This window comes from Actinomycetospora corticicola, assembly GCF_013409505.1.
Classification (GTDB): domain Bacteria; phylum Actinomycetota; class Actinomycetes; order Mycobacteriales; family Pseudonocardiaceae; genus Actinomycetospora; species Actinomycetospora corticicola.
The window spans coordinates 1,533,379-1,648,721 of the sequence record NZ_JACCBN010000001.1; the positions used below are offsets into that span (position 1 = coordinate 1,533,379).

A 115,343-nucleotide genomic window follows, 5' to 3' on the forward strand; every position below is an offset into this window, starting at 1 on the left:
GGGGTCGACGTCGGCGCGGTGCGCGTCGGCGTCGCCCTCTCCGATCCCGCCGGAGTGCTCGCCACGCCGCTCGTTACGCTCGATCGGGACGAGACGACGTGGTCCGACCTGGACCAGCTCGTGGATCTCGTCGTCGAGCACGAGGTGGTGGAGGTGGTCGTGGGCCTGCCGCGCACCCTGGCCGGGCGTGAGGGCCCGGCCGCCGAGGCCGCCCTCGGGTACGCCGACGACCTCCGCGAGGTGTTCGACGAGCGCGGGGTGTCGGGGGTGCCGGTGACGATGGCCGACGAGCGGCTCTCCACCGTGACGGCGGGGCGCATGCTCTCCGATCGCGGGGTCAAGGGGCGTGCGCAGCGCCGGGTGATCGACCAGGCGGCCGCGGTGGCGATCCTGCAGACCTGGCTGGACGCCCGCCGCGGGACGGCCACGTGACCCGGGAGGCCGGACGGCCTCGCCTGGTCCCGATGTCCACGTCCACCCGCTCCGACCGGCAGGACGACACCGGGTCGGAGGTGCGGATCCCGCGTCGCGAGCGCGGCCTGCGGCGCCCGGGCGGGCCGTCCGCCGAGGGCCACCCCACCCGTCGTCGGGAATGGGAGCCGCCCACCACCGCCCTCGCCGCCCGCGAGTCGGAGCAGGCCTCCGACGGGGCGGACGCGGTCACCGACACGATGCGGCGCGGGCACGTGCCCGAGGTCCCCTCGCGCGTCGCGCTGCCGCACCCGCCCGAGCCGGTGCGGCCCCGCGGCGGTCCCGCGGAGCACCGCACCCAGCCCGTGGCCGCGGCCGCCCGCGCGTCCTGGGCCCCGACCGGCCCGACGCCCTCCGGCGGCGCGCGCCGCTCCGGCGCAGACCCGGCGTCGCGAGGTCCCGGGGGCTCCGGGGACGACCTGGACGTGCTCGGCGGGCTGGGCGAGCTCGGTCGATCCACGTCGACGCCGTCGTCGGGCGACCCGGCGGACGGGCAGCCGGCCCGGCGTCGGCTGGTCTGGCCGATCGTCGCCGCGGTGCTCGTCCTCGCCCTCGCCGGCGGGGCGTTCTTCGCCCGCGACCTCTGGGGTGTGGTGTTCCCCCCGGACTTCGACGGCCCCGGTTCCGGGCACGTCGTCGTGCAGGTGGCCGACGGCGACTCGACCCGCGACATCGGGGAGTCCCTGGTGACGGCGGGGGTGGTGGCCTCGGCCCGCGGCTTCGGGCAGGCCGCCGAGGACGACCCCCGCGGCCGCGGCATCCAGCCCGGCTACTACGACATGGCCCGGCAGATGACGGCCGCCGAGGCGGTCGGACGGATGCTCGACCCTGCCTCGCGGCTCGGCCGTCTCGAGGTCCGCGGGGGGATCCAGCTCGACGACACGGCGGGAGTCGGTTCCGCCCGGGTGCCCGGTGTGCTGTCCCTGATCGCCCAGGCGACGTGCGTGGTCGAGGACTCGGGGCAGCGGCGGTGCGTGTCGGTGGACGACCTGCGGCGCGCGATGGTCGGGACCGACCCCGCCCAGCTCGGCGTGCCCGACTGGGCCCTCGACGGCTTGCGGAAGGCTCCGCCCGAGCGGCGGCTCGAGGGCCTGGTCGCGCCCGGCACCTACGACGTGCGGCCCGGCTCCGACGCCGTCTCCGCGCTCACCACGGTGGTGCGCACCTCCGCCGAGACGCTGGAGTCGGCGGGACTCGTGACGAAGGCCGCGGCCAACGACGTCACGCCCTACCAGGCGCTGATCATCGGCTCGATCGCCGAGCGGGAGGGCATCGAGTCCGACTTCCGGCGGGTCGCGCGGGTGATCTACAACCGGCTCCCGATCCCCATGCGGCTGCAGATGGACTCGACGATCAACTACCCGCTCGACCGGCAGACCCTGCTGACCACGCCGGTCGACCGGGACACCCCGGGGCCGTACAACACCTACCTCAACTTCGGGCTGCCGCCGACGCCCATCGGCGCGGTGTCCACGCCCGCGCTCACGGCGGCGCTGAACCCCGAGGTCGGGGCGTGGGTGTACTTCGTGAAGTGCGAGAAGGACGGCGCCTCCTGCTTCGCGGTGACGCCCGAGGAGCACGACGCGAACCGACGGCTCGCCCAGGACCGCGGCGTCTACTGATGGGCATCGCCTGATGGGTGCGCCCCGGCGCGCCGCGGTCCTCGGCTCGCCGGTGGCCCACTCCCTGTCCCCGGTGCTGCACGGCGCCGCGTACGCGGCCCTCGGCCTGTCCGGGTGGACCTACGAGCGGCGCGAGTGCACGGCCGAGGAGCTGCCGGGCCTGGTGGACGGCCTGGACGGGGCCTGGGTCGGGCTGTCGGTGACGATGCCGGGCAAGAAGGCGGCGCTGGCGTACGCGATGACGGCGTCGACCCGGGCGCACCGGCTCGGAGTGGCCAACACCCTGGTGCGCACCGACGCGGGCTGGGCGGCGGACTGCACGGACGTCGACGGGATCGCCGGTGCCCTGCGGGCGGCCGGGATCGTGGAGCCGGCGCCACTCGCCGCCGGCCTGCACGACGTGGTGGTCCTCGGCGCGGGCGCGACGGCGTCCGCGGCCGTGGGCGCCCTGGACGAGATCGGCAACGAGGACGTCCAGCTCGTCGTGCGGGACCCGGCACGGGCGGCGGAGACCGCGGTCGTCGTCGAGGCGTACGGCATGCGCGGCCTGGTGCGGACGTTCGACCGGCTCGACGAGGTCGACCTGTCCCGCGCTCGGGCCGTCGTCAACACCACGCCCGCCGGGGCGGTCGACGACGCGCTCGCCGACCGTCTGGTCGCCGGGGTGCCGGACCACGCCGTCGTCCTCGACGCCGTCTACCACCCGTGGCCCACGCCGCTCGCCGCGGCGGCCGCCCGGCGGGGGCTGGCCGTCGCCACCGGGCTGGACATGCTGCTGCACCAGGCGTTCGGGCAGGTCGAGCAGTTCACCGGGCGCAGCGCGCCCCGCCGGGAGATGCACCGGGCGCTGGTCCGCGCGACCGGCTTCGACGTCCGTCCGCCGTAGCGCTCCGTCCCCACCGGCCTCGACGACCGCACCTGTCCCCAGAGCACTGCTCTGCACATGACGTCCGGGGTGGCCGCGGCCCACGCTCGGTCCGTGGCGATGTGGGTGGACGTGGTCCTCGGGGTGCTGGTGCCCCTCGGGACGGGCGCGCTGGTCGGGGCCGCGGTGCGCCGCGGGCTGGCGGGTGTCCGCCGCGGGGTGCCGGTCGGCCCCGGGTGGTGCGAGGCGGGCGTGGCGGTGGCCTGGGCGACGGTCCTGACGGCGGCGGTGGTCGGCCTGGTGGCCGCGGCGTGGGTGCCCGCGCTGCTGCTGGTGTCGGTGGTGGCCGTCGCGGGGACCGCGACGGACCTGACGTCCGGCCGGCTGCCGGACGTCGTGACCCTGCCCGCGATCCCGGCGGGGTGGGCCGCGCTGGTGCCGCTCGGCGGCGGCGCCGTGCTCGCCGGGATCGGCGGGACGCTGCTGCTCGGGGGGCTGCACCTCGCGGTGGCGCTGCTCGCACCCGGGTCGACCGGCGGCGGGGACGTGAAGCTCGCGGCTGCGCTCGGTGCGCCCCTCGCCGCGGTCGGCTGGTGGGCCCTCGGGGTGGTGCCGGTGGCCGCCGCCGCGGTGCTCGCGGTGACCGCGCTGCTCCGCCGCCGCCGCGCCCTGCCGCTCGGGCCGCCGCTGCTCGGGGTGAGCTGGATCGTCCTTCTGGCCGCGGGCTGAGGGGAGGCGGACCGGACATGGAACGATGGCGGACGTGTTGCGCTGGTTGACGGCAGGTGAGTCGCACGGTCCGGCCCTGATGGCGGTGCTCGAGGGCATGGTCGCGGGGGTGTCGGTGTCGTCGAAGGAGATCTCGGCCGAGCTGGCCCGCCGTCGCCTCGGCTACGGGCGGGGGGCCCGGATGAGCTTCGAGGCCGACGAGCTCGAGATCCTCGGCGGGGTGCGGCACGGGCTGACCCAGGGCGGCCCGGTGGCGCTGCGCATCGGCAACACCGAGTGGCCCAAGTGGGAGACCGTGATGGCGGCCGACCCGGTGGACCCGGCGTTGCTGGAGGGGCGGGCCCGCAACGCGGCGCTGACCCGGCCGCGCCCGGGGCACGCCGACCTGGCCGGGATGACGAAGTACGGCTTCGAGGAGTCCCGCCCGGTCCTCGAGCGCGCGTCGGCGCGGGAGACCGCGGCGAAGGTGGCCCTCGGCGCGGTGGCCAAGGCGTTCCTGGCGCAGGCGCTCGGGGTGGAGGTGCTCTCGCACGTGATCTCCCTGGGCACCGCCGACGCCACGCCCGACCTCATCCCGGCCCCCGGGGACGGGGAGCGCATCGACGCCTCGCCCACCCGCGCGGTCGACGAGGCCTCCACCGCGCGGATGGTCGCCGAGGTCGACGCCGCCAAGGAGGAGGGCGACACCCTGGGCGGGGTCGTCGAGGTCGTGGCGCACGGGCTGCCGGTCGGCCTCGGGTCCTACGTGCAGGCCGACCGTCGCCTCGACGCGCGCCTCGCCGCGGCCCTCATGGGCATCCAGGCGATGAAGGGCGTCGAGATCGGGGACGGGTTCACCACCGCGCGGCGTCGCGGGTCGGCCGCCCACGACGAGATCGACGCCGCCGGCGAGGGCGGGATCGACCGCGCCTCCAACCGTGCGGGCGGCATCGAGGGCGGCATGACCAACGGCGAGCCGCTGCGCGCCCGCGTCGCGATGAAGCCGATCTCCACCGTCCCGCGCGCGCTGCGCACCGTGGACCTCGCCACGGGGGAGGCCGCGACCGCGCACCACCAGCGCTCGGACGTCTGTGCCGTGCCGGCCGCCGGTGTGGTCGCCGAGGCCCTGGTCGCCCTCGTGCTCGCCGACGCCGCCCTGGAGAAGTTCGGCGGGGACTCGCTGGCCGAGACCGCCCGCAATGCGGCGGCCTACCGCGCGGGGATCGATCCGTTGCGGGTCGTGGACCGATGAGCCCGGTGGTGGTGCTGGTCGGGCCGCCGGGCGCGGGGAAGTCGACGGTCGGGCGGCTGCTCGCCGCGCGGTGGGGCGTGCCGTTCGCCGACACCGACGCCCTGGTCGAGCAGAAGGCCGGCCGGGAGATCGCCGACATCTTCACCACCGACGGCGAGCCCGCGTTCCGCGCCCTGGAGCGCGAGGCCGTCGCCGAGGCGCTGGAGGGCCACGACGGGGTCCTGGCCCTCGGCGGGGGAGCGGTGCTGGCCGAGGCCACCCGGCAGGTCCTCGTGGGACACCCCGTGGTGCTGCTGTCGGTCGGGCTCGCCGCCGGCGTGCGGCGCACCGGACTCTCCACCGCGCGCCCGCTGCTGGCCGGGGTCAACCCGCGGGCCACGTTCGCGGCGCTGCTCAGCGAACGGCTGCCGGTCTACCGGGCGGTCGCCGCCCACGAGGTCGCCACGGACTCCCTGGATGCCGAGGCGGTCGCCGAGGCCGTCCACGGTCTGGTCGGGACGGAGGTCGCCTCCCGTGGCTGAGCCGGTCGAGACCGTGCGGGTCGCCTCCGGCAGCCCCTACGACGTGACCATCGGGCGCGGCGTGACCGGGACGGTGGCGGCCGCCGTGGCCGACGGCGGCCCGCTCGCCGGGGCCGCCCGGATCGCGGTGCTGCACCAACCGGCGGTGACCTCGATCGCCGACGACGTGGCCGACGGGCTCTCGGCCGCGGGGGTCGACGTGCACCACGTCGAGCTCCCCGACTCCGAGGACGGCAAGGACCTCACGACGGCGGGCTCCTGCTGGGAGGCCCTCGGGCGCATGGGGCTCACCCGCTCCGACGCCGTCGTGGCCGTGGGCGGCGGCGCGGCCACCGACCTCGCCGGGTTCGTGGCGGCCGGGTGGATGCGCGGGGTACGGGTCGTCCACGTCCCCACCACGCTGCTCGCCATGGTCGACGCCGCGGTCGGCGGCAAGACCGGCATCAACACCGCCGCCGGGAAGAACCTCGTCGGTGCCTTCCACGAACCGGCGGCCGTGGTCGCCGACCTCGACAGCCTGCGCACCGTGGGCGCCGAGGAGATCGCGGCCGGGATGGCCGAGGTGATCAAGACCGGGTTCATCGCCGACCCCCGCATCCTCGAGCTGGTCGAGGCCGACCCGAAGGCGGCCGTCGACCCGGACGGCGACGTGATCGCCGAGCTCGTCACGCGCTCGGTACGGGTCAAGGCCGAGGTGGTCGCCGCCGACCTGCGCGAGTCCCACCTGCGGGAGATCCTCAACTACGGGCACACCCTCGGGCACGCCGTGGAGCGGCGCGAGCGGTACCGCTGGCGCCACGGCGAGGCGGTGAGCGTGGGGCTGGTGTTCGTCGCCGAGCTCGCCCGCCGGGCCGGCCGTCTCGACGACGCCACGGCCGCCCGGCACCGGGACGTGCTCGCCTCGGTCGGCCTCCCCACGCGCTACGACCCCGACGCGCTGCCCGACCTCGTCGAGGCCATGAAGGTCGACAAGAAGAGCCGCGGGGCGATGCTGCGGTTCGTCGTCCTCGACGGCCTCGCGCGGCCGGGCCGGCTCGAGGGGCCGACGCCCGACGAGCTGGCGGCCGCCTACGGGGCGCTGGCGGACTGAGCCGGTCGAGCGAGGATGCGGCCCCGGGCCGACGTCGGAGGAGCGTTCGCCCGCACCGACCCCGGCCGCTACCAGCGCGCGGCGGACGGCTCGCCCTACCCCGCGAGCACCCGACCCGACGTCGTGCTCACCATGCTGCGCCTGCTCGACCTGGCCCAGGGCGGCACGGTCCTGGAGATCGGCACCGGCTCGGGCTTCGCCACCGCGGTGCTCTCCCGCGCCGTCGGTGACGGCGGGGCCGTGCACTCCGTCGACGTGGATCCCGGCGTGGTGGCCAGGGCGCAGGAGCTGCTCGCGGCCGACGGCCGGACCAACGTGCACCTGACGGCGGGCGACGCGCTCCGCGCCTTCCCTCCAGTCGGCCCGGTCGACCGGCTCGTGGCGTTCCTCTCGGTCGCCGCGGAGGTCCCGCCGCTCTGGGTCGCGGCGGTGCGTCCCGGTGGGCTCCTGGTGGTGCCGCGGCGCGCGGACGGCCGGGTCGTCCGGCACCGGCTCGGACCCACCGACGGTGTGCTGCGGGCCGAACGGGCCGTCGAGGCCGTCTTCGCCGAGCACAGGTCGGGGCGTGCGCCCGGAACGTGACCGGGTACGTGGGTCCATGCGACATCAGGAGTTCCTCGACGGGGTGGCCACCCGCGCCGGCCTCGATCGCACCGATGACGCCCGCCGGGGCAGCACCGCGGCCCTGGGCGCCCTCGGCGCCGTCCTGCCCGCCGACGACCGCGCCGCCCTCGCCGCCGCGCTGCCCGCCCTGCTCGTGCGCGAGGCGGGCCTCGACACGGACACGTCGCCCGGGGCCGCCGACTCGCTGGTGGAGGACGTCGCGCGGCGGACCGGGTGGACCCCGGAGCGGGCCCGCTACACCGTCGTCGCGGTGGTCGGCTCCGGCGGCTAGCGGCTCCGGCGGGCGGCGGGCAGGGGCCCGGCCGGGTCAGCCCACCGCCGGGGACGCCTCGCGGGCGACCCGCGGCCCGTCGTCGGGACGTCGGTCCCCGGTGCGGGCCGCCCCGACGCCCGCCGTCACCACGAGCACGATCCCCGCGACCGCGAGCACGGACGGCACCTGGCCGAGCACCACGGCGCCCACCAGCAGGGCGATCGCGGGCTCGAGCGCCATGAGCGTGCCGAAGGCCCCGGCGGCGAGCCGGCGCAGGGCGAGCAGCTCGAGGACGAACGGGACGACCGGCAGCAGGAGCGCGAGGCCGAGGCCGACGAGCAGCACGGGCCAGGTCAGCGCGCCGCCGAGGTCGGGCACGAGGGCCGAGGCCGCGACCGCGCTCACGAGGCCCGCGACCGGCATCGAGACCGCCAGCCCCTGCAGCCCCGTCACCTCGTCGCCGACCCGCTGGGTGAGCAGGATGTAGCCCGCCCAGCAACATGCGGCGGCCAGGGCGAAGCCGACCCCGAGGAGGTCCGTGCCGCCCTGCCACGGCTCGGTCAGCAGGAGCACCCCGCCCGCGGCGAGCACCGGCCACAGCAACGCCCGGCCCCGACCCCGCAGGACGGCGACCCCGAGCGGCCCGAGGAACTCGATCGCGCTGGCCGTCCCGAGCGGGATCCGGGCCACCGCGGCCATGAACAGCATCGTCAGCCCCGCCGTCACCACCCCGAGCAGCACCGCCGCGCCGAACGAGGACCGGGTGAACGACGAGGGCCGGGGCCGTGCGATCACGAGGAGCAGCAGCCCCGCCCAGCCCAGTCGCAGCGCGGCGACGCCCTCGGGCGGCACGACGGCGAACAGGCCGACGGACGCGGCGAGGCCGAGCTGGACGCAGGACATGGAGCCGAGGGCGAGCAGGGCACCCGAGCGGGCGCGGGGGGTCGTCACGGGCGACGAGTCAACGCCGCGCGACCGTCCGCGTCCACGTGAGGATCACGGACGGAACGTCCGTAGGATCAGGACGGTGGACACCCGCCGCCTGCCCCACCTGGTCGAGCTCGACCGCCTCGGCTCGATGCGCGCCGTCGCGGACGCGCTCGGCACGTCGACCTCCGTGGTGTCGCAGCAGATCGCGGCGCTCGCCCGCGAGGTCGGGGCCACGCTGGTCGAGCCCGACGGCCGCCGGGTCCGCCTCACGCCCGCCGGTCGCCGCCTCGCCGAGCACGGCCGCCGCATCGTCGCCGCCGTCGACGCCGCCCGCGACGACCTCGACCCCGCGGCCGAGCCCTCCGGCACCGTCCGCGTCGCCGGGTTCGCCAGCGCGATCCGCCGCTCCCTGATCCCGATCGTCGCCGACCTCGCCGTCCGGCACCCGGGCCTGCGGCTCACCTTCCACGAGCAGCAGCCCGCCGAGTCCCTCGCCCTCCTCGAGGCCGACGCCGCCGACCTCGCGCTCGTCTACGACTACGACCTCGCCCCGGCCGCCCCCATGCCGCCCTCCGTCCGGGCCGGCCGGCGGCTCTGGGAGGTCCGCTGGGGCCTCGGTGTTCCCGACGACGGGGCGGTGCCGGTCGGGGCGGCGACCTCGGCCGAGGTGCTCGCCGCCTACGCCGACCGCGCCTTCATCGGGGACTCCCGCAACGACGCCGACGAACGGGTGCTGCGGCTCCTCGGGGCGGCGGCCGGGTTCGACCTGCACGTCACGCACGAGGCCGACAGCCTGGACCTGGTGGACGACCTCGTCCTCGCCGGTCTCGGGGTGGGGCTGCTGCCCACGAACCGGCCCACGCGCGACGGGATCCGGGTGTTGGACCTGCCCGACCCGCCGGTGCGGTTGCGGTGCCGCCCGGTGGTGCGCCGCGGCCGGGAGACGTGGCCCCCGCTCGCCGCGGTGCTCGGCGCGCTGCGGTAGGTCCTCAGGCCTCGTCGTCGGACGGACGGCGAAGTCCGAACCGGCGGCGGGACGGCCGCTCCGGCGCCTCGTCGGGCTCGTCGGCGGCGGCGGGCCGGACCGTGTCGGGCAGCGGCGTGACCGGCGGCAGCACGGCGACGACGGGGGAGTGGGCGCCCGGACGCTCCGCGAAGGGCCCGGTGCCGAACGGCAGCCGCGTCGGCTCGTCGTCCGGGACACGCTGGGGACGGCGGGTACCCGTCGGTGCGGCCGCCGGCTGCCGCGTGCGGCCCCCGGCCCGCCGAGCGGCGACCTTCTCGGTGGTCGAGGCCGGCAGCACGGGCGGCTCGTCGGAGGTGCCGGCCACCGTCGAGGGGGCGTCCGGGGCGTCCCCGGCGGGGAGGTCGACGTCGGCGCCCGGGTCGTCGTCGGCGCGGGGGTCGTCCGCGCGGCGCAGCGAGAGCCAGCCGAAGCGGGCGCCGAGCGAGACCGAGGCGAGGATCAGCAGGATCGTGAACGACGCGCGTCCCACCAACGCGGCCCCGAGGTCCTCGACCCCGGTCGCGTCGACGAAGGACGCGAGTAGGATCCACGTGAGCAGCCCGGCGGCCGGGCCGGCGGCGAGCGACGCCTTGAGCCAGGTCCACTCCGGCGGCATGCGGTCGGCGATCACCTCCGCGCCGCCCCAGACCAGACCGACGAGCAGCAGCACGCCGAGCAGGAGCAGGGTCCACAGCAGCGAGAGCGACACGAACCGCGACGAGAGCGCCACGAACGTCGTCTGCCCCGCGCCGTAGAGCACGGTCATGACCAGAGCCCGCAGCAGCCAGGGACGCACGGGCCTCACCGTACGGTGCGGCAGGTCACGGCCCCGCACTACCCTCGCGCGGGTGACCGCCCCCCGTGCCGTGACCCGGCCCCGACCGCATCCTGCGGGCACCCGCCGTCGGGAAGCCCTGCGGGAGCTGCTGCGCGCGGCGGCCGTGGACGCGCTGCTGGTCACCGACCTCGTGAACGTCCGCTACCTGACCGGTTTCACCGGCTCGAACGCCGCGCTGGTGGTCCACGCCGGGGACTCCGCCGACGCCGAGGACCGCACGGTGCTCGCCACCGACGGCCGCTACACCACGCAGGCCGCGGCGGAGAGCCCCGACCTGCGGCTGCTGGTCGAGCGGCAGTGCGCGCCGGAACTGCTCACGCTCACGACGGCGGGTCGGGTCGGCTTCGACAGCGCGCAGGTCACCGTCGACGCCCACGACGTGCTCGCCGCCGCCGCCCGTGGCGAGCTCGTCCGCGCGCCCGGCCTCGTCGAACGGCTCCGTGCGGTGAAGGACGCCGCCGAGATCGACGCGCTGCGCCTCGCGTGCGCCGCGGCGGACGCCGCCCTCGCGGGCGCGATCGCCGACGGCGTGCTCGCCGCCGGACGCACCGAACGGGAGGTCGCGCACGAGCTGGAGGAACGGATGGTCGCGGCCGGGGCCACCGGGCCGAGCTTCGACACCATCGTCGCGGCCGGCGCCAACTCGGCCATCCCGCACCACCACCCCTCGGACGCCCCCCTCGCCCCGGGCGACCTCGTGACGATGGACTTCGGCGCGCTGGTGGACGGCTACCACTCCGACATGACGCGCACCGTGCTGCTCGGCCCGGCGCAGGACTGGCAGCGGGAGATCTACGCGCTGGTCGACGCGGCCGCCGCGGCCGGGCGGGCCGCCCTGCGTCCCGGCGTCCCGACGAGCGCGATCGACGCCGCGGCCCGGGACGTCGTGGTCGAGGCGGGCTACGGCGAACAGTTCGTCCACCCGGTCGGGCACGGGGTCGGACTGGTCATCCACGAGGCTCCGGCGATGTCCGCGAGTGCGACCGCTACCCTGGAGGCGGGCATGACGGTCACCGTCGAGCCGGGCGTGTACCTCCCCGGTCGCGGCGGTGTGCGGATCGAGGACCTCCTGGTGGTCACCGATTCCGGCGCCGAACCGCTGACCGCGTCGACGCGGGATCTGGTGGTCCTGGGCTGACGGGTGCCCGGCGAGCAACCACACGATCACGAGCGCAGGAGACGACGCGGCAGTGGCGACGACGAACGACCTGAAGAACGGCCTGGTCCTGCGGATCGACGGCAACCTCTGGTCCGTGACCGAGTTCCAGCACGTCAAGCCGGGCAAGGGCGGCGCCTTCGTCCGCACGACCCTGAAGAACGTGCTGACCGGCAAGGTGGTCGACAAGACCTTCAACGCGGGCACCAAGGTGGAGACCGCGAACGTCGACCGGCGCGACATGACCTTCCTGTACCGCGACGGCGACGACTTCGTGTTCATGGACGCGAGCGACTACGAGCAGATTCCGGTCCCGGCCGGCACCGTGGGCGACAACGCGCGCTTCCTGCTGGAGAACCAGGAGGTGCAGGTCTCCTTCAACGACGGCGCGCCGCTGTTCATCGAGCTGCCGTCCTCGGTGGAGCTCGAGATCACGCACACCGACCCGGGCCTGCAGGGCGACCGCTCCACCGGCGGCACCAAGCCCGCCACCGTCTCCACCGGCGCGGAGATCCAGGTGCCGCTGTTCCTGGAGACCGGCACCGTCGTCAAGGTCGACACCCGCGACGGTCGGTACCTCGGCCGCGTGTCGAGCTAGTGCCTGGGGAGACGCAGCGCAGCGGAGCTCGGGGCGCACCGCACGCGACACGTCGGGGATCCCGCTCGAAGGCCCGGAAACGGGCCCTGGACATCCTCTTCGAGTCCGAGGCCCGCGCGGAGGACCCGCTCGAGGTGCTCCGCCGTCGGATCGCGACCGCCGACGCCCCGCCGGTGTCGGACTTCGCGGCCACCCTCGTCGAGGGGGTCACCGAGCACCGCGACCACATCGACACCGCGCTCGGTGAGCTCGCCCGCGGCTGGTCGGTGGAGCGGATGGCCGCCGTCGACCGCGCGATCCTGCGGATCGGGGCGTTCGAGATCCTCTTCACCGCCGACGTCGACGACGCGGTGGCGATCGACGAGGCGATCGGCCTCGCCCGGGAGCTGTCGACCGACGACTCGCCGCGCTTCGTCAACGGCGTCCTCGCCGCCCTGGCGTCGGGGGAGCGGGTGCCCGTGACGGCCCCGGCCCGCGAGCGGATCGAGCTGCCGCCGGACGCCGAGCCGGCCGGGGAGACGACGCCCTCCGACCCGGCCCCGGAATGAGCGAAGGGCCCCGCCGGTCGAGGAGATCGACCGACGGGGCCCTTCGTTCGTCACGGCGTGGGTCGGGCGCGCTAGTCCTCGCGGGCCAGCCGCGCCTCGGGGGGCAGCACGCCCCACTCGACGAGCTGGTCGGACAGGTCGCCCGGGGTCATGTCGTAGATGATCGCGAGCGAGCGGAGGTCCTCGTTGCGGATCGAGAGGACCTTGCCGTTGTAGTCGCCGCGCTGGCTCTGGATCGCCGCGGCGTAGCGGGCGAGCGGCCCGGCCTTGTCCGCGGGCAACTGCTGGAGCCGCTCCAGGTTGATCACGATCTTCGCCGCCGGCTCGGACCCCGACGGGATCCGGCCCTCGGGCAGCAGTTCGGCCACCGGCACGCCGTAGAAGTCCGCCAGCTCGGCGAGCTTCTGCACGGTCACCGCCCGGTCGCCGCGCTCGTAGGATCCGACGACGACCGCCTTCCAGCGACCGCCCGACTTCTGCTCGACGCCGTGCAACGAGAGACCCTGCTGCTGCCGGATCCCCCGAAGCTTGGCGCCCAGCGCCTTCGCGTAGTCGCCCATGTGGCGGCACCCCGTTCCCCGCGCGCCGAGCTGTGGGTGCTCCGACGCAGCCATGCTGAAGTCGATACGGAGAGTGATGATGCGCCCTCGGCGATCACGAGGTCAAGCCGGGGTGCTCCCAGGGTTCCTCCGGTGTGTCGCGCGGCACGCCGGTCCGGTCGGGTGGATTCGCTTGCCCGCCACTGAACGCCCCCCGTGATCGTGTGGCCGCGCTGCGCCCGCACGGAGGCGTCGAGCGTGGCGGAACCGACGCGATCGGTCGCAGAACGTGGCTGATAGTGTCGGTCACGACCCATCAGACGTCCTTTAAGAGCCGTCCCGCGAGGCGGAGAAGGAGGTCCCCGAGTGCCCACGCGGCGCCGGGGCGGTCCCGTACCGAACGGTGCGTCGAACGCCGAGGGTGAGCGCGAGCTCCTCTCCTCGGCCGACCTCGCCCGGACGGTGGCACGGATCGCCCACGAGATCCTCGAGAAGACCGCGGAGTCCGGAGCACCCGTCGTGCTCCTCGGGCTGCCCACCCGCGGCATCCACCTGGCCCGTCGCCTGGCCGAGCGCATCACCGCGATCGACGCGGACACGACCGTCGGGGTCGGCACCCTCGACCCGACGCTCTACCGCGACGACCTCCGGCGCCAGCCGACCCGGCCGCTCGCCGAGACCGACATCCCCGCCGGCGGCATCGACGACGTGATCGTCGTGCTGGTCGACGACGTGCTGATGTCCGGTCGCACCGTGCGGGCCGCCCTCGACGCGTTGCGCGACCACGGCCGCCCGCGCGCCGTGCAGCTCGCCGTGCTCGTCGATCGCGGGCACCGGGAGCTGCCGATCCGCGCGGACTACGTCGGCAAGAACGTGCCCACCAACCGCGCCGAGGACGTGGCGGTCTCGCTGCTCGAGTCCGACGGCGCGGACGGCGTGGCGATCCGATGAGCGCGCCGGACGACCACATCGGGCTGCGCCACCTGCTCTCCACCGAGGGACTGCGCCGCGAGCAGGCCGAGGCGCTGCTCGACACCGCGGCGAGCATGGAGCAGGCCCTCACCGGTCGGGCCGTGCGCAAGCTGCCGACGCTGCGCGGGCGCACCGTGGTGACGCTGTTCTACGAGAACTCCACCCGCACCCGGGTCTCCTTCGAGGTCGCGGGCAAGTGGATGAGCGCCGACACCATCAACGTGTCCGCGAGCGGCTCCAGCGTGGGCAAGGGGGAGTCGCTGCGCGACACCGCGTCCACGCTCGCGGCCGCCGGAGCGGACGCGATCGTCGTCCGGCACCCGGCGTCGGGGGCCCCGCACCGCATCGCGGGCTGGCTCGACCGGGTCGGGCACTCGCACACCGACGGCCACGTCGCCGTGGTCAACGCCGGTGACGGCACGCACGAGCACCCCACCCAGGCGCTGCTCGACGCCGCCACCCTGCGCAAGCGGCTCGGCACCGACCTCACGGGACGGCGGGTCGCGGTCGTCGGCGACGTGCTGCACAGCCGGGTGGCGCGCTCCAACGCCCACCTGCTGGCGACGCTCGGCGCCGAGGTCACGCTCGTGGCCCCGCCGACCCTGCTGCCCGCGGGCGTCGACGCGTGGCCGGTCACGGTGACCCACGACCTCGACGCGCACCTCGCCACCGGCCCGGACGCCGTGATGATGCTGCGCGTGCAGGCCGAGCGGATGCACGGCGGCTTCTTCCCGAGCGCGCGGGAGTACGCCGTGCGCTTCGGGCTCAACCAGCGGCGCGCCGACACGCTGCCCGACCACGCCGTGGTCCTGCACCCCGGCCCGGCCGTCCGCGGCATGGAGATCGCCAGCTCCGTGGCCGACTCCGACCGGGCCGCCATCGGCGAGCAGGTCACCGCCGGGGTCCACGTGCGGATGGCCGTGCTCTACCACCTGCTGGCCGGAGAGGACGTCGCATGAGCACCACGAGGATCGCGAACGCCCGCCCCTACGGCGAGGACCCGACCGACCTGTACGTCTCGGGCGGCGTCCTCGTCGACGCGGTGGACGACCCCGACGAGACCGTCGACGCCGAGGGCCTGATCGCCCTCCCGGGCCTGGTGGACCTGCACACCCACCTGCGCGAGCCGGGCGGCGAGGAGGCCGAGACCATCGCCACCGGGTCGGCCGCGGCGGCGCTCGGGGGCTACACCGCGGTGTTCGCGATGCCGAACACCGATCCCGTGCAGGACTCGCCGGTCGTCGTCGAGCACGTCTGGCGACGCGGACGCGAGGTCGGGCTGGTCGACGTCCACCCGGTCGGCGCGGTCACCGTCTCACTCGGCGGGGAGCGCCTCGCCGAGATGGGGATGATGGCCGCCTCCGCGGCCGGCGTCCGGATGTTCTCCGACGACGGCCGCTGCGTGAACGACCCGCTGATCATGCGGCGCGCCCTCGAGTACGCGCGCTCGCTCGACGTCGTGGTGGCCCAGCACGCCGAGGACCACCGGCTCACCGTCGGCGCCCAGGCCCACGAGGGGCCGGTCGCGGCGCGGCTCGGTCTCACCGGGTGGCCCGCCACCGCCGAGGAGTCGATCGTCGCCCGCGACGCGATGCTCGCGGCGGCCGCCGGGGCCCGGCTGCACGTCTGCCACCTCTCGACGGCGGGCTCGGTCGAGGTCCTGCGCTGGGCGCGGGACACGCTGCTGCCGGGGACCGGGGCACGGGTCAGCGCCGAGGTCACCCCGCACCACCTGCTGCTCACCGACACCGCGGCCGAGGACTACGACCCGGTGCACAAGGTCAACCCGCCGCTGCGCCCGGAGGCCGACACCCTCGCGCTGCGCCGGGCGCTGGCCGACGGGCTGATCGACTGCGTCGCCACCGACCACGCACCGCACGCGGTGGAGGCGAAGGACTGCGAGTGGTCGCAGGCCCGACCCGGCATGCTGGGACTGCAGACCGCGCTCCCGGTCGTCGCCGCCACCATGGTGACGACGGGTCTGCTCGACTGGCGCGGCGTGGCGCGGGTCACGAGCGAGGTCCCGGCCGCGATCGCCGGGCTGTCCGACCAGGGCCGCCCGCTCGTGGTCGGCGAACCCGCGAACCTCGTGCTGGTCGACCCCGACGCCCGCTGGACGGTGCGCGGGGCGGACCTCGCGAGCATTGCCGACAACACCCCCTACGAGGGGATGGAGCTCCCCGTCGGCGTGGTGCACACCATGCTGCGGGGACGATGGACCGTGCAGGACGGAAAGGTCATCACTCATGAGGTCTGAGGCGTTGCTGGTGCTGGAGGACGGCACCGTCCATCGCGGCGAGTCCTTCGGGGCGACCGGCCGCACCCTCGGCGAGGCCGTCTTCACCACCGGCATGACCGGCTACCAGGAGACGCTCACCGACCCGAGCTACCACCGCCAGATCGTCGTGGCGACCGCGCCGCACATCGGCAACACCGGGTGGAACGACGAGGACGACGAGTCCACGCGCATCCACGTCGCCGGCTACGTGGTGCGCGACCCGGCGCGGACGCCCTCGAACTGGCGCTCCCGGCGAACCCTCGACGACGAGCTCGAGCGGCAGGGGGTCGTCGGTCTCGCCGGCGTCGACACCCGCGCGGTGACCCGACGGCTGCGCGAGCACGGCTCGATGCGCGCCGGGGTCTTCTCCGGCGACGGGCTCGCGACCGAGCGCGAGATGCTCGGGGCCGTCCGCGACAGCCCCGAGATGGCGGGCGCCGACCTCGCGGGCGCGGTGACCACCGCCGAGCCCTACGTCGTCGCCGCCGAGGGCACCCGGCGCTTCTCCGTCGCCGCCCTCGACCTCGGCATCAAGGCCAACACCCCCCGCATGCTCGCGCAGCGCGGGATCGAGACCCGGGTGCTGCCGAGCACCACGACCCTCGACGAGCTGCTCGACGGGTCCCCCGACGGGGTGTTCCTCTCCAACGGCCCGGGCGACCCGGCCACCGCCGACCACGCCGTCGAGCTCACCCGCGGCGTCCTGGAGCGCGGCGTCCCGCTGTTCGGCATCTGCTTCGGCAACCAGATCCTCGGGCGCGCCCTGGGGATGGGGACGTTCAAGCTGCGCTACGGCCACCGCGGGATCAACGTGCCGGTGTACGACCACACCACGGGGACCGTCGCCATCACGAGCCAGAACCACGGGTTCGCGCTCACGGGCACGCCCGGTGAGCACGTGGACTCCCCGTTCGGCCGGGTGCACCTCTCGCACGGCTGTCCGAATGACGACGTCGTCGAGGGCGTGACCTGCACGTCGGTCCCCGCGTTCTCCGTGCAGTACCACCCGGAAGCGGCCGCGGGCCCGCACGACGCCGCCGACCTCTTCGACCGATTCGCAGCCCTGATGGGAGGGCGCTGACACTCATGCCGCGCCGCGAGGACATCCACCACGTCCTGGTCATCGGGTCCGGCCCGATCGTGATCGGGCAGGCCGCCGAGTTCGACTACTCGGGGACGCAGGCCTGCCGGGTCCTGCGCGAGGAGGGCCTGCGCGTCTCGCTGGTCAACTCGAACCCGGCGACGATCATGACCGACCCCGAGATCGCCGACGCCACCTACGTCGAACCGATCGACGTCGCCCACATCACCCAGGTCATCGAGGCCGAGCGACCCGACGCCCTGCTCGCGACGCTGGGCGGGCAGACCGCCCTGAACGCCGCGATCGCCCTGCACGACGCCGGGGTGCTCGAGCGCTACGGCGTCGAGCTGATCGGCGCCGACGTCGACGCGATCCAGCGGGGCGAGGACCGGCTGAAGTTCAAGGACATCGTCCGCTCCGTCGGCGGCGACGTCCCGCGCTCCGAGGTCTGCCACTCCATGGCGGAGGTCCGGGCGACGGTCGCCGAGGTCGGGCTGCCCGTGGTCATCCGGCCGAGCTTCACGATGGGCGGGCTCGGCTCGGGCCTGGCCTACACCGACGAGGAGCTCGAGCGCCTCGCGGGCACCGGCCTCGCCGCCAGCCCGGTGCACGAGGTCCTCATCGAGGAGTCGGTGCTCGGCTGGAAGGAGTACGAGCTCGAGCTCATGCGCGACCACCGCGACAACGTGGTGGTCATCTGCTCGATCGAGAACGTCGACCCGATGGGCGTGCACACCGGCGACTCGGTGACCGTCGCGCCCGCGATGACGCTCACCGACCGCGAGTACCAGCTCATGCGCGACATGGGCATCAAGGTGCTCCGCGAGGTCGGCGTCGAGACCGGCGGCTGCAACATCCAGTTCGCGGTGCAGCCCGACACCGGCCGCCTCGTCGTCATCGAGATGAACCCGCGCGTCTCCCGCTCGAGTGCGCTGGCCTCGAAGGCCACCGGCTTCCCGATCGCGAAGATCGCCGCGCGCCTCGCCGTCGGCTACAGCCTCGACGAGATCACCAACGACATCACCGGCGAGACGCCGGCGAGCTTCGAGCCGACGCTCGACTACGTCGTGGTCAAGGTGCCGCGGTTCGCCTTCGAGAAGTTCCCCGGCGCGGACCCCACCCTCACCACGACGATGAAGTCGGTCGGCGAGGGCATGGCGCTCGGCCGCAGTTTCCCCGAGGCGCTCAACAAGGCGCTGCGTTCCGCCGAGACCAAGGACGCGGGCTTCGGCACGCGACCGGACCCGGAGGGCCTGTCCGCCGCCGACGCGGTGAAGCAGGCCGCGCTGCCCCGCGACGGCCGGCTCTACGCCGTCGAGCGGGCGCTGCGGCTCGGCGCGTCCGTCGCCGAGGTCAGCGAGGCCTCCGGCATCGACCCGTGGTTCGTCGAGCAGATCGAGGGCATCGTCGCGCTGCGTCGCGAGATCGCCGAGGCCCCCGTGCTCGACGCCGGACTACTGCGCCGCGGCAAGCGCGCCGGGCTCTCCGACCTCCAGATCGCCACCGTCCGCCCCGAGCTCGCGGGGGAGGCCGGGGTGCGCGCCCTGCGCCACCGGCTCGGGGTGCGCCCGGTCTACAAGACCGTCGACACCTGCGCCGCCGAGTTCGAGGCCCGCACGCCGTACCACTACTCGGCCTACGAGTCCGACCCCGCGGCCGAGTCCGAGGTCGCCCCGCAGACCGAGCGGCCGAAGGTCATCATCCTCGGCTCCGGGCCGAACCGGATCGGCCAGGGCATCGAGTTCGACTACTCGTGCGTGCACGCCGCGACGTCCCTGCGCGCGGCGGGCTTCGAGACGGTGATGCTCAACTGCAACCCCGAGACCGTCTCCACCGACTACGACACCGCCGACCGCCTCTACTTCGAGCCCCTCACCGAGGAGGACGTGCTCGAGGTGGTCCACTCGGAGCGGACGTCCGGCGGAGGGGACGCCACCCGGCTGCCCGGCGGCGGGTACTCCGCCGGTCTGGCCGGCGTGGTCGTCCAGCTCGGCGGGCAGACCCCGCTGAAGCTCGCCGCTGCGCTCGAGGCCGCGGGCGTGCCGATCGTGGGCACCCCGCCCGCCGCCATCGATCTCGCCGAGGAGCGCGGCGCCTTCGGCCACGTCCTCCACGACGCCGGGCTGCCCGCGCCGCCCTACGGCACCGCCACCAGCTTCGACGGCGCCCGCGAGATCGCGGCGACGATCGGCTACCCGGTGCTGGTCCGCCCCTCCTACGTCCTGGGCGGGCGCGGGATGGAGATCGTCTACGACGACGAGACGCTGGCCGACTACATCGCCCGCGCCACCGAGGTCACCCCCGACCACCCGGTGCTGGTCGACCGCTTCCTCGACGACGCCATCGAGATCGACGTCGACGCGCTCTGCGACGCCACCGGCGAGGTCTATCTCGGCGGCGTCATGGAGCACATCGAGGAGGCCGGGGTGCACTCCGGCGACTCCTCGTGCACCCTGCCGCCGATCACCCTCGGGCTCTCCGACCTCGAGGTCGTGCGGGCCTCGACGGTGGCCCTGGCCCGGCGCCTCGGGGTGCTCGGCCTGATGAACGTGCAGTACGCGCTCAAGGACGAGACGCTCTACGTCCTCGAGGCCAACCCGCGCGCGAGCCGCACGGTGCCCTTCGTCTCGAAGGCCACCGGGGTCCCGCTGGCGAGCGCCGCGGCCCGCGTGATGCTCGGCGCCACGATCGCCGACCTGCGCCACGAGGGGGTCCTGCCCGCCTCCGGGGACGGCGGGCACCTGCCCGCCCAGCACCCGGTGGCGGTCAAGGAGGCCGTGCTGCCCTTCCACCGCTTCCGCCGGCCCGACGGCCGCGGGGTGGACTCGCTGCTCGGCCCGGAGATGAAGTCGACTGGCGAGGTCATGGGCATCGACGTCGCCTTCTCGACGGCGTTCGCGAAGGCGCAGGCGGCGGCCGCCGGACCCCTCCCGACGTCGGGAAGGATCTTCGTCTCGGTGGCGAACCGCGACAAGCGGGCGCTGATCTTCCCGGTGAAGCGCCTGGCCGACCTCGGCTTCGAGATCCTCGCGACGGCGGGCACGGCGAGCGTCCTCGAGCGCAACGGCATCCCGTGCCAGGTGGTGCGCAAGCACTTCGAGGGGCCCGACAGCATCGTCGACACGATCCTCGCCGGCGAGGTCGGCATGATCATCAACACGCCGGTCGGCCACACCGGGCCGCGCATCGACGGCTACGAGATCCGGGCCGCGGCGCTCAACGTCGGGGTCCCGTGCATCACCACGGTGCAGGGGGCGGCGGCGGCCGTGCAGGGCATCGAGTCGGTCATCCGCGGGGAGATCACGGTCACCCCGCTGCAGGTGCTGCACGAGCGGCTGGCGAAAGCCCGGGCGACGGAGGTCGTGTGACGGCGGGGGCGAGCGCGGCGACGGGGAGGAACGCGGCGCGGGCCGCCTTCACCGACCGGCTCACCGCGGCCGTCGGCGCGCACGGCCCGCTGTGCGTGGGCATCGACCCGCACCCGGGTCTGCTCGCGCGGTGGGGTCACGAGGACGACGCGGCGGGCGTGGAGCGCTTCGGGCGCGACGCGGTCGCGGCCCTCGCCGGGCACGTCGCCGTGGTCAAGCCCCAGGTCGCGCTGTTCGAGGTGCACGGGAGCGGGGGAGTGCGGGCGCTCGAGCGCGTCCTCGCCGACGCGCGCGACGCCGGGCTCCTGACGATCGCCGACGCCAAGCGGGGTGACATCGGCTCGACCATGACCGCCTACGCGCGGGCCTGGCTGGCCGACACCTCCCCGCTGGCGGCGGACGCGGTGACGCTGTCGCCCTACCTCGGGGTCGGCTCGCTCACCCCGGCGCTGGACCTCGCCGCCGAGACCGGGCGGGGCGTGTTCGTCCTGGCCCGGACGTCGAACGCGGAGGCGGCGGCGGTGCAGTCGGCGCAGTCGTGGACGGCGCTGTCCGACCCGTCGAGTCCCGGCATGCGGGAGGTCGCGCAGGGCGTGGTGGACGCGTGTGCGGCCGCCAACGCGGCGCGGGTCCGGGCGGGGGGCAGCGGGCCGGCCGGGGTCGTCGTGGGCGCCACGGGCGGCACCACGGGCCGTGCGCACGGTCTGGACCTCACCCGCCTGCACGGGCCGGTGCTGGTGCCGGGCCTCGGGGCCCAGGGGGCGACCCCGGACGACCTCGCGCGCACGTTCGCCGACGGCACGGGACCCGTCGTCCCGTCGAGCTCGCGCGAGATCCTGTCCGCGGGCCCCGACCCGGAGGCGCTGCGCGACGCGTGTCTCGCGTTGAACGGCGCCCTGCGCGCCCTGGCCCTGCCCGCCGGGCCGATCGGCGCGTGACACGCGCCGACCGGCCCGTCCGGCGGGCGGGGAGCCCGGTCGGCGGGCCCGGCGGGGCCCGCGACACCGTTCACACCCCGGACACCCGAGCACTGTGGACTCGCACGCCAGACGGTACGTTCGCTGGCGACGAGGGGACCCGCCGTCGGCGGGAGCCCGGAGACCATCACAGCACTGATATCGGAGGAGACCGTGGCACTTCCCGAGCTGACCGAGGAGCAGCGGGCGGCCGCGCTGGAGAAGGCCGCCGCTGCCCGCCGCGCCCGGGCCGAGCTCAAGGAGCGGCTCAAGCGTGGCGGCACCACCCTCGGTGACGTGCTCGAGCAGTCCGACTCCGACGAGGTGCTCGGCAAGATGAAGGTCTCGGCGCTGCTCGAGGCCCTGCCCGGCGTCGGCAAGGTCCGCGCCCAGCAGATCATGGAGCGGCTGGAGATCGCCCCCAGCCGCCGCCTGCGCGGCCTCGGCGAGCGCCAGCGCAAGGCGCTGCTCGCGGAGTTCGACGGGGAGTGACGCACGACGGTGGAGCGACGGGCGGGCGGGGACGTCTGCTCGTCCTCGCCGGCCCGTCCGGCGTCGGCAAGAGCACCGTCGTGGCGGAGCTGCGCCGGATGGCCGCGCCGCTGTGGTTCAGCGTCTCGGCCACCACCCGGGCGGCCCGCCCGGGGGAGCAGGACGGCCGCGAGTACCACTTCGTCTCCGAGTCCGACTTCGACCGCATGGTCGACGAGGGCGAGATGCTGGAGTGGGCCTCGATCCACCGTGGTCTGCACCGCTCGGGCACGCCGGCCGCCCCGGTCGAGGCGCACCTCGCCGCGGGCGAGCCGGTCCTGCTCGAGCTGGACCTCGCCGGGGCCCGCGCGGTCCGGCAGCGTCGGCCGGACGCCCTGCTGGTCTTCCTCGAACCGCCCTCGTGGGAGGTCCTGGTGGACCGGCTGACCGGCCGGGGCACCGAGCCGCAGGACGTGATCGACCGGCGCCTGGCCACCGCCCGCATCGAACTCGACGCCCGTCGGGAGTTCGACGTGGGCCTGGTGAACCACGACGTCCGGGAGACCGCACGGCGGTTGGTAGACTTGGCACACCCCTCCGACGCCGCTGCCTGCACGGACACCCGCGCGGGCGCCATCGGACCCCGATCCGCAGGAGCCAGTGAATGAGCATCACCACCAGTCGCGTCACCGGTGGCTTCCACGACGTGCCCGAGGGCATCACCAACCCGCCGATCGACGAGCTGCTGGAGACCGTCAGCTCGAAGTACGCACTGGTGATCTACGCCGCCAAGCGGGCCCGTCAGATCAACGACTACTACGCGCAGCTCGGCGAGGGCCTGCTCGAGTACGTCGGCCCGCTCGTGGAGCCGGGCCCGCGCGAGAAGCCGCTGTCGATCGCGATGCGCGAGATCCACTCGCACCTGCTCGAGCACACCGAGGGCGAGTAACCACCCCCACGGAACGGGCATCGGGCCGCCATGGCTGAGATCGTCCTCGGCGTCGCGGGCGGCATCGCCGCCTACAAGGCGTGCGAGTTGCTCCGCCGGCTGCGTGAGGCCGGGAACCAGGTCCAGGTGGTGGCCACCCCGAACGCCCTGCGCTTCGTCGGGGCGGCCACCTTCGAGGCCCTCTCCGGGCGCGAGGTACTCACCGAGGTCTTCGAGCACGTCCCGGACGTCACCCACGTCGCGCTGGGCCGCCGCGCCGACCTCGTGGTCTGCGCCCCCGCCACCGCCGATCTGCTCGCGCGGATGGCGGTGGGCCGCGCCGACGACCTGCTGACCTCAACGTTGCTCACGGCGCGGTGCCCCGTGCTCGCCGCCCCTGCGATGCACACCGAGATGTGGGACCACCCCGCGACGGTGGACAACGTCGCCACGCTCCGCCGGCGCGGCACCATCGTCCTCGAGCCCGCCTCCGGCCGGCTCACCGGCGCCGACTCCGGGCCGGGCCGTCTGCCCGAGCCCGTGGAGATCGCGGAGTTCGCGCGGCTCCTGCTCGAGGCACCCGGCGCACTGCCCCGGGATCTGGAGGGCCGTCGGGTCGTCGTGTCCGCGGGGGGTACCGCGGAGCCGCTCGACCCGGTGCGCACCCTCGGGAACCGCTCCTCCGGTCGCCAGGGCTACGCGCTAGCCCGGGTCGCCGCCCAGCGCGGCGCCGACGTCACCCTCGTCGCGGGCACCACCGCCGACCTCGACCCGCCCGCCGCGGTCGACGTCGTGCGGGTGCGCACCACCGAGGAGATGCGCACGGCCGTGCTCGACGCCGGGAAGGGCGCCGAGGTGGTCGTCATGGCGGCCGCGGTGGCCGACTTCCGACCCGCGGACGTCGCCGGATTCAAGATCAAGAAGGGCCCGGGGGAACCGGAAGCGATCCCTCTCACACGGAACCCCGACATCCTCGCCGAGCTCGTGGCCGAGCAGGTCCCCGGTCGGCTCGTCCTCGGGTTCGCCGCGGAGACCGGTGACGCCGACCACGACGTCCTCTCCTTCGGCCGCGCGAAGCTCGAGCGCAAGGGTTGCGACTACCTCGTCGTGAACGCCGTCGGGGGTCCCACCGGGCACAACGCCTTCGAGGGCGCCGACAACGAGGGATGGCTGCTGGGCGCCGACGGGTCCTCCGTCGCGCTCCCGATGGGCTCGAAGGCGGCGCTCGCCGCGCGCGTCTGGGACACGGTGGCCGACCGCCTGGCGTGACCATCTGACCACGGAGCGTGTCGGAAATCGCTCCCTGGTGCCATTCCCACACTCGGTCACGCTGCACAACCGCGTTGTGACCGGCTGCGCAGAAGGCCCGGTCAGAGGCCTGCCAGTTCGGCCGGATGCCGTTACTGTTGCTCCCGTCCCACTGTCGAGGCAGGGAGAAATTGTGCCCGCTAGGCGTTTGTTCACTTCCGAGTCCGTCACCGAGGGCCACCCGGACAAGATCTGTGACGCCATCTCCGACGGGATTCTGGACGCCTTGCTGGCGCAGGACCCGAAGAGTCGTGTGGCCGTCGAGTCGATGGTGACCACGGGCCAGGTCCACGTGGCCGGCGAGGTCACCACCAACGCGCACGTCAACTACGTCGACATCGTCCGCAAGACGATCCTCGACATCGGCTACGACTCGTCGGCCAAGGGCTTCGACGGCGAGACCTGTGGCGTCTCGATCTCGATCGGCGCGCAGTCCGCCGACATCGCCCAGGGCGTCGACGAGGGCTACGAGTCCCGCGTCGAGGGCTCCGAGGACGCCATCGCCAAGCAGGGCGCCGGCGACCAGGGCCTCATGTTCGGCTACGCCGACGCCGACACCCCCGAGCTCATGCCGCTGCCGATCGGGCTCGCCCACCGGCTCGCGCGCAAGCTGACCGCGGTCCGCCGCGAGGGCGTCCTGCCCTACCTGCGTCCCGACGGCAAGACCCAGGTCACCATCGCCTACGACGGCGACAAGCCGGTCGGCGTCGAGACCGTCGTGCTCTCCACGCAGCACGCCGCCGACATCGACCTCGACGAGATGCTCGCGCCCGACATCCGCGCGAAGGTCATCCAGCCCGTGCTCGAGGGCATCGACCTCGACTCGTCGAACACCCGCATCCTGGTCAACCCGACCGGTCGCTTCGTCGTCGGTGGCCCCATGGGTGACGCCGGCCTGACCGGCCGCAAGATCATCGTCGACACCTACGGCGGCTACGCCCGCCACGGTGGCGGCGCCTTCTCCGGCAAGGACCCGTCGAAGGTCGACCGCTCCGCCGCCTACGCGGGCCGCTGGGTGGCGAAGAACGTCGTCGCCGCCGGTCTCGCCAAGCGCGCCGAGGTCCAGCTCGCCTACGCCATCGGCAAGGCCGAGCCCGTCGGCGTCTTCCTCGAGACGTTCGGCACCGCCAACGTCGACCCGGCCAAGATCGAGAAGGCCATGGCCGAGGTGTTCGACCTGCGCCCCGGCGCGATCGTGCGCGACCTCGAGCTGCTGCGCCCGATCTACCAGCCGACCGCCGCGTACGGCCACTTCGGCCGTGACGACCTCGACCTGCCCTGGGAGCGCACCGACCGCGCCGACCAGCTCAAGTCGATCGCCGGCTGACCTCGCTGCACCACGCCACGGCCCGGCCGCCCCGCGAGGGGTGGTCGGGCCGTCGTCGTGCCCGCCCCTTCGCGGCAGTGCAGCGTCGTTGCTCGCGTCCAGGGGCAGGAAATCCCCGTCGTCGCCCGGAGGGTCGGGGCGCTCTGGTAGACCGGCGCCCGTGAGCGGATCACCGGGCGACGAGGCGCTGCCCGGCATGCCGTCGCCGCCCCCGCCCCCGCCACCCGTCGTGGCGAGGACGCCGAAGCACAACGAGCGGCTGCCCGCGGAGCGGAACCCGGTCGCGTCGGTGGCGGTGGACGTCTCCCTGCCGCACCTCGATCGGCCGTTCGACTACCGCGTCCCCGTCCAGCTCGACGAGGCGGCCGTCGTCGGCGCACGGGTCCGCGTGCGGTTCGCCGGGCGGATGGTCGACGGCTACGTGCTGGACCGCACGGACACCACCGAGCACGAGGGCCGGCTCCAGTGGCTGGACAAGGTGGTCTCCTCCGAGCCGGTCCTGTCGCCCGAGCTCGCCACGCTGTGCCGCACGGTCGCCGACCGCTACGCCGGCACGCTCGCCGACGTCCTGCGCCTCGCCCTCCCGCCGCGGCACGCGCGGGTGGAGAAGGAGCCTCTTCCTGACGCCGGGCCGGGGCCGGTCGCCGTGCCCGGTCCCGACGCCGGGTCGGGCTGGGCCGCCTACCCCCGCGGTCCGGCGTTCCTCGAGGCGCTGGCCGGGCACCGACCGGCCCACGCGGTCTGGCAGGCGCTGCCCGGGGAGGACTGGGCCCGGCGGCTCGCGGAGGCCGCCCGCGCCACGCTCGCAGCGGACCGGGGTGCGGTGATCGTCGTGCCGGACCGGCGCGACCTGGACCGGCTCCACGCGGCGTGCGTCGAGGTGGTGGGGGACGAGCACGTCGCCGCGCTCGCCGCCGACCTGGGGCCCGCCGAGCGGTACCGCCGCTGGCTGGCCGTCTCGCGTGGGCGCAAGCGGCTGGCCATCGGCACCCGGGCGGCCGCCTTCGCCCCGGTGCGCGACCCGGGGCTGCTCGTCGTGTGGGACGACGGGGACGACTCGCACACCGAGCCGCGCGCGCCCTACCCGCACGCCCGCGACGTCCTGATCGCCCGCGCCCACACCAGCGGCGCGGCCCTGCTGGTCGCGGGCATCACCCGCACCGCCGAGGCCGAGGTGCTGGTGCGCTCCGGGTGGGCGCACCCGGTGGTCGCCGAGCGCGCCACCGTCCGCGAGCACGCCCCGCGCGTCACCGCCATCGGCGAGGACGACCGCCAACTGCTGCGCGACCCGACCGCCCGGGCCGCCCGGGTCCCCTCGGTGGCGTTCGAGGCGGCGCGCGCCGCCCTCGCCGCCGCCCGGCCGGTGCTGGTCCAGGTGCCGCGCCGCGGGTACCTCCCGGCGATCGCGTGCGCGCAGTGCCGGGAGCCGGCCCGGTGCCGGCACTGCCACGGTCCGCTCGGCATCCCGGCCGGCACCGAGGACGTGCCCGCGCCGCCGACCTGCCGATGGTGCGGCCGCCCGGCCACGAACTACCGCTGCCCGGCCTGCGCCTCGCCGCGGCTGCGGGCCACGGCGGTCGGCGCCGGGCGGACCGCCGAGGAGCTCGGGCGGGCCTTCCCGCAGACCGTGGTGCGGAGTTCGGGCGGCGGGTCGACGATCCTGGAGACGGTCGACGCGGCCCCCGCCATCGTCGTCGCCACGCCGGGCGCGGAACCGGTCGCCGACGGCGGGTACGGCGCGGCCCTGCTGCTCGACGGCGCGGCCCTGCTCGCCCGGCCCGAGCTGCGCGCGGCCGAGGAGACGGTCCGGCGCTGGTTCGCCGCCGCGAGCCTGGTGCGGCCGGCCCCCGACGGCGGCCGCGTCGTGGTGGTGGCCGAGTCGAACCTGCCGGCGGTCCAGGCGCTGGTCCGCTGGGACCCGGCCGGGCACGCCGGGGCGGAGCTCGACGCGCGGACCGAACTGGGCCTCCCACCCGCCGTCCGGATGGCCGCCCTCGACGGCGAGCCGGCGGCGCTGCGCGACCTGGTCGAGACCGCCCACCTGCCCGACGCGGCGGACGTCCTCGGCCCCGTGGAACTCCCGCCGGGCACCCGCCTGCCCGGGGCGGAGGAACGCACCGAGCGAGCCGAGCGCACCCTCGTCCGGGTGCCGCGACCCGTCGGTCGGGACCTCGCGCGCGCCCTGGCGCAGGCGCAGTCGATCCGCGGCGCCCGCCGCGAACGCGAGCCGGTGCGGATCCTGCTCGACCCGCACGACCCGCTCTGACTCCGCCGATCGGACCAGAATCCGGGCACGCCTAGACTGGACGACCGTGACCGTCCAGCCCGTTCGCTTCTTCGGCGATCCCGTCCTGCGCGAACGCGCCACCGAGGTGACGACGTTCGACAAGGAGCTCCGTCAGCTCGTCGCCGACCTCGACGAGACGATGCGCGAGCAGGGCGGCGCCGGGCTCGCGGCGCCCCAGATCGGCGTCGGGCTGCGCGTGTTTACCTACCGCGCGGGCGAGGACATGCACGGCCACCTGGTGAACCCCACCTGGAACGTCCTCGACGACACCGAGCAGACCGGCCCGGAGGGCTGCCTGTCCATCCCGGGGTTCCGGTGGGACTGCACGCGCTACGACCACGTCGTCGCCACCGGCTGGGACATGCACGGCGAACCGGTGCGGGTCGAGGGGACCGCGATGCTGGCCCGCGCGATCCAGCACGAGACCGACCACCTCGACGGCGTGCTCTTCCTCGACCGCCTCGACGCCGCGACCCGCAAGGAGGCGATGGCGGCGATCCGCCACGCCGACTGGTTCGACCCCACGGCCCCGCCGCGCATCAAGCAGAACCCGCACGCGACCGGCAACCCGCTGTTCGGGGGCGTCCGCTAGTGCGGCTCGTGTTCGCCGGCACCCCGGAGCCCGCCGTCCCCGCGCTGCGCCGCCTGCTCGAGGGCCCGCACGAGGTCGTCGCGGTCGTCACCCGCCCCGACGCCCCGGCCGGGCGCAAGCGGCGCCTGCAGCGCTCACCGGTCGGCGTGCTCGCCGACGAGGCCGGGATCGAGGTCCTCACCCCGGCGAAGGCGTCGGACCCGGAGTTCCTCGCGCGGCTGACGGCGATCGCGCCGGACTGCGCGCCCGTCGTCGCCTACGGCAACCTGCTGCGCCCCGCCGCCCTCGCGATCCCGCCCGAGGGCTGGGTCAACCTGCACTTCTCGCTGCTGCCCGCCTGGCGCGGGGCCGCGCCCGTGCAGGCCGCGATCCGCGCCGGCGACGAGATCACCGGCGCGAGCACGTTCCGCCTCGAGGAGGGCATGGACACCGGCCCCGTGTTCGGCACCGTCACCGAGAAGATCGCCGACGACGACACCGCGGGCGCCCTGCTCGAGCGCCTCAGCCTCAGCGGCGCCGGTCTGCTCGCGGCCACCCTCGACGGCATCGCCGACGGCTCGCTGCACCCCGTGCCCCAGCCCGCCGAGGGCGTGTCGGTCGCCCCGAAGGTCACCGTCGACGACGCCCGCGTCCGCTGGACCGACCCCCCGCTCGCGATCGACCGGCACGTCCGGTCGGTGACGCCCGCCCCCGGTGCGTGGACGGAGTTCCGGGGCGCGCGGATCAAGCTCGGGCCGGTCGCGACGACGGGCTTCGACGACCTCACCCCGGGCGAGATCGTCGTCGAGCGCAAGCGCGTCCTGGTCGGCACCGCCGCGGCACCCGTCGTCCTGAGCACCGTGCAGCCGGCCGGGAAGCCGATGATGCCCGCGGTCGACTGGAGCCGCGGCGCCCAGCCCGCCGCGGGGGAGCGCTTCGACGGGGAGGTCGCGGCATGACCGAGGCGAGCGAAGCGACGGGGACCGGATGACCGACAGCTCCGTCCCGGCGGGCGGCCACCGCTCCGGCAAGGGGCCGCGCCGCAGGCCCGACCGGCCACACCGCTCCGGCCCGCCCCGCGGGCGGTCCGGCCCGAACCGGCCACCGCAGGGCGACGTCGCCCGGGAGGCCGCCCTCGACACTCTGCGCGCGGTCCGCGAGGACGACGCGTACGCGAACCTGACGCTGCCGAAGCTGCTGCGCGAGCGGCGCGTCACCGGCCGCGACGCCGCGCTCGCCACCGACCTCACGTACGGCGCCTGCCGGGCGCAGGGGCTGCTCGACGCCGTCCTCTCCGCCTGCGTCGACCGCCCGCTCGACCGGCTCGACGGTGTCGTCCTCGACGCCCTGCGTCTCGGCGCCCAGCAGCTGCTCCGCACCCGGATCCCGGCGCACGCCGCCGTCGGCGCCACCGTCGAGCTGGTGCGCTCGCGGGCCGGATCGAAGCCGACCGGGTTCGTCAACGCCGTCCTGCGCCGGGTGGCGGAGCGCGACGAGGCCGGCTGGATCGACGAGCTCGCGCCCGACGCCTCGACCGACCCGGTCGGCCACCTGGCCTTCCGCCACGCCCACCCGCGTTGGATCGCCGAGGTGTTCGCCGGGTCCCTGCCGGAGTCCGAGCTCGACGCGGCGCTCGCGGCCGACGACGCGCGACCCGCCGTCCACCTCGCCGCGCGGCCGGGCGAGATCAGCGCCGAGGAGCTCGCCGCCGTCACCGGGGGCGACGAGGCGCCGTACTCGCCGTACGGCGTGCTGCTCACCGAGGGCGGCGACCCGGGCGACCTCGAACCGGTCCGCGAGGGGCTCGCCGTCGTGCAGGACGAGGGCAGCCAGCTGGTCGCCCTCGCCGCCGCCCGCGCCCCGCTCGACGGCCGCGACGAGCTGTGGCTCGACCTCTGCGCCGGCCCCGGCGGCAAGGCCGTGATGCTCGGGGCCCTGGCCGCCGTCAGCGGCGCCACCGTCGACGCGATCGACCGCGCGCCGCACCGCGCCGCGCTGGTGGAGAAGGCCACGGCGGGCCTGCCCGTCCGGGTCCACACCGGGGACGCCCGCGAGATCGCCCTCCCCGAGGCGGCCTACGACCGCGTGCTGGTCGACGCCCCCTGCACCGGGCTCGGGGCCCTGCGCCGCCGACCCGAGGCGCGGTGGCGCCGCCGGCCCGAGGACGTCGCCGACCTCACGGCCCTGCAGCGCGACCTGTTGACCCACGCCCTCGAGCGCGTCCGGCCGGGCGGCGTCGTCACCTACGCGACGTGCTCCCCGCACCCCGAGGAGACCGTCGAGGTCGTGCGCGCGGTCGCGGCCGCGACCGGGGCGGAGGTGCTCGACACCGCCGGCAGCCTGCCCGAGCTGACCGGGTCCGACGTCGGGACGGGGCCCGGGGTGCAGCTGTGGCCGCACCGGCACGGGACGGACGCCATGTACTGCGCCACCCTGCGGCGCAGCGGCTGATCCCGGGTGCGACAGACTGGGGCCGTGCCCGCCCCGCTCATCGCGCCCAGCATCCTGTCCGCGGACTTCGCCCGGCTCGCGGACGAGGCCGCGGCCGTCGCGGGCTCCGACTGGCTGCACGTCGACGTCATGGACGCGCACTTCGTGCCGAACCTGACGCTCGGCCTCCCGGTGGTGGAGAGCCTGCTGAAGGCGACCGACATCCCGCTGGACTGCCACCTGATGATCGAGGACCCGGACCGCTGGGCCCCGCCGTACGCCGAGGCCGGCGCGCACAACGTGACGGTGCACGCCGAGGCCGCGCGCGACCCGCGCAAGCTCGCGAAGGACCTCCACGCCGCGGGCGCGCTCGCCGGGCTGTCCATCAAGCCGAAGACCCCGCTCGACGACTGGATCGAGGTCCTCGCGGACTACGACACGCTGCTCGTCATGAGCGTGGAGCCCGGGTTCGGCGGCCAGAGCTTCATGCCCGAGGTGCTGGACAAGGTCCGCACGGCGCGGCGCCTGGTCGACACCGGGCACCTGACGGTCCTCGTGGAGATCGACGGCGGGATCAGCGCGGACACCGTGGAGCAGGCCGCCGAGGCCGGCGTCGACTGCTTCGTCGCGGGCTCCGCGGTCTACGGCGCGGACGATCCGGCCCGCGCGGTCGCGGCCCTGCGGGAGCAGGCGGCGGCCGTGTCCCCCCACCGTTCGCTCACTACTCGCGAGTAACCTGGGCAGTGGCGGTTGTCACCGGGAACGGGACCGGTGCGGTGGGGCCGCGCGAGGATGATGCAGGCGAGGTCGTTCGTTCAGAGTCGAAGACGGTCGTAGTCGACGGGCAGGGAGCCGCGAGTGTTCACGGGGATCGTGGAGGAGGTCGGCGAGATCGTCGACGTCACCCCGCAGGCCGACTCCGCGCGGCTGCGCATCCGCGGCCCGCTGGTGGTCTCCGACGCCCGGCCCGGTGACTCGATCGCCGTGAACGGCGTCTGCCTCACCGTGGTCGACCCTGCGCCGGACTCGTTCGCGGTCGACGTCATGGGGGAGACGCTGCGGCGCTCCAGCCTGGCCGACGCGGCCTCCGGCACCCCGGTGAACCTCGAGCGCGCCCTCGCCGCCGGCGCCCGCCTGGGCGGACACATCGTGCAGGGCCACGTCGACGGCACCGCGACGGTGTCCGGCATCGAGGCCTCCGAGCACTGGACGGCGGTGCGGTTCAGCACGCCGCGCGCCGCGGACGGCGGGGTCGGCATCGCCCGGTACATCGTCGAGAAGGGCTCGATCGCCGTGGACGGCGTGAGCCTCACCGTGACCGAGGTCGACGACGACGGGTTCGCCGTCGGGCTGATCCCCACCACCCTCGCCGAGACGACCCTCGGGTCGCGCGAGGTCGGGGCGACCGTGAACCTGGAGGTCGACGTCGTGGCCAAGTACGTCGAACGGCTGCTGGGCACCGGAGCGTCGCCGCAGCAGCAGTCGGAACGGACGGAGTCGGGAGCATGAACCACGTGGACGGCTTCGAGCACATCGAGCGGGCGATCGCCGACATCGCCGAGGGCAAGGCCGTCGTCGTGGTCGACGACGAGGACCGCGAGAACGAGGGCGACCTCATCTTCGCCGCGCAGATGGCGACGCCGGAACTGGTGTCGTTCATGGTGCGCTACACCTCCGGCTACATCTGCGTGCCGCTGACCGGCGACGCCTGCGACCGCCTGGACCTGCCCCCCGCGCACTCCATCAACCAGGACCGGCACGGCACGGCCTACACCGTGTCGGTCGACGCCCGCGAGGGCGTCGGCACGGGCATCTCGGGGGCCGACCGGGCGCGCACCATCAAGGTCCTCGCGAACCCGGCCTCCGCCTCCACCGACCTCTCCCGCCCCGGCCACGTCGTCCCGCTGCGGGCCCGCGACGGCGGGGTGCTGCGCCGCCCCGGCCACACCGAGGCCGCGGTGGACCTCGCCCGCCTCGCCGGGCTCGAGCCCGCCGGCGCGATCTGCGAGATCGTCTCGCAGAAGGACGACGGCGAGATGGCGCGCTACGAGGAGCTCGCGGTGTTCGCCGACGAGCACGACCTCGCGCTGATCACCATCAAGGACCTCATCGCCTACCGACGCCGCTCGGAGAAGCAGGTCGCGCAGGTCGCCCACGCGCACCTCCCGACGATCCACGGCGAGTTCGAGGCCTACGGCTACGACTCGCTGCTCGACGGCATCGAGCACCTCGCCCTCGTCTACGGCGAGCTCGGGGACGGCGAGGACGTCCTCGTCCGCGTCCACTCCGAGTGCCTCACCGGCGACGTCCTGGGCTCCCGTCGCTGCGACTGCGGGCCGCAGCTCGACGCCGCGATGGCGGCGGTGGCCGCGGAGGGCCGGGGGGTCGTGCTCTACGTGCGCGGCCACGAGGGCCGGGGGATCGGCCTGATCCACAAGCTGCAGGCCTACCAGCTGCAGGACGCCGGGGCGGACACCGTCGACGCGAACCTCGCGCTGGGCATGCCCGCCGACGCCCGCGACTACGGCACCGGCGCCCAGATCCTCGCCGACCTCGGCGTCAAGAGCATGCGCCTGCTGACCAACAACCCGGAGAAGCGCGCGGGCCTCGAGGGCTACGGCCTGCAGATCCTCGACCGCGTCGCCCTCCCGCTCCGGGCCACCCCGGAGAACCTCCGCTACCTGCGCACCAAGCGGGACCGGATGGGCCACGACCTCGAGGGGCTCGACGTGTACGAGGCCGGCCTGGCGAGCAGCGAGTCCGGCGCATGAGCACCCAGGGCCGCCCGGAGATCGCGGCACCGGACGCGACGGGCCTGCGGCTGGGTATCGCCGCGACCCGCTGGAACGCCGAGATCGTCGAGACGATGCTGGAGCGCGCGCTCCTCGCCGCCGACCGGGCCGGGGTCGAGGCCCCCACGGTCGTCCGCGTCGCCGGCGCGATGGAGCTGCCCGTCGTCTGCCAGGGCCTCGCCGCCGGACACGACGCGGTGGTCGGGCTCGGCGTCGTCATCCGGGGCGCGACCCCGCACTTCGACTACGTCTGCGACGCGGTGACGGCGGGGCTGCTGCGGGTCGGGCTGGACGAGCGCACCCCGGTCGGCAACGGGGTCCTGACGACGGAGAACCTCGACCAGGCCTGGGAGCGCGCGGGGACCCCGCAGTCGACCGAGGACAAGGGGTTCGAGGCGGTCGTCGCCGCCCTCGACGCCGCGCTGACGCTGAAGGACCTGCGCGACGGCGCCCACCGCAGCCCGGGCGGGTTCGCCCGATGAGTGCCGACTCCCCGGTCGTCGTCCCGCCCGAGGGCCTCGAGCTCGGGCCGGTCGAGCTGGAGATCCGCCCGCGGCGCATCCGCTGGGTCGCGTGGGTGCTGGCGGTCCTGCTGTTCGCGTTCTTCGCCACCGGCGCGCTGCTGGTGTACGTGCAGTCCGCGGGCTTCAACTTCCGGCCCGCCGACCAGGTCGCGATGGTGGTCCTCGGGCTGATCCTCGCGGGCTGCGCGCTGCTGTTCACCCGGCCCCGCGTCCGGGCCGGCTCGGGCGGGGTCGAGGTGCGCGCGACGCTGCTGACCCGCCGCGTGGCCTGGACCGACGTCGTCGGGATCAGCTTCCCCGACGGCGCCCAGTTCGCTCGCCTCGACCTGCCCGACGACGAGTACCTCGTGGTCTCCGCGATCCAGGCGGTGGACCGCGAGCACGCGGTGCGCGGCGTGCGGTCCCTGCGCGAGCTGTACGCGAAGTACGCCGGGTGATGTCGCTCTACGACCAGCTCTTCCGGCACGTCGCGGTCCGGGTGCCCGCCGAGCGGACCCACCGGATCGGCCTCCGCGCCCTCGCCGCGGCCACGCCGGTGCTGCCCGAACGGGCGCCGGACCCGGCGCTCGCCGTCACCGCGATGGGGCTGACGTTCCCGTCCCCGCTGGGGGTCGCCGCGGGCTACGACAAGGACGCCGAGGGCATCCGCGGGCTCGCCCGCCTGGGCTTCGGCGCCGTGGAGATCGGCACCGTCACCGCCCGCCCGCAGCCCGGCAACCCGCGACCGCGCCTGTTCCGTCTGCCCGACGACCGCGCGCTGGTCAACCGGATGGGCTTCAACAACGCCGGCGCCGACGCCGTGGGGGAGCGGCTCGCCGAGGTCCGGGCCGCGGGACCCCTGGGCACCGTCCTCGGCGTCAACATCGGCAAGTCCAAGGCCGCGTCCGGGCCGGAGCAGACGGTCGCCGACTACCGGTACTCCGCGCGGGCCCTCGGACCCCACGCCGACTACGTCGTCGTCAACGTGTCCTCCCCGAACACCCCGGGGCTGCGGGACCTCCAGGGCGTCGACGCCCTCGGGCCCCTGCTCGCCGCGGTCCGCGCCGAGATCGGCGCCACGCCGCTGCTCGTCAAGATCACCGCCGACCTGGACGACGACGGCGTCGACGCGGTCGCCGACCTCGCCGTCTCCGCGGGCCTCGACGGCATCGTCGCCACCAACACGACGGTGGCGCGCACCGGCCTGCGTTCCGACCCCGCCGTCGTCGACGCCGCGGGCACCGGCGGACTGTCCGGCGCGCCCCTGGTCGAGCCCGCCCGCGCGATCCTCGACCGGCTCGTCGCCCGCGTGGGCGGCCGCCTCACGATCGTCTCCGTGGGCGGGATCGCCGACGCCGCGGAGGCCCGCCGCCGCCTCGAGGCCGGCGCGACGCTCGTGCAGTCCTACACCGGCTTCGTCTACGGCGGCCCGGCCTGGCCCTCGCGCGTCAACGCCGAGCTCGCCCGTTCCTGACGTCGGGTCGGGTCGGCTCCCGCGGCTCCGTCGCGTCCCGCAGCGCCCCGCGTCGGGCCGCTCCTCGGCGCGCCGACCTGCCGCCCACCCGGCACGATGGGCGCCCGTGACCGCCCCGCAGCTCGCGCCCGCCCGCCGTCCGAAGGTCGTGCTGTTCGACCTCTTCGAGACCTGCCTGCAGCTCGAGGGCCTGCGGCCTCGGTTCGTCGCGCTGGGCCGCCCGGAGCACGAGCTGGAGCTGTTCTTCGCCCGGCTGCTGCACCAGGGCATGGCCATGACGCTCGCGGGGGAGGCGCCGTCGTTCCGCACCGTTGCCACCGACATGCTGCGCCGCACCAGCGGCCGGGACCTCGACGACGACCAGGTCGCGTCCGTGCTCGACGGGTTCCGCGAGCTGCCGGCCCACGACGACGTCCGCGAGGCCTTCACGCTGCTCCGCGACGCCGGGATCGCCGCGTACGGGTTCACCCACGGCTCGGCCGAGACCGCGAGCGCCGCCCTGCAGAACGCGGGCGTCCGGGACCTGCTCGCCGACGTCTTCTCCTGCGAGGAGATCGGCTCGTTCAAGCCGCCGCGGCGGGTCTACGACTTCGCGGTGCAGCGGGTCGGCGGCGAGCCCGCACGCACGGCGTTGGTCGCCGTGCACTCGTGGGACGTGCACGGCGCACTGTCCGCCGGGTTGCTGGGCGGCTACTGCGAGCGCCTCGAGGGTCGGGTCCCCGATGCCGTACTCCGGCCGCACGTCGTGGCCGAGACCCTGGACGACGTCGTCTCCGGGTTGCTCGCCCTGCCCGAGTGACGGCCCCGGTAGGTTCGACCACCAGCCGCGACACCACCGCGACCCCCGACGGAGGCCACCACCCGTGACCATCGAGAACGCGCCCGGGACCCCCACCGGCCTGACCCGCCGTCGTGCCCTCTGCGGGCTCGTCGTCGCGCTCGCCGCGCCCGCGGCGCTCGCCGCCTGCTCGTCGGGCAGCGAGGCGCCCCCGGCGACCGGTACCGGTGGAACGGGCGCGTCCGGGGCCACCACCGCCCCGGCCGCGAGCGGCACCCCGGTGTCGCAGATCCCGGTCGGCGGCGGCGTGGTCGTGGACGGACCGAACGGGCCGGTCGTGCTCACCCAGCCCCAGGCCGGCGTCATCAAGGCCTTCGACGCCGCCTGCCCGCACCAGGGCACCACCGTCGACCCGCCCGAGGGCGGCACCATCACCTGCCCGAACCACGGCAGCCAGTTCGACGCCACGTCCGGCGCCCTGAAGAAGGGCCCGGCCGACAGCGGGTTGACCCCCGTCACGACCACGGTCGTGAACGGGCAGGTCCAGTTCGCCTGACGGGCCCCCACCGCATGCTGGCGCTGCACGCCGCGTGGTCCCCGGGCCGGGGGCTCTGCCTCTGGGCCGAGGACCCGGCGCGCCTCGCGGTAACCGCGGCCCGCAGCCGGGCGCGCGGCGCCCGGCCGCACCCGTTCGCCGCCGACCACGAGCAGCTGCGGGCGGTCGCCGCCGCGCTCGGCACGACGGGGGCCGAGGGGCAGGCGGTCCTGCACCTGCCCTCCACCGACGGTCCGGCGGGTGCCACCCGTGCCCCGGTGCCCGCGGACGCCCCCGCCGACGCCGCCGCGCTCGCCCCGTGGACCGTGCCGGTCCTGGAGCTCGAGCCCGACGTCCTGCTGCGTAGCGAGCCGCTCCCGGGAGAGGGCGCGGAGTTCGCGGTCCTGCGCACGCTCGGACGGCTCGCGGCCGACCTGGTCACCCGCGGCCGGGTCCTCCCCGCCCCGGCCCCGGAGCACGACGACGGGCCGCTCGGCTGGCACCCCGTGCTCCAGGGCCCCGACCTCGTCGCCGCCGACGCGTTCGCCGCCGTGCTGCCGCCCGCCGTCCGCGCCGAGGCCCTCGACGGCCGCCCGGTGGCGGACGGGGTGGGGCCGGACCCGGCCGAGCTCCTCACCGAGGCGCTCACGGCCCTGGTCGACGCCGAGGCCCGCCACCGTCTCCGCGGGGAGGCGCCCGCCCCCGCGCTCCTCGACGCCGTCGCGGCCGGGGAGCTCGACGCCGGGCTCGCCCGCTGGGAGGTCGTCGGCGCCCCGCACGCCGGGCCGGCCCGCGGCACGTTCCGGCTCACCGAGATCGTGGTGGACGACCTCGGGCACGCCGTGGAGGGGGAGCCCCGGTTCTGGCTCGAGTTCTCGCTGCAGTCCGCCCAGGACGCCAGCCTGCGCGTCACCGCCGAGTCGATCTGGCGCGACGCCGGGTCGCTGCGGCGGTGGCTCGACGACCCGAGCGAGATGCTGCTCGCCGAGCTCGGACGGGCGGCCGCCCTCTACCCGGAGCTGACCGACGCGCTGCGCGTGCCCCGCCCGACGGGGATGGAGCTGGACCGCGCGGGCACCCACCACTTCCTGCTCCACGTGGCGGCCCCGCTCGACCGGGCCGGGTTCGGGGTGCTGCTGCCCAGCTGGTGGTCCGAGCCGGCGCGCCTCGGGATCACCGCGAACGCGCCGGGGGGCGCCGGACCCGAGGGCGTCGTCGCGCTCCGGGGACGGCTGCGCAAGGAGGAGCTCGTCGAGTTCTCGTGGAAGCTCGCGGTCGACGGCGAGTCGCTGTCCGAGGACGAGATGCGGGCGCTGGTCCACGCGAAGGCACCGCTCGTGTTCCTGCGCGGGCGCTGGGTCGCGGTCGACCCCGACCGGCTCCGCGCGGGCCTGGAGTTCCTCGACCGGGCGCCGACCGAGGGGACCGTCGGCGACGTCCTCACCCTGCACTCCGCCTACCACGACGATCTGCCGCCGGAGTGGGCCGCGCCGCTCCCGGTCGAGGACGTCACGGCGGGCGGCTCGCTCGGCGCGCTGCTCTCCGGCGCCGCCGACGCGCACCTCGAGCTGCTCGACGACCCGCCCGCCCTCGAGGCGACCCTGCGGCCCTACCAGCGGCGCGGCGTCTCGTGGCTCGCGTTCCTGTCCGGGCTGCGGGTCGGCGGGGTGCTCGCCGACGACATGGGCCTCGGCAAGACGCTGCAGGTCCTCGCCCTGGAGGCCCACGAGCGGGCTCCCGACAGCGGGGAAGCGGCGCCCACGCTGCTCGTCGCGCCCACCTCCGTCGTCGGGAACTGGCAGCGGGAGGCCGCGCGGTTCACCCCCGGCCTCCGCGTCGTCGTCCACCACGGCGCGGGCCGGACCACGGGCGACCTGGGCGCGGTGCTCGCGGCGGCCGACCTCGTCGTCACCTCGTACGGGACGCTGACCCGCGACCTCACCGAGCTGTCCCGCCACCGCTACCACCGGCTCGTGCTCGACGAGGCGCAGCTGGTGAAGAACAACCGCTCGCGGGCCGCCCGCGCGGTGCGCGCGATCGACGCCGAGCACCGGCTCGCCCTCACGGGCACGCCCGTGGAGAACCGGCTCGCCGAGCTCTGGTCGATCATGGATGCGGTCAACCCCGGCCTGCTCGGCACCGTCACCGCGTTCCGCGACCGCTACGCCGTGCCGATCGAGCGACACGGCCGCGGCGACGTCGCGAAGCGGCTCCAGGCGGCGGTCCGCCCGTTCCTGCTGCGGCGGGTCAAGACCGACCGGACCGTGGTCGACGACCTCCCCGACAAGATCGAGACGGTCGAGCGCTGCAGTCTCACCGCCGAGCAGGCGTCGCTGTACCAGGTGGTCGTCGACGAGATGACCGAGACGCTGTCCGGGCTGGAGACGGCGGGCCGTGAGGGCATCGAGCGGCGCGGGAAGGTCCTCGCGGCGCTGACGAAGCTCAAGCAGGTGTGCGACCACCCGGCCCTGCTGCTGCACGACGGGTCCGCGCTCGGCCGGCGCTCCGGCAAGCTCGCCCGCGTCGAGGAGATCGTCGCCGAGATCCTGGCCGCGGGGGAGAAGGCCCTGCTGTTCACGCAGTTCACCGAGTTCGGCGACGCGCTGGCCCCGCACCTGGCGCGGCGGTTCGGGGTCGAGGTGCTGTGGCTGCACGGCGGGAGCTCGCGACGGGCCCGCGACGCCATGGTCGAGGCGTTCCAGGCCGAGGACGGGAGCGGTCCGCCGCTGTTCCTGCTCTCGCTCAAGGCCGGCGGCACGGGCCTGACGCTCACCGCGGCCCAGCACGTGATCCACCTCGACCGGTGGTGGAACCCGGCCGTCGAGGACCAGGCCACCGACCGGGCCTTCCGGATCGGCCAGAAGCGCACCGTGCAGGTCCGCAAGCTGGTCTGCGGCGGCACCGTCGAGGAGCGGATCGACGACCTGATCGAGGGCAAGCGCACCCTCGCCGGGCAGGTCATCGGCGACGGCGGGGACGACCCCGACTGGCTCACCGGCCTGTCCACCGACGAGCTGCGCCGCATGGTGTCGCTCGGCGCCGACGCGACGACGGACGCCGACGACGAGGGCGACGCCGACCTGGAGGACGACGACGATGCCGCCTAGACGTCGCCGCTCCGCCGAGCCGTTCCGGGAGAAGTTCCCCGAGCCTCCGGCGAGTTTCTCCGAGTACGGCAGGCGCATCGCCGTCGAGGACGGGATCGCCGCGAAGAGCCGCCGCGGGGCGATCGGGGAGTCCTGGTGGTCGGGCCGGTTCCTCGCCGTGCTGGAGAAGCTCGGCGTCGGCGGACGGCTGGACCGCGGGAAGACCTACGCCCGGGCCGGGCAGGTGATCGACCTCGCGATCGACCCGGGCGAGGTGGTCGCGACGGTGCAGGGGTCGCGCTCCGAGCCCTACCGCGCGCGGATCGGGATCACGACGTTCGCCGACGAGGCCTGGGACGCGGTCGAGGGCGCGTTCGCCGCCGACTCCTGGTTCGCCGCCTCGCTGCTCGGCGGGACGGTGCCCGACGACCTCGAGGACGTCTTCGCGCGCGTCGGGCTCTCGCTGTTCCCGACGGGGGCCCGCGAGATGCCGATGGACTGCTCCTGCCCGGACTGGTCGGTCCCGTGCAAGCACCTCGCGGCCGTCGCCTACCTGGTCGCGGAACGATTCGACGAGGATCCGTTCCTCATCCTGCGGTGGCGCGGCCGCGACCGCTCCACCCTCCTGGCGGGCATCCGCGACCGCCGCGACGACACCGGGCCCGCCGTCACCCCGCTCGCGCAGGTCGTCGACCGGTTCTGGACGGCCGGCGGTCCGCTGCCCGAGGTGGGGCACACCGACACGGCTGCAGGGGCCTCGGAGGAGCTGCTCGACCAGATGCCGCCGCTCGGCGTGAGCGTCGACGGCGTCGACGCCCGCGAGGCACTGCGACCCCTCTACCGGCGTTTCGGGGCCTGACCCGGTAGAACGGTGCTCGTGGCTCGCATCCTCATGATCGTCGCGCATCCCGACGACATCGACTTCGGCAGCGGCGGTTCGGTGGCGAAGTGGATCGCCGAGGGCGACACCGTGGACTACTGCATCGTCACCGACGGCGACGCGGGCGGGTTCGACGAGGCCGTCGGTCGCGGGGAGATGGCGACGCTGCGTCGCAAGGAGCAGCGCGCGGCCGCCGACGTCTACGGCGTCGGCGAGATCGACTGGCTCGGCTATCCCGACGGCAGGCTCTACGTCACCCACGAGCTGCGCCGCGACCTCTCGCGCGTGATCCGCAAGCGTCGCCCGGACCGAGCCGTCGTCCCGTCGCCCACCCGCAACCTGCGCAGCACCTACGGCAGCCACCCCGACCACATCGCCGCCGGCGAGGCGTCCATGTGCGCGATCTACCCCGACGCCCGCAACCCCTTCGCCCACCCCGAGCTCCTCGCCGACGAGGGCCTGGAGGCCTGGACCGTGCCGGAGACCTGGATCGCCAACCCCGGCGAGGGCGCCGACCGCTACCTCGACATCACCGACACGATCGACCTCAAGATCGAGGCCCTCCGCGCCCACGAGTCGCAGACCGGCCACATGACCGACCTCGCCGAGCGCATGCAGATGTGGGGCTACTCCCAGGCCAAGTCCGCGGGCTGGTGCGACGACGGCACCCCCGCCGATCAGCGCCGCTACGCCGAGGGCTTCCTCGTCCTCGACACCAAGTAGCCCTTCCCGACGCCGGGTCGGGGCGGGCCCGCCGTGTGCGTCGCGCGACGGGGCGACCGAAGGCTGCGCAGGTCGCTCGAGCGGCGACGCGAGGAGTGGCAGCGGGAGGACACGTACGGCCGCTGGTGACGCAAGCCGACACACCGGTTGGCAAGTGTCTCGCGGTGGGACACGCCGAACGACACGCCGACACCACCCGCTTGGGTGCACGCCGACACGCTGAGGAGACACGCCTACGCTGGTGCTCGCCATGGCCGATCCGAGCACCTACCGCCCCGCCCCGGGAACCATCCCGGAGGCGCCTGGCGTCTACCGGTTCTCCGACGCGAGCGGTCGCGTCATCTACGTCGGCAAGGCCAAGAGCCTCCGCAGCCGCCTGAACTCCTACTTCGCCGATCTGTCGGGGCTGCACCCGCGCACCCGCCGCATGGTCACCACCGCGGCGGCGGTCCAGTGGACCGTGGTCGGCACCGAGGTCGAGGCCCTCCAGCTCGAGTACAACTGGATCAAGGAGTACGACCCGCAGTTCAACGTCCGCTACCGGGACGACAAGACCTACCCGGTCCTCGCGGTCACGCTGAACGAGGAGTACCCGCAGCTCAAGGTCTACCGGGGCCCCCGCCGCAAGGGCGTCCGCTACTTCGGGCCGTACGCCCACGCCTGGGCGATCCGCGAGACGCTGAAGCTGCTCACCCGCGTCTTCCCGGCCCGCGTGTGCTCACCCGGTGTCTTCAAGCGGCACGGTCAGATCGGCCGGCCCTGCATGTTCGGCTACATCGGCAAGTGCGCGGCGCCGTGCGTGGGGCGGGTCTCCGCCGAGGAGCACCGGCAGATCGTGCTCGACTTCTGCGACTTCCTCGCGGGCCACACCGATCAGCTGATCACCCGCTTCGAGAAGGAGATGCAGGCCGCGTCGGCGGAGATGGACTTCGAGCGGGCCGCCCGCCTGCGCGACGACGCCGGTGCGCTGCGCCGCGTCGTCGAGAAGCAGGCCGTGGTGCTCGGCGACGGGACCGACGCCGACGTCGTGGCCTTCGCGCTCGACCCGCTGGAGGCCGCCGTCCAGGTCTTCCACGTGCGCGGCGGGCGCGTGCGGGGCCAGCGCGGGTGGGTCGTGGAGCGCGGAGAGGAGGACTCGCTCGAGGTCCTCGTCGGGCAGTTCCTCTCCCAGTTCTACGGCGAGCAGGCCGCGCTGGCCGGGTCGGCCGACGACGCCGTGCAGCCGGTGCCGCGCGAGGTGCTCGTGCCGGCGCTGCCGGAGGACCACGCGACGCTGACGCAGTGGCTCACCGGTCTGCGGGGGAGCCGGGTCAGCGTCCGGGTCGCGCAGCGCGGCGACAAGCGCACGCTCGCCGAGACCGTCGAGCGGAACGCCAAGGAGTCGCTGACCCAGCACAAGCTCAAGCGCGCGGGCGACCTCACGGCGCGCAGCGCGGCCCTCGAGGAGATCCAGGAGTACCTGGAGCTCGACTCGGCGCCGCTGCGCATCGAGTGCACCGACGTCAGCCACGTGCAGGGCTCCGACGTCGTCGCGAGCCTCGTCGTCTTCGAGGACGGGCTGCCGAAGAAGGCCGACTACCGCCGGTTCGCGATCCGTGGCGGCGCGGAGGGCGGCGACGTCGCCGCGATCGCCGAGGTCGTCCGGCGCCGCTTCCAGCGCTACCTGCGCGAGACCGCCGAGGACGCCGAGCACGACCCGACGACGACCTCCTGCTCCGGCGAGACCGCCGACGGGGCCCCGGCGACGCGCGAGATCGACCCCGCCGAGATCGACGGCCCGCTCCCGGGCATCGACCCGACGACGGGTCGGCCACGCAAGTTCTCCTACGCGCCGAACCTGCTCGTCGTCGACGGCGGCGCCCCGCAGGTCGCCGCCGCGCAGGAGGTGCTCTCCGAGCTCGGCATCACCGACGTGGCGGTGTGCGGCCTCGCGAAGCGCCTCGAGGAGGTCTGGCTGCCGGGCGACGAGATGCCGGCGATCCTGCCGCGCACCTCCGAGGCGCTCTACCTGTTGCAGCGGATCCGCGACGAGGCGCACCGGTTCGCGATCACCTACCACCGCCAGAAGCGCTCGGCACGCATGACGGCCTCGGAGCTCGACGGCGTGCCGGGCCTCGGGTCGACGCGCAAGACCGCGCTCATCAAGCACTTCGGGTCGGTCAAGAAACTGCGGGCGGCGACCGTCGAGGAGATCACCGAGGTGCCGGGCGTCGGGAAGCGCACCGCGGAGGCGGTCCTGCAGGCACTCAACACGGGGGAGGCGTCGTGAGCGGCCGGGGGGAGCACGACGGTGGCGTCGAGGTCGCCATCGTCACCGGGGTCTCGGGGGCGGGGCGCAGTACGGCGGCCAAGGTCCTCGAGGACCTGGGGTGGTTCGTCGTCGACAACCTGCCGCCCGAGCTGCTGGAGACCGTCGTCGACCTCGGCGCCCGCTCGCAGGGCCAGGTGACCCGGATCGCCGTCGTCATGGACGTGCGCAGCCGCGCGTTCACCGCCGACCTGGGCACCCAGATCAAGGAGCTCGACACCCGCGGCGCCCGTCCGCGCGTGGTCTTCCTCGACGCCGACGACAGCGTGCTGATCCGGCGCTTCGAGTCCAACCGCCGCTCGCACCCGCTGCAGGGCGACGGCCGCCTGGTCGACGGGATCGATGCGGAACGAGAGCTGCTGGCCCCGCTGCGCGACCTCGCCGACCTCGTCGTCGACACCTCCAACCGCTCGGTGCACGAGCTGCGCAAGGCGATCGAGGAGGCGTTCCACGAGAGCGCCGCCGAGGTCACCTCGAGCGTCACCGTGCTCTCGTTCGGCTACAAGCACGGGCTGCCCCAGGACGCCGACCTCGTCGTCGACGTCCGGTTCCTGCCCAACCCGCACTGGATCCCCGAGCTCCGCGAGCACGACGGTCGTGAGGCCGTGGTCAGCGACTACGTGCTCACCCAGGAGGGCGCGGCGGAGTTCGTCGACCGCTACCTCGAGCTGCTGCGCATCGTGGGCGTCGGCTATCGCCGGGAGGGCAAGCGCTACCTCACGGTCGCGGTCGGCTGCACCGGCGGGAAGCACCGCAGCGTCGCGATCGCCGAGGAGATCGCCCGCCGGATGGCCGGCGAGGACGGGGTGCGGGTGACCGTGTCGCACCGGGACGTGGGGCGCGAGTGAACGGCAACGGCAACGGCGACGGCCCCGGCGCCCCGTTCCGCGCGACCGCCCTCGGCGGCGGCCACGGCCTGCACGCCACGCTGCGCGCGCTGCGGCGGCTCACCGACGACGTGACCGCGGTGGTGACGGTCGGGGACGACGGCGGGTCGTCCGGCCGGATCCGCCGGGAGCTCGACATCCTGCCGCTGGGCGACCTGCGGATGGCGCTCGACGCGCTCGCCGAGCGCGACCACGCGGGACCCACCGACGTCTCGGCCTGGCGACGGCTGTTCGAGCACCGGTTCGGCGGGTCGGGCGCGCTGGCCGGGCACGCCGTCGGCAACCTCGTGCTCGCAGGCCTCCTCGACGTCACCGGCGACCCCGTCGCCGCCCTCGACGAGGCGGGCAAGCTGCTCGGGCTGCGCGGCCGGGTGCTCCCGATGAGCACCGTGCCGGTCGACATCGAGGCCGACGTGACGGGCCTCGGCCTCTCGCCGTCGCAGGCCACCGACGACGACATCGCGCACCGCATCCGGGGGCAGGTCGCGGTCGCGACGACGCCGGGCCACGTCCGACAGGTCCGGCTGGTGCCCCGCCGCCCGAAGGCGTGCGCGGAGGCCGTCGAGGCGATCCGGACGGCGGACGTGGTGACGCTCGGGCCGGGCTCCTGGTTCACCAGCGTCATGCCGCACCTGCTCGTGCCCGAGCTGTTCACCGCGCTGTGCGAGACCGAGGCGCGGCGGGTGCTGGTGCTCAACCTGGCGCCGCAGCCGGGGGAGACCGCCGGATTCTCGCCGGAGCAGCACCTCGACGCGCTGGCCGAGCACGCCCCGCGGCTGCGGCTCGACGTCGTGATCGCCGATCCCGACGCGACGCCGGAGCCCGACCGGCTCCGCCGCGGCGCCGAGGCGTTCGGCGCGACCACCCTGTTCACCGCCGTCGGCGAACCCGACGGCGCCCCGCGCCACGATGCCGTGGCACTGGCCGGGGCCCTGCGGGAGGCGGCGGGCAGTGCCGCCTCGCGCGAGCGCGTGCCCGACGACGAGTGGGACGCGCGAGTCGAGACCTGGGGGAGAGCGGCACGGCGCCGGCTCGGAGCGGACGTGTTCTTCACGCCCACCGACGGCGCCTACCGCCACGACGAGGAGGACCTACGGTGGCCATGACCGCTGCGGTGAAGGACGAACTGAGCCGGCTCGCCGTCACGAAGACCTGCTGCCGGCGGGCCGAGGTGTCGGCCCTGCTGCGGTTCGGGGGCGGGCTGCACATCGTCAACGGCCGCGTCGTGGTGGAGGCCGAGCTCGACACCGGCAACGCCGCGCGCCGCCTGCGTCGCGAGATCCACGAGCTCTACGGGCACCAGCCCGAGGTCCACGTGCTCTCCCAGGGCAACCTGCGCAAGGGCACCCGGTACGTCGTGCGCGTGGCCACCGACGGCGACTCGCTGGCCCGACAGACCGGTCTGCTCGACCCGCGTGGCCGGCCGGTGCGCGGGCTGCCGCCGCAGGTCGTCTCGGGCGGGGTGTGCGACGCCGAGGCCGCGTGGCGCGGGGCGTTCCTCGCCCACGGCTCGCTGACCGAGCCCGGCCGCTCGTCCGCGCTGGAGATCACGTGCCCCGGCATGGAGGCCGCGATGGCCCTCGTCGGCGCCGCCCGTCGGCTCGGCGTGGCCGCGAAGGCGCGCGAGGTCCGCGGGGCCGACCGCGTGGTGGTGCGCGACGGCGACGCGATCGGCGCCCTGCTCACCCGCATCGGCGCCCACTCCTCGGTGCTGCAGTGGGAGGAGCGCCGGATGCGCCGCGAGGTGCGCGCGACGGCGAACCGCCTCGCGAACTTCGACGACGCGAACCTGCGCCGCTCGGTCAAGGCCGCCGTCACCGCCTCCGCCCGGGTGAACCGCGCCCTGGAGCTGCTCGGCGACGAGGTGCCCGACCACCTGATCACGGCGGGCCGCCTGCGCGTGCAGCACGAGCAGGCCTCCCTGGAGGAACTCGGCCAGCTCGCCGACCCGCCGATGACCAAGGACGCCGTCGCCGGCCGCATCCGTCGGCTGCTCGCGATGGCCGACAAGAAGGCCAAGGACATGCGCGTGCCGGACACGTCCGCGGCGGTCTCCGCCGAGGACCTCGAGGACGACATGGTCGAGGTCCCCGCGGGCCGCGAGCACTGACGCCGGAGCCGCGCGACCTGCCGTCAGGACGGGCGTAAGCGCTTACGGGTGAGGCGTTTGCGACGGTGCGCGCAGCACGGTCGCTTCGTTAGGGTCGGCCCTGCCAGCACGGACACCCGAAGAGACAGGACTGCGCGTGACCATCAAGATCGGCATCAACGGCTTCGGCCGGATCGGACGCAACGTCTTCCGCGCGCTCGAGGTCCAGCGCGCCGCCGGTACTGCCGACATCGAGGTGCTGGCGGTCAACGACATCACCGACAACAAGACGCTCGCGCACCTGCTCACGTACGACTCGGTGCACGGTCGCTTCGACGGCACGGTCGAGTACAACGACTCCGCGCTGATCGTGAACGGCACCGAGGTGAAGGCCTTCGCCGAGCGCGACCCGGCCGACCTGCCCTGGGGCGACCTGGGCGTCGACATCGTCATCGAGTCCTCGGGCATCTTCACCGACGCCGACTCGGCCGGGAAGCACCTCAAGGCCGGCGCCAAGAAGGTCGTCATCTCCGCCCCGGCCAAGGGCGAGGACCTGACGGTCGTCATGGGGATCAACGACAAGGCCTACGACGGCTCGCAGAACATCCTCTCCAACGCCTCCTGCACCACCAACTGCGTGGCGCCGATGGCGAAGGTGCTGCACGACGCGTTCGGCCTGCAGACCGGCTTCATGACCACCGTGCACGCCTACACCGGCGACCAGCGCGTCCACGACGCCCCGCACAAGGACCTGCGCCGCGCCCGCGCCGCCGCGGTCAACATCATCCCGACGACGACGGGTGCGGCCCAGGCGACCGCGCTCGCCCTGCCGGAGCTCGAGGGCAAGCTCAACGGCGTCGCGATGCGCGTCCCGGTGCCGGACGGCTCGGTGACCGACCTGACCGCGACGCTCGACCGCGAGGTCACCGCCGAGGAGGTCAACGAGGCCTTCAAGAACGCGGCCGAGGGTGAGCTCAAGGGCGTGCTCGTCTACACCGAGGACCCGATCGTCTCCACCGACATCGTCGGCACCCCGGCGTCGTGCACCTTCGACGCCGGCATGACGAAGGTCCTGGGCGGCAACACCGTCAAGATCATCGGCTGGTACGACAACGAGTGGGGCTACTCGAACCGCGTCGTGGACCTGACCACGCTCGTGGGTTCCAAGCTCTGATGAGGCGGGAGACGGCAGCGTTGCGGAGCTCGACCTCATGAAGACCGTCGACGACCTGATCGCGGAGGGCGTGCAGGACCGCCACGTCCTGCTGCGGGCCGACTTCAACGTCCCGCTCGACGGCTACTCGATCACCGACGACGGGCGTATCCGCGCGGCGTTGCCGACGATCACCAAGCTCGTCGGGGCGGGCGCGAAGCTGCTGGTCATGGCCCACCTGGGCCGGATCAGGGATCCGGAGCCGCTGGGCCGCGACAAGCGGTCCAGCCTCGCGCCGGTCGCCGGGCGGCTCGGGCAGCTGCTCGACCAGCGCGTGTCGCTGGCCGAGGACGTCGTCGGGCAGTCGGCCCGGGACGTCGCCGGCGCGCTGACCGCCGGCGGCGTCGCGATGCTCGCCAACGTGCGGTGCGAACCCCGCGAGACGGGTTCCGGCTCCGAGCGCGACGCCCTGGCGACCGAGCTCGCCGAGCTGGTGCCCGGCGGGGCGTTCGTCTCCGACGGCTTCGGCGTGGTGCACCGCGAGCAGGCGTCGGTGTACGAGATCGCGCGCAAACTCCCGGCCTACGGCGGCGACCTGGTCGCCCGCGAGACCGAGGTGCTGCGGCGCCTGACCGGCGACCCGGCCCGCCCGTACGTGGTGATCCTCGGCGGGTCGAAGGTGTCCGACAAGCTCGCGGTGCTGCAGAACCTGCTGCCGAAGGTGGACACGCTGCTGGTCGGCGGCGCGATGTGCTTCACCTTCCTCGCCGCCGAGGGCCACGACGTGGGCGGATCGAAGCTCGAGGCCGAGCAGGTCGACACCTGCCGGCGGCTGCTCTCGGAGTACGCCGACACCCTCGTGCTGCCGGTCGACGTCGTCGTCGCGGACGCCTTCGCGGCGGACGCGAACACCCGCACGGTGCCGGTCACGGAGATCCCGGAGGGCTGGATGGGGCTCGACGTCGGGCCGGAGACGGTCCGGCTGTTCGGCGAGAAGCTCGCCGACGCGGCGACGGTGTTCTGGAACGGCCCGATGGGCGTGTTCGAGATGGAGCCGTTCGCGGCCGGCACCACCGGGGTCGCGGAGGCCGTGGCCGACTCGCCGTCGTTCTCGGTGATCGGCGGGGGCGACTCGGCGTCGGCGATCCGCGCGGCCGGGCTCGACGAGGAGCGCTTCGGGCACATCTCCACCGGTGGGGGTGCCTCGTTGGAGTTCCTCGAGGGCAAGGACCTGCCCGGGATCGCCGTACTCGAGGAGGCCTCGTAGTGGCACGCACGCCGCTCATCGCCGGCAATTGGAAGATGAACCTGAACCACCTCGAGGCCATCGGGGTGGTGCAGAAGCTCTACTTCGGGCTGCCGACGAAGTACTACGACCACGTCGACGTGGCCGTGTGCCCGCCGTTCACCGACCTGCGCAGCGTGCAGACCGTGATCGACGCGGACTCCATGCCGATCACCTACGGCGGGCAGGACTGCTCGCCGGAGGAGTCCGGCGCCTTCACCGGGGACGTCTCGGCGGCCATGCTCGCGAAGCTGGGCTGCACGTGGGTGGTGCTCGGGCACTCCGAGCGCCGCACGATCCACGGCGAGGACGACGCCCTGGTGGCCCGCAAGGTGGCGAAGGCCCTCGAGCACGGGTTGACCCCGATCCTCTGCCTCGGCGAGGGCGAGGACGTCCGCGAGGCCGGGAACCACGTCCCGCACTGCACGGGGCAGCTCGACGGCTCGCTCGCCGGCCTCTCCGCGGAGCAGGTCGGGCGGGTCGTGCTCGCCTACGAGCCGGTCTGGGCCATCGGTACCGGGAAGACCGCCACCGCCCAGGACGCGCAGGAGGTCTGCCACGCCCTGCGGGCCCGCCTGCGCGAGCAGCACGGGGGTGCGGTGGCCGACGGGATCCGCATCCTCTACGGCGGGTCGGTGAAGTCCGGCAACGTCAAGGAGATCGTCGGGCAGGCCGACGTCGACGGCGCACTCGTCGGCGGCGCCTCGCTCGACCCGGAGGGTTTCGCCGAGCTGTGCGCCCTCGCGGCGGGTGGCCCGCTGTAGGCACCCCGTTCTTCAGCGAAGGGCCCCTTCCGTCGGGTGGATCGACGGAAGGGGCCCTTCGTTCGTCACCGGGTCGGCGCCCGGTCGTTCCACGGAGTGACCCCGGACCGTCCGGTCGGAGGGGCCGGGTAGTGTGACGCACGAACCCCCGCCCCGCACGACGGGGCGAGAGAACGACCTGGAGGTCACGGAGCCCGCGATGCGACTGTTCCTGGAGATCCTGCTCATCGTGTCCAGCGTGCTGCTGGTGCTGCTCGTGCTGCTGCACCGTGGCCGGGGCGGAGGTCTCTCGTCGCTGTTCGGCGGCGGTGTGCAGTCCAGCCTCGCCGGCTCAAGCGTGGTCGAGAAGAACCTCGACCGCCTCACCCTGTTCGTCGGTGCGATCTGGCTGATCGCCATCGTCGGGACGGGCCTGCTCATCAAGATCGAAGGTTGACCGGCCCGGACCCAGGCACCGGGCTCGTGACGATGCGGAGGTAGTGCCGACATGGCTACTGGCAACGCGATCCGGGGTACCCGGGTCGGGTCCGGTCCGATGGGTGAGTCGGAGCGGGGCGAGAGCGCGCAGCGTGTGCTCGTCTCGTTCTGGTGCTCGAACGGCCACGAGACCAAGCCCTCGTTCGCACACGACGCCGAGCTGCCCGCCACGTGGGACTGCCCGCGCTGCGGCCTGCCCGCGAACACCGACATGAAGAACCCGCCGCCCGCGCGCCGCACCGAGCCGTACAAGACGCACCTCGCGTACGTGAAGGAGCGGCGCAGCGACGCCGACGGCGAGGCCCTGCTCGAGGAGGCGCTCGGCAAGCTCCGAGCCCGTCGCGGGGAGAACTGATCCTCTGACAGGGTGTCCGGGTGACCGTGCCCGCAGAGATCACCGACACCCGCTTCTCGTTGAGCCAGGCCGAGATCCCCTCGGCCTGGTTCAACGTCGCCCCGCACCTCTCCAGCCCCCTCGACCCGCCGCTGCACCCCGCGACGCGTGAGCCGGTCGGCCCCGACGACCTCGCCCCGCTGTTCGCGGGTGAGCTCATCGGCCAGGAGATGTCGGCCGACCCGTGGATCGACATCCCGGGCGAGGTGCTCGACGTCCTGCGGCTGTGGAGGCCCACGCCGCTGATCCGGGCCCGCAGGCTCGAGGCGGCGCTGAAGACGCCGGCGCGCATCTACTTCAAGGACGAGTCCGTCTCGCCCGCCGGCTCGCACAAGCCGAACTCCGCGGTGCCGCAGGCGTTCTACAACGCCCGTGAGGGCATCAAGCGGCTCTCCACGGAGACCGGGGCGGGCCAGTGGGGCACCGCGTTGTCCTTCGCGTGCGCGCAGTACGACCTCGAGTGCGCCGTCTACATGGTGCGCAAGAGCTTCGAGCAGAAGCCGTACCGCAAGGTCATCATGGAGACCTGGGGCGGTTCGGTCGTGCCCTCGCCGATCGACGACCCGTCGAACGCGGGCTCGCTCGGCTCCGCGATCTCCGACGCGGTCGCCGACGCCATGGGCCGCGACGACACGCACTACGCGCTCGGCTCGGTGCTCAACCACGTGCTGCTGCACCAGACCGTGATCGGCCTCGAGGCCCAGCAGCAGCTCGCGCTCGCGGGCGAGACCCGCCCCGACGTCGTGATCGCGCCCTGCGGTGGCGGGTCCAACCTCGGCGGGCTCGCGCTGCCGTTCCTGCCCGACCCGTCGGTCCGGCTGCTCGCCGCGGAGCCCGCGTCGTGCCCGACGCTCACGCAGGGCACCTACGAGTACGACTTCGGCGACGTCCAGGGCCTCACGCCGATGATGAACATGTACACGCTCGGCCACGACTTCATGCCGCCCGGCATCCACGCCGGCGGCCTGCGCTACCACGGCGACTCGCCGATCATCTCCAAGCTGGTCCACGAGGGCCGGATGGAGGCCGTGGCGCACCGCCAGAAGGCCGTGTTCGAGGCGAACGTGCTGTTCGCCCGCGTCGAGGGCAAGCTGCCCGCGCCCGAGGCGGGTCACGGCATCGCCTCCGCGATCGCCGAGGCCAACGACGCGACCGAGAAGAACGAGGAGCGCGTCATCCTCTTCAACTACTGCGGCCACGGCCTGCTCGACCTCGCGGCCTACCAGGACTACCTCGCCGGTGACCTCGGCGAGGAGCCCTAACCCCTTCCCGACGACGGGTGCCGGGCCGGCACCCGTCGTCAGGACGAGGGCGCGTCGATCCCGACCGCCCGTGGCTCGACCAGCGAGGTCTTGATCACCGAGGTGACGGTGGAGCCGCGCTCGATCCAGAGCTCGAGCACCCGGTCCAGGTCGGCGACGTCGCGTACCTGGATGCGCACCAGCAGGCAGTCCTCGCCGGTGATCCGGTGGGCCTCGACCACCTCCGGGGTGCGCGCCACGATCTGCTCGAGTGCCTTGCCCTGCCCGAGCGCGGGCCGCACCCGCACCCACGCGCCGATCGGGAAGCCGACCGCGGCGGGGTCGACGTCGAGGCGGTAGCCCCGGATCACGCCGACCCGCTCGAGGCGCTGCACCCGCTCGGTGACGGCGGGCGCGCTCATGCCCACCACGCGCCCGAGGGCGCTCATGGACAGCCGGGGATCGTCCGCGAGCGCCCGCAGGATGGCCCGGTTGACGTCGTCGAGGAGCCCCTTGTCGTTCTCCAGGTAGGAGCGGCCCCGGGGTTCGAGAGTCGAAGTCACGACGCCACTATGTCCGTGGATCGGCCATGTCGTCCAGCCCTGAGGTCTCGCAGGATGAAGGTGTGTCAGACGACGGTGGTGAGCGTGGCGGCCGAGGTGGAGCCCAGCGAGGCCCACGCGGCGGCGAGCCGTTCGACCGCGTCGTCGAGCACGTCCACCCGGTGGGTGTAGGGCACCCGCAGGAAGCCCTCGAACGCGCCGCCGATGCCGAACCGCGGCCCCGCCGCGAGGTGCAGCCCCTGGCGGGCGGCGGCGTCGACGAGGGCGCTGGAGCGGGGTGCGCCCAGGTCGATCCAGGTGGAGAGCCCGCCCGTGGGGCTGGGCACCGTCCACTCCGGCACGGCGCGCCGCAGGGCCGCGACGAGGTGGTCGCGCTGCGCCGCGGCCGCCGCACGGCGCTCGGGCAGCAGGTCGTCGAGGCGCGCGAGCAGCGCCGCGGCGACGAGCTGCTCGAGGACGGGCGAGGCGATGTCGTCGGAGGCCCGACTGGTGGCGATCCGGCGCAGGACGGCCCGCGGGCCCCGCATCCAGCCCATGCGCAGGCCGCCCCAGACGGTCTTGCTCATCGATCCGATGGTGAGCACGGGGGCCTCGCCGGCCGTCGTCGCCCAGGCCCCGAGCGGCGGCGGGACCGGCTCGTCGAGCCACATCTCGCGCAGGCAGTCGTCGACGACGAGAGGCACGCCGTGCCGGCGGGCCGCCGCGACGACCGCGCCGCGGGTGTCGGCGTCCATGACCGCGCCGGTCGGGTTGTGGTGGTCGGGCACCAGGTAGGCCAGCGCGGGGGAGGACTCGCGCAGGCCCGCGGCGAAGGCGGCGACGTCCCAGCGGGTGCGCCCGTGGTGATCGCGGTCGAGCGCCATCGGGACCGGGCGGGCGGACGTGTGCCGCACGAGGTCGACCGCACCCGGGTAGGTGGGCTGCTCGATGAGGACGCGGTCACCCGGCCGCACGAGCGCCCGGACGGCGAGCGCGTGGGCGTGCTGGGCGCCGGCGGTGACCATCACCTCGTCGGGCGCGGTCGGCAGCCCCTGGGCGGTGAGGCGCTCCGCGATCGCGGTCCGCAGCAGCCGCGTCCCCAGCAGGTCGTAGCCCGGCCCGACGAGGTGGGTGGGCAGGGCCGCGAGGGCCTCGGCGCCGGCGGCCGTCATCGCCTCGATCGGGGCGGCCGGCGCGGCGTGCGCGAGGTCGATCACGCCCTGGGGGAGGTCGGGCGACACCGCGAAGGCGCCGCTCGGGGCGAAGGGCGCGGGGGAGGTGGTCGGGGTCCCGGACGGCAGGGCGGTCCAGGTGCCCGACCCGCGGCGCCGCAGCAGGTGGCCGCTCTCGCGCAGCTGCTCGTAGGCCGCGGCGACCGTGCCCCGCCCGATGCCCAGGGCCAGCGCCAGCTCCCGCTCGCTCGGCACCCGCGTCCCGACGGCGAGCCGGCCGTCGCCCAGCAGGGTGCGGATCCGTCCGGCCAGGGCCGCATAACCCATCGAGCCGTCGGCGAACTCGCCGAGCTGACGGACGAGCGCGTTGCCACCGAGCTGCTGTTCCACCGGTCACCTGCCACTTCTGCCACTCAGCCTGCCACTGTGGAGCCAATGGCCGTGGCACGCCTGTCAATGTCCAGCCACTCTAGAGATACCACCTCCTGACCACGAAGGAAGTCATCATGTTCGAGCTGCTCACCGTCGTCCTCGTCCTCGCCGCCGTGGCGGCCCTCGTCGCCCGCTACGGCGCCGACAGCCGCTCGAACGACGGCGCGGACCACCGCGACCCCGCCCTGCCCCGGGGCCCGCAGTACGGCCACACCCCGGCCTCGGACCTGCGGCTCCTCGCCGCGTTCGCCCGCCGGGTCGCGGCCCAGCGCCAGGCGTGGGCGGCCTACGACCGGTCGCTGCGGCCGTGGGAGACGCAGCGGAGCGGAGCTCGACCCATGGGGTGGGAGACCCCGCGCAGCACCGCTCGGCCGATCGGCTGAGCCACCAGAACGAACGAACGGCCCTCTCGCGCACATCGATGCTGCGAGAGGGCCGTTCGTTCGTCCCGGGTCGGGCCTAGATCTGCGCTGCGGCCGCCTCGTCGAGGAGCCACAGCGTCCGCTCGGTCCCGGCGAGCCCGGCCAGCGGGATCTCGACCTCGGTCGCCCCGTGCGCGGCCTTCGCGAGGGCCTCGGCCTTGCCCTCCCCGGCGGCCACCAGCCACACCTCACGCGCGGACCGGGCCGCGGCGAGGGTCAGGGAGACGCGGGTCGGCGGCGGCTTGGGGCAGTCGCGGACGGCCACCACCCCGGCCGCCGTCGCGTGCACGGCGGGGGAGTCGGGGAAGACCGACAGCGTGTGGCCCTCCGGCCCGCACCCGGCGAGGAGCACGTCGAACGCCGGGATGCCGGGCACGCCCTCGCCGAGCCGGGCGGCCGCCTCGGTGAGCACCTGGGCGTAGGCCTGGGCGCCCTGGTCGGGGTCGGCGGAGTCCTCGGACTCCAGCGCCGAGGGACCCGGCGTCGACGAGGCCATGGGGTGCACCCGGGCCGGGTCGAGCGCGACGCGGTCCAGGAGGGCCGCCCGCGCCTGGGCGTCGTTGCGGTCCTCCGAGCCGGCGGGCACGAAGCGCTCGTCGCCCCAGAACACCTCGACCTGCGACCAGTCGACGGAGTCCACGTCGGGCGAGGCCGCCACCGCCTCCAGCATCGCGATGCCGATCCCGCCGCCGGTGAGCACCACCGACGCCACGCCGCGGGCGGACTGCGCGGCGGCGAGCGCCGCGAGCAGCCGTGCCGCGCCGTCCGCCGCCACCGACCCGTCGTCCGGCAGGGTGACGATCTCCCGCTCCCTCACGCGTCCACCGTGCCTTTCTCGGCCTCCACGCGGGGGATGGCCTCGAGCGCCTCTTCGAAGATCTCGTCGGGGTCGAGCCGGCGGAGTTCCTCCGCCAGGCAGTCCCGCGCGGTCCGGCGCGGGAGCGCCACCCGGCGGACCGGCTGACCGGGCTGGGTGAGCTTCGCCGTCTTGGAGTCCTGCCGCTTGAGCTCGACCGTGCCCGAGGGCCGCTCGAGCCGGACCGCCCCGAGATGACCTCCCGGGACGTCGACCACGCGTCGGGTCACGGGGACCCCCAGGCGCGAGGACAACCAGCCCGCCAGCAGATCCGCGGACGCGGACTCGGCGAGCCCGTCGACCTCGGCGCTGGTCACGTCGTCGTAGGGCGGCTCGTCCAGGGCCGACGTGATGAGCGCCCGCCACCCGGTGATGCGGCTCCACGCGAGGTCGGTGTCGCCCGGCCGGTAGTGGGCGCCGAGTTCGAGCAGGGTCGCGGCCGGGGTCGACGTCGTCGAGACGTCGGTGATGCGCCGTCCTGCGACCGCCCCGACCGGGTCCTCCGCCGGCGACCGCGGCGGCTCGCCCGGCCACCAGGTGACGATGGGGGCGTCGGGCAGCAGCAGCGGGACGATGATCGACCCGCCGTGCTCGGCCAGGGGCCCGTACATCCGCAGCACGATGACCTCGCTGGCGCCGGCGTCCCCGCCGATCCGGATCTGGGCGTCGAGCCGCGTGGCGGCCTCGCGCTGACCGCGCGCCAGCACGAGCACCCGGCAGGGGTGCTCGCGGGACGCGTCGTTGGCGGCCTGGATGGCCTGCTCGGCCTCCGGCCCGTCGACCGTGGCGATCACCAGGGTGAGCACCCGGCCGAGCGCGACCGCGCCTGCGGACTCCCGCAGCTGGACCATCTTGCGGTTGACCGCCGACGTGTCCGTCGAGGGCAGATCGACGATCACGGTCGCCTCCAGACCCGGCCGGTCCGCGAGAGCAGCTCGTCGGCCGACGGCGGGCCCCAGGTGCCCGCGGCGTAGTGGTCGGGGGAGCCCTCGCGGTGCCACTTCTCGATCACCGGGTCGAGGATCCGCCAGGACAGCTCGACCTCGGTGTTGGTGGGGAACAGCGACGGCTCGCCCAGCAGGACGTCGAGCAGCAGCCGCTCGTAGGCCTCGGGGGAGGCCTCGGTGAACGCGGTGCCGTACCCGAAGTCCATCGTGACGTCGCGGACCTCCATGCCCGACCCCGGCACCTTCGAGCCGAAGCGCAGCGTCACGCCCTCGTCGGGCTGCACCCGCACCACCAGGGCGTTCTGGCCCAGCTCCTCGGTCATCGTCTGGTCGAAGGGCAGGTGCGGCGCCCGCTTGAACACGACGGCGATCTCGGTGACGCGGCGTCCGAGTCGCTTGCCCGTGCGCAGGTAGAACGGCACGCCCGCCCAGCGACGCGTGTTCACCGAGCAGGTGATCGCGGCGTAGGTCTCGGTCACCGAGTCGGTGGGGAAGCCGTCCTCCTGCTGCAGGCCCTTGACCTCGGTCGAGCCCTGCCACCCGGCGGCGTACTGGCCCCGGGCCGTCGTCTCGTCGATCGGCTCGGCGAGCTTCGTCGCGGAGAGGACCTTGATCTTCTCCTCGCGCAGGTCGTCCGGGGAGAACGACAGCGGCTCCTCCATCGCGGTGAGCGCGAGGAGCTGCAGCAGGTGGTTCTGGATCACGTCCCGTGCGGCGCCGATGCCGTCGTAGTAGCCGGCCCGGCCGCCCACCCCGATGTCCTCGGCCATCGTGATCTGCACGTGGTCGACGTGGTGGGCGTTCCAGATCGGCTCGAACAGCTCGTTGGCGAAGCGCAGGGCGAGCAGGTTCTGCACCGTCTCCTTGCCGAGGTAGTGGTCGATGCGGAACACCGAGTCCTCGGGGAAGACGTCGTTGACGATCGCGTTCAGCTCCCGCGCCGACGCCAGGTCGTGCCCGAACGGCTTCTCGATGACGACGCGCCGCCAGGCGTCCTCGGTCGAGTCCGCGAGGCCCGCCCGGGAGAGCTGCTTGCACACCGTCGGGAAGGCATCGGGCGGGATCGACAGGTAGAACGCGTGGTTGCCGTTGGTCCCGCGCTCGCGGTCCAGGGCGGACACCGTGTCGGCGAGCCGGTCGAAGGCCGCGTCGTCGTCGAAGGTGCCCTGCACGAACCGCAGCCCCTCGGCCAGCCGGTCCCACACCTCGGAGCGGAACGGCGTGCGGGAGTGCTGCCGCACGGCGTCGTAGACGATCTCGGCGAAGTCCTCGTGCGACCAGTCCCGCCGTGCGAAGCCGACCAGCGCGAAGCCGGGCGGCAGGAGCCCCCGGTTCGCGAGGTCGTAGATCGCGGGCATCAGCTTCTTGCGCGCGAGGTCGCCGGTGATCCCGAACAGCACGAGGCCGCTCGGGCCGGCGATCCGCGGCAGACGCTTGTCCCGCTCGTCCCGCAACGGGTTGCGCCACGCGGCGGGAGCTGTCACCGCCGGACCTCCGCCACCGCATTCGTCAGGGCCACGAGGCCGGCCGCGCGGTCGGCCAGGTGCAGGCGCAGGACGGGACGGCCGTGCTGGGAGATCACCTGGGCGTCGCCGGCGGCCTGCGCGTGCTGCAGCTCGCCGAAGGTGAACGGCTGGTCCGGGATGGCCAGGTCGTCCGCCACCGAGCCCGTGATCTGCAGGAACACGCCGTTCTGGTGGCCGCCCTTGTGGTACTGCCCGGTGGAGTGCAGGAACCGCGGGCCCCACCCGAAGGTGGTCTGCAGCCCGGTGTTCTTCGCGATCTCCGGACGCAGCACCTCGGCCGAGGCGTCGTCGAGCCGGTCCAGGTAGGCCTGCACGGCGACGTACCCGCCGTCGGGGGCCTCGGCGATGAGCTGCCCGAGCGCCTCGACGAGGGTCGACGGGGAGCGCAGCCACTCGCCGCGGACCTCGATCCCGCCCTCGACGAGCACCGGCGCCTCGTCGGTGCCGGTCGTGCCGTCCCCGTCGAGGAGGTCCCGCGTGGCCTGCTTCGCGGACTCGACGTCGGGCTGGTCGAACGGGTTGATGCCGATCAGGCGGCCGGCGAGGGCCACCGCGGTCTCCCAGAGCAGGAACTGCGCCCCGAGCGACCCCTCGGTCGCGATCTGCGCGTTCCCGACGGCGGGTCCGATCGTCACCGTGGTCGCATCGTGGCCGTGGTCGGCGAACCCGGGGGCGTCCGGGGACTCCACGACGACGGGCAGCAGCCCGAGGCCCTGCTTGCCGGTGGACTCGGCGATGAGCTGCTCGGCCCAGTCGCCGAAGCCGACGAGCCCGGAGCCCGAGTCGGCGAGCACGACCTTCTCCGCGCCGGCGTTGTGGGCGGCCGCGAGTGCGGAGCCCAGCTGGATCGCGGGGTTGTCGGCCGAGTCGCGCTGCAGCTCCGGGGCCGCCGCGGCGGCCTCGTCGAGCAGGCCCCCGACGTCGACGCCCGCGAGGGCGCTCGGCACGAGCCCGAAGGCGGTGAGCGCCGAGTAGCGGCCACCGACGGCCGGGTCGGCCTCGACGGTGGCGCGGTAGCCCTGCTCGGCCGCCTGGTCCCCGAGCTTCGTGCCCGGGTCGGTGACGACGACCATGCGGGAGGCCGCGTCGATGCCGTTCGCCGCGAACTGCTCGGCGAAGACCCGGCGCTGGCTGTCGGTCTCGACGGTGCCGCCGGACTTCGAGCTGACCACCAGCACGGTGCGCGACAGGTCGCCGGCCAGGGCGTCCCGCACCTGCCCCGGGTCGGTGGTGTCGAGCACCGTGATCGGGTGCCGGCCACCGACCGCCGAGCCCGACCGGGTGTGGCAGATGACCTCGGGCGCCAGCGACGACCCGCCCATCCCGGCGAGGACGACGCGGTCGACGCCCTCGCCGTGCAGGTCGCCCCGCAGTGCGGTGAGACGCTCGACCAGCGGCTTGGACGACTCGTAGAGCGTCACCCACGACAGCCGTTTGGAGGCCTCGTCCTGCGCGTCGGGGCCCCAGAGCGTGTCGTCCTGGCGGGCCAGCTTCGAGGCGACCTCGTCGGTGACCAGCTTCTCGACGAGGGCGGACGCCGCCTCCGCGAGCTGGGGGTCCACCAGCGAGACCGTCAGCGGGGCCTCGACGGGGGCGCTCACGACTGCTCCGGGCTGCGCCGGGTGAGCTGCTCGGAGATGGTCTCGAGGAGCTCGGTCCAGGCCTTCTCGAACTTGTCGACTCCCTCGTCCTCGAGGACCTGGTAGACGTCGTCGACGTCGATGCCCACGTCGGAGAGCGCGGCGAACACCTCGCCCGCGGCGTCGGCGGTGCCCGACACGGCGTCGCCGTGCAGCTCGCCGTGGTCGGCGAAGGCGTCGAGGGTGGCCTCCGGCATCGTGTTCACGGTGTCGGGCGCGACGAGCTCGGTCACGTACAGCGTGTCGGGGTACGCCTTGTTCTTCACGCCGGTCGACGCCCAGAGCGGACGCTGGACGGTGGCGCCGGCGCCCTTGAGCGTCGCCCACCGCTCGGTGGAGAACGTGTCGAGGTAGGCCTGGTAGGCCAGCCGGGCGTTGGCCACGGCGGCCGTCCCGCGCAGCGCGAGGGCCGCGTCGGTGCCGATGGCCTCGAGCCGCTTGTCCACCTCGCTGTCCACGCGCGAGACGAAGAAGGACGCGACCGAGCCCATGACCGACAGGTCGTGCCCGTTGCTGCGCGCCTGCTCCATGCCGGCGAGGAACGCGTCCATGACGGCGCGGTGGCGGTCCACCGAGAAGATCAGCGTGACGTTGACGCTGATGCCCTCCGCGAGCACGCGGGTGATCGCCGGCAGCCCCTCCGGGGTGGCCGGGATCTTGATCATCAGGTTGGGCCGGTCGACGGTCTTCCAGAGGTCGACGGCCTCGGCGACGGTCTTCTCGGTGTCGTGCGCGCTGCGCGGGTCGACCTCGAGCGAGACGCGGCCGTCCTTGCCCGCCGTCTCGGTGTAGACGTTGCGGAAGATGTCGCAGGCGTGCCGCACGTCGTCGGTGGTGATCTCGCGGACGGCGTCCTCGACCGACGCGCCCCGGCGGGCGAGGTCGTCGAGCTGCTCGGCGTAGTGGTCGGCGTCGGCGAGCGCGGCCTGGAAGATCGACGGGTTCGACGTGACCCCGACGACGTGCTTCTGCTCGATCAGCTCGGCCAGGTTCCCGCTCATGATGCGCTGGCGGGACAGGTCGTCGAGCCAGACGGAGACGCCGGCGGCCGAGAGGTCGGCCAGGGGAGTGGTGCTCATGTAGTCCTCACTTCGACAGTCGCAGCGGGGTCACTTCGACGCGCGCGCGATGGTGCGGCGGGCGGCGTCGACGACGGCCTCGGCGGTGAAACCGAACTTCTCGAACAGGGTCTCGTAGTCCGCGCTGGCACCGAAGTGCTCGATGGACACGGGCTCACCCGTCGTCCCGAGCAGGCGGTACCAGGGCTGCGCCACGCCGGCCTCGACGGAGACGCGGGCGGTCACGGCCGCGGGGATGACGCTCTCCTGGTAGTCCGCGTCCTGGTTCTCGAACCAGTCGAGGCAGGGCATCGAGACCACACGGGTGGGAACGCCGTCGGCCTCGAGGGTCTTCCGCGCCTCGACCGCGAGCTGCACCTCGGAGCCGGTGGCCACGAGGATCACCTGCGGGTCGCCGGAGGCGTCCTCGAGCACGTAGCCGCCGCGCGCGACGCCCTCGGCCGAGGTGCCCTCGAGCACCGGCAGGTTCTGCCGGGTGAGCGCGAGACCGGCCGGGCCGGTCGGGTTGTCGAGGACCGCCCGGAACGCGTACGCGGTCTCGTTCGGGTCCGCGGGCCGGACGACGGACATGCGCGGGATGGCGCGCAGGCTCGCGAGCTGCTCGATCGGCTGGTGGGTCGGGCCGTCCTCGCCGAGGCCGATCGAGTCGTGGGTCCAGATGTAGGTGGTGTTGAGGTTCATCAGCGCCGCCAGGCGGACCGGGGGCCGCATGTAGTCGGAGAAGATGAGGAAGGTGCCACCGAACACGCGGGTGCCGCCGTGCAGGGCGATGCCGTTGAGGATCGAGCCCATGGCGTGCTCGCGGACGCCGAAGTGCAGCACGCGGCCGTACTCGTTCATCCGGCCCCAGTTGTTGGTCTCCACGCTGGAGGGACCGAACGACGGCGAGTCGGGGATCGTCGTGTTGTTGCTCTCGGCGAGGTCGGCCGAGCCGCCCCACAGCTCCGGGAGCTCCGGGCCCACCGCACCGAGGATCTTCTGCAGCGCCTTGCGGGTGGCGAGCGGCTTGTCGTCGGTGGTCCAGGTCGGCAGCTTGTCCGCCCAGCCGGCCGGGAGCTCCCGCTTCGCCATGCGGTCGAAGAGCTCGCGGCGCTCCGGGTTGGCCTGCGCCCAGTCGTCGAACTTCTTCGTCCAGGCCTCGTGGGCCTGGTGGCCGCGGTCCTTGACCTGGCGGGCGTGCGCGAGGACCTCGTCCTCGATCTGGAACGACTTCTCCGGGTCGAAGCCGAGGATCTTCTTGACCTCGGCGACCTCGTCGTCCCCGAGTGCCGCGCCGTGCGCCGCGCCGGTGTTCATCTTCTCCGGCGCGGGATAGCCGATGACGGTGCGCAGCGCGATGAAGCTGGGGCGCCCGGTCTCGGCCTTCGCGTTCTCGATGGCCTCGCGGATGCCGACGACGTTCTCGCCGCCGCGCACCACCTGGGTGTGCCAGCCGTAGGCCTCGTAGCGGGCCACCACGTCCTCGGAGAGCGCCACCGAGGTGTCGTCCTCGATCGAGATGTGGTTGTCGTCGTAGAAGACGACGAGGTTGCCCAGCTGCTGGCGGCCGGCGATCGAGCTGGCCTCGGCGGTGACGCCCTCCTCGATGTCACCGTCGGAGGCGATGACGTAGACGAAGTGGTCGAACGGGCTCTCGCCCGGTGCCGCCTCGGGGTCCCAGAGACCACGCTCGCGGCGGGCCGCCATCGCCATGCCGACGCTCGAGGCCAGACCCTGGCCGAGCGGGCCGGTGGTGATCTCGACCCCGGTCGTGTGGCCGTGCTCGGGGTGGCCCGGAGTCCTCGAGTTCCAGGTGCGCAGCGCCTCGAGGTCGCCCATCTCCAGGCCGTAGCCGGAGAGGAACAGCTGGATGTACAGGGTCAGGCTGGAGTGCCCGGCGGAGAGCACGAAGCGGTCGCGACCCGGCCAGTTCGCGTCGGCCGGGTCATGCGTCATCGTGTGCTGGAACAGCGTGTAGGCCAGCGGCGCCAGGGACATCGCGGTGCCCGGGTGACCGTTCCCGACCTTCTGCACCGCGTCGGCGGCGAGCACGCGGACCGTGTCGACCGCGCGCTGGTCGAGGTCGGACCAGTCGTCGGGACGGTGCGGGGTGGTGAGGGCTTCGATCTCCTCGGGCGACTCGCTCGCCGGGTGGGTGCTCTCGGTCGTGGTCACGAACCTGCTCTCCCTGTGTCTCACGTCGTGAGCCGTACGCGCGTGGTAGCGGCCCTGTTGTCCGGATCCCTCCCGACGCGGCTCGGGCGCCCCGGTGGGTCCGGGTCGCACCGGTGCGATCTGGATCGATCCGGAATGTCCGTCGAGCCCATGCTGTCACGGCGGGGCGACACCACGGGAACCGTCGGGTGACCAGTCGGGCGACCAGTTGCCCGACCAGTGGCGCTAATACCCGCTGGGCGCCGCACGGACACGCCCGGGCGGGGCCCGACGAGGCACGACGTGTGGCCCTCTAGGATCGATCTCTGCGCTCGCGCGCGTGACGTGCCCCGCACCATCACCCCCCTCCGGGGGGCGGGCGAGCGCGAGGGGCGCCCGGGGTGCAGACTGCATCCACGACAGCGTGTAGGAGGCGGCCCGACGGGCCGCCGAACGCCTGAGAGGACCGGGTGATCGGGTGAGCACGGCGGTCGGTCCGACGCCGACGGGGGCGAGGACCGGGCTCGGCGGGTACTGGGACCGCTCCGTGGCCACCGTCCGCGCGTACCTCGCGTTGACCAAGGCCCGGATCATCGAGCAGCTGCTCGTGGTCACCGTGCCGGCGATGATGCTCGCGCAGCGTGCGGTGCCCTCGCTCTGGTTGGTCCTGGCGGTGCTGCTCGGCGGCGCCATGGCCGCGGCGAGCGCCCACGCGCTGAACTGCGTGATCGACGCCGACATCGACGCCAAGATGGCCCGCACGCGGAAGCGGCCGCTGGCGCGCGACGCCGTGCCGCGCTCCCACGCCCTGGTGTTCGGCCTGGTGCTGGGGGCGATCTCGGCCGTGTGGCTGGGCCTCACCGCCAACTGGACGGCCGCGGCCCTCTCGGTCGCCGCGATCGCCTTCTACATCGTGGTCTACACGCTGGTGCTCAAGCGCCGGACCTCGCAGAACATCGTGTGGGGCGGCGCCGCCGGCTGCATGCCCGTCGTCATCGGGTGGGCGGCCGTCACCGGCAACGTCGGCTGGCCGGCCCTGGTGCTCTTCGGGATCATCTTCTTCTGGACCCCACCGCACTTCTGGGCCCTCGCGATGCGCTACCGCGACGAGTACGCCGCCGCCGGGGTGCCGATGCTCCCCGTGGTCGCGTCCCCGCAGCGGGTCTCGCGCCAGATCGTCCTCTACTCGTGGGCGATGGTGGCCTGGTCGGTGCTCCTGGTCCCGGCCACGTCGTGGATCTACCTCGCCACCGCCGTCGTCGGCGGCACGTGGTTCCTCGTCGCCGCCCACCGGCTGGACCGGGCCGTGCACCGCGACGAGGTCGTCAACTCGATGCGCCTGTTCCACCTGTCGAACACCTACCTCACGGGTCTGTTCGTCGCGGTGGCGGTGGACTCGGCCTTCGGGTGGCCGGTCTTCGGCTGGCCCTTCTAGCCCTGGCTGATCGTCCGGCCCCCCGCCGCGAGGTGCACATCAGGCATCTCCGGCGGCCCGGGAACCTGCACCATGTGAATCTCGTCGGATCACACCGTGCAGCCGCGCAGCGCGAGGGTCTTCAGCAGGCGGCGGACGAACGCCAGCGGGAACAGCAGGTCGTCTGCCGTGCAGGGCACGACGATCCACCCGCACGATGCGAGCTCGGCGAGGCGTGACTGGTCGCGGCGCCACTGCTTGAGGTCCATCCGGTGTCCGTCGCCCTGGTACTCCGCGGCGACCTTGAACTCGTCCCAGCCGAAGTCGACGCGGGCCACGAAGAGGTACTGGGCATCACGGACCTCGAACTGCGGGGTCGGTGTCGGGACCTCGTTGCGCGCCATCGCCAGGCGCATCACCGTCTCCGGCCGGGAGCCCGACCGAGGGTCGGCAGCCTCGACCGCGGGTGCCACACGTCGGGCGCCGCGGGCTCCGGCCGGCCGGTCCAGCAACCGCGCCGGATCGAACTCGCCGACCCGGGCCAGGGCGTCGAGCGCGACCACCCCGTCGACGAAGCCGAGCCGGCGGACGAGATCCCACGCCGTCCGCTCCGTCGAGGTCACGAGGAGCCCGTCGACCTCCACGACGTCGTCCCCGGCGACGGTGTCCCGGCGGATGGACAGGCCCGGCCGTGGGCGGACGCTCCGTCGGCCCACGATCAGGTCGACCACCGCGTCCGGCGGGGCGATGTGGGCTCCGTGGACCTCGGCAGCTGCATATCCGCCCACGACCGGTGGGTCCCCACGCACATAGAGCACGGCCTCCCGCGCCCGTCCGACGAGATCGTCCGGGTCCGCGACCTGGTCCGTCAGCACCCGGACGTTGGGAAACAGACGTGTCGTCGACGGCCCGGCGAGCCGACCGCGCGTGATGTCTCCAGCTGCGAGGGCCTCGTTCGCCCGGAACGGCCCCATGATGTGCTCCACACCAGCTTGGAGTCCGTCGACGCCCGATCGGTTCCGTCCGGTCTTCGAGGTGCACACCAGGCAGCCGCACGGCCGGAAGAACCTGCCTCACGTCACCCTCGCGTAGGCAGCTGGCCCACCGCCCGGCGAGGTGCACACCAGGCAGCCGCACGGCCCGCGGAACCTGCCTCACGTCACCCTCGGGACGGCACCAGCAGCAGCTTCCCCGACGTGGCCCGGCCCTCGAGGTCACGGTGCGCGTCGGCGGCCGCCTCGAGGGGGTAGCGGGCGCCGATCCGCACCGACAGCGACCCGTCCGCCACGGCCGCGAACACCTCGGCCGCCCGCGAGCGCAGCTCAGCAGTCGTCCGCACGTGCCACCCCAACGACGGGCGGGTGAGGTACACCGAGCCGGCCGCGTTGAGTCGCTGCGGGTCGACCGGCGGCACCGGTCCGGACGCCGCGCCGTACAGCACCAGCACGCCCCGCACGCGCAACGAGGCCAGGGAACCGTCGAACGTCGTCGCGCCCACCCCGTCGTACACGGCCGCGACGCCGTCACCCGAGGTCAGCGCGCGCACCTCCTCGGCGAACCCCTCGTAGCCCAGCACGTGCGCCGCCCCCGCGGACCGGGCCAACGAGGCCTTCTCCGCGGTCGACGTCGTCGCGACGACGGTCGCCCCCAGCGAGGACGCCATCTGGCACAGCAACAGCCCCATGCCGCCCGCCCCGGCGTGTACGAGCACGGTGTCGCCCGGGCGCACGGCGTAGGTGTCGTGCACCAGGACGTGGGCGGTCAGCCCCTGCAGCAGGACGGCCGCCGCCACGTCGGCCGACACCCCCGGGGGCACCGGCACGCACCGCGCCGCCGGGACCGCCGCCGTCTCGGCGTAGGCCCCCGGACCGTCGCAGAACGCCACCACGTCGCCTACGGCCACGTCGGACACCGACGACCCCACCGCGCGCACGGTCCCGGCACCCTCCAGCCCGGGCACCGTCGGCAGGGTCGACGGGTACAGGCCGCTGCGCAGGTAGGTGTCGATGTAGTTCACCCCGGCGGCGGCGACGTCGACGAGCACGTCCTCCGCGCCGACGTCCGGCTCGGGCACCTCGGACGGGACCAGGACCTCGGGCCCGCCGTGGGCCTCGACACGAACGGCACGCATGCCGCCGGACCCTAGGCCTGCGCCGCCACCATCTCCCGCGGGGAGCTTCCCCACGACGGGTCGGCGACCGCGGGTCGCGTCGTCCCGGCCCACAGCCACGCCGTCGCCGCGACGACGAGCATCGAGCCCAGCACGTGCAGCGCCACGAGCACCTCGGGCACGCCGATGGCGTACTGGATGCCACCGAGCAGGCCCTGGGCCAGGGTCACCCCGACCAGCACCCGGAACCGCACCAGCACCGACCGCGGGGCGGCCACGGCGTGCAGCAGGAAGCCGAGCCCGACGAGCAGGCCGAGGAACGCGAAGAGCACGTGGGCGTGCGCCATCGCGAGGTCGGCGACCGAGAACGCGGTCAACCGGGGCGTCGCGGGGTCCCCGGCGTGCGGCCCGGCCGCCGTGACCAGCGTGCCCAGCACCACCAGCACGAACAGCACCCCGGCGCTCACCCCGACCAGCCCGCGCACGGACCGCGGCACGACCGTCTCCCGCTGCTCGGCGGCGTCCGGCAGGGCCCAGGCGTCGCGGGCCAGCAGCACCGCCAGCCACACGAGCGGCACGGAGACGATGAAGTGCGGCGCGACGGTGTACCAGGCGAGCCCGGTGAGCACGGTGATCCCGCCGAGGACCGCCTGCGCGACCACGCCCAACGGCATGGTGCAGGCCAGCAGGAGCAGTCGGCGGCGGCGCGGGCGCACGAACAGGGCGGCGATCACGCACGCCGCGGTGACGAGTACGAGCGCGATGCCGAGCAGCCGGTTGCCGAACTCGATCCACTGGTGCAGCACGGCCACCTCGGCGTGCGCGACCGGGACCATGCTGCCCGGGAAGCACTGCGGCCAGGTCGGGCAGCCCAGGCCGGAGCCGGTGACGCGCACGGCGGCGCCGGTCACCGCGATCCCGCCCTGGCCGACCACGGCAGCGACCGCGAGCCCTCGCATCAGGGCCGGGGGAGTCCTCACCGGGCCAGCCTACGACAGGGCGTCGGAGACGCAGCGGAGCGGAGTGCGACCACGAGGAGGCGTCAGTCCCACTTCAGCGTGCGGCCCGCCACCAGCCCGGCCACGACGCCCCACACGAGCAGCACCACGACGTGCCCGAGCCCCGGCGTCCCGCCGAGCAGCACGTCCCGCAGCCCCTCCGCGAGTGCCCCACTGGGCAGCAGCACCACGAGCGCCCCCAGCGGACCCGGCAGCTGGTCGGCCGGCACCACGATCCCGCCGACGAACAGCAGGACGAACCACACGACGTTGGCGATCACGAGCACGAGGTCGGCCCGGACCGAGCCGCCCAGCAGCAGCCCACAGGCCCCGAACGCGCCCGCGCCGATCACGACGAGCAGGAGGGCCCAGCCGAGCGACCCGGCGTCGGGACGCCATCCCAGCGCCAGCGCGACCCCGCCGAGCACGACCACCTGGATGACGACGACGGCGGCCATCCCGCCGAGCCGGCCGGTCACCACGAGCCAGCGCGGGATCGCGGTCGCCGCGAGCCGCCGCATGAGGCCGTAGCGGCGGTCGAAGCCCAGCGCGATCGCCTGCGAGGTGAAGCCGGTGGACATCATCGCGAGCGCGAGCACGGTGCCGAGAGCGGCGTTCACCCGCGGCTCGGGGAGCTCCACGAGGCCCTGGAGCAGGGTGAGCCCGACCAGGAGCGCCAGCGGGATGACGAGGGTCAGCAGCAGCTGCTCGGAGTGGCGCAGCGCGAGCAGCGTCTCGGTGCGCGTGTGCACGGCGAGCATGCGGCCGCGCGAGCCGACGCCGGGCTCGGGGGAGAAGGTGCCGTCCTCGAACGCCGTGCTCACGAGCGCAGCTCCCGTCCGGTGAGGTCGAGGAAGACGTCCTCGAGGCTGCGGCGCCCGACGCGGACGTCGTCGGCGAGGACACCCTGGCGGGCGCACCAGGCGGTGACGGCGGCGAGCACCTGGGGGTCGATGTGACCGGAGACCGTGTAGTGCCCCGCGGGGCCCTCCTTGGCCAGGTAGCCCTCGGGCAGCACGCCCTCGAGCAGCGTGAGGTCCATGCCGCCCGGGGCGCGGAAGCGCATCGTCTCCTCGGCGCCGGCGGTGGTCAGCTCGTCCGGCGAGCCGGCGGCGACGACCCGGCCGTGGTCGACGATCACGACGTCGTCGGCCAGCGCCTCGGCCTCCTGCATGAAGTGCGTGGTCAGCAGCACGGCCACGCCGTCGGCGCGCAGGGCGCGGACGAGGTCCCACACGAGGTGGCGGCCCTGCGGGTCGAGGCTGGAGGTCGGCTCGTCGAGGAACACGAGCTCGGGCCGCCCGACGATCGCGCAGGCCAGGCTGAGCCGCTGCTGCTGACCGCCGGAGAGCCGCTTGTAGGGCAGCTTCGCGCAGGAGTCGAGGCCGAGGGTCGAGATCAGCCAGCCGGTGTCGAGCGGGTGCGCCGAGCAGGCGGCGACGAGGTCGAGCATCTCGCGCACCCGCACCATCGGGTACGCCCCGCCGCCCTGCGGCATCACGCCCATGCGGGCCCGCAGCGCCTCCGGGGCGCCCGCCGGGTCCGCCCCGAGCACCCGCACCGCACCCGCTGTCCGGGACCGGAAGCCCTCGCACACCTCGACGGTGGTGGTCTTGCCGGCACCGTTGGGTCCGAGCAGGGCGAGGACCCGCCCGTGGTGCAGGTCGAGGTCGAGCCCGTCGACCGCGGTCGTCGCGCCGTAGCGCACCACGAGGTCGCGCACCTCGACGGCCGGTTGACTCACGCCGCCAGCCTAGGTGGGTCCGTCGGTCCCGGTGCGGGGAGGGATCCGCGGCGTGTTCCCGCGGGCGGCGAGCAGCGGCACGATCGCGACCAGCAGCGCGGCCGTGATCGCCATCGGCAGCTGGTAGGCCCGGAAGGTGAAGTCGTTGCCGGTGGGCGGCACGAGCAGGGACACCGCGGCGCACACCGCGACCGCGCAGCCGCGGACGCGCGGGGCGGTCACCGAGCAGGCCAGCGGCACCATCAGCCACAGCAGGTACCAGGGGTGCAGCACGGGCCCGGCGAGGAACACCGCTCCGAAGCCGTAGGCGACACCCGCCACCGGGTGCAGCCGCCCGCGCAGCACCATGAACACCAGCAGCGCGCAGACCAGCGCGGCGACGCCGAGCCCGGCCGAGCGGGTGAGGGAGAGCACGGCGTCGGTGTGGTCACCGAGGCCGAGCCAGATGCCGATCTGGCCGCCCAGCACCCCGAGGTCGGTGGTGACCGACAGCCACGAGCGCAGCAGGTTCGGTACCGACAGCGCGGTGATCCAGCCGAAGCCGAGCCCCGAGCCGACGGACACGGCCACCACGACGGCGAGCCCGGTCCCGGCCACCGCCGCGCCCCACCGGATCAACGCGACCAGCCCGTCCCGTCCGCAGGGATCCTTTCCGGCGGCCAGACAGCGCTCCCGGGCGACGTGCGCCCCGAGGAACGCGAGCGCCAGGATCGCGGGAATCTTGCCGGAGGCGCCGAGCCCGATGAGCAGCGCGCCGACGAACCAGGAGTAGCGGAAGCCGATCTCCAGGCCGAACAGGACGACGCCCATCATGATCGCGTCGTTGTGGATGCCCGAGACCAGGTGGAAGAGCACCAGCGGGCTGACGGCGAGCCACAGCGCGGCGATCGGCTCCACCCCGGCCCGCCGGGCCAGGTGCGGTGCCGCCCAGATCACGAGACCGAGCCCGATCAGCGCCAGGATCCGGTGCAGGTAGACGCCGAGCACGATGTTCTCGCCGGCGATCGTGGTGACCAGCCGCCCGAAGGTGAGGAATCCGGGGCCGTAGGGCGAGGGCGTCGTCCGCCAGATCGTCGGGATCGAGGCGACCAACGGGTCGTCGAGCCCGAGCGCCTGGGCCGCCCCGAAGACGTAGGGGTCGAAGCCGCGCGAGACGACCTCGGCCTGAGAGAGGTAGCCGTAGACGTCGGTGGAGAACAGGGGAGGGGCGACGGCCAGGGGCGCGCACCACATGACGAGGATGCGCGAGAGCTGGCGGACCGTCAGCCGCACGCGCCCCGGCCAGGCCAGGCGGCCGAGCCACAGCCACGCGAGGACGACCATGCCCATGCCCACGTAGGCGAGCGCGATCGAGACGGTCGGCAGCCGCCCGGGCAGGCCGAGGACGCGCATGCCCAGCAGGGGGTTGTAGGCCGACGCCGGCGTCGCGCCGCACCCCAGCGCGCCCACGGCCATGAGCAGGGCGCCGGTGAAGCCGAACCGCCGGCAGAACCGCAGCCGCCGACGTTCGTCGACGCTCGCGGGGGCCTCGCGGGCCGAACGCGTGCCCGACCCGTCGGGCCCGGGGGGAGCCGTCGGCGCCGTCGCGGTCACCACGCGAACGATACCGAGCGCCTTCCCGACGCCGGGTCGGGCCCGCCTCGCGGGCGGGCGCGGCTCCCGTCGTCGTGACCCGTGCCACCTCGTCCGGCCCGGCTTTGCCGCCCCGGAACATATAGGCAAGACTGGTGTTGCCAAAAGCGATGCCCGATGTGTCATGATCGGGACGACGTCGATCGGAGGTGGGAGATGACGGGGACACGCCTGCAGGGCGCACACGCCGAGCACGCACGCTCCGCCGCCGACGGGCGCACGCGTGACGCGGTCGTCCGGCTCCTCCTGGAGCGCGGCCCGACCACCGCCGCCACGCTCGCCGACCAGCTGCAGCTCTCCGGCCCGGGGGTCCGGCGGCACCTCGACGCCCTGTGCACCGAGGGCACCGTCGCCACGCGGGACGCCCCCGCCTCCGGCAAGCGCGGCCGTCCGGCCCGGCAGTTCCTGCTGACCACCGACGGGCGCGCCCGTGCCGGTCGGGGTGAGCACGGACCGGCCGACCTCGCGGTCGCCGCGCTGCGCCGTCTCGGTGACGCGGCCGGCGACGAGGCCGTCCGCGCGTTCGCCCGCGACCGCGCACTGGCCATGGTCGGTGCCCACCGCGAGCACGTCGAGGCCGGCGCCGACCGCGCCGAGCGCGTGCAGCGGCTGGCCACGGCGCTCACCGCCGAGGGGTACGCGGCGTCCAGCCGCGGTGCCACCTCGACCGGCGGCGGCGAGCAGCTGTGCCAGCACCACTGCCCGGTCGCCGACGTCGCGGCCGAGTTCCCCCAGCTGTGCGAGGCGGAGGCCGAGGTCTTCGCCGAGGTGCTGGGGACCCACGTACAACGGCTCGCCACCATCGCCCGGGGCGACGCCGCGTGCACCACCCACGTGCCGGCCCAACGAGCCCAGCGGACCGACACCACCGCACGTCCCTCCGCCGTCACCACCGGCGGAGCACCCGAGGACCAGGGAAGGCAGGTCGTATGACCACCGCTCCGGAGAAGGAGACGCTGACCCAGGAGGAGACCATTGCCTCCCTGGGCAGCTACCAGTTCGGCTGGCACGACAGCGACAGCGCCGGGGCGAGCGCCCAGCGCGGCCTGAGCGAGGCGGTCGTCCGCGACATCTCGGGCAAGAAGAACGAGCCGGACTGGATGCTGCAGCTCCGCCTCAAGGCGCTGGGCATGTTCGACAAGAAGCCGATGCCGAACTGGGGCTCGGACCTGTCGGGCATCCACTTCGACAACATCAAGTACTTCGTGCGGTCGACGGAGAAGCAGGCGGCCTCCTGGGAGGACCTGCCCGACGACATCAAGAACACCTACGACAAGCTGGGCATCCCGGAGGCCGAGAAGGCCCGCCTGGTCGCCGGTGTCGCGGCGCAGTACGAGTCCGAGGTCGTGTACCACCAGATCCGCGAGGACCTGGAGCAGCAGGGTGTCATCTTCATGGACACCGACACCGGCCTGCGTGAGCACCCGGAGCTGTTCGAGGAGTACTTCGGCTCGGTGATCCCGGCCGGCGACAACAAGTTCTCCGCGCTGAACTCCGCGGTGTGGTCCGGCGGCTCGTTCATCTACGTGCCGAAGGGTGTCCACGTGGACATCCCGCTGCAGGCCTACTTCCGGATCAACACCGAGAACATGGGCCAGTTCGAGCGGACGCTGATCATCGTCGACGAGGACGCCTACGTCCACTACGTCGAGGGCTGCACGGCGCCGATCTACTCGAGCGACTCGCTGCACTCCGCGGTCGTCGAGATCGTCGTGAAGAAGGGCGGCCGCTGCCGCTACACGACCATCCAGAACTGGTCGAACAACGTCTACAACCTGGTCACCAAGCGCGCCAAGGCCGAAGAGGGCGCGACCATGGAGTGGGTCGACGGCAACATCGGCTCCAAGGTGACGATGAAGTACCCGGCCGTCTGGCTGATGGGTCCGCACGCCAAGGGCGAGGTGCTCTCGGTGGCCTTCTCCGGCGAGGGCCAGCACCAGGACGCCGGCGCCAAGATGGTGCACCTCGCGCCGCACACGTCGTCGACGATCATCTCGAAGTCGGTGGCCCGTGGCGGTGGCCGGACCTCGTACCGCGGTCTGGTGCGGGTCAACAAGGGTGCGCACCACTCGCGGTCGACGGTGAAGTGCGACGCGCTGCTGGTCGACACCATCAGCCGCTCGGACACCTATCCCTACGTCGACGTCCGCGAGGACGACGTCACGATGGGCCACGAGGCGACCGTCTCGAAGGTCAGCGAGGACCAGCTCTTCTACCTGATGTCCCGCGGCCTCACCGAGGACGAGGCCATGGCGATGATCGTGCGCGGGTTCGTCGAGCCCATCGCGCGTGAGCTGCCCATGGAGTACGCGCTCGAGCTCAACCGCCTGATCGAGCTGCAGATGGAAGGAGCGGTGGGCTAGTGACCCCGCCCCAGAACGAGCCCGCGGCGCAGGTCGGTGGGGGCGTCATCAGCGCCCCCGCCGACTCGGCCGAGGAGTACGACCCCGGCATCGCGGCCGCGTCGCCCCCGGCGTCGCGGCCCGGTTCGCCGGCGCTCGCGCCGTGGGAGGAGCGTTTCACCTCCTACGACGTCGAGGCCTTCGAGGTCCCGCGCGGTCGGGAGGAGCAGTGGCGGTTCACGCCGCTGCGGCGCCTGCACGGCCTGCACGACGGGTCGGCGACCGCCGACGGCGAGCTCGCCGTCACCGTGCGCTCCGGCTTCGGTGACTCGGCCTCCGACGAGCTCGGCGGCGTCCGCGTCGAGACCGTGGAGCGCGGCGACGGCCGCCTCGGCGACGGAGGGATCCCCTCCGACCGCGTCGCGGCCCAGGCCTGGTCCTCCTTCCCGACGGCGACGGTCATCACCGTCGCCGAACCCCGCTCGGACGACGAGCCGCTGACCGTCCAGGTCGAGGGACCCGGCGTCGGGAAGACCGCGTACGCGCACCTGCAGATCCGCCTCGAGCGGCACGCCGAGGCCGTCGTCGTGGTCGACCACCGCGGCTCCGGCACCGTCGCCGCGAACACGGAGCTCGTCGTCGCCGACGGCGCGAAGCTCGAGATCGTCGAGGTCCACGACTGGGCGGACGACGCCGTGTTCGTCGGCGCCCAGCACCTCTCGGTCGGGCGCGACGCGACGATCCGGTACACGTCGGTGACCCTCGGCGGCGACCTCGTCCGGCTCTCCCCGGTGGTCAACTACCGGGCGACGGGCGGCGACGTCCAGCTCGACGGGCTGTACTTCGCCGACGGCGGCCAGCACCTCGAGCACCGACTGCTCGTCGACCACTCCGTGCCGAGCTGCCGCTCGAACGTGATGTACAAGGGCGCGCTGCAGGGGGCCGAGGGCGACACGGCCGCGCACACGGTCTGGATCGGCGACGTGCTGATCCGCAAGGAGGCCGAGGCGACCGAGACCTACGAGCTCAACCGCAACCTCCTGCTCACCGACAACGCCCGGGCCGACTCGGTGCCCAACCTCGAGATCGAGACGGGCGAGATCGTCAGCGCCGGCCACGCGAGCGCCACCGGCCGCTTCGACGACGAGCAGCTGTTCTACCTGATGGCGCGCGGGATCCCCGAGGAGCAGGCGCGGCGGCTCGTCGTGCGCGGGTTCTTCGGCGAGGTCATCCACAAGATCCGCGTGCCCGCGCTGCGCGACCGGCTCGAGGCGGCCATCGAGGCCGAGCTCGAGGTCGTCGGCGCCTGACGTCCACCACGTTCCGCATTCCGAAAGAGGCTTGATGTCCACCCTCGAGATCCGCGACCTGCACGTCGAGGTCGAGACCGAGTCCGGCCCCAAGGAGATCCTCCGCGGCGTCGACCTGACGGTGAACTCGAACGAGACCCACGCGATCATGGGTCCGAACGGCTCCGGCAAGTCGACGCTGGCGTACTCCATCGCGGGCCACCCGAAGTACACGGTGACGCAGGGCGAGGTCCTGCTCGACGGCGAGAACGTCCTCGAGATGGCCGTCGACGAGCGCGCCCGCGCGGGCCTGTTCCTCGCCATGCAGTACCCGGTCGAGGTGCCCGGCGTCTCGATGTCGAACTTCCTGCGCTCCGCCGCCACCGCCGCCCGCGGCGAGGCGCCGAAGGTGCGGCACTGGGTCAAGGAGGTCAAGTCCGCGATGACCGACCTCGAGATCGACCCGTCGTTCGCCGAGCGCAGCGTCAACGAGGGCTTCTCCGGCGGTGAGAAGAAGCGCCACGAGGTGCTCCAGCTCGCGCTGCTCAAGCCCCGCTTCGCCGTGCTCGACGAGACCGACTCCGGCCTCGACGTCGACGCCCTGCGCGTCGTGTCGAAGGGCGTCAACGACTACAAGGCGCAGTCCGACGTCGGCGTCCTGCTGATCACGCACTACACCCGCATCCTGCGCTACATCGCGCCGGACAAGGTGCACGTGTTCGCCAACGGCCGCGTCGCCGAGTCCGGCGGCCCCGAGCTCGCCGACGAGCTCGAGGCGAACGGCTACGAGCGCTTCACCACCGCCAAGGAGGAGCAGCCGGCATGACCTCACTCGCATCCGTCCCCACCACGGCGGGTGCGACCCTGGATGTCGAGAAGCTCCGCGCGGACTTCCCCATCCTGAGCCGCACCGTCCGGGACGGGAAGCCGCTGATCTACCTGGACTCGGGCGCCACCTCGCAGCGTCCGCGCCAGGTCCTCGACGCCGAGCGGCACTTCCTGGAGACGTCGAACGCCGCCGTGCACCGCGGCGCGCACGCGCTCTCCGAGGAGGCCACGGACGCCTACGAGTCCGCCCGCGAGCGGATCGCGGCGTTCATCGGCGCCGATGACGGCGAGATCGTGTTCACCAAGAACGCGACCGAGGCGCTGAACCTCGTCGCCTACGGGATGTCGAACGCGCTGACGTCCGACGACCCGGCGGCGGCGCGGTTCCGCGTCGGCCCCGGCGACGAGGTCGTCGTCACCGAGATGGAGCACCACGCGAACCTGGTGCCGTGGCAGGAGTTCTGCCGGCGCACCGGGGCGACGCTGCGGTGGTTCGGCGTGACCTCCGACGGGCGGCTCGACCTCGACCCGTCGGTCATCACCGAGCGCACCAAGGTCGTCGCGTTCACCCACCAGTCGAACGTGCTCGGCACGGTGACGCCGGTGGAGCAGATCGTGGCGATGGCGAAGGCCGTGGGCGCCTACACCGTGCTCGACGCCTGCCAGTCGGTGCCGCACGCCCCGATCGACGTCCACGCCCTCGGGGTGGACTTCGCCGCATTCTCCGGCCACAAGATGCTCGGCCCCTCGGGGATCGGCGTGCTCTACGGGCGGCGCGAACTGCTCGAGGCGCTCCCGCCGTTCCTCACCGGGGGCTCGATGATCGAGCTGGTCCGCATGGAGCGCTCGACCTACGCCGCCCCGCCGGCCCGGTTCGAGGCCGGCGTGCCGATGACCTCGCAGGCCGTCGGGCTCGGTGCCGCCGTGGACTACCTGAACGCGCTGGGCATGGAGAACGTGCACGCCCACGAGAACACGCTGACGGCGGCCGCCCTCGAGGGCCTGGCCGGCATCGACGGCGTGACGATCATCGGTCCGCGCAACACCGAGTCCCGCGGGGGAGCGGTGTCGTTCGAGATCGACGGCGTGCACCCGCACGACGCGTCGCAGGTCCTCGACGACTCCGGCATCGCGGTGCGCGTCGGCCACCACTGCGCGTGGCCGCTGCACCGGGCGTTCGGCGTCCAGAGCTCGATCCGCGCGAGCTTCTACGTCTACAACACCCTCGACGAGGTGCAGGCGTTGCTCGACGGCGTGCGGCGGGCCCAGGACTTTTTCGCCCGCGACGGCGTTTCTCTGTAGGAGGAGGTCACCGCCGTGAAGCTCGAGACGATGTACCAGGAGATCATCCTGGACCACTACAAGAACCCGCACGGCAAGGGCCTGCGCGAGCCCTACGAGGCCGAGGTCCACCACGTCAACCCGACGTGCGGCGACGAGGTCACGGTGCGGGTGCACCTGGAAGGGTCGGGCGCGGACGCGAAGGTCGTCGACCTGTCGTACGACGCGCTCGGCTGCTCCATCAGCCAGGCGGCCACCTCGGTCGCCTACGACCTCGTGGTCGGACAGACCGTGGGCGACGCGTTCGAGGTGCTGTCGGCCTACCAGGAGATGGTCCAGGGCCGCGGCAAGGTCGAGCCCGACGAGGACGTGCTGGACGACGCCGTGGCGTTCGCCGGTGTGGCCGCCTACCCGGCACGCGTCAAGTGCGCGCTGCTCGGGTGGTTGGCGTTCAAGGACGCGGTGGCGCAGGCTGACGCGAACGCCCCCGAGCTGGAGGGACAGGCATGACCGAGACGACCGAACCGACGCGAGGCGCCGAGGGCATGCCCGAGGCCGCCCCGAAGGCGGAGACGCCCTCGATCGACGACCTCGAGGAGGCCATGCGCGACGTCGTCGACCCCGAGCTCGGGATCAACGTCGTCGACCTGGGCCTGCTCTACGGCATCGACGTGCACCACGAGGACGCCGGCACGGTCGCCACGCTGGACCTCACCCTGACGTCCGCGGCCTGCCCGCTGACCGACGTCATCGAGGACCAGTCCCGTGCCGCCCTGACCAAGGGCCCGGGCGGTGGCCTCGTCGACGACGTGCGCATCAACTGGGTCTGGATGCCCCCGTGGGGCCCGGACAAGATCACCGACGACGGTCGCGAGCAGCTCCGCGCGCTCGGGTTCACCGTCTAGGTGGCTTCGCCTCGTGAGTACTAATCCGTGCCCTGGCACGGATTAGTACTCACAGTTCGAAGTAATCCTCGTCGACCTTGACGACGGTGTACGTCTGTTCGATCTGGACGCCGACCCGATACTGGATCATCAGGTCGGTGAGACGTTTCCCGTCGACGAGCACCACGGCTGCGTTGACGTGCTGGGCGTAGTCGCCCGCCTCCCTGCTGAAGCTGCTCGTCGTGATGAACACGCCCTGGTTGGCCTGCTGCCCGTGCAGTGCCCCGACGAAGCCTTGGATGGCTGGTCGTCCGACCACGTTGTCCGCCGCGTAGCGCTTCGCCTGCACGTAGATGCGGCCGAGACCCAGCGGGTCCTGGTCGATCACGCCGTCCAGGCCGCCATCGCCGGAACCCGTGATTCGCGGCCGTTCCCCCCGCCGTCCGTATCCCATGGTCACAAGCAGGTCGACCACCGCGTGCTCGAGGAGGTCCGGGCCCGAGGACCGGAGCCGCTCCAGTAATTCGTGGGCGACGTCACCGTGGAGTCGTTCGACGCCATCGGCGATCTGCTCCTTCGGAGCCACCTCAGGTGGTCCGTCGAGTGTGTCGAGCGGCAGTACCTCGTGGTGCGAACGAGAAGACTGTCCGCGCGCACCCCGCTCGTCGTTCAGCCGCTGCCTGTAGACGGGCAGTTCGAGGAGTTCGCGCTGTCCCAGGCCCGACGCATGGTGCCGTAGCAGTTCGCGGCCTTGCTCGGTGATGACATAGGACCCGCGTCGCGGACGTTCGACCGCATCCGCTCGCCGCAACTCGAGGACGGCGAAGCCGATCCGGCCGCGGTATCGCTCGTCCCCGGAACTGGTGGTCTCTTGCCGTTGTTCCGGTGACAGGTCGGCCGCGTCCGCCACTTCAGCTCCCGGTCAGCTCTTCCCCGTCGAGGTCTCTCCTGCGCTGAGTCTGAGTCGACCATGATCACCGGGACGTAGCGGATGAGGTCAGTGGTCGCGGAGAGCCGCCACCGTTTGGTGATCATGGTCGGCACGGGAGTGGGCCGCGACGACGATGTGGCGTTCCTGCCACCGCATGCACGCAACGACGCTCCGCTACCACGGTCAGCTGCTGCGGCGCACCACGTGAGGCTTGAGGTGCTTGTACCCCCGCACGTGCAGGGCGGGCACGGACCGGAGTTCGACGTCGAGCTCGGCGGCCCGCACGGCGTCGGTCATCTCGTCGTCGAGCAGCGTCGTGCCGGGACGGGCGTGCGAGGTCAGGCGGCTCGCGATGTTCACCGTCGGGCCGTACACGTCGCCGTAGCGGGGGAGCACGTCGCCGTAGGCCAGCCCGATGCGCAGGGCGAGGCGCCCGTCGGGGTCGGGGACCTCGTCGTGCAGGGCGAACGCGATGTCGCACGCCGCACCGACGTCGCCGCACACGAAGAGGATCTCGTCGCCGATGGTCTTGACGATGCGGCCGCCGTAGCGGGAGACGACGTCGTTCGACACGCTCTCGAACCGCTCGAGCAGAGCCCGGAGCTCGTCGGAGTCGGTCCGCCGGGACATCGAGGTGAAGCCGACGATGTCGGCGAACCCGACCGCGGCGGTCGTCCGGCCCCCGTCGTCGGCACCCTCGTCGGCGAGGGAGGACATCATCCGCCCCGCCGTGACGAGCAGGTGCCGACGCCAGGTGTAGGTCTGCAGCTTCTCGAGCAGGGGGACGAGCGACCGCACGGCGTCGACCACGGCCTCGGGGTCGTCGGCGGTGCCGCGCTCGGCGATCACCCGGCGCAGCAGGTTCGCCTGCCACTCCGCGAGGCGGGCCATGCTCTGTCCGAGGGTGCGGGCGACCGCCAGGGCCTCGTCCTCGTCGAACGCGTCCTGGGCGAGCAGGTCCTCCACGTCCGCGAGGGCGTCGAGATCGGACTCGGCGAAGGCCTCGACGTCGTCGGGCACGCGCGGGAAGCCCAGCGCGCTCCACAGCCGGCCGGTCCGCTCCAGCGGCACACCGGCCCGGTCGGCGACCTCCGCACGCCGCAGCGTGCGGTCGCCGCCGACGAGGAGGTCCTCGACCTCGTGTCGCGCCTCCGACCAGGAGGGACCGCTCACGTGGTGTGGACGATGAGCACGTCGGTCGGGGCCTTGCGGGAGATGCCCTGCGGCACCGAGCCGAGCAGGCGGCCGGAGAGGCTGTTCAGCCCGCGGTTGCCGATGACGAGCAGGTCGGCCTTGCGGTCGGTAACGACGGCGGTGACGACCTCGATGGGGTCGCCCTCCTTGGCCACGGTCTCGACGTCGCCCGCGCCCTTGGCCGACGCGCGCTCCTTCGCGGTGCGCAGCGCCTCCTCGGCGGGGGTCGACCCGACGACGTGGTAGGCGGCGTCCTCGCCGAGGGCCTGCTCGGCCTGGCCGGTGTTCCGCGCCGGGTGGTACGCGCTGATGATCAGCAGGGTGGCCCCCGCGTCGGCGGCGACGGTGGCCGCGCGGTCCACCGCGCGGAAGGAGGAGTCGGATCCGTCCGTGCCGACGGCGACGATCTGGTAGGCGCCCATGGTGGTCTGCTCCGGTTTCTGGCGGTCTCATCCCGCCCGTCCACGGAACGAGCGGGAGCCGCGGATGGTAACGCGGTACTCCGTTCGGACGTCCTATTCCCCGTCTCGTCCGGTTTGATCGCTCCCGCCACCCAGAAGTGATCCGGCGATCAGGTGACCGCGCAGACGCGGGGAGAGGTGGACGAACACCGAGAGCATCGCACGCATGGAGGCGCGGACGTCGTCGTGCGCGCCGAGGTACCCGCGCTGCGCGACCGCCGGGAGGCTGAAGAAGCGCTCGAAGAACTCGGGGACGTCCGACGGCGGCATCCGCAGCAGGACGTCGAGCCCGCGCCGCCGCATGGCGTGCACGACGCGTCCCGCCGCCGGTCGCACCGCTCGACCGGCCGCGTCGACCCGCTCTGCATGGTCGGGTCGAGTGATCAGTGCATCAGCCAGTCGAGTGGCGACCGCCAGGGAGTGCGTCAGGGAGTAGCCGGTCGCCGGGTGCACCAGGGACGCGGCGGCACCGAGGGGCACCACCCCGGCGGGGGAGCGGTGCGCCGGCGTGTCCACCGCGAAGCGCACGTGCTCGACGCGGGAGCGGTCGTCGAGCGGGATCTCGTCCTCCGTCAGGCCGCACGCGAGCAACCGGCGTCGGAGGCGTCCGGTCAGCTCCGGCAGCGGGAGCCCCGGGCGACGGGCGAGGGAGGTCTCCTCGAGCAGCCAGTCGTCGCCGCCCAGCGGGATCGCGTAGAGGAACGTGGGCCAGCCCGGCCGCCCGTGCAGCGGGCGCCAGTCCATGAACACGAGCCGCCCGCCCGTCACCCGGGCCGCCACCGCGGACGGGACGATCACACCGACGGCGGTCTGCTCGGCCGCGCCCGCCACCCGTCGTCGGGACAGGGAGAGCGTCTGCGCGGCGCCCGTGGCGTCGAGGACCAGGGGCGCGGCGAGCCGGGTGCCCCCGTCGAGGACGGCCGCGCCGTCCCCGACGCCGACGACGCGGTCCCGGTGCACGGTGACGTCGGGGTCGCACAGCGCGTGCTGCAGCGCGCCGGTGTCCAGCACCGCGTAGTCGCCGGCCAGCGGGTGCGTCCGGCGTGCGATCGCGAACCCCGGGCCGGAGGCGGCGACGACGGGCCCGGGCAGCGCGTCCGGGCCGCTCAGCGGCACCTCGTCGGCCCAGGCGCCGTAGGTGTGCCGCCACCGCCGGTCGGGGTGCGGATCGACGAGCGTCACCGCCAGACCCCGTCGTGCGCACGCCCGCGCGGCCGACCACCCCGCCGGACCGCCTCCGGCGACGAGGACGTCGGCCCCGCGTCCGGTCAGTCGCCGATCTCCCGCTCCCACGCGGCGAGTCTTTCGCGATCAGCCTTGGCCCGCGCGTTCCAGTCCCGCATGGCCTGGGGGTAGCCGGTCACCTGCACGTCGTAGACGGGCACCTTGCACCGGCGTGCGAGCCGTTCCGCGGCCCGCGGCGTGCCCACCCGACGCCGGGTCCACTCGCCGTCCTTCGCCACCGCGACGACGGTGGTGTCGGTGGCGGTGGTCTCCGGCTCGACGAAGAACTCCACCCCGGTCCGGCTGGCCGCGAAGGCGCGCAGGTGCTCGAGGTCGGCGGGACCGCCCTCCCGGTCGAGGACCTGGCGTCGGCCGTCGGCTCCGAGGCCGGACGACCCCGAGCGGCGAAACCAGCTGAACAGGCCCATACCCACCATTATCCGGGGACCGTGTGAAGCAGCCCTACGCACGGGTCGTTGTCGGGGTGGTCACTACGGAGCCGGTCATCGTGACCGACCGGCGGACCCCGCGCAATGCCTCGCCTACACTGGACCCCCGTGATCACCGCGTCCGACCTCGAGCTGCGTGCCGGCTCCCGCGTCCTGCTCGCCGGGGTGACCCTGCGCGTGCAGCCGGGGGACCGCATCGCGTTCGTCGGCCGCAATGGGGCCGGGAAGACCACCTCGTTGCGTGCGATCGCGGGGGAGTCCGAGCCGTACGGCGGCACCGTCCGGTCCACGGGACCCGTCGGCTACCTGCCGCAGGACCCCCGCGAGGGCGACCTGACGGTCCTCGCCCGGGACCGCGTGCTCTCCGCGCGCGGCCTCGACCAGATCCTCCGGGACATGGAGAAGGCCCAGACGGCGATGGCCGAGCTGGCCGACGACGCCGAGCGGGACCGCGCGATCGCCCGCTTCGGGCGACTGGAGGAGCGCTTCTCCGACCTGGGCGGATACGCCGCGGAGAGCGAGGCCGGGCGGATCTGCTCCAACCTCGGCCTGCCCGACCGCGTCCTGGCCCAGCCGCTGCAGACGCTCTCCGGCGGGCAGCGCCGCCGGGTGGAGCTCGCGCGCATCCTGTTCGCGGCGTCGGGCGACGGCGGCAACGCGGGCACCACGCTGCTGCTGGACGAGCCGACGAACCACCTCGACGCCGACTCCATCTCGTGGCTGCGGACGTTCCTCAAGTCCTACGACGGCGGGGTCGTGGTCATCAGCCACGACACGGACCTGCTGGCCGACGTGGTCAACAAGGTCTGGTTCCTCGACGCGACGCGCGGTGAGCTCGACGTCTACAACATGAACTGGAAGAACTACCTGCAGGCCCGGGCCGACGACGAGGCCCGGCGCCGGCGGGAGCGGGCCAACGCCGAGAAGAAGGCGTCCGCCCTGCAGGTGCAGGCCGCGAAGCTCGGCGCGAAGGCCACCAAGGCCGTCGCCGCCAAGCAGATGCAGAAGCGCGCCAGCGCCCTGCTCGAGGGGCTCGACGAGGAGCGGGTGGCCGACCGCGTCGCCGCGATCCGCTTCCCGACGCCGCAGGCCTGCGGCCGCACCCCGCTCACGGCGGCCGGCCTGTCCAAGAGCTACGGCTCGCTCGAGGTGTTCACCGGGGTCGACCTCGCGATCGACCGTGGGTCGCGCGTGGTCATCCTCGGGCTGAACGGCGCGGGCAAGACGACGCTGCTGCGCATCATGGCCGGCGTCGAGACCGCCGACACCGGGGCGGTCACGCCGGGCCACGGCCTGCGGCGGGGCTACTTCGCCCAGGAGCACGACACCCTGGACATGGACCGCACGGTCTGGCAGAACGCCCGCTCCGCCGCGCCCGACACCCCCGAGCAGCAGCTGCGCACGCTGCTCGGCGCCTTCCAGTTCACCGGCGAGCAGCTCGACCAGCCCGCCGGCACGCTCTCCGGCGGCGAACGGACCCGGCTGGCGCTCGCGGGGCTCGTGTCCAGTGCCGCCAACGTCCTGCTGCTCGACGAGCCGACGAACAACCTCGACCCGGCCTCGCGGGAGAAGGTGCTCGACGCGCTGCGCCACTACGAGGGGGCGGTCGTGCTCGTGACGCACGATCCCGGCGCGGTCGAGGCGCTCGAGCCGGAACGGGTCATCCTGCTCCCGGACGGCACCGAGGACCACTTCAACGCCGAGCACCTGGAGCTCGTCGAGCTCGCCTGAGTTCCTGCGGTTGATCTCGTTGACCGTCGAACGGCCTTGCTGAGCTGGAACGATGCTCATTGGTCCGGCCGGAGGTGATCTCGCTCCGATCGGCCCAACCGCTCACCGATCATGTGGAATGTGCCGTGGCGCACATCGACTCCGGCGATCATCATGGGTCCACCGGGCACCGTCCGGGAGAGGGGTGGATGAACCATGGCCGACCTGAAGAAGGGCGCCCGCATCACGGGCGACCAGCGGGACAAGCTCGCGACCGACCTCAAGAAGAAGTACGAGAAGGGGGCGAGCATCCGCTCGCTCGCCGAGTCCACGGGCCGGTCCTACGGCTTCGTGCACCGGGTGCTCTCCGAGTCCGGGGTCACCCTGCGCGGCCGCGGCGGCGCGACCCGCACCAAGAAGTCCTCCTGACGCCGTAGTCGCCGGATCGTCACGCGGTCTCCCGGGTCCGTCCAGCAGCGGGCGGGTCGGGTCCGTGGCCGTCCTGCCCGTAGCGAACACCCCCGTGGTGCTCGCGCGGTGTCACGCCCTCCGGAGGATGATCGGAGGCCGGACCGGCGGACCACCACCCGCCACGGCCGACCGGACGTCCGCTTGACCTCGACCTTCGTCGAGGTCGCACGCTCGGGGCCAGGTCCGAGCGAGGTGGGGAGAGCGGCGTGGAGAACGCCTGGATGTTGATGATGTCGATGTCGCGCAGCGAGAAACTGCCGAGGTCGGTACCGAAGGGCACGCTGACGCGCATCTGGCGCTTCGCGTCGGCGCACCACCGGATGCTGTACGCCTTCCTCGCCCTGACCACGGTCTCGGCCGTGATCGCGGTCGCGGTACCGGTCCTCGCGGGCCGTGCGGTCGACGCGATCGTCAACCGCACCGGGCTCTCGACGGTCGTGTGGATCGCGGTCGTCATCGCCGGACTGGCGGTGGTGGACGCCCTGTTCGGGCTGGCCGAGCGCTGGATGAGCTCCCGGATCGGCGAGGGCCTGATCTACGACCTGCGCCGGGCCGTGTTCGGGCACGTGCAGGGGATGCCGGTCGCGTTCTTCACCCGCACCCGCACCGGGTCGCTGGTCAGCCGGCTCAACAACGACGTGATCGGGGCCCAGCGGGCCTTCACCTCGACGCTCTCCGGGCTGGTCACGAACGTCATCCAGCTCGTGCTCACCGTCGCGGTGATGATCACGCTGGCGTGGCAGGTGACGCTGCTCGCCCTCGTCCTGCTCCCGATCTTCATCCTGCCCGCGCGCCGCATGGGCCGGACGATCGCCGCGCTGCAGCGCGAGTCCGCGAACCTCAACGCCGCCATGACCGGGCAGATGACCGAGCGCTTCTCCGCCGGCGGCGCCACGCTGGTCAAGCTGTTCGGGCGCCCCGAGGCCGAGGCCGAGGAGTTCGGCGACCGCGCGGACCGGGTGCGCAACATCGGGGTCCGCACCGCGATGGCGAACCGCGTGTTCATGACCAGCCTCACGCTCGTGAGCGCCCTCGCCCAGGCGATGGTCTACGGCGTCGGCGGCTGGCTCGCCTTCACCGGACGGATCGAGGCCGGCACCGTCGTCAGCCTCGCCCTGCTCCTCACCCGCCTCTACGGGCCGCTCACCCAGCTCGCGAACGCCCGCGTGGACGTGATGAGCGCGCTGGTGAGCTTCGAGCGGGTGTTCGAGGTGCTCGACCTGAAGCCGTCGCTGACGGAGCGGGCCGACCCGACCCCGCTGCCGGCCACGCCGCTCGGGGTGCGCCTGCGCGACGTCCGCTTCACCTACCCCGACGCCTCGACCATCTCGTTGGCGAGCCTCGAGGAGGTCGCCACGCTGGAGCACACCGAGAACCACGAGGTGCTGCACGGCGTCGACCTCGAGGTGGCGCCCGGGCAGATGCTGGCACTGGTCGGGCCCTCGGGCGCCGGCAAGTCGACGATCGCCTCCCTCGTGCCGCGGCTCTACGACGTGGACTCCGGCGCGGTGGAGGTCGGCGGCGAGGGCCGCTGGACCGACATCCGCGACACCTCCTTCGCCGACCTGCGCGGCGCGATCGGCGTGGTCACCCAGGACGGCCACCTGTTCCACGACTCGATCGCCGGCAACCTGCGCTACGCGAAGCCGGAGGCCACCGACGCGGAACTCGTCACCGCCCTGCAGCGCGCGCGGCTCGGGGCGTTGCTGGCCGACCTGCCCGACGGGTTGCAGACCGTGGTCGGCGAGCGCGGCTACCGGCTCTCCGGCGGCGAGCGCCAACGGCTGACCATCGCCCGCCTGCTCCTCGCGGCCCCGCGGGTGGTCATCCTCGACGAGGCCACCGCACACCTGGACTCCGAGTCGGAGGTGGCGGTCCAGGAGGCGCTCACCGAGGCGCTGGTCGGACGCACGGCGATCGTCATCGCGCACCGCCTGTCCACCATCCGCAGCGCCGACACCATCGCGGTCGTCGAGGACGGCCGGGTCGTCGAGCAGGGCTCGCACGACGTGCTCCTGGCACGCGCGGGGCGCTACGCGGACCTCCACCACACGCAGTTCGTGGGGGCCGCCTGATCACCGTGGGTGATGTTGTCGGGGGTGAGTGATACGACGGACACCAGCGATCGAAGCCCTGCACCGGCCGGTGCCCGCGTGTAGCGTCGATCGCCGTGCCGCACGGGACCCCTGGGGCACATGGTGAATCACCCGCTGTGCACCGAGGGGAGAGTGAGACCCCGATGGCCGCCCCCGCGATCGAGCTCGATCCGGCCGCCCCGGTCCCCGACCGGGCCGCCGCCACCGCCTACGTCGCGTCGGTCTGCTTCAAGCACGGACCGCCGAGGCTGCTGGGTGCCGAACTGGAGTGGCTCGTCCGCTCCGCCTGGCGCCCCGCCGACGAGGTCGACCCCGCCCAGCTCCTGCGGGTCCTGGGCCCCCACGCGCCGAGCACGCTGCGCACCTCCGTCCCCACCGTCACCGGCGCCCCGCCGCCGTCGCCGGCACCCCGCGCTCCGGAGCCGCTCCCCGCCGGGAGCACGGTCACCGTCGAGCCGGGCGGCCAGGTCGAGATCGCGACCCCGCCGCTGGAGGATCTGTCGGCGCTGGTCGCGGCGGTGCAGACCGACACCGCCGCGATCCGGGAACGTCTCGCCACCGAGGGCCTCACCCTGGTCGACCGCGCCGCCGACCCGCTCCGGGCCCCGCGGCGCATCCTCCGTGTCCCGCGCTACGCGGCGATGGAGGCCGCGTTCGACCGCGTCGGCCCCCACGGCCGCACCATGATGTGCTCCACCTCGGCCGTCCAGCTCTGCCTCGACGCGGGGGAGGGCAGCCAGGTCACGGCCCGGTGGCAGGCCCTGCACGAGTTCGGCCCGACGCTCGTCGGGATGTTCGCGAACTCGCCCGCCGCGCACGGGCGGCGCACCGGGTGGAAGTCCTCCCGGATGGCGGCGTGGCTCTCGCTCGACCCCGACCGGACCCGGCCGCCGGACCTGCTCGGCGACGATCCGGCCCTCGAGTGGGCCGAGCGGGCGCTCGGCACGCAGCTGCTCTGCGTCCGTCGCCACGGCCACTGGAACGCGCCTCCGGCGGTCACCTTCGGTGACTGGATCGACGGGCTGGGCGGGCTCGACGAGGCCCCCACGTGGGACGACCTCGACTACCACCTGACCACGCTGTTCCCGCCGGTCCGGCCGCACGGCCACGTCGAGATCCGGTACGTCGACCAGCAGCCCGGCGGGGAGTGGGCGGTCCCGCTCGCCCTCATCACCGGTCTGCTCGCCGACCCGGACACGCTCGACCACGCCCGGGAGGCCGTGGCCGGCGTCCGGCACCGCTGGGTCGCCGCGGCGCGGCACGGTCTCGAGGACGCCGAGCTGGCCCGGGCCGCGGCCCGCCTGGTCGACCTCGCCCACGCGAGCCTCGCGGCCACCGACCCCGACCTCGCGGCCCTCGTCGCCGACGTGGCCGAGCGCCGGACGCTGCGCGGCCGCTGCCCGGCCGACGACCCGACGGTGGAGCCGGGCGAGGGCGAGCTCGGACCCGCCGTCGAGAACCCGTACCCCGACCCGCGCGACCCGGTGTCCCCCGGAGGCGATCCCACATGAGCCGCTACCCCGACGACCTGCGTGCCCGACTGGCCGACGAGCTGGCCACCGCCCGTGGCCGCACGCAGGCGCTCGCCGACGCCGTGGACGACGTCGAGCTGACCCGTCAGCACTCGCCGTTGATGTCCCCGCTGCACTGGGACGTCGCGCACATCGCGAACATGGAGGACTTCTGGCTGGTCCGCCGCGCGACGCCGGGCGACGGGGTCACTCCCGGGGTCCGCGAGGACATCGACCACCTCTACGACGCGTTCACCAACCCGCGCGCCGGCCGCCCGCAGCTGCCGCTGCTCGACCCGTCCGAGGCGCGCGCCTACGGACGGACGGTGCGCGAGCGGACGCTGGAGATCCTCGACGCGGCCGGCGCCGACGGTCGGCCGCTGCTCGAGGACGGCTTCGTCTACGGGATGATCGCCCAGCACGAGCAGCAGCACGTGGAGACGATGCTGGCGACCCACCAGCTCCGGGTCGGCCCGAAGGCGCTCCACGCCCCGCCGCCGCCGGCCTCGGAGCTCGCGCAGGAGCTGATCGGCACCGAGGTGTTCCACCCCGGGGGCCGCTTCACGATGGGCGTCGACGCGACCGGCGCCGACGTCTTCGCCCTCGACAACGAGCGGCCCGCGCACCCCGTCGACGTCGAGCCCTTCCACCTCGGCGCCGTGCCGGTGACCAACGGCGAGTACGCCCGCTTCCTCGACGACGGCGGCTACTCGCGTCGTGAGCTGTGGTCCGACGCCGGCTGGGACCAGATCACGGCGGAGGGCTGGGTCGCCCCGATGACGTGGGAGCACGCCGACGGGGCCTGGTACCGGACGAGCTTCGGGGAACGCCAGGCGATCGCCGACGTCGCCGACCAGCCGGTGCTGCACGTCTGCTTCCACGAGGCCGACGCCTACGCCCGGTGGGCCGGGCGACGGCTGCCGACCGAGGTCGAGTGGGAGTACGCGGCCCGGTTCGACCCGGCGTCGGGGGAGACGCGGCGGTTCCCCTGGGGCGACGACGACCCGACGCCGGAGCTCGCGAACCTCGACCAGCGCCACCTGCAGCCCGCTCCCGTCGGGGCCTACCCGAAGGGCGCGTCGCCGCTCGGCGTGCACCAGCTCGTCGGCGACGTCTGGGAGTGGCTGGACTCCGGCTTCGAGGGGTACCCGGGGTTCGCACCGTTCCCGTACAAGGAGTACTCCGAGGTGTTCTTCGGCGGGGACTTCAGGATGCTGCGCGGCTCCTCGTTCGGCGTGGGCTCGATCAACGCCCGGACCACGTTCCGCAACTGGGACCTGCCGATCCGCCGCCAGATCTTCTCCGGCTTCCGCCTCGCACGGTCAGCAGAGAACGCCTGACGACGTGTGCCGACATCTGGGCCACGTGGGCCCGCGGCCGGTCACCCTCGCCTCGCGGGTGACCGAGCCGCCGCACTCGCTGCTCGTGCAGTCCTACGCCCCGGCCGACATGCGCGGCGGAGGCACGGTGAACGCCGACGGCTTCGGGGTCGGCTGGTACGGCGACACCCCCGGCGCCGCGCACTCCTACCGGCAGCCGGTGCCGATGTGGACCGACGCCTCGTTCCTCGACCTCGCCGGCGCCGTCACGTCGGCGGCGTTCGTCGCGGCCGTCCGGTCGGCGACCGTCGGGATGCCGGTGTCCACCGGTGCCTGCGCCCCGTTCCGCGACGGGTCCCGCATCTTCAGCCACAACGGCGTCGTGCGCGGGTGGCCCGGCTCGCTGCGGGAGCTGGCCGGCGAGCTCGACCCCGAGACCCTGATGACGCTGGACGCACCGACCGACTCCGCGGTGTTGTGGGCCCTGGTCCGCCGCCGCCTCGACGCGGGCAAGGACCCGGCCGACGCCGTGGCCGACGTCGTCACCCGCACCCTCGCCGCCGCGCCGGGCTCCCGGCTCAACCTGCTGCTCCTGACGCCGGGTGCGGCGGGGGAGCCCGTGCTGGTCGCCACCGCGGTGGACCACGCGCTGTCGTGGCGCTCCGACGCCGACGGCGTGACCGTCGCCTCGGAGCCGCTCGACGGCGGCGACTGGACCCCGGTCGCCGACCACCACCTCGTCGTGACCCGCGACGCCGCCACCGTCGAGGTCACCGCCCTGTAGCCACCCGCCGCCCGCCTGTTTCCCGACGCCGTGAACCAGGCCCTCCTCTGCCGGGGTGGGCCACGACCGAACGGACGTGAACTCCCGCCGTGAGCACCCATGGCACTCTCCCCACCGTCGACGTCCACCTCACCCAGGAGGACGCCGACGCCGCGCTGCGCGCCGACGCACACCGGGGACTGACCTCGACGCCGAAGGTCCTGCGCCCGCAGTGGCTCTACGACGCGCAGGGTTCGGAGCTGTTCGAGCAGATCACCGCCCAGCCCGAGTACTACCCCTTCGTCGCCGAGCGCGAGGCCCTCGCCCTCGGTGCCGACGAGGTCGCCCGCACCGCCCAGGCCGACACCTTCGTCGAGCTCGGCTCCGGGTCGTCCACGAAGAGCACCCTCCTGCTCGACGCGATGTCCCGCACCGGCCTGCTGCGCCACTACGTCCCGGTCGACGTCTCGGCCGCCGCCCTCGAGGAGGCCGTCCCGGGCCTCGTCGCGGGCTATCCCGACCTCGACGTGCACGGGGTCGTCGGCGACTTCATCGCCGACCTCCGCAGCATCCCGGCCGTGGGCCGCCGGCTCGTGGTGCTGCTCGGCGGCACCATCGGCAACTTCGAGCCCGAGGACCGCCGCGCCTTCCTCACCGCGCTCTCCGAGACCCTGTCCTCCGGCGAGCACTTCCTCGTCGGCACGGACCTGGTCAAGGACGAGGAGACGCTGGTCGCGGCCTACGACGACGCCGCGGGCGTCACCGCGGCCTTCGAACTCAACGCGCTCACGGTGCTCAACCGGGTACTGGGCGCCGACTTCGACCTCGACGGGTTCGACTACGTCGCCGCCTGGGTCCCGCAGTCCAGCCGCATCGAGATGCGGGTCCGAGCCCGGCGGGCGATGACGGTCCGGGTGCCCGCGCTCGACCTCACCGTCGAGTTCGCCGAGGGCGAGGAGATGCGCACCGAGATCTCCACCAAGTTCACGCGGGCCGGCATCGCCGCCGAGCTCGACGCCGCCGGTTTCGACGCGGTGGGCTGGCTGACCGACCCTGCGGGCCGCTTCGGCATGACGCTGGCCCGCCGCCGGTAGTGGACTGGAACGACCGCTTCGCGGCCTCGGGGGTCGGGCGTCCGGGCCCGCCCTCGGTGCTGGTCGGGCGCGAGGACGTCGTGCCGACGACGGGGCGCGCGCTCGACGTCGCGTGCGGGCGCGGCACGGTCGCGGTGTGGCTCGCCGCTCGTGGCCTCGCGGTCGACGCGATCGACGCGGCCGCGGCCGGGCTCGCGCTCGGCCGGGAGCTCGCCGACGCCGAGGGCGTGTCGGTGCGCTGGATCGAGGCCGATCTCGACGACGGGCTCCCGGTCGGCCCGGCCTACGACGTGGTGGTCTGCCAGCGCTTCCGGGATCCGCTGCTCTACCCGGCGTTCGCGGGACTGCTGGCGCCCGGCGGACTGTTGGTGATGACGGTGCTGTCGACGGTCGGCGACACCGGTGGTCGGTTCCGCGCCGCTCCGGGAGAGCTGCGGGCGGCGTTCGACCACCTCGACGTGCTCGTCGACGAGGAGGGTGACGGTGAGGCCCACCTCGTGGCGCGGCTCCGGTGACCTGACCTGGCTGGTCGCGCTCGGCGCGGCGCTGTGGGGCACGGACGCCCTGCTCCGCGCGCCGCTCGCCGGGGCCCTGCCCGCGGCGAGCATCGTGTTCTGGGAACACCTGATCATCGTCGTGGTCCTCGTCCCGTGGCTGCCGCGGGCGTGGCGGGCGTTCCGGGCGATGCCGGCGCGGGCCCGGGCGGCGATGGCGGCGATCGGCGCCGGCTCGTCCGCACTCGCCACGGTGCTGTTCACCGAGGCCCTCACCCTCGGCGACCCGGTCACGCCCCTGGTGCTGCAGAAGATCCAGCCCCTCGTCGCCGCCCTGGGCGCCGCGTGGCTGCTGGGGGAGCAGCTGCGCCGCGGCTACTGGGCCTACGCCGTTCCCGCGCTGGTCGGGGCCTGGCTGCTGGCGTTCGCCGATCCGCTCGACGTCCACGTCCAGGCCCTGGTGGCTGCTCTGCTCGCGGCCGCCTCCGCCGTCCTGTGGGCGGCGGGCACCGTGCTGGGTCGCCACGTCGGCGCGGCGTCGGACGCCACGCCGTGGGAGATCACCGTGCTGCGCTTCGCGATCGGGCTGCCGGCTGCGCTCGTCGTGCTGCTCGCGGGCGGTGGCCCGCTGGCGGTGACGGCCGGTCAGCTCCCGCCGCTGATCGCCCTCGCCCTGGTCCCGGGTCTGCTCGGGCTCGCCCTGTACTACCCGGGGCTGCGCCGCACGCCCGCGGCGCGAGCGACGCTCGCCGAGCTCGCCTTCCCGCTCACCGCCACCGTCCTCGGCGTCACGCTGCTCGGCGGCACGCTCACCGCGACCCAGGTGGTGGGCCTCGTCGTGGTCGCGGTGTCCGTGACGGCGCTGGGCCTGCGGGAACGGTCCCGACGACCGGTGGTGGCGGCCGGGGACGCGCCCGGGGAGACGGTCAGCCCGCGCGGCAGATGACGTCCTGGCCGGGCACGGAGATCGTCTGGGACGCCACGGTCTGCCCGTCGACGCTGATCCGGCACGAGAGCCGGGACCCCGGCGGGACACCGACGGCCCCCGCCTGGAGCTTCGGCGCCGGCGGGTAGGGCGTGGTGAGCGTGAGCTCGTAGGGCACGCCGGAGAAGTTGGTCTCCGCCGTGCTCCCCAGCTCGCCCACGGTCACGTACCGACCGAAGACGTTCCCGCCGCCGGTGCCGGTGACCGAGAACTGGACGGTGTACTGCCGCGCGGGCGGTGGCGGCTCCGACGAGCACGCGCCCGCGCCGACCAGCACCACCGACGCCCCGAGCAGCGCTGCCGCCACCCGGCTCCACCTCGTGCCTGCCATGATCCTCCTCGGTGAGGGCGGCAGCTTATGGCGTGGCGCGCCGACGCGCGGCGGACACGCCCGGCGGCGTCCACCCGAGGACGCCGTCGAGGGCACGCACGGTGACCGCCGCCGGGACCAGACGACCCAGGGCGTCGCGACCCGCCGTCGGGATGGCACCGGAGAGACCCGCGACGAGCCCGGCCAGCCGGGCCCGCCGGGTGAGGCGTGCCGTGCGTGGCCGCCGGAGGCGGTCGTAGCCGGCGGGGTCGTCGGCGTACCGGGACAGGACCGCGGCGTCCTCGAGGGCCAGGCAGCCACCCTGGCCGAGGTTCGGGGTCATGGCGTGGGCGGCGTCGCCGAGCAGGAGGTGGCGTCCGCGGACGAAGGTCTGCAACGGCGGGAGCCAGGCCAGCTCGGTGACGTGGGCGGAGCCCGGGTCGACGGCGTCGAGCAGTTCCGGGATCGGGGCGTGGAAGTCGGCGAGGCGGCGGCGCAGCGCGTCGAGGTCGGTGGCGGCGGGCTCGTCGTCGCGGACCACCGCCCAGAGGTTCACCCGGCCGTCGCGCAGCGGCGCCACGCCCGCGTAGCAGCCGTCGCCCCAGGTCTCGCCGCCCTCGTCCGGAGGCTCGGCGACCTGTGCCGCGAGCCGCCAGGCGACGGTGCCGGTGCCCCGGGGCCGGGCGTGCGGCACGACCACGCGGCGCACCACCGAGCCGATCCCGTCGGCCCCGACGACGAGGTCGGCGTCGATCTCCGCCGGCCGCTCGACGGGGGAGGAGCTGCGGACGACGTCGGGCGGGAGCGCCTCGCGCAGGATCCCGAGCAGCCGGGCGCGGGGGAGCACGGTGATGCCGTCGCCGTGCCGGGCGATCATGCGGCGGTTGTCGCTGCGCACGAGCCAGCGGCCCCGCCGGTCCCGGATGCCGCCCGCGGCCTGCACCAGCCCCTCGTCGCGGACCGTGTCGCCGAGCCCCAGCACGTCGAGCGCCCGCAGGGCGTTCGGCCAGATCGAGATGCCGCCACCGAGTCGGCTCGCGGAGCCGTCACCCGCCCCGTCGTCGAGCCGTTCCCGCACCTCGACGTCCCACCCCGCGAGGATCAGACCCCGCGCGGCGGCGAGCCCGCCGATCCCGCCCCCGACCACCACGGCGCTGCGTCCCACGGGCCCCGCATCCCCGCGGCCGCGCGTCCGCAACCCCCGACGGGTCAGCGCGCCGTCGGGCCCTCGATCACGCGACGGAAGAGCCGGTCGAGTTCGTCCACCGTCGACGGCGGGTCGGCGATCGCCTCCTGCACGAGCAGCCCGCAGAACATCGCGGCCAGGACGCGCCCGGTGACGGGGTCGGTGCGGGCGCTGAAGATCTCGACGAGCGCGTCGTCCCACGCGGTGCTGAGGACACGCAGTCGCGGCCGGTGCAGGGCGGCGATGTAGAGGTCGTACTCGACGACGGTGTGCGGCCGCTGGTCGTTGAGGTGCTCGACCACGAGGTCGGCGAGCGCGCGGGGCAGGTCGGCGTCCACGGGGAGACCGCTGGCCCAGGCACGGACGAGCCGGATGTTGTCCTCGGCCGCGCGGTCCAGGGCGACCTCGAGCAGGTCGTCGAGGGTGGCGAAGTGGTAGGTGGTCGACCCGAGGGGGACCTCGGCCTCCGCCGCCACCGCCCGGTGGGTCAGCCCGTCGACGCCACGGCGCGCGATCACGGCCATGGCGGCCCGGGCGATGCGCTCCCGGCGGTCCGGGTCGCTGGTGCGGCTCCGTCGTACCGGGCTGGTCACGACACCATCTTATGGACACCTGTCCGCGCTCGGTGTACACCTGTACGGATTCTTCACAGGGGGCCGACACGGCACCGGCAGCTCGCGCACCCGTCGTCGGGGAGTCGCGAAGGACCGACCCGAGACCGAGGAGGCAGCCCAGGTGGGCCAGCTGTACATCGACGGCACGTGGAGCGACGCGGCGGAGGGCGGTAGCCGGGAGATCCGGTGCCCGGCCGACGGTCGGCTCGTCGGCGAGGTGAGCGAGGCGACCGCGGGCGACACCGAACGGGCCATCGGCGCGGCGCGGACGGCCTTCGACGACGGACGCTGGTCGACCGTCGCACCCGCTGAGCGCGGCGCCCTCCTGCTGCGGGTCGCCGACCTGCTCCAGCGCGACAAGGACCGGCTCGCGCGGGCCGAGACCCTCGACACCGGCAAGCGCGTGGTCGAGTCCGAGATCGACATGGACGACATCACGAACTGCTTCCGCTGGTTCGGCCACCTCGCGGCCTCCGACGACGGGCGGCTCGTCGAGACCGGCGTGCCGAACGCGCGCAGCAAGGTCGTCCACGAGCCCGTCGGCGTGTGCGGGCTGATCACGCCGTGGAACTACCCGCTGCTGCAGACGGCGTGGAAGGTCGCGCCGGCCATCGGCGCCGGGTGCACGTTCGTGCTCAAGCCGAGCGAGCTGACCCCGCACACGGCGATCATCCTCATGGAACTGCTGGAGGAGGCCGGGCTGCCGTCCGGGGTCGGAAACCTCGTCCTGGGTGCGGGCGCGACGGCGGGCGGACCGCTGTCGACCGACCCGCGTGTCGACATGGTCAGCTTCACCGGCGGCCTGGCGACCGGGAAGATCCTCATGGCCAACGCCGCGGCGACCGTGAAGAAGGTGGCGCTCGAGCTGGGCGGCAAGAACCCGTTCGTCTGCTTCGCCGACGCCGACCACGACACCGCCGTCGACAACATCCTCACCGGGATCTTCCTGCACTCCGGCCAGGTGTGTTCCGCAGGCGCCCGCCTGGTCGTCGAGGAATCGGCGCACGACCGGATCGTCGACGACCTCGTCGAGCGCGCGCAGCGCATCGTGCTCGGCGGGCCCGACGACGCCGGCACCGAGACCGGGCCGCTGATCTCCGCCGCCCACCGCGAGAAGGTCGAGGCCTACGTCGCGCAGGGCGTCGCGGAGGGCGCGGTGCTGCGCTGCGGCGGCGAGCGGCCCACCGACCCGCGCCTGGCCGACGGGTTCTACTACCCGCCCACGATCCTCGACCGCTGCACGCAGGACATGTCGGTGGTGCACGACGAGTCGTTCGGCCCGGTGCTCACCGTCGAGACCTTCACCGACCTCGACGACGCCGTGCGGATCGCCAACGACACCGAGTACGGGCTCGCCGGCGCCGTGTTCTCCGCCGACCACGGCACCTGCGAGGAGGTCGCGGGCCGCCTGCGCCACGGCACGGTGTGGATCAACGACTTCGGCCCGTACGTGCCCGCCGCGGAATGGGGCGGCTTCGGCCACTCCGGCGTGGGCCGGGAACTGGGCCGCGCCGGCTTCGCCGAGTACCAGGAGACCAAGCACATCTGGACCAACACCCGGCCAGGGCCGACCGGGTGGTTCCCCTCTTCCACGACAGGGAGTGGTTCATGACCAGCACCGACAGCCAGGACATCGACGAATTCGGCTACAAACCCAGCCTCGTCCGCTCGCTCGGCAGCTTCCACACCTTCGCGGCGGGGATCAGCTACATCTCGATCCTCACCGGGACCTTCCAGCTGTTCTACTTCGGCCTGGGCTCCGGGGGACCGGCGTACTGGTGGTCGTGGCCGATGGTGTTCGTCGGCCAGCTGATGGTGGCGCTGTGCTTCTGCGAGCTCGCGGCACGGTTCCCGGTGGCCGGCTCGATCTACAACTGGACCAAGCGGCTCTCCAGCCCGCACACCGCCTGGCTCGCCGGCTGGACCATGCTCACGGCCTCGATCGTCTCGATCGCCGCCGTCGCCCTCGCCCTGCAGGCCACGCTGCCGGAGCTGTGGTCGGGCTTCCAGTTCATCCCGATGTCCGGGGACGACGACACCGGGGCCCAGGCGCTCAACGGGGTCATCCTCGCCGCGCTGCTCATCGTGTTCACGACGGCGGTCAACGCGTTCGGCACCAAGCTCATGGCGCAGATCAACGCGGCCGGGGTGTTCATCGAGCTGATCGCCGCCGTGCTGCTGATCGTCCTGCTGGCCATCAACATCGTGCGCGGCCCGCAGATCGTGTTCGACACCGGTTCGATCGACGCATCGGGCCGGCCGCTGGGCTACGCCGGCGCGTTCCTCGTCGCGATGTTCGCCTCGCTCTACGTCATGTACGGGTTCGACACCGCGTCCTCGCTCGCCGAGGAGTCCCACGACCCGCGCCGCAACGCCCCGAAGGCCATCCTGCGCGCGCTGTTCTTCTCCTTCCTGCTCGGTGGTCTCATCCTGCTGTTCGCGCTGATGTCCGCGCCCGACCTCGCCGACCCGGCGTTCAGCTCCCTCGGCGGGCTCCAGGCCCTGATCCTGGCGGTGCTCGGTCCCGTCGGCGGGTCGGTCATCCTGGTCGCCGTCGTCATCGCGGTGGTGGTGTGCGCCCTCGCGGTGCACGCCGCGGCGATCCGGCTGGCGTTCGCGATGAGCCGGGACAACAACCTCCCGGGCGGCACGACGCTCTGCACGATCAGCCCGCGCTTCGGCACCCCCGTGGTCGCCTCGGTGGCGATCGGCGTCATCGCGATCGTGCTGCTGTTCGTCACGTTCAGCCCGCAGATCTACACCGTGGTCACCTCGATCGCGATCATCATGATCTACACCGCGTACCTGCTGGTCACGGTGCCGCTGCTGCTCAAGCGGCTCCGCGGGCAGTGGCAGCCGCGGGAGGGCGCCTTCTCGCTCGGCCGCTGGGGCGTCCCCGTCAACGTGCTCGCCGTGCTCTGGGGCGGCTTCATGACGGTGAACCTCGCCTGGCCGCGCAACGAGGTCTACAACGCCACCGAGCCCTTCCACTGGTACCTGCAGTGGGGCGGGGTGCTGCTGCCGGGCGTGATCCTCGGCGTCGGCTTCGCCTACTACTGGACCATCCAGCGTCACAAGACCGGGGTCGTCGCCGCGCACGCGCGGGAGACCAGCCCGGAGTCCACCACGCCCGTCGTCGGGGAGGCCTGAACCCGTGCAGACAGAGTTCGACTACGTGATCGTCGGCGGCGGCACCGCCGGGTGTGCCGTGGCCGCGCGGCTCTCCGAGGACGCCGACGTCAGCGTCTGCCTGATCGAGGCGGGCCCGTCCGACGTGGGTGACGACGCCATCCTCGACCTCTCCCGCTGGATGGAGCTGCTCGAGTCCGGCTACGACTGGGACTACCCCATCGAGCCGCAGGAGTCGGGCAACTCGTGGATGCGCCACGCCCGGGCGAAGGTGCTCGGCGGCTGCTCCTCGCACAACTCCGCGATCGCCTACTGGGCGCCCCGGGAGAACCTCGACGACTGGGCCGCCGGCGGGGCCACCGGGTGGTCCGCCGACGAGTGCTACCCCTTCTACCGCAAGCTCGAGACCGCCCTGGACGGCCAGGAGCACGCCGAGGCGCCCGGTCGCGGGACCGACGGGCCCGTGACCATCCGCACCGTCGGCGACCAGGACCCCTGCGGCGAGGCGCTCCTGCAGGCCTGCGAGCAGGTCGGGCTGCCGACCACGCCGTTCAACACCGGACGCACCGTGGTCCGGGGGGCCAACTGGTTCCAGGTGAACGCGAACCCCGACGGCACCCGTTCGTCGGCGTCGACGGCCTACATCCACCCGAACCTGGACCGCCCGAACCTCACCGTGCTCACCGGGTACCGGGCGGAGAAGCTGACGACGGACACCTCCGGGGCCCGCCCGCGGGTGACCGGGGCCCGTCTGCGCACGCCGGACCAGCGCCGCGCGGTCGAGGTGACCGCACGCCGCGAGACGGTGCTCTCGGCCGGGGCGATCGACGGCCCGAAGCTGCTGATGCTCTCCGGGATCGGGCCGGCCGAGCACCTGCGCGAGGTCGGCATCGAGGTCCTGGTCGACGCGCCCGGCGTGGGCGAGAACCTCCAGGACCACCCGGAGGGCCTCGTGCAGTGGGAGGCCCTGCAGCCGATGCCCACCGCGTCGACCCAGTGGTGGCAGATCGGCATCTTCGCGGGCTCCGAGGGCCGGACGACCCCGGACCTGATGTTCCACTACGGCTCGGTGCCCTTCGACCTCAACATCGTCCGCTACGGCTACCCGACCGCAGAGAACACCTTCTGCCTCACCCCGAACGTCACCGGGGCGCAGTCGAAGGGGACCGTGCGGCTGTCCTCGCGCGACTTCCACGACAAGCCCAAGGTCGACCCGCGCTACTTCACCCACGAGCACGACCGCGAGGTGATGATCCGGGGCATCCGGGTTGCGCGGGAGATCGCGGCCGCGCCGGCCCTGAAGGAGTGGGTGGGCAAGGAGCTCGCGCCGGGGGAGCAGGACTCGACCGACGAGGAACTCTTCGAGTACATCCGCAAGACCCACAACACCGTCTACCACCCCTCCTGCACCGTGAAGATGGGCGCCGAGGACGACCGGATGGCGCCGGTGACCCCGACGCTGCAGGTCAAGGGCGTCGACGGGCTGCGCGTCGCGGACGGTTCGGTGATGCCGGACCTCATCACCGTCAACCCCTGCATCACCACGATGATGATCGGCGAGCGGTGCGCCGACTTCATCCGCCGCGGGGTCTGACCGCACGGTCCCGGCCGGACCCTGGTGCGCGGCGCCGTCGAAGCGCCGCGCCCCGGGGGCCGGGTCGCCGAGGAGCGGGAGCGCCTCGCCGAGGACCTCGACCGGCCGGTCGAGGAGTCGGCGGACCTGCTCGGGCGTCGCGCCCGTGACCACGAGCCGCACCTCCACCGGCGCGGGCGCCTCTGCCGCGGCGTCCAGCTCGGCCGCCAGCCACGGCTCCTCGCACAACGCGCTCCACGCAGCGGCCGACAGCACCTGCGCCGCCCGGTCGTAGGCCACCTCCACGAGGTCCTGCCTCGAGGCGGTCCGCGCGACGTGCATCGACAGGCGCTCGGACCTCGGCCGTCGCTCGGCCGTCCGCGGCGAACACCCGCAGCATCGACCCGACGATCACCGACCGGGCCTCGTCGAACACCAGTTCGTCCATGCCGGCAGGCTAGCGCCGACCCCCGACGGTCACGCCCGGTCAGCAGCTCCGGGTCGCTCCGGTCACCGGCGGCATTCCGCCCGGCGGCGCCGCCACGTCGCCCACCCCGCCGCCGGAGACGACGGTGACCGGACCACCCGTCGTCGCGACCACCAGCGAGTCCACGTCCGGGTCCCGGAAACGGGCGTCGAGCCAGCTCACCCGCACCGTCCGCGCTCCCGTCCAGGTGACCGCCACCCCGGCGGCCGAGTCCGAGCGGGTCGCGCCCACCACCCGCAGGACGGGCTCGCCGGAGACCGCGCAGCCGGGGGCGGTGAACCCCAGCGTGTAGCCGAACGGGCTCCCGGACCCCGCGGAACTCTGCATCACGACGGCGTCGACCGTCCTGTCCGGTGAGGGCGCACGCACGACCTCGATGCGCTCGACGTCCGGGGCGCACGCGGTCAGTGCCACGAGCAGCAGCACCGCCGGCAGCAGACGCCTCATGGCCGGTTAGGTTAGCCTCACCTGCCGACAGGAGGAGAGTGCGATGACCACCGAGGCCACCCGGACCGGCACCCCGTACGCGCTCCGGCACGCCGAGGTGCTCGACAGCCGACGGATCACCCCCGGGGTGGTGCGGGTGACGCTCGGCGGCCCCGACCTCACCGACCTGCCCCACGCCGCCCCGGACGGCTACCTCAAGCTGTTCTTCCCGCTCACCCGCGGGGGGGTCCCGACCCTCCCGGAGGTCCCCGCGGACGGCGACATCGGACGCTGGTACCGCTCCTACCTCGCGATGCCCGACGGCGAGCGCCCCCCGATGCGGACCTACACCCTGCGCCGCCGGCGCGACCACCCCGGCGGCGTCGAGATCGACGTCGACCTGGTCCTGCACGGGGACGGCCCCGGCTCGTCGTGGGCCCGCGACGCGGCCGCCGGCGACCGGGTCGCCTTCACCGGCCCCTACGGCCTGTACTCGCCCCGATCCGAGCACGACGCGGTCCTCCTCGTCGGCGACGAGACCGCCGTGCCTGCCATGGGCGCCATCGTCGAGTCGCTGCCCGCGGGCACCCGGGCCGAGGTGGTCGCGGCGGTGTCCTCGGGCGCGGAGGCCCGGAGCTTCACGACGGCGGGGGAGGTCGGGGTGAGCTGGGTACACGGCGGGGCGACGCTGCTCGACGTCGTCACCCAGACCGACCTGCCCGGCGACCGGCCGTACGTCTGGCTCGCGGGCGAGGCCGGCACGGTGCGCGACCTGCGCCGCCACCTCACCCGCGAGCGCGGCGTCGACCGCCGGGACATCCAGTTCTGCGGGTACTGGCGGCGCGGCAGGAGCGAGGAGCAGGCCGCCGCGGAGGCGATGGCCGCCGCGGAGCGGGGCGAGGAACCGGCCGAGTGAGGGCCGTGTCAAGGTGAGCCCCGTGCGCGAGCTGCTCTGGTCGACCTTCCTGCCCTGGGCCCGGATCCCCGGCACGCCGTCGTACCGCCCGGTCGAGGCCCCTGCCGACCTGCCCGGATACCGCCCGTACACCGAGGACCACGAGTTCCCCGGCGCCACGATCGACGACACCCGGTCCCGTCGGGTGTACCACCGCCTCCTCGCCGCCGAGCCGGCCCGGGTCGCCGAGGCGGCCGCGCTGCTCGACCGGCTCGGCCTCGGGCACGGTCCCGACGACGAGGCCTGGCGCGCCGTGGGGGAGTGGTTCGCGGCCCGGCCGGTCGACGACGCGACCCCGTCGCTGGCCCTCGACCTCGGGCTGCTGCTCGGCCGCCGCGTGATCGAGACGCGCGACGACGCGCGCTGGGAGGCGGACGCCGACAGCGTGCAGGCCTACCCGCAGGTGGTGCTCGGCCCGACCGCAACCGTGATCGCCCTCCCGCTGCAGGCCGTCGAGTCCCACGCCGACCTCGGCGATGTCCTGACGACCGGACTGGAGACCACCGAGCCCGATTCTGCGACGGAGTTCCTGGCCCACCTCGAGCATGTCCTCTCCGAGCAGGAGACGCCGCCGACCGACGAGGAGATCGGCTGGCTGCTCGCCGAGTACGGGCTCGAGGAGCTGCCCGACGAGGCGCGGGAGCGGCTCGAGGGCCACCCGACCCGCACCGACCCGGCGTCGGGAACGGCCTCCTAGACCCCCTGCAGACGACGGAGGGCGGTGCCCCTCGTCGAGGAGCACCGCCCTGGGGGACCGTCAGGTCCTAGCCGAGCATCTTGCGGAGCACGTACGGCAGGATGCCGCCGTTGCGGTAGTACGCCGCCTCGCCGGGCGTGTCGATGCGCAGGCGCGCGTCGAACTCGATCGCGTCGCCCGACTCCGGCTGCGCGGTCACGTGCACGGTGTCGGGGACGCCGCCGTCGTTCAGAGCGGTGACCCCGGAGATCGAGAAGGTCTCCGTGCCGGTGAGACCGAGCGAGTCGGCGTCCTGGCCCTCCGGGTACTGCAGGGGCAGCACGCCCATGCCGACCAGGTTCGAGCGGTGGATGCGCTCGTAGGACTCGGCGATCACGGCCTTGACGCCCAGGAGCGTCGTGCCCTTCGCCGCCCAGTCGCGCGAGGAGCCGGAGCCGTACTCCTTGCCGGACAGGATGACCAGCGGGGTGCCCTCGGCGGCGTAGTTCTGGGCCGCGTCGTACACCGCGGCCTGCTTGCCGCCGTCGGTGTAGTCGACGGTCCAGCCACCCTGGGGGAGGTCCTTGCCGTCGGCGTCCTTCAGCTCGTTGCGCAGGCGGATGTTCGCGAACGTGCCGCGGATCATCACCTCGTGGTTGCCGCGGCGCGAGCCGTAGGAGTTGAAGTCCTTGCGCTCGACGCCGTTCTCCTTGAGGTAGCGGCCCGCGGGCGACTCCTCCTTGATGGCACCGGCCGGGGAGATGTGGTCGGTGGTCACCGAGTCGCCGAGCTTGAGCAGCACCCGCGCGCCCTCGATGTCGGTGACCTCCGACGGCTCCCGGTCCATGCCCTCGAAGTACGGGGGCTTCCGGACGTAGGTCGACTCCTGGTCCCAGGTGAAGGTCTCGCCCTCGGGGGTGGGCAGCGAGGTCCAGCGCTCGTCGCCGGCGAACACCTCGGCGTAGCGCGAGGTGAACTGCTCGGCGGAGAGCGAGGACTCGATGACCTCCTGGACCTCCCGCGGCGAGGGCCAGATGTCGGCCAGCGTGACCGGGTCGCCCTGCGGGTCGTACCCGAGGGGCTCGGTCGAGAGGTCGAGGTCCATCGTCCCGGCGAGCGCGTAGGCCACCACCAGCGGCGGGCTGGCCAGGTAGTTCATCTTGACGTCGGGGTTGATGCGACCCTCGAAGTTGCGGTTGCCCGAGAGGACCGCGGTGACCGCGAGGTCCTCGTCGTTGATGGCCTTCGAGATCTCCTCGGGCAGCGGGCCCGAGTTGCCGATGCAGGTGGTGCAGCCGTACCCGACGAGGTTGAAGCCGAGCTTCTCCAGGTAGGGCAGCAGGCCCGAGCGCTCGTAGTAGTCCATGACGACCTTGGACCCGGGCGCGAGGGAGGTCTTCACCCACGGCCGACGCTCGAGGCCCTTGTCGACGGCGTTCCGGGCCAGCAGGGCCGCGCCGATCATCACCGACGGGTTCGACGTGTTGGTGCACGAGGTGATCGCGGCGATGGTGACGGCGCCGTGGTCGAGCTCGAGCTGCGTGCCGTCGGAGAGCGTGACCGGCACCGGGTTCGACGCGCGGCCGCCCGGGTCGCTCGGCTGCTTGTGCACCGAGGGCTTGTCGGCCTGCCCGTTGGGGTGCTCGGCGGGCGGGTCGGAGGCCGGGAACGACTCGCTGTCGGACTCCTCGGACTGCGACTTCGCCGACCCGTCGTCGTCGACGTAGTCCGGCAGCGACGCGCGGAAGGACTCCTTGGCGGCGTCGAGCTGGATGCGGTCCTGCGGGCGCTTCGGGCCGGCGATCGACGGGACGACCGTCGAGAGGTCCAGCGACAGCGTCTCGGAGTAGTCGGCCTCGTGCTGCGGGTCGTGCCAGAGGCCCTGCTCCTTGGCGTAGGCCTCGACGAGGGAGACCTGCTCCTCGTCGCGCCCGGTGAAGCGCAGGTAGGTCAGCGTCTCGTCGTCGATCGGGAAGATCGCGCAGGTGGAGCCGAACTCCGGGCTCATGTTGCCGATGGTGGCGCGGTTGGCCAGCGGCACCGCGCCGACGCCCTCGCCGTAGAACTCGACGAACTTCCCGACGACGCCGTGCTCGCGCAGCATCTCGGTGATCGTCAGCACCAGGTCGGTGGCGGTGGCGCCCGCCGGCAGCTCACCGGAGAGCTGGAAGCCCACGACCTTGGGGATCAGCATCGAGACCGGCTGGCCGAGCATGGCCGCCTCGGCCTCGATACCGCCGACGCCCCAGCCGAGCACACCGAGGCCGTTGACCATCGTGGTGTGCGAGTCGGTGCCGACCAGCGTGTCGGGGTAGGCCTGGCCGTTGCGGATCATGACCACGCGCGCCAGGTGCTCGATGTTGACCTGGTGGACGATGCCGGTGCCGGGCGGGACGACCTTGAACTCGTTGAACGCGGTCTGGCCCCAGCGCAGGAACTTGTAGCGCTCCTCGTTGCGCTGGTACTCCAGCTCCACGTTCTTCTCGAACGCGTCCGGGGTGCCGAAGAGGTCCGCGACGACCGAGTGGTCGATGACCAGCTCGGCCGGGGCGAGCGGGTTCACGCTCGACGCGTCGCCGCCCAGCTCGGTGACCGCCTCGCGCATGGTGGCGAGGTCGACGATGCAGGGGACGCCGGTGAAGTCCTGCATCACGACGCGGCCCGGCACGTACTGGATCTCGGTGTCCGGCTCGGCCTGCGGGTCCCACTGCGCGAGCGCGTTGATGGTGTCCTGGGTGGTGACCAGGCCGTCCTCGGTGCGCAGCAGGTTCTCGAGCAGGACCTTGAGGCTGAACGGCAGCCGCTCGTGGCCCTCGACCGCGCTCAGGCGGAAGATCTCGTACGAGTTGCCGTCGACCTCGAGGGTCCCCTTGGCGCCGAAACTGTCGACGCTTCCGCTGGCCTCTTCGCTCACGCGTCTCCTCCTCGTTCCCGAGGGCCCGTGGTGGGAGCCCGTCGGTGCTGGCTGCTCTCGCGGCCGGTCTGCGGATGTGGTGCCCGGCGCCGCGCCCGGTCAGTCCTGGTCGATGCAGGTGGGCGGCCGCTCGGAAGGGCCGCACGGCGCCCGCTCGCGGGGAGTCTGTCGCACGCCCCCTCCACGGCGCACCCGCACCCCCGGACCTGCTGCAACCAGGTTACGACGATCACGTCGGACGGGCCGGACACCGTCGGGTGCCCTCCGACACGCCCACGGGCGCGTGGTGGCGCCGCGCCGGGACCGCGGGCTGGTCCACTACCGCCGCCGAGGGGCGAGGACGGGGGTGGACCGGTGGTGCGAGCGCTCGTCGTGACGGGCGTCCTCCTGCTCGCGCTCGCCACTCCGGCCGCCGCGCAGATCGCCCCGCCACCGCCCGGGGATCCCGGCGGGCCGGCGGCGGAGGTCGGTCGGCTGGTCGGGCAGCTCTCCACCCTGCAGACGCAGCTCGACGACCTGGCCACGGCCGCCGGGCACCGCCGCGAGCTCGCGAACCGTGCGGTGGCCGACGAGACCGCCGCGCAAGCCCGGGTGGCGTCGACACGCGCCGATGCATCGGCCGCGCGGCAGGACGCCGACCGGATCGCGGGCGAGGCCGAGCAGGCCCGCGCGCGGGTCGACGCGTGGGTCGCCGCCCAGTTCCAGCAGGCCGACTCCTCGAGCATCGTCGCCGCGCTGGCCGGGACGAACGGCCCGAACGACGTCGCGGAGCGCCTGCAGCTGCAGGGCCTGGTCTCCGACGAGCAGACCGCGGCCCTCGACGGCTACGAGCGGATGCGGGTCGACGCCGCGAACGCCGACTCCCGGGCGCGGAAGGCGGCGGGCGACGCCCGGGCCGCGGCCGACACCGCGCGGGACGCCGCGACCACCGCCCGCGACCAGCTGGCGGCCGCCCAGTCCGCGGTCGCGGCGCAGCAACAGCGCATCACCGCCGTCACCGCACAGCGCGCGGCCGCCCAGGCCCGGCTCGCCACCCTCGAGGCCTCCGACGCCGCCCTGGCCGCCCAGCGGCGGCGGGCCGAGGCGGCACAGACCGCCCGCGAGCAGGCGCAGAGCGCCGACGACGCCGCACGACGGGCCGCCGCCGTGGCGCGGCTCGCCCGTGTCGCCCCGAAGCCCGCCGTGACCACGCCGGACCCGGACCCGCCGTCGGGAAGTCCGGGGACACCGACGACGACCTCACCGCCCGCCCCCGCCGATCCGGTGGAGATCGTCATCGACCGGGCTCTGTCCGAGCTCGGCACCACCTACGCGTGGGGCGGCGGGAACGGCGACGGACCGACGCGGGGGATTCGCGACGGCGGGGTCGCGGACGCCTTCGGGGACTTCGACAAGGTCGGCTTCGACTGCTCGGGGCTGATGGTCTACGCCTTCGCCGGCGTCGGGAAGGCGCTGCCGCACTACTCGGGGTACCAGGCCGACGCCGGGCCGAAGTTCCCGCTCGACCAGCGCCGGCCCGGGGACATGCTGTTCTGGGCCGACGGCGACGGCATCCACCACGTGGCGCTCTACCTCGGGGACGACCGGATGGTCGAGGCGCCGGAGTCGGGGAAGGTCGTGCGGGTGGTCCCCGTCCGCTTCGACGACGAGATCGTCCCGACGGTGACCCGCCTGCTGTAGCGACCTCACCTCACGTTGTCGGTGGGGATGGGTACCGTCACGCCCGATGTCCGACGAGGGAGAAGTTGTGTCTGCTGCTGACGGTCCCGCGACGCCCGCGCACGACGCCGCGCAGCTCGAGCGCCTGGTGGTGGAGGTCAAGCGGGTGATCGTCGGCCAGGACCGCCTGGTCGAGCGGATGCTCGTCGGTCTCCTCGCGAAGGGGCACCTGCTGCTCGAGGGTGTGCCGGGCGTGGCGAAGACGCTCGCGGTGGAGACGTTCGCGACGGTGGTGGGCGGGTCGTTCGCCCGCATCCAGTTCACGCCGGACCTCGTGCCTTCGGACATCCTCGGCACCCGCATCTACCGGCAGGGCCGGGAGGCGTTCGACGTCGAGCTCGGTCCCGTGGTGTCGAACTTCGTCCTCGCCGACGAGATCAACCGCGCCCCCGCGAAGGTGCAGTCGGCGATGCTCGAGGTGATGGCCGAGCGGAAGGTGTCGATCGGCGGGGTCAGCCACCCGATGCCCGACCCGTTCCTCGTGCTCGCCACGCAGAACCCGATCGAGAACGAGGGCGTCTACCCGCTGCCGGAGGCCCAGCGCGACCGGTTCCTGTTCAAGATCCTCGTCGAGTACCCCACCGCCGAGGAGGAGCGCGAGATCGTCTACCGGATGGGCGTCCGCGCGCCGCAGCCGCACACGGTGCTCGACCCGGCGGAGCTGCGCCGCCTGCAGGACGTCGCCGCCCAGGTCTTCGTGCACCACGCGCTGGTCGACTACGTCGTGCGTCTCGTGGTCGCCACCCGCTCGCCCGCGGAGCACGGCATGTCCGACGTCGCCGGGTGGGTCGCCTACGGCGCGTCCCCGCGTGCGTCGCTCGGCATCATCTCCGCCTCCCGCGCGCTCGCCCTGGTCCGCGGGCGGGACTACGTGCTGCCGCAGGACGTCGTCGACATCGCGCCGGACGTGCTGCGCCACCGGCTCGTGCTGTCCTACGACGCCCTCGCCGACGGCGTCCCGGTCGACCACGTGGTCACCCGGCTCCTGCAGACCGTGCCGCTGCCGCAGGTCAGCGCCCGGCCGGTGGCGGTCACCGGTCCGGCGTCGCAGGCGCCGCAGCACGGCTCGGCACCCGGCCCGCAGCAGGGCCAGCAGTACGGCGGGCCGCAGGCGGCGGCCGGATCGTGAGCCCGGAGGAGTCCGCGTCCGGCGGTCCGTCGCCGGGGCCCTCGTGGTGGCCGCGTCTGCTCGGCCGGCTCGGGGTGGCGCCGGAGGGGGAGCCGTCGGCCGCGCCGGAGACCTCGGGGGAGGAGCCCCGTCGTCGGGACGGCGGGGGGCCCGACCCGCACCCGCCGTCGCTGGCGCCGGACAGCGCCCACCTCCAGGCCGCGCTGCGCACGCTCGAGCTGTCCGTGCGGCGACGCCTCGACGGTCTCCTGCAGGGGAACCACCTCGGTCTGGTGCCCGGTCCCGGGTCGGAGGCCGGTGACGCGCGGGTCTACCAGCCCGGCGACGACGTCCGGCGGATGGACTGGTCGGTCACGGCGCGCACCTCCGAGCCCCACATCCGGGAGACGATCGCCGACCGCGAGCTCGAGACGTGGCTCGTCGTCGACCTGTCGCCGAGCCTCGACTTCGGCACCGGCGGCTGCGAGAAGCGCGACCTCGCCGTCGCCGCGTGCGCCGCGGTGGTGCACCTGACGCAGGGCGGGGGCAACCGCATCGGCGCCGTCGTCGCCAACGGCACCGGCCTGGTGCGGCTGCCTGCCCGGGGCGGGACCGCCCACGTGCACGGGCTGATGCGTCGCATCGCGAGCACGCCCCGCGCGCCGGAGGGCACCCGCGGCGACCTGGTCGGCGCCCTCGAGGCCCTGCGCAACCCGCCCCGTCGTCGGGGGCTCGTGGTGGTGGTGTCCGACTTCCTCGGCGACACCGACTGGAGCCGCGCCCTGCGCGCGCTCGCCGTGCGCCACGACGTGCTCGCGATCGAGGTGGGCGACCTGCGGGACGAGGAACTGCCCGACGTCGGCACCGTCGTGCTCGCCGACCCGGAGTCCGGGCACTCGCGGGAGGTGACCACCACGCCCACCCTGCGGCGGCGCTTCGCGGCGGAGGCGGCCGCGCACCGCGACCGGGTCGCGTACGCGATCCGCGCCGCCGGGGCCGGGCACCTGCGGCTGCGCACCGACCGCGACTGGATCGCCGACGTGGTGCGCTTCGTCGTCGCGCGCAAGCGGGGCTGGTCGGGGCAGGGCACCGCGCCGCTCGCGGGCGGGGGGAGGGCCTGATGTTCTCGCACCCGTGGTGGCTGCTCGCCCTCCTCGTCGTCGCCGCCCTGACCGCCGCGTACGTGGTCAACGAGCGCCGGCGCAGGCGCAACACGATGCGCTTCACCAACCTCGGTGTGCTCGAGAAGATCGCGCCGAAGCGGCCCGGGCGGCTGCGCCACGCGCCGGTCGCCCTCGTGCTCGTGGCGCTGACCTGCCTCGTCGTGGCCCTGGCCGGTCCGCTGGCCACCGAACAGGTGCCGCGGAACCGGGCCACCGTCATGCTCGCGATCGACGTCTCGCTCTCCATGCGGGCCACCGACGTGAGCCCGAGCCGCCTGCAGACCGCCCAGCAGGCGGCGACCGAGTTCGTCGACGAGCTGCCGCCCGGGATCAACCTGGGCCTCGTGTCCTTCGCCGGCACCGCCACCGTGCTGGTCTCACCGACCCGCGACCGCGACACGGTGAAGCGGGGTATCGCCACGCTGCAGCTGGCGGAGTCCACCGCCACCGGCGAGGCGATCCAGGCGTCGTTGGCGTCGATCCGGTCGGTCGCCAACCAGATCCAGGGCCCGGAGGAGCCGCCGCCCGGCCGGATCATCCTGCTCTCCGACGGCAAGCAGACCATCCCGTCGGACCTCGAGGCCCCGCGCGGCGCGTTCACGGCGGCCGACCAGGCCAAGCAGCAGAACGTGCCGATCTCGGCGATCTCCTTCGGCACCGAGTACGGGGAGATCGAGATCGAGGGCCGACCGGTGCCCGTGCCGGTCGCCGACTCCGACATGCAGGAGATCGCCCGCCGCTCGGGCGGCGACTTCTCCAAGGCGGCCACCCAGCAGGACCTCAAGGCCACCTACGACACGTTGCGCGAGCAGATCGGCTACGAGTCGCAGGAGGTCGACACCGGAGGGGACTGGCTGCTGGCCGGCTCGATCCTCGTGGTGATCGGGCTCGGCACGGCGTTCGCGCTGGGTGCGCGGTTGCCCTGAGACGTGATGCATCTCCACCGGTCGCCGCTACCTGTCGGTAGCCACTAGCGTTCGCCGCGCCACCGACGGAGGAGGACATGCGTGAGCCGGGTCGTGCTCGTGACCGGAGGCAACCGGGGCATCGGCCTCGCGATCGCGAAGGAGCTCACCGCCCGCGGTGACACCGTCGTCGTCACCCACCGCAGCGGCGAGCCGCCGGAGGGGCTGCACGGCGTGATCTGCGACGTCACGGACTCCGCGGCCGTCGACGCCGCCTTCTCCCAGGTGGAGTCCGAGCACGGGCCGGTCGAGGTCGTCGTCGCGAACGCGGGGATCACCCAGGACGGCCTGCTCATGCGGATGCCGGAGGACGCGTTCACCGGGGTGCTCGACGCGAACCTCACCGGGGCGTGGCGGGTCACCCAGCGGGCCACCCGCGGGATGATGAAGGCCCGCTTCGGCCGGCTGATCTACATCTCGAGCGTCGTCGGACTCACCGGGGCGCCGGGGCAGGTCAACTACGCGGCCTCCAAGGCCGGCCTGGTCGGCATGGCGCGGTCGGTCGCGCGGGAGCTGGGCGGGCGGGGCATCACCGCCAACGTCGTCGCGCCCGGCTACGTCGACACCGACATGACCGCCGACCTCACCGACAAGCGGCGCGAGGAGATGATGGCGGCGATCCCGCTCGGGCGGACCGCCCAGGCCGACGAGATCGCCAAGGCCGTCGCGTTCCTCGCCTCCGACGACGCCGCGTACATCACCGGCGCCGTCCTCCCGGTCGACGGTGGCGTCGGCATGGGCCACTAGGTGGCTTCGCCAGGTGAGCACTTCCGGTCGTCATAGCGACCGGAAGTGCTCACGAGGTCCCCGGCCACATCGAACCAAGGAGATTTCGTGGGTCTGCTCGACGGCAAGCGCATCCTGGTCACCGGGATCATCACCGACGCGTCGATCGCGTTCCACGTCGCCAAGGCGGCGCAGGAGGCGGGCGCGACCGTGATCGTGACCGCCTTCGGCCGCCCGTCGCTGGTGAAGCGGATCGCTCAGCGACTCCCCGAGCCCGCGCCGGTGATCGAGCTGGACGTGCAGAACCAGGAGCAGCTCGACGGACTCGCCGACGCCGTGCGCGAGCACGTCGACGGCCTCGACGGGGTGCTGCACTCCATCGGCTTCGCGCCCGCGTCGGCGCTGGGGGAGGGCGCCTTCCTCAACGCCCCGTGGTCGGACGTCGCGACCGCCATCGAGGTGTCGGCCTACTCGCTGAAGTCGCTCGCCGTGGCCTGCAGGCCGCTGATGGGACGCGGGTCGAGCATCGTCGGGATGGACTTCGACAACCGCGTCGCGTGGCCCGCCTACGACTGGATGGGCGTCGCCAAGTCCGCCCTCGAGTCGACCACCCGCTACCTCGCGCGCGACCTCGGCCCCGACGGCATCCGCGTCAACCTCGTCGCCGCGGGCCCGCTCAAGACCATGGCCGCCAAGTCCATCCCGGGCTTCGCGTCGTTCGAGCAGGCCTGGACCGACCGGGCACCCCTGGGCTGGGACCTCTCCGACCCGACCCCGGTGGCCAAGACGGCCTGCGCCCTCCTCTCGGACTGGATGCCCACCACCACCGGCGAGATGGTCCACGCCGACGGTGGTTTCCACGCCGTCGGCGTCTGATCCTTCGTCCCGACGGCGGGTGCGGGCCCGCGGTCCACTTGGCAGGAAAGCGTCGTTCCCGGCGTCCAGTGACAGCAACGCCGCGTCGTCGAATCCCTCTGCGGGCGCCGAGCGGGAGCAGGCCGGCCCTCCCGAACCCTCGCGAACGAGACTCACATCAGGCAGGCCAAGTGTGCCGCTGGCCTGCCTGATGTGAACCTCGCGAGAGGCGGCACCCACCCCGCACCGCGAGACCCACATCAGGCAGGTCCGATGGGTTCGCGGCATGCCTGATGTGCACCTCGGGCCCGCGACGGCCGGACCATGATCACGTCGAGTGGACGCCCATGGCTGGTCAGGACCCCTGCGAGCAACCATGACGGTCCACTCGACCTGATCTTGGTCAGGCCCGGACGTCGAACGGCCACACCCCGTCCGGCCACGCGTCGCCGACGAACAGCAGCCGTCCTCCCGCGTAGAGGCACACCACCGCGACGGTGACCCAGAACGTCTGCCACACCAAAGCAGGAAGAAGGGTCAGGGACTGCATTCGAGCGGCGTCGGATGGAGCTCGCCGACTCATGATCACCGAGGCGCGAACGCCACCGAGGAGCAGCCACCACACGACCACGGCCGCGAGCGCAACCTGCAGCACGTCGCTTCCCAACCACAGCACCAGCACCAGGCCGACGACCGCGACCAGTGACACGAGATTGGCGAGGGCGTTCGCGGCGGCGAGGAATGTGAGCGCGAGGATCACGATGACTGCCACGAGAACACCCCATGCATTGCCGTCCGCGAGCACGGCCGCGCCGCCGAGGCCCACCAGAGGTGGTCCGAGGTAGCCGGCCGGAACGGTCAGGTAGAGCCCGACGCCCCACTCGCCTGTCCCGCTCTCTGTGAACCCACCCCCGCCGTCGGACAGATGGATGCCGCGGAGCCCTCGGAAGGTCAGGACATTCATCAGGGCGTGGGCACCCTCGTGGACGAGGGTCGGGATCGACCCCGCCCATGAGCCGGTGAACACAACCAGCAACAACGCGATGAACCCGGCGCCGTAGACCACCGGTTCGCCCACGATCGACACGTCGATGAGCTCGTCCACCACGCCCCCCGGCGACCCGTCCGGCGAGCCCCCCTCGCCGTGCGTAGTCACAAGATAGATCGACTCGTCCGTTCGTGAAGATAGGCCGAACGGGCGGGCGTGGGTCACAGGTGGCACGAGTCGCGAGACGGGGAACGATGGTGGTGTGAGCACCACCCCGTACGACGCCGTTCTCGTCCTCTCCTTCGGCGGCCCCGAGGCTCCGGACGAGGTCCGGCCCTTCCTGGAGAACGTCACCCGCGGACGCGGGGTCCCGCCGGAGCGTCTCGACGCGGTCGAGGAGCACTACCAGCACTTCGGTGGGGTCAGCCCGATCAACGCCCTGAACCGGGAACTGGTCGCGGCGCTACGTCGCGAGCTCGCCGAGGCGGGGCTCGACCTCCCGGTGTACTTCGGCAACCGGAACTGGCACCCGTTCGCCGAGGACACCGTCGCCGAGATGGCCCAGGACGGGATCACGAACGCGCTGGTGTTCGCCACGAGCGCGTACGGCGGCTACTCGGCCTGCCGGCAGTACCACGAGGACATCGCGCGGGCCCGGGACGCGGCGATCGAGCGCACCGGGAGCGCGCCGGACCTGATGAAGCTGCGGCACTTCTACGACCACCCGCTGTTCATCGACTCGGTCGCCGACGGCGTGCGGGCCGCCCGCGAGCGGCTCGACGCCGGGCACGAGGCCCGTCTCGTCTTCACCGCCCACTCCGTCCCGATCTCGGCCGACGAGACCGCCGGGCTCCCCTCGGAGGGCGGGCACCGCTACTCGCGCCAGATGACGGAGGCGGCCCAGCTCGTCGCGGACGCGGTCGGGGCCTCCGACCACGACCTCGTCTGGCAGTCCCGCTCGGGCCCGCCCCAGATCCCGTGGCTCGAGCCGGACATCGTCGACCACCTCGACACGCTGCACGAGAAGGGCGTGTCCGCGGTGATCGTCAGTCCGGTCGGGTTCGTGTCCGACCACCTCGAGGTGGTGTGGGACCTCGACAACGAGGCCTCGGAGCACGCCGACGAGATCGGCATGGGGTTCGCGCGTGCCGCGAGCGCCGGCTCCGACCCGCGCTTCGTCCGGATGATCGTCGAGCTGATCACGGAGCAGACCGGCGACACCACGCCGCGCACCCTCGGCTCCGCACCTCGCGCCGGGGTGGGCTGCAACGGGGCCCTCTGCGCGCCGGGGTGCTGCGAGCCGCCCGCCCGGCGGCGACCGACCTCGTCCTGATCGGAACGAACGGCCGCACGACGAGGTGAACGAACGGCACCGTCGCGCACATAGACGCTGCGACAGTGCCGTTCGTTCGAGATGGGGCGGCGATCAGGCCGCGCTGAGCACCCGCACCGTCTCGGCGACCGCCGCCACCCGGGCGGCCCGGACGGCCGTCGCGAGCGGACGGAGCGCGTCGGTGCGGGCCAGGGCGGCGCCGGAGGTCAACGCGCCGCCCGGGTCGTCCCCGGACGCCGCCACGAGGATCGCCTCCACCTCGTCGGCGTGCTGCAGCACCCGCAGCGGACGACCCGGGGTACCGGCCGGCCAGGACGGCTGCGGACGGCCGCGCAGCCGCGCCGCGATCTCCTCCCGCACCCCGGCGCGGGGGCGGGCGACGTCCATCTCGGCCAGCGTCGAGGCCGCGTCGCGAACCCCGGAGCGCAGGTCTGCCTCGGCGTCGGGAAGTGAGGGATGGGCCTGCGGGGGGACCGCGGAGACCTCGAAGGTCGTCCAGCGCAGCACCCCGTCGGCCACGACGGACGGGACGACTGCGAGGTCCGCGCCCGCGAACACCGCGCACTCGCCGACCTCCAGCGCCGCCGCGCGCAACGGCTCGGGACCGGGCAGGCCGCGCACGTCACCGGGTGCCGGCAGCACCACGCGCGCGTCGAGCCCGAGCGGCCCGACCCGCTGCCGGAGCAGCACGAGCAGCGCCCCGAGGCCCGCGCCCGCGTGGTCGGGGGTCGGCAGGTCCGTCGCGACGGCGACGCCCACGTCGGCCGCGACCACGTCGTGCGCCTCCGACCACGGGGCCAGGGCGTCGAGGACGTCGTCGGCGGCCGCGGCGCCGGCGATCCAGGCCGCGCTCCAGACCGCCAGGGACGCGCTCGCAGCAGGCATGCCGACCAGGGTAAGCACGCGTGTCGGTCGCCGTGCGACGACGCCCCAGCACCTACCGTCACTCCCGTGGCGAGGACCCAGGGTCGAGGCATGAACGGCTCCGGCGGCGAGACGGCGTTCCGGACGACGGGTGGGGCCGGTCGCGCTCCGATGGGCCCGCGGGCGGGCGGCCCGTCGTCGGGAAGCGGGCGCAGTGGCGGGCTCCCCGGGATGGCGAGCCACAAGCCGAAGGTCGAGATCCTCACCGTCGAGGCCGAGCCGGGGCTCGTCGTCGAGGACGCCACCGGCAGCTTCTGCGGCGCGGTGATCCGTGCCGACGTCCGTGAAGTCGTGCTGGAGGACCGGGAGGGCCGGCGGCGCCTGTTCCCCATGAAGCCCGCGTCGTTCCTCTACGAGGGCCGGCTGGCCACGCTCACGCCGCCGCGGCCGCGGACCTCGCCGGAGCAGCAACGCTCGGCGTCGGGATCGGTCCGCGGCGACGACCGCCGCGCGAAGGTGGCCCTGCCGCACCGCATCTGGGTCGAGGGTCTGCACGACGCCGCGATCGTCGAGCGCGTCTGGGGGCACGACCTGCGCGTCGAGGGCGTGGTCGTCGAACCGCTGCACGGCGCCGACGTGCTCGTGGAGGCCGCGCGGGAGTTCGCGCCGGGTCCGGAGCGCAAGCTGGGCGTGCTCGTCGACCACCTGGTGACCGGCTCGAAGGAGTCCCGGATCGCCGACGGCCTGCGCCGGGATCTCGGGCCGGCCGCGCAGTACGTGCAGGTGCTCGGCCACCCCTACATCGACATCTGGGAGGCCGTGAAGCCCTCCGTCGTCGGCATCCGGGCGTGGCCGACGATCCCGCGCGGCATCGAGTGGAAGAAGGGCGTCTGCGACGTCCTGGGCTGGGGCGACGAGCGCGACGGGGCCCGCCGGGTGCTGGGCGCGGTGTCGACCTGGAACGACCTCGAGACCCCGCTGATCACCGCGATGGAACAGCTGATCGACTTCG

The 115,343-nt window shown here is 73.8% G+C and carries 109 protein-coding genes (2 of these 109 only partly in view); 80 read left to right on the top strand and 29 right to left on the bottom strand.

The annotated features are described in order from the left end of the window. The 9 genes from ruvX to BJ983_RS07350 all read left to right on the top strand — a co-directional run. Positions 1-432, top strand: partial view of a Holliday junction resolvase RuvX gene (gene ruvX / locus BJ983_RS07310; RefSeq protein WP_179793214.1) — the 3' portion only. It extends 18 nt beyond the left edge of the window; the window shows 432 of its 450 coding nt (coding positions 19-450); its start codon lies beyond the left edge, outside the window; its stop codon occupies positions 430-432. A 32-nt stretch (positions 433-464) separates the two neighbouring features. After that, positions 465-2,093: an endolytic transglycosylase MltG gene (locus tag BJ983_RS07315; RefSeq protein WP_218890146.1), complete on the top strand. Its 1,629-nt coding sequence runs from the start codon at positions 465-467 to the stop codon at positions 2,091-2,093. Between the two features lie 13 nt (positions 2,094-2,106). Beyond that, on the top strand, positions 2,107-2,979 hold the full coding sequence (locus BJ983_RS07320) for a shikimate dehydrogenase (RefSeq protein ID WP_179793215.1): 873 nt from the start codon (positions 2,107-2,109) through the stop codon (positions 2,977-2,979). 99 nt (positions 2,980-3,078) lie between these two features. Then, positions 3,079-3,687 (top strand): prepilin peptidase, encoded by a 609-nt coding sequence (locus BJ983_RS07325; RefSeq protein ID WP_246325958.1) that lies wholly within the window; start codon positions 3,079-3,081, stop codon positions 3,685-3,687. A 25-nt stretch (positions 3,688-3,712) separates the two neighbouring features. After that, positions 3,713-4,918 (top strand): chorismate synthase, encoded by a 1,206-nt coding sequence (aroC, locus tag BJ983_RS07330; RefSeq protein ID WP_179793217.1) that lies wholly within the window; start codon positions 3,713-3,715, stop codon positions 4,916-4,918. Further along, positions 4,915-5,439 carry a shikimate kinase gene (locus BJ983_RS07335; RefSeq protein WP_179793218.1) on the top strand — a complete coding sequence of 175 codons (525 nt, stop codon included), beginning with the start codon at positions 4,915-4,917 and terminating at the stop codon, positions 5,437-5,439. Before aroC ends, BJ983_RS07335 begins: the two co-directional genes overlap by 4 nt. Next, positions 5,432-6,529: a 3-dehydroquinate synthase gene (gene aroB, locus BJ983_RS07340; protein ID WP_179793219.1), complete on the top strand. Its 1,098-nt coding sequence runs from the start codon at positions 5,432-5,434 to the stop codon at positions 6,527-6,529. Before BJ983_RS07335 ends, aroB begins: the two co-directional genes overlap by 8 nt. A gap of 15 nt (positions 6,530-6,544) precedes the next feature. Then, positions 6,545-7,111 (top strand): protein-L-isoaspartate O-methyltransferase family protein, encoded by a 567-nt coding sequence (locus BJ983_RS07345; protein WP_179793220.1) that lies wholly within the window; start codon positions 6,545-6,547, stop codon positions 7,109-7,111. 16 nt (positions 7,112-7,127) lie between these two features. Further along, positions 7,128-7,424, top strand: coding sequence for a DUF2267 domain-containing protein (locus BJ983_RS07350; RefSeq protein ID WP_179793221.1), 297 nt, complete (start codon positions 7,128-7,130; stop codon positions 7,422-7,424). Positions 7,425-7,460: 36 nt separating this feature from the next. Here BJ983_RS07350 and BJ983_RS07355 read toward each other — a convergent pair whose 3' ends face one another. Then, positions 7,461-8,357, bottom strand: a complete 897-nt coding sequence (locus BJ983_RS07355; RefSeq protein ID WP_343053851.1) for an EamA family transporter — start codon at positions 8,355-8,357, stop codon at positions 7,461-7,463. Between the two features lie 76 nt (positions 8,358-8,433). On the opposite strand from BJ983_RS07355, the gene BJ983_RS07360 reads away from it, so the two are divergent. After that, on the top strand, positions 8,434-9,321 hold the full coding sequence (locus tag BJ983_RS07360) for a LysR substrate-binding domain-containing protein (RefSeq protein WP_179793222.1): 888 nt from the start codon (positions 8,434-8,436) through the stop codon (positions 9,319-9,321). Between the two features lie 4 nt (positions 9,322-9,325). Here BJ983_RS07360 and BJ983_RS07365 read toward each other — a convergent pair whose 3' ends face one another. Beyond that, entirely contained in the window at positions 9,326-10,138 is an 813-nt protein-coding gene (locus BJ983_RS07365; RefSeq protein WP_179793223.1) for a hypothetical protein, read from the bottom strand. A 52-nt stretch (positions 10,139-10,190) separates the two neighbouring features. Here BJ983_RS07365 and BJ983_RS07370 point away from each other — a divergent pair, with 52 nt between their 5' ends. Genes BJ983_RS07370 through nusB form a run of 3 tightly spaced genes read left to right on the top strand, consistent with a single transcriptional unit; the run spans position 10,191 to position 12,482 of the window. After that, entirely contained in the window at positions 10,191-11,318 is a 1,128-nt protein-coding gene (locus tag BJ983_RS07370) for a M24 family metallopeptidase (RefSeq protein ID WP_343053853.1), read from the top strand. 52 nt (positions 11,319-11,370) lie between these two features. Continuing rightward, positions 11,371-11,934 carry an elongation factor P gene (gene efp / locus BJ983_RS07375; protein ID WP_179793224.1) on the top strand — a complete coding sequence of 188 codons (564 nt, stop codon included), beginning with the start codon at positions 11,371-11,373 and terminating at the stop codon, positions 11,932-11,934. Then, positions 11,934-12,482, top strand: coding sequence for a transcription antitermination factor NusB (gene nusB / locus BJ983_RS07380; RefSeq protein ID WP_179793225.1), 549 nt, complete (start codon positions 11,934-11,936; stop codon positions 12,480-12,482). The genes efp and nusB overlap by 1 nt, the downstream gene beginning before the upstream one ends. A 71-nt stretch (positions 12,483-12,553) precedes the next feature. Here nusB and bldD read toward each other — a convergent pair whose 3' ends face one another. Then, positions 12,554-13,042, bottom strand: a complete 489-nt coding sequence (gene bldD / locus BJ983_RS07385) for a transcriptional regulator BldD (RefSeq protein ID WP_179793226.1) — start codon at positions 13,040-13,042, stop codon at positions 12,554-12,556. A 345-nt stretch (positions 13,043-13,387) separates the two neighbouring features. Here bldD and pyrR point away from each other — a divergent pair, with 345 nt between their 5' ends. From pyrR to BJ983_RS07565, 36 genes are all read left to right on the top strand, one after another. Next, positions 13,388-13,972 carry a bifunctional pyr operon transcriptional regulator/uracil phosphoribosyltransferase PyrR gene (gene pyrR, locus BJ983_RS07390; protein WP_179793227.1) on the top strand — a complete coding sequence of 195 codons (585 nt, stop codon included), beginning with the start codon at positions 13,388-13,390 and terminating at the stop codon, positions 13,970-13,972. A 23-nt stretch (positions 13,973-13,995) separates the two neighbouring features. After that, positions 13,996-14,952: an aspartate carbamoyltransferase catalytic subunit gene (locus BJ983_RS07395; protein ID WP_179797469.1), complete on the top strand. Its 957-nt coding sequence runs from the start codon at positions 13,996-13,998 to the stop codon at positions 14,950-14,952. Continuing rightward, a complete protein-coding gene (locus tag BJ983_RS07400) occupies positions 14,949-16,250 on the top strand; it encodes a dihydroorotase (RefSeq protein ID WP_179793228.1) in 1,302 nt (433 codons plus the stop codon). The genes BJ983_RS07395 and BJ983_RS07400 overlap by 4 nt, the downstream gene beginning before the upstream one ends. Continuing rightward, positions 16,240-17,352: a glutamine-hydrolyzing carbamoyl-phosphate synthase small subunit gene (gene carA / locus BJ983_RS07405; RefSeq protein ID WP_179793229.1), complete on the top strand. Its 1,113-nt coding sequence runs from the start codon at positions 16,240-16,242 to the stop codon at positions 17,350-17,352. Before BJ983_RS07400 ends, carA begins: the two co-directional genes overlap by 11 nt. Before the next feature lie 5 nt (positions 17,353-17,357). Continuing rightward, positions 17,358-20,720 carry a carbamoyl-phosphate synthase large subunit gene (carB, locus tag BJ983_RS07410; RefSeq protein ID WP_179793230.1) on the top strand — a complete coding sequence of 1,121 codons (3,363 nt, stop codon included), beginning with the start codon at positions 17,358-17,360 and terminating at the stop codon, positions 20,718-20,720. Further along, positions 20,717-21,658, top strand: coding sequence for an orotidine-5'-phosphate decarboxylase (gene pyrF, locus BJ983_RS07415; protein WP_179793231.1), 942 nt, complete (start codon positions 20,717-20,719; stop codon positions 21,656-21,658). Before carB ends, pyrF begins: the two co-directional genes overlap by 4 nt. Before the next feature lie 192 nt (positions 21,659-21,850). After that, positions 21,851-22,168 carry an integration host factor, actinobacterial type gene (gene mihF / locus BJ983_RS07420; protein WP_179793232.1) on the top strand — a complete coding sequence of 106 codons (318 nt, stop codon included), beginning with the start codon at positions 21,851-21,853 and terminating at the stop codon, positions 22,166-22,168. Continuing rightward, the gene (gene gmk, locus BJ983_RS07425) at positions 22,165-22,815 is read left to right on the top strand and encodes a guanylate kinase (protein ID WP_179793233.1); all 651 of its coding nucleotides are present in this window, start codon (positions 22,165-22,167) and stop codon (positions 22,813-22,815) included. Before mihF ends, gmk begins: the two co-directional genes overlap by 4 nt. Next, a complete protein-coding gene (gene rpoZ / locus BJ983_RS07430; protein WP_179793234.1) occupies positions 22,812-23,096 on the top strand; it encodes a DNA-directed RNA polymerase subunit omega in 285 nt (94 codons plus the stop codon). Before gmk ends, rpoZ begins: the two co-directional genes overlap by 4 nt. Positions 23,097-23,126: 30 nt before the next feature. Further along, a complete protein-coding gene (gene coaBC, locus BJ983_RS07435; protein WP_179793235.1) occupies positions 23,127-24,344 on the top strand; it encodes a bifunctional phosphopantothenoylcysteine decarboxylase/phosphopantothenate--cysteine ligase CoaBC in 1,218 nt (405 codons plus the stop codon). Positions 24,345-24,531: 187 nt separating this feature from the next. Continuing rightward, positions 24,532-25,710, top strand: coding sequence for a methionine adenosyltransferase (gene metK, locus BJ983_RS07440; RefSeq protein ID WP_218890153.1), 1,179 nt, complete (start codon positions 24,532-24,534; stop codon positions 25,708-25,710). A gap of 160 nt (positions 25,711-25,870) precedes the next feature. Continuing rightward, positions 25,871-27,976, top strand: a complete 2,106-nt coding sequence (locus tag BJ983_RS07445; RefSeq protein ID WP_179793236.1) for a primosomal protein N' — start codon at positions 25,871-25,873, stop codon at positions 27,974-27,976. 46 nt (positions 27,977-28,022) lie between these two features. After that, positions 28,023-28,589 carry a peptide deformylase gene (def, locus tag BJ983_RS07450; RefSeq protein WP_179793237.1) on the top strand — a complete coding sequence of 189 codons (567 nt, stop codon included), beginning with the start codon at positions 28,023-28,025 and terminating at the stop codon, positions 28,587-28,589. Continuing rightward, positions 28,589-29,527, top strand: coding sequence for a methionyl-tRNA formyltransferase (fmt, locus tag BJ983_RS07455; RefSeq protein ID WP_179793238.1), 939 nt, complete (start codon positions 28,589-28,591; stop codon positions 29,525-29,527). Before def ends, fmt begins: the two co-directional genes overlap by 1 nt. A 28-nt stretch (positions 29,528-29,555) precedes the next feature. Beyond that, a complete protein-coding gene (locus BJ983_RS07460) occupies positions 29,556-31,019 on the top strand; it encodes an RsmB/NOP family class I SAM-dependent RNA methyltransferase (protein ID WP_179793239.1) in 1,464 nt (487 codons plus the stop codon). Between the two features lie 24 nt (positions 31,020-31,043). After that, positions 31,044-31,733: a ribulose-phosphate 3-epimerase gene (gene rpe, locus BJ983_RS07465; RefSeq protein ID WP_179793240.1), complete on the top strand. Its 690-nt coding sequence runs from the start codon at positions 31,044-31,046 to the stop codon at positions 31,731-31,733. A gap of 123 nt (positions 31,734-31,856) precedes the next feature. After that, positions 31,857-32,507, top strand: coding sequence for a riboflavin synthase (locus BJ983_RS07470; protein WP_179793241.1), 651 nt, complete (start codon positions 31,857-31,859; stop codon positions 32,505-32,507). Beyond that, positions 32,504-33,769, top strand: a complete 1,266-nt coding sequence (locus BJ983_RS07475; protein ID WP_179793242.1) for a bifunctional 3,4-dihydroxy-2-butanone-4-phosphate synthase/GTP cyclohydrolase II — start codon at positions 32,504-32,506, stop codon at positions 33,767-33,769. Before BJ983_RS07470 ends, BJ983_RS07475 begins: the two co-directional genes overlap by 4 nt. Beyond that, positions 33,766-34,272: a 6,7-dimethyl-8-ribityllumazine synthase gene (gene ribH, locus BJ983_RS07480; protein ID WP_179793243.1), complete on the top strand. Its 507-nt coding sequence runs from the start codon at positions 33,766-33,768 to the stop codon at positions 34,270-34,272. The genes BJ983_RS07475 and ribH overlap by 4 nt, the downstream gene beginning before the upstream one ends. Beyond that, positions 34,269-34,751 (top strand): PH domain-containing protein, encoded by a 483-nt coding sequence (locus tag BJ983_RS07485; protein WP_179793244.1) that lies wholly within the window; start codon positions 34,269-34,271, stop codon positions 34,749-34,751. Before ribH ends, BJ983_RS07485 begins: the two co-directional genes overlap by 4 nt. After that, complete coding sequence (locus tag BJ983_RS07490; RefSeq protein WP_179793245.1) at positions 34,751-35,767, top strand: quinone-dependent dihydroorotate dehydrogenase; 1,017 nt, start codon at positions 34,751-34,753, stop codon at positions 35,765-35,767. Before BJ983_RS07485 ends, BJ983_RS07490 begins: the two co-directional genes overlap by 1 nt. Positions 35,768-35,873: 106 nt before the next feature. Next, positions 35,874-36,566 (top strand): HAD family hydrolase, encoded by a 693-nt coding sequence (locus BJ983_RS07495; protein ID WP_179793246.1) that lies wholly within the window; start codon positions 35,874-35,876, stop codon positions 36,564-36,566. Between the two features lie 64 nt (positions 36,567-36,630). Continuing rightward, positions 36,631-37,101: a Rieske (2Fe-2S) protein gene (locus tag BJ983_RS07500; protein WP_343053858.1), complete on the top strand. Its 471-nt coding sequence runs from the start codon at positions 36,631-36,633 to the stop codon at positions 37,099-37,101. A gap of 14 nt (positions 37,102-37,115) precedes the next feature. Continuing rightward, on the top strand, positions 37,116-40,187 hold the full coding sequence (locus BJ983_RS07505; RefSeq protein ID WP_179793248.1) for a DEAD/DEAH box helicase: 3,072 nt from the start codon (positions 37,116-37,118) through the stop codon (positions 40,185-40,187). Next, on the top strand, positions 40,177-41,025 hold the full coding sequence (locus BJ983_RS07510) for an SWIM zinc finger family protein (RefSeq protein ID WP_179793249.1): 849 nt from the start codon (positions 40,177-40,179) through the stop codon (positions 41,023-41,025). Before BJ983_RS07505 ends, BJ983_RS07510 begins: the two co-directional genes overlap by 11 nt. Positions 41,026-41,043: 18 nt before the next feature. Then, positions 41,044-41,769 carry a PIG-L deacetylase family protein gene (locus BJ983_RS07515; protein WP_343053859.1) on the top strand — a complete coding sequence of 242 codons (726 nt, stop codon included), beginning with the start codon at positions 41,044-41,046 and terminating at the stop codon, positions 41,767-41,769. 250 nt (positions 41,770-42,019) lie between these two features. Next, a complete protein-coding gene (gene uvrC, locus BJ983_RS07520; protein WP_179793250.1) occupies positions 42,020-44,038 on the top strand; it encodes an excinuclease ABC subunit UvrC in 2,019 nt (672 codons plus the stop codon). Next, positions 44,035-44,925 carry an RNase adapter RapZ gene (gene rapZ / locus BJ983_RS07525; protein ID WP_179793251.1) on the top strand — a complete coding sequence of 297 codons (891 nt, stop codon included), beginning with the start codon at positions 44,035-44,037 and terminating at the stop codon, positions 44,923-44,925. The genes uvrC and rapZ overlap by 4 nt, the downstream gene beginning before the upstream one ends. Then, the gene (locus BJ983_RS07530; RefSeq protein WP_179793252.1) at positions 44,922-46,070 is read left to right on the top strand and encodes a uridine diphosphate-N-acetylglucosamine-binding protein YvcK; all 1,149 of its coding nucleotides are present in this window, start codon (positions 44,922-44,924) and stop codon (positions 46,068-46,070) included. The genes rapZ and BJ983_RS07530 overlap by 4 nt, the downstream gene beginning before the upstream one ends. After that, a complete protein-coding gene (gene whiA, locus BJ983_RS07535) occupies positions 46,061-47,074 on the top strand; it encodes a DNA-binding protein WhiA (protein WP_018333629.1) in 1,014 nt (337 codons plus the stop codon). The genes BJ983_RS07530 and whiA overlap by 10 nt, the downstream gene beginning before the upstream one ends. Positions 47,075-47,210: 136 nt before the next feature. Next, positions 47,211-48,227 (top strand): type I glyceraldehyde-3-phosphate dehydrogenase, encoded by a 1,017-nt coding sequence (gene gap, locus BJ983_RS07540; protein WP_179793253.1) that lies wholly within the window; start codon positions 47,211-47,213, stop codon positions 48,225-48,227. A gap of 37 nt (positions 48,228-48,264) precedes the next feature. After that, positions 48,265-49,473 (top strand): phosphoglycerate kinase, encoded by a 1,209-nt coding sequence (locus BJ983_RS07545; protein ID WP_179793254.1) that lies wholly within the window; start codon positions 48,265-48,267, stop codon positions 49,471-49,473. Next, entirely contained in the window at positions 49,473-50,255 is a 783-nt protein-coding gene (tpiA, locus tag BJ983_RS07550) for a triose-phosphate isomerase (protein ID WP_179793255.1), read from the top strand. The genes BJ983_RS07545 and tpiA overlap by 1 nt, the downstream gene beginning before the upstream one ends. A gap of 199 nt (positions 50,256-50,454) precedes the next feature. Further along, positions 50,455-50,691 carry a preprotein translocase subunit SecG gene (gene secG, locus BJ983_RS07555; RefSeq protein ID WP_018333624.1) on the top strand — a complete coding sequence of 79 codons (237 nt, stop codon included), beginning with the start codon at positions 50,455-50,457 and terminating at the stop codon, positions 50,689-50,691. A 51-nt stretch (positions 50,692-50,742) separates the two neighbouring features. Further along, positions 50,743-51,087 (top strand): RNA polymerase-binding protein RbpA, encoded by a 345-nt coding sequence (locus tag BJ983_RS07560; protein ID WP_179793256.1) that lies wholly within the window; start codon positions 50,743-50,745, stop codon positions 51,085-51,087. A gap of 26 nt (positions 51,088-51,113) precedes the next feature. Beyond that, a complete protein-coding gene (locus BJ983_RS07565) occupies positions 51,114-52,388 on the top strand; it encodes a TrpB-like pyridoxal phosphate-dependent enzyme (protein WP_179797476.1) in 1,275 nt (424 codons plus the stop codon). 38 nt (positions 52,389-52,426) lie between these two features. On the opposite strand, the gene BJ983_RS07570 is transcribed toward BJ983_RS07565, so the two are convergent. Both BJ983_RS07570 and yczR read right to left on the bottom strand, forming a co-directional pair. Further along, on the bottom strand, positions 52,427-52,930 hold the full coding sequence (locus BJ983_RS07570) for an AsnC family transcriptional regulator (protein WP_179793257.1): 504 nt from the start codon (positions 52,928-52,930) through the stop codon (positions 52,427-52,429). 65 nt (positions 52,931-52,995) lie between these two features. Next, the gene (yczR, locus tag BJ983_RS07575) at positions 52,996-54,471 is read right to left on the bottom strand and encodes a MocR-like transcription factor YczR (RefSeq protein WP_179793258.1); all 1,476 of its coding nucleotides are present in this window, start codon (positions 54,469-54,471) and stop codon (positions 52,996-52,998) included. A gap of 116 nt (positions 54,472-54,587) precedes the next feature. On the opposite strand from yczR, the gene BJ983_RS07580 reads away from it, so the two are divergent. After that, positions 54,588-54,896 (top strand): hypothetical protein, encoded by a 309-nt coding sequence (locus tag BJ983_RS07580; RefSeq protein WP_179793259.1) that lies wholly within the window; start codon positions 54,588-54,590, stop codon positions 54,894-54,896. Positions 54,897-54,972: 76 nt separating this feature from the next. Here the strand turns inward: BJ983_RS07580 and pgl are convergent, their stop codons facing one another. Genes pgl through tkt form a run of 6 tightly spaced genes read right to left on the bottom strand, consistent with a single transcriptional unit; the run spans position 54,973 to position 63,089 of the window. Further along, on the bottom strand, positions 54,973-55,752 hold the full coding sequence (gene pgl / locus BJ983_RS07585) for a 6-phosphogluconolactonase (protein WP_179793260.1): 780 nt from the start codon (positions 55,750-55,752) through the stop codon (positions 54,973-54,975). Beyond that, positions 55,749-56,690 carry a glucose-6-phosphate dehydrogenase assembly protein OpcA gene (gene opcA / locus BJ983_RS07590; RefSeq protein ID WP_179793261.1) on the bottom strand — a complete coding sequence of 314 codons (942 nt, stop codon included), beginning with the start codon at positions 56,688-56,690 and terminating at the stop codon, positions 55,749-55,751. The genes pgl and opcA overlap by 4 nt, the downstream gene beginning before the upstream one ends. Then, positions 56,687-58,222: a glucose-6-phosphate dehydrogenase gene (zwf, locus tag BJ983_RS07595; RefSeq protein WP_179793262.1), complete on the bottom strand. Its 1,536-nt coding sequence runs from the start codon at positions 58,220-58,222 to the stop codon at positions 56,687-56,689. Before zwf ends, opcA begins: the two co-directional genes overlap by 4 nt. Next, positions 58,219-59,865 (bottom strand): glucose-6-phosphate isomerase, encoded by a 1,647-nt coding sequence (locus BJ983_RS07600; RefSeq protein WP_343053864.1) that lies wholly within the window; start codon positions 59,863-59,865, stop codon positions 58,219-58,221. Before BJ983_RS07600 ends, zwf begins: the two co-directional genes overlap by 4 nt. Continuing rightward, entirely contained in the window at positions 59,862-60,983 is a 1,122-nt protein-coding gene (gene tal, locus BJ983_RS07605; protein ID WP_179793263.1) for a transaldolase, read from the bottom strand. Before tal ends, BJ983_RS07600 begins: the two co-directional genes overlap by 4 nt. Positions 60,984-61,013: 30 nt before the next feature. Continuing rightward, positions 61,014-63,089, bottom strand: coding sequence for a transketolase (gene tkt / locus BJ983_RS07610; RefSeq protein ID WP_179797480.1), 2,076 nt, complete (start codon positions 63,087-63,089; stop codon positions 61,014-61,016). A gap of 574 nt (positions 63,090-63,663) precedes the next feature. On the opposite strand from tkt, the gene BJ983_RS07615 reads away from it, so the two are divergent. Further along, entirely contained in the window at positions 63,664-64,551 is an 888-nt protein-coding gene (locus BJ983_RS07615) for a heme o synthase (protein ID WP_343054439.1), read from the top strand. 89 nt (positions 64,552-64,640) lie between these two features. On the opposite strand, the gene BJ983_RS07620 is transcribed toward BJ983_RS07615, so the two are convergent. The 6 genes from BJ983_RS07620 to mptB form a co-directional block, all read right to left on the bottom strand. Further along, a complete protein-coding gene (locus BJ983_RS07620) occupies positions 64,641-65,504 on the bottom strand; it encodes a hypothetical protein (RefSeq protein ID WP_179793265.1) in 864 nt (287 codons plus the stop codon). A gap of 185 nt (positions 65,505-65,689) precedes the next feature. Next, complete coding sequence (locus BJ983_RS07625; protein WP_179793266.1) at positions 65,690-66,661, bottom strand: quinone oxidoreductase family protein; 972 nt, start codon at positions 66,659-66,661, stop codon at positions 65,690-65,692. 11 nt (positions 66,662-66,672) lie between these two features. Beyond that, positions 66,673-67,599, bottom strand: coding sequence for a COX15/CtaA family protein (locus BJ983_RS07630; RefSeq protein WP_179797482.1), 927 nt, complete (start codon positions 67,597-67,599; stop codon positions 66,673-66,675). A gap of 83 nt (positions 67,600-67,682) precedes the next feature. Beyond that, a complete protein-coding gene (locus tag BJ983_RS07635; RefSeq protein ID WP_179793267.1) occupies positions 67,683-68,462 on the bottom strand; it encodes an ABC transporter permease in 780 nt (259 codons plus the stop codon). Continuing rightward, entirely contained in the window at positions 68,459-69,382 is a 924-nt protein-coding gene (locus BJ983_RS07640; protein ID WP_179793268.1) for an ATP-binding cassette domain-containing protein, read from the bottom strand. Before BJ983_RS07640 ends, BJ983_RS07635 begins: the two co-directional genes overlap by 4 nt. 9 nt (positions 69,383-69,391) lie before the next feature. Beyond that, a complete protein-coding gene (gene mptB, locus BJ983_RS07645; protein ID WP_343053867.1) occupies positions 69,392-70,975 on the bottom strand; it encodes a polyprenol phosphomannose-dependent alpha 1,6 mannosyltransferase MptB in 1,584 nt (527 codons plus the stop codon). A gap of 195 nt (positions 70,976-71,170) precedes the next feature. Here mptB and BJ983_RS07650 point away from each other — a divergent pair, with 195 nt between their 5' ends. The 7 genes from BJ983_RS07650 to BJ983_RS07680 all read left to right on the top strand — a co-directional run bounded on the left by BJ983_RS07650 (position 71,171) and on the right by BJ983_RS07680 (position 77,659). Then, positions 71,171-71,947: a helix-turn-helix transcriptional regulator gene (locus BJ983_RS07650; protein WP_179793269.1), complete on the top strand. Its 777-nt coding sequence runs from the start codon at positions 71,171-71,173 to the stop codon at positions 71,945-71,947. Beyond that, positions 71,944-73,377, top strand: coding sequence for a Fe-S cluster assembly protein SufB (gene sufB, locus BJ983_RS07655; RefSeq protein WP_179793270.1), 1,434 nt, complete (start codon positions 71,944-71,946; stop codon positions 73,375-73,377). The genes BJ983_RS07650 and sufB overlap by 4 nt, the downstream gene beginning before the upstream one ends. A gap of 89 nt (positions 73,378-73,466) precedes the next feature. Further along, entirely contained in the window at positions 73,467-74,666 is a 1,200-nt protein-coding gene (sufD, locus tag BJ983_RS07660; RefSeq protein WP_179797486.1) for a Fe-S cluster assembly protein SufD, read from the top strand. Positions 74,667-74,700: 34 nt separating this feature from the next. Further along, entirely contained in the window at positions 74,701-75,471 is a 771-nt protein-coding gene (gene sufC, locus BJ983_RS07665) for a Fe-S cluster assembly ATPase SufC (RefSeq protein ID WP_179793271.1), read from the top strand. Continuing rightward, on the top strand, positions 75,468-76,775 hold the full coding sequence (locus BJ983_RS07670; protein ID WP_179793272.1) for a cysteine desulfurase: 1,308 nt from the start codon (positions 75,468-75,470) through the stop codon (positions 76,773-76,775). Before sufC ends, BJ983_RS07670 begins: the two co-directional genes overlap by 4 nt. 15 nt (positions 76,776-76,790) lie before the next feature. Continuing rightward, the gene (sufU, locus tag BJ983_RS07675) at positions 76,791-77,264 is read left to right on the top strand and encodes a Fe-S cluster assembly sulfur transfer protein SufU (protein WP_179793273.1); all 474 of its coding nucleotides are present in this window, start codon (positions 76,791-76,793) and stop codon (positions 77,262-77,264) included. Next, the gene (locus tag BJ983_RS07680; protein WP_179793274.1) at positions 77,261-77,659 is read left to right on the top strand and encodes a metal-sulfur cluster assembly factor; all 399 of its coding nucleotides are present in this window, start codon (positions 77,261-77,263) and stop codon (positions 77,657-77,659) included. The genes sufU and BJ983_RS07680 overlap by 4 nt, the downstream gene beginning before the upstream one ends. Positions 77,660-77,708: 49 nt before the next feature. On the opposite strand, the gene BJ983_RS07685 is transcribed toward BJ983_RS07680, so the two are convergent. From BJ983_RS07685 to BJ983_RS07705, 5 genes are all read right to left on the bottom strand, one after another. Continuing rightward, positions 77,709-78,548, bottom strand: coding sequence for a restriction endonuclease (locus BJ983_RS07685; protein ID WP_179793275.1), 840 nt, complete (start codon positions 78,546-78,548; stop codon positions 77,709-77,711). A gap of 204 nt (positions 78,549-78,752) precedes the next feature. Further along, positions 78,753-79,742: an adenylate/guanylate cyclase domain-containing protein gene (locus BJ983_RS32135; RefSeq protein WP_179793276.1), complete on the bottom strand. Its 990-nt coding sequence runs from the start codon at positions 79,740-79,742 to the stop codon at positions 78,753-78,755. Beyond that, positions 79,739-80,185 (bottom strand): universal stress protein, encoded by a 447-nt coding sequence (locus BJ983_RS07695; protein WP_179793277.1) that lies wholly within the window; start codon positions 80,183-80,185, stop codon positions 79,739-79,741. Before BJ983_RS07695 ends, BJ983_RS32135 begins: the two co-directional genes overlap by 4 nt. Before the next feature lie 93 nt (positions 80,186-80,278). Further along, positions 80,279-81,517: a lycopene cyclase family protein gene (locus BJ983_RS07700; RefSeq protein ID WP_218890157.1), complete on the bottom strand. Its 1,239-nt coding sequence runs from the start codon at positions 81,515-81,517 to the stop codon at positions 80,279-80,281. Continuing rightward, a complete protein-coding gene (locus BJ983_RS07705) occupies positions 81,493-81,876 on the bottom strand; it encodes a hypothetical protein (RefSeq protein WP_179793278.1) in 384 nt (127 codons plus the stop codon). The genes BJ983_RS07700 and BJ983_RS07705 overlap by 25 nt, the downstream gene beginning before the upstream one ends. A 129-nt stretch (positions 81,877-82,005) precedes the next feature. On the opposite strand from BJ983_RS07705, the gene BJ983_RS07710 reads away from it, so the two are divergent. From BJ983_RS07710 to BJ983_RS07750, 9 genes are all read left to right on the top strand, one after another. Beyond that, positions 82,006-83,628: an ATP-binding cassette domain-containing protein gene (locus BJ983_RS07710; protein WP_179793279.1), complete on the top strand. Its 1,623-nt coding sequence runs from the start codon at positions 82,006-82,008 to the stop codon at positions 83,626-83,628. 195 nt (positions 83,629-83,823) lie between these two features. Beyond that, a complete protein-coding gene (locus BJ983_RS07715; RefSeq protein WP_179793280.1) occupies positions 83,824-84,036 on the top strand; it encodes a helix-turn-helix domain-containing protein in 213 nt (70 codons plus the stop codon). Positions 84,037-84,305: 269 nt separating this feature from the next. Beyond that, complete coding sequence (locus BJ983_RS07720; RefSeq protein WP_425484803.1) at positions 84,306-86,153, top strand: ABC transporter ATP-binding protein; 1,848 nt, start codon at positions 84,306-84,308, stop codon at positions 86,151-86,153. Between the two features lie 164 nt (positions 86,154-86,317). Further along, on the top strand, positions 86,318-87,685 hold the full coding sequence (gene egtA / locus BJ983_RS07725; RefSeq protein WP_179793281.1) for an ergothioneine biosynthesis glutamate--cysteine ligase EgtA: 1,368 nt from the start codon (positions 86,318-86,320) through the stop codon (positions 87,683-87,685). Next, positions 87,682-89,025 (top strand): ergothioneine biosynthesis protein EgtB, encoded by a 1,344-nt coding sequence (gene egtB / locus BJ983_RS07730; protein WP_179793282.1) that lies wholly within the window; start codon positions 87,682-87,684, stop codon positions 89,023-89,025. Before egtA ends, egtB begins: the two co-directional genes overlap by 4 nt. A 4-nt stretch (positions 89,026-89,029) precedes the next feature. Further along, positions 89,030-89,788, top strand: a complete 759-nt coding sequence (gene egtC / locus BJ983_RS07735; protein WP_179793283.1) for an ergothioneine biosynthesis protein EgtC — start codon at positions 89,030-89,032, stop codon at positions 89,786-89,788. Positions 89,789-89,877: 89 nt separating this feature from the next. Next, positions 89,878-90,861: an L-histidine N(alpha)-methyltransferase gene (gene egtD, locus BJ983_RS07740; RefSeq protein WP_179793284.1), complete on the top strand. Its 984-nt coding sequence runs from the start codon at positions 89,878-89,880 to the stop codon at positions 90,859-90,861. Next, complete coding sequence (locus BJ983_RS07745; RefSeq protein ID WP_179793285.1) at positions 90,861-91,376, top strand: methyltransferase domain-containing protein; 516 nt, start codon at positions 90,861-90,863, stop codon at positions 91,374-91,376. The genes egtD and BJ983_RS07745 overlap by 1 nt, the downstream gene beginning before the upstream one ends. Next, the gene (locus BJ983_RS07750) at positions 91,339-92,301 is read left to right on the top strand and encodes an EamA family transporter (protein ID WP_179793286.1); all 963 of its coding nucleotides are present in this window, start codon (positions 91,339-91,341) and stop codon (positions 92,299-92,301) included. The genes BJ983_RS07745 and BJ983_RS07750 overlap by 38 nt, the downstream gene beginning before the upstream one ends. Here BJ983_RS07750 and BJ983_RS07755 read toward each other — a convergent pair. From BJ983_RS07755 to BJ983_RS07765, 3 genes are read right to left on the bottom strand one after another with little or no spacing between them, the layout of a single operon-like run. Beyond that, on the bottom strand, positions 92,282-92,671 hold the full coding sequence (locus BJ983_RS07755) for a hypothetical protein (RefSeq protein WP_179793287.1): 390 nt from the start codon (positions 92,669-92,671) through the stop codon (positions 92,282-92,284). The genes BJ983_RS07750 and BJ983_RS07755 overlap by 20 nt on opposite strands. A 25-nt stretch (positions 92,672-92,696) precedes the next feature. Continuing rightward, entirely contained in the window at positions 92,697-93,815 is a 1,119-nt protein-coding gene (locus BJ983_RS07760) for an FAD-dependent monooxygenase (protein WP_179793288.1), read from the bottom strand. A 44-nt stretch (positions 93,816-93,859) separates the two neighbouring features. After that, a complete protein-coding gene (locus BJ983_RS07765) occupies positions 93,860-94,429 on the bottom strand; it encodes a TetR/AcrR family transcriptional regulator (protein WP_343053869.1) in 570 nt (189 codons plus the stop codon). Positions 94,430-94,571: 142 nt separating this feature from the next. Here BJ983_RS07765 and BJ983_RS07770 point away from each other — a divergent pair, with 142 nt between their 5' ends. The 3 genes from BJ983_RS07770 to BJ983_RS07780 are packed head-to-tail and all read left to right on the top strand — an operon-like array spanning position 94,572 to position 99,173. Next, positions 94,572-96,062, top strand: a complete 1,491-nt coding sequence (locus tag BJ983_RS07770; RefSeq protein WP_179793289.1) for an aldehyde dehydrogenase family protein — start codon at positions 94,572-94,574, stop codon at positions 96,060-96,062. Further along, positions 96,059-97,600, top strand: coding sequence for an APC family permease (locus tag BJ983_RS07775; RefSeq protein WP_179793290.1), 1,542 nt, complete (start codon positions 96,059-96,061; stop codon positions 97,598-97,600). The genes BJ983_RS07770 and BJ983_RS07775 overlap by 4 nt, the downstream gene beginning before the upstream one ends. Before the next feature lie 4 nt (positions 97,601-97,604). Then, a complete protein-coding gene (locus BJ983_RS07780) occupies positions 97,605-99,173 on the top strand; it encodes a GMC family oxidoreductase N-terminal domain-containing protein (protein WP_179793291.1) in 1,569 nt (522 codons plus the stop codon). A 466-nt stretch (positions 99,174-99,639) separates the two neighbouring features. On the opposite strand, the gene BJ983_RS07785 is transcribed toward BJ983_RS07780, so the two are convergent. Further along, the gene (locus BJ983_RS07785) at positions 99,640-100,086 is read right to left on the bottom strand and encodes a hypothetical protein (RefSeq protein WP_179793292.1); all 447 of its coding nucleotides are present in this window, start codon (positions 100,084-100,086) and stop codon (positions 99,640-99,642) included. A 43-nt stretch (positions 100,087-100,129) separates the two neighbouring features. On the opposite strand from BJ983_RS07785, the gene BJ983_RS07790 reads away from it, so the two are divergent. Both BJ983_RS07790 and BJ983_RS07795 read left to right on the top strand, forming a co-directional pair. Further along, positions 100,130-100,981, top strand: a complete 852-nt coding sequence (locus tag BJ983_RS07790; RefSeq protein WP_179793293.1) for a siderophore-interacting protein — start codon at positions 100,130-100,132, stop codon at positions 100,979-100,981. A 22-nt stretch (positions 100,982-101,003) separates the two neighbouring features. Further along, the gene (locus BJ983_RS07795) at positions 101,004-101,717 is read left to right on the top strand and encodes a hypothetical protein (RefSeq protein WP_179793294.1); all 714 of its coding nucleotides are present in this window, start codon (positions 101,004-101,006) and stop codon (positions 101,715-101,717) included. A gap of 67 nt (positions 101,718-101,784) precedes the next feature. Here BJ983_RS07795 and BJ983_RS07800 read toward each other — a convergent pair whose 3' ends face one another. Then, positions 101,785-104,610 (bottom strand): aconitate hydratase AcnA, encoded by a 2,826-nt coding sequence (locus BJ983_RS07800; protein ID WP_179793295.1) that lies wholly within the window; start codon positions 104,608-104,610, stop codon positions 101,785-101,787. Between the two features lie 354 nt (positions 104,611-104,964). On the opposite strand from BJ983_RS07800, the gene BJ983_RS32140 reads away from it, so the two are divergent. The 6 genes from BJ983_RS32140 (at position 104,965) to fabI (ending at position 111,167) form a co-directional block, all read left to right on the top strand. After that, positions 104,965-106,290 carry an NlpC/P60 family protein gene (locus BJ983_RS32140; protein ID WP_179793296.1) on the top strand — a complete coding sequence of 442 codons (1,326 nt, stop codon included), beginning with the start codon at positions 104,965-104,967 and terminating at the stop codon, positions 106,288-106,290. A 46-nt stretch (positions 106,291-106,336) separates the two neighbouring features. After that, positions 106,337-107,458, top strand: coding sequence for an AAA family ATPase (locus BJ983_RS07810; RefSeq protein ID WP_179793297.1), 1,122 nt, complete (start codon positions 106,337-106,339; stop codon positions 107,456-107,458). A gap of 170 nt (positions 107,459-107,628) precedes the next feature. Beyond that, positions 107,629-108,558, top strand: a complete 930-nt coding sequence (locus BJ983_RS07815) for a DUF58 domain-containing protein (RefSeq protein WP_179797494.1) — start codon at positions 107,629-107,631, stop codon at positions 108,556-108,558. After that, positions 108,558-109,526 carry a VWA domain-containing protein gene (locus BJ983_RS07820; protein WP_179793298.1) on the top strand — a complete coding sequence of 323 codons (969 nt, stop codon included), beginning with the start codon at positions 108,558-108,560 and terminating at the stop codon, positions 109,524-109,526. The genes BJ983_RS07815 and BJ983_RS07820 overlap by 1 nt, the downstream gene beginning before the upstream one ends. Before the next feature lie 81 nt (positions 109,527-109,607). Then, entirely contained in the window at positions 109,608-110,312 is a 705-nt protein-coding gene (gene fabG, locus BJ983_RS07825; protein WP_179793299.1) for a 3-oxoacyl-ACP reductase FabG, read from the top strand. An 87-nt stretch (positions 110,313-110,399) separates the two neighbouring features. Further along, the gene (fabI, locus tag BJ983_RS07830) at positions 110,400-111,167 is read left to right on the top strand and encodes an enoyl-ACP reductase FabI (protein WP_179793300.1); all 768 of its coding nucleotides are present in this window, start codon (positions 110,400-110,402) and stop codon (positions 111,165-111,167) included. 382 nt (positions 111,168-111,549) lie between these two features. Here fabI and BJ983_RS07835 read toward each other — a convergent pair whose 3' ends face one another. Further along, positions 111,550-112,254 (bottom strand): M50 family metallopeptidase, encoded by a 705-nt coding sequence (locus BJ983_RS07835; RefSeq protein ID WP_179793301.1) that lies wholly within the window; start codon positions 112,252-112,254, stop codon positions 111,550-111,552. A gap of 142 nt (positions 112,255-112,396) precedes the next feature. On the opposite strand from BJ983_RS07835, the gene BJ983_RS07840 reads away from it, so the two are divergent. After that, positions 112,397-113,467 (top strand): ferrochelatase, encoded by a 1,071-nt coding sequence (locus tag BJ983_RS07840; protein ID WP_179793302.1) that lies wholly within the window; start codon positions 112,397-112,399, stop codon positions 113,465-113,467. Positions 113,468-113,560: 93 nt separating this feature from the next. On the opposite strand, the gene BJ983_RS07845 is transcribed toward BJ983_RS07840, so the two are convergent. Then, on the bottom strand, positions 113,561-114,352 hold the full coding sequence (locus BJ983_RS07845) for a hypothetical protein (RefSeq protein WP_179793303.1): 792 nt from the start codon (positions 114,350-114,352) through the stop codon (positions 113,561-113,563). Between the two features lie 90 nt (positions 114,353-114,442). Between BJ983_RS07845 and BJ983_RS07850 the strand changes: the two genes are divergently transcribed. Further along, positions 114,443-115,343, top strand: partial view of a DUF3097 family protein gene (locus BJ983_RS07850; RefSeq protein WP_246325549.1) — the 5' portion only. Its footprint extends 11 nt past the window's final position; 901 of the gene's 912 nt are visible here — the first part of the coding sequence; the start codon lies at positions 114,443-114,445; its stop codon lies off the right edge, out of view.

What these genes read in the sequence shown, in the direction of transcription:
- BJ983_RS07560 (WP_179793256.1), top strand. Translation starts at nt 50,743, where the DNA reads ATGGCTACTGGCAACGCGATCCGGGGTACCCGGGTCGGGTCCGGTCCG.
- ribH (WP_179793243.1), top strand. Translation starts at nt 33,766, where the DNA reads ATGAGCACCCAGGGCCGCCCGGAGATCGCGGCACCGGACGCGACGGGC.
- BJ983_RS07325 (WP_246325958.1), top strand. Translation starts at nt 3,079, where the DNA reads ATGTGGGTGGACGTGGTCCTCGGGGTGCTGGTGCCCCTCGGGACGGGC.
- BJ983_RS07620 (WP_179793265.1), bottom strand. Translation starts at nt 65,504, where the DNA reads ATGGGGCCGTTCCGGGCGAACGAGGCCCTCGCAGCTGGAGACATCACG.
- BJ983_RS07755 (WP_179793287.1), bottom strand. Translation starts at nt 92,671, where the DNA reads ATGGCAGGCACGAGGTGGAGCCGGGTGGCGGCAGCGCTGCTCGGGGCG.
- aroC (WP_179793217.1), top strand. Translation starts at nt 3,713, where the DNA reads ATGGCGGACGTGTTGCGCTGGTTGACGGCAGGTGAGTCGCACGGTCCG.
- BJ983_RS07490 (WP_179793245.1), top strand. Translation starts at nt 34,751, where the DNA reads ATGTCGCTCTACGACCAGCTCTTCCGGCACGTCGCGGTCCGGGTGCCC.
- BJ983_RS07545 (WP_179793254.1), top strand. Translation starts at nt 48,265, where the DNA reads ATGAAGACCGTCGACGACCTGATCGCGGAGGGCGTGCAGGACCGCCAC.
- BJ983_RS07625 (WP_179793266.1), bottom strand. Translation starts at nt 66,661, where the DNA reads ATGCGTGCCGTTCGTGTCGAGGCCCACGGCGGGCCCGAGGTCCTGGTC.
- BJ983_RS07485 (WP_179793244.1), top strand. Translation starts at nt 34,269, where the DNA reads ATGAGTGCCGACTCCCCGGTCGTCGTCCCGCCCGAGGGCCTCGAGCTC.
- BJ983_RS07475 (WP_179793242.1), top strand. Translation starts at nt 32,504, where the DNA reads ATGAACCACGTGGACGGCTTCGAGCACATCGAGCGGGCGATCGCCGAC.
- BJ983_RS07650 (WP_179793269.1), top strand. Translation starts at nt 71,171, where the DNA reads ATGACGGGGACACGCCTGCAGGGCGCACACGCCGAGCACGCACGCTCC.
- BJ983_RS07320 (WP_179793215.1), top strand. Translation starts at nt 2,107, where the DNA reads ATGGGTGCGCCCCGGCGCGCCGCGGTCCTCGGCTCGCCGGTGGCCCAC.
- BJ983_RS07345 (WP_179793220.1), top strand. Translation starts at nt 6,545, where the DNA reads ATGCGGCCCCGGGCCGACGTCGGAGGAGCGTTCGCCCGCACCGACCCC.
- bldD (WP_179793226.1), bottom strand. Translation starts at nt 13,042, where the DNA reads ATGGGCGACTACGCGAAGGCGCTGGGCGCCAAGCTTCGGGGGATCCGG.
- egtB (WP_179793282.1), top strand. Translation starts at nt 87,682, where the DNA reads ATGAGCCGCTACCCCGACGACCTGCGTGCCCGACTGGCCGACGAGCTG.
- BJ983_RS07350 (WP_179793221.1), top strand. Translation starts at nt 7,128, where the DNA reads ATGCGACATCAGGAGTTCCTCGACGGGGTGGCCACCCGCGCCGGCCTC.
- BJ983_RS07820 (WP_179793298.1), top strand. Translation starts at nt 108,558, where the DNA reads ATGTTCTCGCACCCGTGGTGGCTGCTCGCCCTCCTCGTCGTCGCCGCC.
- BJ983_RS07775 (WP_179793290.1), top strand. Translation starts at nt 96,059, where the DNA reads ATGACCAGCACCGACAGCCAGGACATCGACGAATTCGGCTACAAACCC.
- sufC (WP_179793271.1), top strand. Translation starts at nt 74,701, where the DNA reads ATGTCCACCCTCGAGATCCGCGACCTGCACGTCGAGGTCGAGACCGAG.
- BJ983_RS07335 (WP_179793218.1), top strand. Translation starts at nt 4,915, where the DNA reads ATGAGCCCGGTGGTGGTGCTGGTCGGGCCGCCGGGCGCGGGGAAGTCG.
- BJ983_RS07315 (WP_218890146.1), top strand. Translation starts at nt 465, where the DNA reads ATGTCCACGTCCACCCGCTCCGACCGGCAGGACGACACCGGGTCGGAG.
- BJ983_RS07580 (WP_179793259.1), top strand. Translation starts at nt 54,588, where the DNA reads ATGTTCGAGCTGCTCACCGTCGTCCTCGTCCTCGCCGCCGTGGCGGCC.
- tal (WP_179793263.1), bottom strand. Translation starts at nt 60,983, where the DNA reads ATGAGCACCACTCCCCTGGCCGACCTCTCGGCCGCCGGCGTCTCCGTC.
- sufB (WP_179793270.1), top strand. Translation starts at nt 71,944, where the DNA reads ATGACCACCGCTCCGGAGAAGGAGACGCTGACCCAGGAGGAGACCATT.
- BJ983_RS07790 (WP_179793293.1), top strand. Translation starts at nt 100,130, where the DNA reads ATGACCACCGAGGCCACCCGGACCGGCACCCCGTACGCGCTCCGGCAC.
- BJ983_RS07845 (WP_179793303.1), bottom strand. Translation starts at nt 114,352, where the DNA reads ATGCCTGCTGCGAGCGCGTCCCTGGCGGTCTGGAGCGCGGCCTGGATC.
- coaBC (WP_179793235.1), top strand. Translation starts at nt 23,127, where the DNA reads ATGGCTGAGATCGTCCTCGGCGTCGCGGGCGGCATCGCCGCCTACAAG.
- secG (WP_018333624.1), top strand. Translation starts at nt 50,455, where the DNA reads ATGCGACTGTTCCTGGAGATCCTGCTCATCGTGTCCAGCGTGCTGCTG.
- BJ983_RS07460 (WP_179793239.1), top strand. Translation starts at nt 29,556, where the DNA reads ATGACCGACAGCTCCGTCCCGGCGGGCGGCCACCGCTCCGGCAAGGGG.
- carA (WP_179793229.1), top strand. Translation starts at nt 16,240, where the DNA reads ATGAGGTCTGAGGCGTTGCTGGTGCTGGAGGACGGCACCGTCCATCGC.
- BJ983_RS07785 (WP_179793292.1), bottom strand. Translation starts at nt 100,086, where the DNA reads ATGAGGCGTCTGCTGCCGGCGGTGCTGCTGCTCGTGGCACTGACCGCG.
- BJ983_RS07695 (WP_179793277.1), bottom strand. Translation starts at nt 80,185, where the DNA reads ATGGGCGCCTACCAGATCGTCGCCGTCGGCACGGACGGATCCGACTCC.
- carB (WP_179793230.1), top strand. Translation starts at nt 17,358, where the DNA reads ATGCCGCGCCGCGAGGACATCCACCACGTCCTGGTCATCGGGTCCGGC.
- BJ983_RS07630 (WP_179797482.1), bottom strand. Translation starts at nt 67,599, where the DNA reads ATGCGAGGGCTCGCGGTCGCTGCCGTGGTCGGCCAGGGCGGGATCGCG.
- BJ983_RS07670 (WP_179793272.1), top strand. Translation starts at nt 75,468, where the DNA reads ATGACCTCACTCGCATCCGTCCCCACCACGGCGGGTGCGACCCTGGAT.
- rpoZ (WP_179793234.1), top strand. Translation starts at nt 22,812, where the DNA reads ATGAGCATCACCACCAGTCGCGTCACCGGTGGCTTCCACGACGTGCCC.
- egtA (WP_179793281.1), top strand. Translation starts at nt 86,318, where the DNA reads ATGGCCGCCCCCGCGATCGAGCTCGATCCGGCCGCCCCGGTCCCCGAC.
- BJ983_RS07810 (WP_179793297.1), top strand. Translation starts at nt 106,337, where the DNA reads ATGTCCGACGAGGGAGAAGTTGTGTCTGCTGCTGACGGTCCCGCGACG.
- BJ983_RS07705 (WP_179793278.1), bottom strand. Translation starts at nt 81,876, where the DNA reads ATGGGCCTGTTCAGCTGGTTTCGCCGCTCGGGGTCGTCCGGCCTCGGA.
- BJ983_RS07715 (WP_179793280.1), top strand. Translation starts at nt 83,824, where the DNA reads ATGGCCGACCTGAAGAAGGGCGCCCGCATCACGGGCGACCAGCGGGAC.
- BJ983_RS07510 (WP_179793249.1), top strand. Translation starts at nt 40,177, where the DNA reads ATGCCGCCTAGACGTCGCCGCTCCGCCGAGCCGTTCCGGGAGAAGTTC.
- uvrC (WP_179793250.1), top strand. Translation starts at nt 42,020, where the DNA reads ATGGCCGATCCGAGCACCTACCGCCCCGCCCCGGGAACCATCCCGGAG.
- BJ983_RS07505 (WP_179793248.1), top strand. Translation starts at nt 37,116, where the DNA reads ATGCTGGCGCTGCACGCCGCGTGGTCCCCGGGCCGGGGGCTCTGCCTC.
- BJ983_RS07680 (WP_179793274.1), top strand. Translation starts at nt 77,261, where the DNA reads ATGACCGAGACGACCGAACCGACGCGAGGCGCCGAGGGCATGCCCGAG.
- BJ983_RS07720 (WP_425484803.1), top strand. Translation starts at nt 84,306, where the DNA reads ATGATGTCGATGTCGCGCAGCGAGAAACTGCCGAGGTCGGTACCGAAG.
- BJ983_RS07400 (WP_179793228.1), top strand. Translation starts at nt 14,949, where the DNA reads ATGAGCACCACGAGGATCGCGAACGCCCGCCCCTACGGCGAGGACCCG.